We start from the raw sequence: 111,083 nt of genomic DNA on the forward strand, positions 1-111,083 counted from the left end.
TGCTGAGCGAGTTTGATCCGACCACCAAGAAGCATATCGGCGCCGAGGGCGTGATCAAGCAGCAGATCGCCACCGTGCAAGCCGACAAGAACATGTCGGCCGAGGACAAGAAGGCGACCCTCGCGGATCTCAATGAAGCGCTGAAGTCGCCGGCGCCGCCGATTCAGAACAAGGGCAACATCGAGCTGGTCGCAAAATATTACGACAAGCTGAACGCCGCGATGTCGGAAGAGGCCGAGTAGCCTCGTCTCGCATGCTCGCCTCGATGGCTATGGTGACGCGCGCCGCCCTTCGGGGCGGCGTTTTGGGTTGTTGGTGTCGCCGCGGGTGTGCCGGTCGTAATCGATACCGGCAGCCACGGGCTCTGAGCCATTCGACCGCTGCTATGGCGCGGCCGAATCCGCCATGACCTTGACCCGGCTGTCGCGCAATTCGCGTTTCAGCACCTTGCCGATCGCGCTGCGCGGCAACATTTCGGTGACGACCACATCGGCGAGCCGCTGGGTCTTGCCGACCCGGCTGTTGGTCCAGGCTTTGAGCGCGGCGGCATCGATCGCAGCGTCCGGCTTGCCGACCACGAAGGCCACCGGGGTCTCGCCCCAATCCTCCGACGGCATCCCGACCACGGCGACCTCGAGCACGTCGGCGTGTTCGCTGACGATCGCCTCGATGTCGCTGGGATAGATGTTGAAGCCGCCCGAAATGATCATATCCTTCTTGCGGTCCATCAGCGTGAGAAACCCGTCGGCATCGAAGCGGCCGATGTCGCCGGTGCGCACGAAACGGGTGCCGTTCTCGTCATGCCAGAACGTCTCGGCGGTCTTTTGCGGCTGGTTCAGATAGCCCTGCATCATCACCGGCGAGCGGCCGACGATTTCGCCGATCTCGCCGACCGCCACCGGCTTGCCGTCCTCGTCGATCAGTCGGACCTCGTGGTCGGGCATCGGCTGGCCAACGGTGTGGAGCTTGTCGGGATGCTCATGCGCCAGCAGCGCGCAGGAGCCGCCGCCCTCGGTCATGCCGTAGAGCTCCGTCAGCCCGCCGGGCCAACGCTTTAAAATGTCGGCCTTGAGCTCGGCGGCGAACGGCGCCGAGGTGCAGAATTTCATCCGATAGGACGACAGGTCGAATTCGCCGAACTCGGGCAGGTTCATGATCCGGCGATATTGCACCGGCACCAGCATCGCATGGGTGGCGCGGTGCTGCTGGCTGAGTTCCAAGAAACCCTTGGCATCGAATTTCTTCATCAGCACGATGGTCCCGCCGCCGGCGACGGTCGGGTTGAAGCAGACCAGGGTGGTGTTGGAATAAAGCGGCGTCGACAGCACGGTGACGGCGTCCGGGCCGTAGCCGAGCGGGTCGAGCTGGCCATATTGCCGCCAGCGCAAATAATGGGTGTGGACGATGCCTTTCGGTGTGCCGGTGGTTCCGCTGGAATAGATGATGTTGAAGATCCAGTCCGGATCGATCGTGACCGGTTGAGGCAAGGTGCCCGGCGCCGTGCACCAGGCGGAAAATGGCCGGCCCCAGCCGCCATCGTCGAGCGAGACTTTGAGCGGGCCCGTAGCGGCCTCGCCCATCGCGGCGGTCGTGGTGGCGTCCATGAACAGGATTTTCGCGCCGGAATCCTTGACCATCGCGGCGAAATCCTGCGGCGTCGACGACGGCGCCAGCGGCGCCACCGCGACGCCGGCCCGCAACGCGCCGAGGAAGGTCGCGACATATTCAATCGACGATAGCGCGCAGATCGAGATCACGTCGCGCGGCTTCAGACCGTCGGCTTGCAGCGAGGCCGCCACGCGGTTGATCAGATCGTTCAACCCGGCGTAATCGAGCTGTCGCTCGCCGTCGATCACCGCGATTCGCTGCGGGGCCTTCGCGGCGGTGTTGGCGACCAGCGCGTCGAGGCTGATAAAGTCAGGCATGGGTTTCTCCCGGATATTCTTATTGTTGCTGCTGGCGTAGCTAGCAGTTTCCGGCGCGGCGATGCAACCGGGTCCAGGAGAGCGGCCCGAACGGCCGTTCGGCCGCTATGGATGGTCCGCGCCGCGCGGCTGGCCTCGCCGCCGACGGCGCGCCTGGCCGGGACGCGGCGATGTCAGCCCAGCGCCCGGAACAGAATAACCGGCGCCAAGCCCAGGATCGTCGCCCACACGCCGAAGGCGAAGATGATCATGACATCCTGTTTTCGCTCGGCCCAGACGGTCACTCGAAGCCCGGTGGCGTTCCGCTTGCGCATGGTCATTCTCCGTTTGCGAATGGGGGAATGATGGACCCGGCGCCCTAAAATGTCGGTTGTGCTGCCGCTCAAATGCCTGCACGGCGGGTCACTGCCCTTTAACCCTCGATCCGCGCGGCCGCCCTGCCGGTTCGTCGGGGTGCCGCTGGTTGCATCCTGGCGGCGTCGTCGCTCCCGGCGGCCGCATGGGTGATGGCGATGGTGGTGCCGTGCTCATTTCTGACGGTCTTCACCTGCGCGCCAAGCCGCTCGGCCAATGCGCGGATGATGCCGGTCCCGAGGCCCGCGGTGGTCGGGGCGTCGGATTCCGGTTGGCCGACGCCATTGTCGGCGACCACCAGGCACCAGTCGTCGGCGTGTGCGGTGTAGCAGACCCGGATCCGGCCGTGCATATTGCCTTTGGTGAAGGCGTATTTGACGGCATTGATCACCAGTTCGGCGACGATCAGGCCGAGACTCTCGGCCGTGGTGCAAGAGACCCTGGCTCTGCTGCCGACGACCTCGATTGCAATCGCCTGACGATTGCTGATCACGGATTGCGACATCGCCTCGCACAGCTCGTTGAGATAGCGGATCAGCTCGATCTGGCCGCCGGGTGCGGCGGCATGCAGGCAGTGTTGCACGGCGGCGATTGAAATCACCCGGTCATGCGCGTCGGTCAACGCCCGGCGCGTCTCGTCGGAGGTGACGCTCAGCGCCTTCACCAGCATGATATTGGCAATGATCTGCAGACTATTGCCGATCCGGTGCTGGATCTCGCCGAGCAGGACATCCTTTTCCTGCAGCATCTCGTCCTGCGTGCGTTGCCGGATTCGTTCTCGTGTGAGGTCTTCGATCCCGAGCAGGATGTTGGTTCGCGCGCCTCTGGCATAGACCAGATGCCGCGCATTCAACCGCATGGTCCGCAATCCGATGGCGCGGAAATTGTGTTCGACCTCGCAATTCTCGACGGCGCCACGCTCCGGCAGGATTTTTCCGATCAATAGCCGCAGCTCGGGAATGTCCCAATCGCCCCCGCCAATGTCGTAGAGTAGTTTGCCTCTTGTGTCGCGCGGGTTGACCGTAAAGGTCTGGCAGAACGACCGGCTTGCAGCGACCACGCGCAACTCGCGATTCAGGACCAGCATCGGCTCGCGGACCGTTTCCACAATGGCGTCAACCAATGTCGCCTGACGTCTGCCGGTCAATGGGCGTGCGGTTGGCATCGTTCCCCGCTTCTGCTCCCCGAGCTTTTGTTTGCATCATCCTCTTGGCGGCTCGCGGCTTAAATCCAGGTCGAGATTCAGATCGTGGCCGCCGTTGGGCCGGTAAAATTATGAAACGTCTTTTTCGAAATCTATGCGTGTGCCGCGCCTTTGTCCGTATCGAATTGATCAAGAATGGACGAACGGCCGTGGCACGCGGACGGCCGGCTCAAACGAAGATTGCGACCCGGTCCCAGCTCGAGACTTGATCACTTAATTGCGTGATTCATCCGGCCGATCGTATAGCACCGCGTTCAGCAGCGCGCGATGGACGTGGATCTTTCCATTGTAATCGATCAGTCCCAGCTTGCGGAACTTGTTCATGAAGAAGCTGACCCGCGAGCGCGTGGTACCGATCATCTCGGCCAGCGTTTCCTGACTGATATGCGCTGCGATCGGCTGCGGGTTGCCGTCCTTGCCGAAATTGGCCAGCAGCAGCAGCAGCCGCGCCAATCGCTTTTCGCTGGAATTGAACAGCTGATCGATCAGGTCTTCCTCGATCCGGCTGTTGCGGGTCAGTAGATATTTCATGAACAGGTCGGCGAAGGCCGGCTCGGCATGGAGCATCGCAAGCATCGCTGGCTTGGTGATCGCGGTAATCACGCAATCCTCCATCGCGATCGTGGTCGAGATTCTGACCTGATGTCCGTTCAGACATCCCTCGCCGAAAAATTGTCCCTGCGCGAGAATGCCGACGACCGCTTCCTTGCCTTGTTCGGACAACACGACGACTTTGACGCGACCCTCCTGAATGTAGAAAACCGATTCGGCCACGTCTCCCTGCGCAAAGATGACTTGATCCCTGCTGTATTTGGAAATGGTCTTGCCGGCCCCCATCCTTCCGAGAAAAAGCAGGGGATCGAATCCCGTTTCCGGCTTCATCGAATCTCTCCTTCCGGGACCTCATCCATCAATCGTCTTAGAATAAGATACGTCGGCAACGCAAAAAGTTGCAAAAAAACTTCAAATCGCGTCAAGCGAGAAAGAGTTACCATAGCATCGGTGATAATGGTAATAGGATATTGGCCTCGATCCCAGGTTCATCAGAGCTGAATCTTGGATTGACGTCGTCGAGTTCTGGCCCGTTCGGAACTACCACGCGTCGATCTTGTCGCAGGAGAATGCCGCAGAATGAAAGCGGTCTGGTACGAAACGACGGGCCCCGCCACTGATGTCCTTGTATTCGGCGAGGTCGCCACGCCGATTGCGGCCCCGGGCGAAATCCGCGTTAGGCTCGAAGCGTCAGGGGTCAATCCCGCGGATGTGGCCCGGCGCGGCGGCGGTTACCGGGCGATGGAATATCCACAGATAATTCCCAATAGCGACGGCGCCGGCATCGTCGATCAGGTGGGCGAGGGCGTCAGCAACTTCGAACTCGGCCAACGGGTCTGGCTCTACAACGGCCAACGCAATGGCCGCGCTTTCGGCACCGCGGCGGAATATATCGCGCTCGCCGCGCATCTGGTCACCGCCTTGCCCGACCAGCTGTCATTCGCCCATGGCGCGACGCTGGGGATTCCCGCGATGACCGCGTGGTGCAGCCTGTTTGCCGACGGATCGATCCTGGGACGGACGGTGCTGGTGAGCGGCGGGGCCGGCGCGGTCGGTCATTACGCGGTGCAACTGGCGAAGTGGGGCGGCGCCCAGGTGATCGCGACGGTCAGTTCCGCCGCCAAAGCCGAGCAGGCCCGCCATGCCGGCGCCGATCTGGTGATCAACTACACGTCCGAGGATGTGGTCGCCCTGGCGATGGCCTTCACCGGCGGCCGCGGTGTCGATCGCGTCGTCGAGGTGGATTTCGGCGGCAATATCGGCACCACGCTGCAACTGATGGCGATCAATTCGACCATCGCGCTCTATGCCAGCAACGGCAATCGCAACCCGGTCGTTCCGGTCCGCGAGCTGATGGAGAAATGCATCACCGTCCGCTCGCTAGTGTTGTTCGCGCTGCCGCCGCCTTTGTTGCTCGCGGCGCAGCGTGACATTTCGAAATGGCTCGCCGCCGGTCCGCGCCTTCATAATGTTGCGGCGCAATTTCCCCTCGCCGAGACGGCGCAGGCGCATCTCGCGGTCGAGCGCGGCGACAAGCTCGGCACCGTGATTGTCGACTGCGCGCGCTGATTACTTGACCGGGGTGGTGCGCTCGTCGGCCCAGCTCAATCCAAATGCATCAAGCCCCTCGGCCAGATAGTCGCTGAGCAGCGGCTCGCCGAGCAGATAGCGCGCGGTGCGATCGTTGCGGCCCTCCGCGGCCTCGCGCCGCAGATCGTCCCATTCTTCGATCGTGCCGTCGCCGCGGCCAAGCCGCATCAGCGCGACCAGATCGATCTGCTCTTCCTCGGTCATCGCGCCGATGAAGCTGGTGATCTCCTGGGCCACCGGATCGCTGCCGTCGTCCTCCAGCACGTCGATCATGTCGTCGTCGGCGCCGTTCGACCCGGAATCGAAGTCGGTGGCCCCTTCCTTGACGTCGTATTCGCGCGCCTTCTCGATCAGAAAACCGACTTGATCGGTCGAAATGGCGAGTTCGGGCATTCGGCTCTCCTCGATTAAATGTCGGTCTGCGGATCTGCTGTTCCGTTCGACGGTCCAACGCACCACGGCGTGAGATGATCCATTGCGCCTGCCGCGCGAAACCCGCATGTTCTGGCAAAAGTAAAACTTCAGGGAGAAACGTGGGATGGTCTGGACGATCGGCAAGGTCAAAATCAGCAAAATCGTCGAGATGGAAACCATCGGCAGCACGCGTTTCATCCTGCCCCAGGCCACCAACGAAAAAATCCAGCAACTGCCCTGGCTGATCCCGGATTTCGCCACCGAGGAAGGCCGGCTGCGGATGTCGATCCATGCCTTGGTGGTCGAAACGCCGACCCGCCGCATCGTGGTCGACACCTGCCTCGGCAATGACAAGCAGGGCCGCAGCATTCCGACCTGGAACGGCCTCGACCGGCCGTTTCTCGCCGACATGACCGCCGCGGGCTATCATCCCGACAGCATCGACATGGTGATCTGCACCCATCTGCATGTCGACCATGTCGGCTGGAATACGAAACTGGTCGGGTCCGAATGGGTGCCGACCTTCGGTAATGCCCGCTATGTGTTCGGCAAGACCGAATATGACCATTGGCAGACGCATAGCACCACAGGCGAGCACGCCGCGGTGTTCGCAGATTCGATCAAGCCGGTCGTCGATGCCGGCAAGGTCGATCTGGTCGCCAGCGACGCCGCCCTGACCGAGGAGATCACCCTGATTTCGACGCCCGGCCACAGCCCGGGCCATGTCTGCCTGCACATCAAGTCGGACGGCGAAGAGGCGTTGCTGTCGGGGGATGTCGCGCACCACCCCTGCCAGATGGCGCATCTGCAATGGTCGGCGACGGTCGATTCCGATCCCAGACAATCCGCCGAAACACGGCGCGAGCTGTTCTCGCGCTTTGCCGATACGCCGACATTAATGATCGCCGGCCATTTCGGCCCCGGACGGATCCAGCGCGATGGCGACGCGTTCCGGCTGGTGGCGGCGCGATAGCATGGGCCGCATGCGCGCGAGATACCCGGTTGAATTTGTCGCCCGGGTCATCCATGAATTTGACAAGCAACAACAACCGGGGAAAACGCGATCATGAAGCTCGTTCGATATGGTGCGGTCGGCCAGGAAAAGCCCGGCCTGATTGACCGCTCAGGCCAGCTGCGCGACCTGTCCGCGCATTGCCAGGACCTTGCCGGCGAGGCGTTTTCGCCTGCCCAGCTGGCCAAGTTAGCCAGCCTGGATTCCGACAGCCTTCCCGCTGTCGCGGGCCAGCCGCGGCTTGGCGCGGTGGTCGGCGGGGCGCCGAAATTCATCGCCATCGGGTTGAATTTTGCCGACCACGCCGCCGAGTCCGGGATGCCGATCCCGGCCGAGCCGATCGTGTTCATGAAAGCCGCCAGCTCGCTGTGCGGCCCCAATGACGACGTCGAGAAGCCGCGCGGCTCCACCAAGCTGGACTGGGAAGTCGAGCTGGCGGTCGTGATCGGCAGCCGGGCGAAATATGTCGGCGAGGCCGATGCGCTGACATACGTCGCCGGCTATTGCGTCTGCAACGACGTCTCCGAGCGCGCCTTCCAGATCGAGCGGCTCGGACAATGGACCAAGGGCAAGTCGCACGACACCTTCGGCCCGCTCGGCCCCTGGCTCGTCACCAAGGACGAGATCGCCGATGTCCACAAGCTCGGCATGTGGCTCGACGTCAACGGCAAGCGCTGCCAAACCGGATCGACCGCGACGATGATCTTCAACGTGCCGAAGATCATCTCCTATCTGTCGGAGCTGATGACGCTGCTGCCCGGTGACGTCATCACCACCGGCACGCCGCCTGGCGTCGGCATGGGCATGAAGCCGTCGCCGCAATTCCTCAATGTCGGCGACGTCGTCACCCTCGGCATCGACGGCCTCGGCGAGCAAAAACAGACCATCGTGGCGGCGTAGGCCTTGGCCTGCGATTGTCATTGCGAGCGAAGCGAAGCAATCCAGGGCTCCGAGTCAGAGCTGGATTGCTTGGTCGCTACGCTCCTCGCAATGACGACCAATGACCGATCGTGTTGATCCCGAATGAGTTATGACGGGCTGCATGCGGATCCTCTACGGCAAGCCCTCAATCCACAGGACCCACTCATGAAACTCTCCTTCTCGCCGGCCTCGCCCTTCGCCCGCAAGGTGCGGATTGCCGCGATCGAACTCGGGCTGATCGACCAGATCGAATTCATCTCTGCCGCGGTGGTGCCGGGCCAGCCGAACGACGACTATGTGAAGATCAACCCGTTGAAGAAACTGCCGGCGCTGATCCTCGATAATGGCGAGGTGATCGTCGATTCCTATGTGATCGCCGAATATCTCGACGATCTGGCCGGCGGCGGCAGGTTGATCCCGGCATCGGGTCCGGCACGCTGGCGGGTCAAGAGCGATCATTCGATGCTGCAGGGCATGCTGGATTCGATGTTGCTGTGCCGCTACGAGAAGTTAGTGCGGCCGAAGGAGCTGTTCTGGCAGGGCTGGTACGACGATCACTGGGCGCGGGCGTGGTCCGGCATGGCGCGGTTCGAACGCAGCGAGGCGCTGTCCGGGCCGCTCGACATCGCGCAGATCGCGCTGGTCTGCGTGCTCGGCTATGCCGATTTCCGCTTTCCCGATTGCGGCTGGCGCAAGGCCTTTCCGAAGCTCGACGCCTTCCACGAGAAGATGCTGGAACGGCCCTCGGTGAAGATCTCGCTGCCGCCGCCGGCGTAACCCCACGCCTCCAGCTTTCGATGTTGTCGAGGCATTGCGGCACCGAAAACGCGCTCCCTCTCCCGTGGGGAGAGGGTTGGGGTGAGGGGGGACGGACTTCTCGATAGACCGCAACCCCTCACCCGGCGCGGAGCCTGTGCCCGGACGGCGCGACGCGCCGATCCGGGTGCGCCGACCTCTCCCTATGGGAGAGGTGAAGCCTGCGCGGGCCGGCTTCGCCATCAGCGCGGCTTGGTCAATCGAACAGGCTCGGCGTGTGGTTCACCGCCGCGCCCTCGATCGCCAGCAGTTTCAGCTTGGTGGTGACGCCGCCATTGGCGGAAAAGCCGCCGGGCTTGCCGCCGGCGGCGAGCACGCGGTGGCACGGCACGATGATCGGGCACGGGTTGCGGCCGAGTGCCTGGCCGACCTCGCGCGACAATTCGACGCCGCCGAGCCGCTTGGCGATGTCGCCATAGCTCAGCGTATGGCCCGGCGGAATGCTGCGGGCGATGTCGTAGACCCCGCGGTGAAAGGGCGGTACCCGATCGAGATCGAGCGCGATCGTGGACAGATCGACCCGCGCGCCCTGCAGCAACGCGACAATGCCGTCGATCGCGCCTTGCACCGCGGGCGGCGCCGCCGCCTCGTCGATCTCGCCGAGCTGTTGATGGATCCGCGCCCGGGTCTGCTGCTCGCTCGGCTGCGGCAATTGTACCGCGACCACACCGCGCTCGCCCCAGGCGATGCCGCAACGGCCGATCGCAGTGTCGAACAGAGTGAAGCTGTGGTTTGTCATCGGCAATCCGAGGCTGGTTCGCCGGCCAAGTCTGTCACTGGCACAACGTGATCACAAGCGCGCAACGTGCGGCCCAGCGCCGTGAGTCGGCGTCAGTAATGCGGCGGCGGCTCGTTGCTCGGGCTGGAGGCGTTGGCCTCGGCTTCCTGCAGCCGTTCGCTGAGCGCAGCGAACTGGCGGGTCAGCGCGTCGATCTGTTTCCACTGCGCGGTGATAGTGGCGTTCAGTGTCTCGATCGCGTCATCCTGATACGTCAATCGTGCCTCGAGCGCGTCGATCCGCTCGGCGAGGTGCTTGTCAGTCATGGCAGGATCAGTCATGGCAGGCCGCCGTCCGCTGCGCGGCGAAGTCTTCGGAGTTGATGGCGAGATCCGGCTTGGTGGCGCTGCGTTCGACCAGGCCGTGGCCGAGCGCGATGCGCTCGTCGAACACGAAGCAGTCGCCGCGCCAGCGGCTGTCGGCTTCCGGCACGTTTTGGAGATAATTCAGGATGCCGCCCTTGAGGTGATAGACCTCGCCAAATCCCAGGGACAACAGATAGGCGCTGGCCTTTTCGCAGCGGATTCCGCCGGTGCAGAACATCGCGATCTTGCCGTGCTTGGCCGGATCGAGGCTGCGCGCCACGAAATCCTTGAACTGGCCAAAGCTGTGGATGTCCGGATCGAGCGCGCCCCCGAAACTGCCCATCGCCACTTCGAAGGCGTTGCGGGTGTCGAGCAGCAGCGTGTCGCCGTCGTCGATCAGTGCGTTCCAGTCGGCCGGATCGACATAGATGGACCTGGCGGGTCGGATCGGCCTGCGGCGCCCCGAGGGTGACGATTTCCTTCTTCAGCCGGATCTTGAGATGCAGGAACGGCATCGCCGAGGCGCCGGAGAATTTCAGCTCGAGCCGGTCGAGCCGGCCTGCGAACAGCGTCCCCTGCGCCAGTTCGGCGACCAGCGCGTCGATCGCCGCGGCTTCGCCGGCCACGGTGCCGTTAATACCCTCCGCGGCCAGCAAGATACTGCCCTTGAGATTGAGGCTGGCGCAGAATGCACGCAGGGGTTCGCGCAGCTCGGCAAAATCCGGCAATGCGGCAAATTGGTAGAAGGCGGCGACTTTCAGCATGACGCGGGTCTACCAGCCGGGCCAGGTTGGGGAAAGAGCGCTGCGAAACAGCCTTGCGAAAGGGGCCTTGCAAAATGACCTTGGGTAAGACCGGCGTCGCACAGCCCCCATTCCGCGCTAAGCATTGCCCTTGAGGGGCTTGGCATGCCAGATACTTGACGTAGTCCCCGCCGCAATCCCGGCGTCGATCGCCGCGAAACCAGCTGAAATGAGAATCTTGGCATGAGGAATTTCCATCTCGCCGGCCGCTCCACGGTCCATTCCCTCAACGGCATGGCGGCGAGTTCGCACCCGCAAGCGACGCTGGCGGCCATCGAGATGCTGAAAGCCGGCGGCACCGCAGCCGACGCGGCGGTGGCGGCCTGCGCGCTGCAGGGCGTGATCGAGCCGCAATCGACCGGCATCGGCGGCGATTGCTTCGCGCTGATCCAGCCCAAGGGCGAGGGCAAGGTTCATTCCTATAATGGCTCCGGCCGTGCGCCGAAGGCGGCCAGCGCGGAATGGTACCTCGAGCACAAGATGCAGGCGATCCCGAGCACCGGCCCGCATTCGGTGACGATTCCCGGTTCGATCGACGCCTGGGCGACGATCCTTGCCGATCACGGCAAGCTCGGCCTCGACGTGGTGCTGCAGCCGGCGATCAAGGCGGCGGAGCAGGGCTATGTGGTGGCGCCGCGGATCGCCTTCGACTGGAAAAACAATGTCGAGAAGGTTCGCGCCGGCATCAACGCGCCGCGCTATCTGCTCAGGAACGGCGAGGCCCCGGTGGTCGGCGACGTGATGAAGCAGCCCGAACTCGGCCAGACCCTGCGCACCATCGCCAAGCTCGGCCCCGACGGCTTCTACAAGGGCAGCGTCGCCGAGGACATGGTGGAGACGCTGCGCGCCGCCGGCGGCCTGCACACCATGGAAGACTTCGCCGATCACGTCACCGAGCGCACCACGCCGCTCAGCACCAACTACAAGGGCCTCGACGTCTGGCAGTGCCCGCCCAACGGGCCTGGCATCACCATGCTGGTGATGCTCAACATCCTCAGCCATTTCGACCTGACCAAATATCCGTCGCTGAGCGTCGAGCGCTTCCACCTCGAAGCCGAGGCCGCGCGCATCGCCTATCTGATGCGCGAGCAGGACATCGGCGATCCGGCCTATGTGGGCATCGACATCGAGCGCATCCTGTCGAAGCAGTTCGCCGCCGATTGGGCCGCCAAGATCCGGATGGATTCGCTGGTCGAACTGCCCGACGTACGCCCGCCGATCAATCCCGAGACGGTCTACATCACGGTGATCGACAAGGACCGCAACGTCTGCTCCTTCATCAATTCGGTGGCGCATTCGTTCGGCTCGGCGGTGGTGTCGGCCAACACCGGCGTGCTGCTGCAGAATCGCGGCGCCGGATTCCGGGTGCAGCCCGGCCACCCCAATTGCATCGCCGGCGGCAAGCGCCCGCTGCACACCATCATTCCCAGCATGACCACCGAAAACGGCCGCGCCAAGATGTCGTTCGCCGTGATGGGCGGCCAGTATCAGCCGGTCGGCCAGTGCCGCGTTCTGACCAATATGGTCGACTACGGCATGGATGTGCAGGAGGCGATCGATCAGCCGCGCGGGCTGCATTTCGAGGGCGTCTACACGCTGGAAGACGGCGTGCCGGCTTCGATCGTCGAGGGGCTGAAGAAGATCGGCCACAAGACGGCACCCTGCGTCGGCCCGTTCGGCGGCGCCCAGGCAATCTGGATCGACTGGGACAAGGGCACGCTGACCGGCGGCTCCGAACCCCGCAAGGACGGCTGCGCGCTGGGATATTGAGGCCGAGACCTTAGTGTTCGTCATTGCGAGGAGCTTTGCGACGAAGCAATCCAGGCTGCATCTGTAACCCTGGATTGCTTCGCCATCGGCCGTCGCTTCGCGCCGCCCAATGGCTCGCAATGACGAATTCTCTCGCATCGGAGCTTCGACATGAAGGTTTCCATCCTCGACGATTACTTCGACACGTTGCGGACGCTGCCGTGCTTTTCCAAGCTGCGCGAGCACGACGTCACCATCTTCAATGACCACGTCCAGGACACCGAGGAGCTGGCGCAGCGGCTGCGCGACACCGAGGCGCTGGTGCTGATCCGGGAGCGCACGCAGATCGGCGCCGAGCTTCTGGAGAAGCTTCCGAAGCTGAAGCTGATCAGCCAGCGCAGCGTCTATCCGCATATCGACATCGCCGCGGCGACGCGGCTCGGCATCATCGTGTCGTCGAACATGCATTCCGACACGCCGTCCTATGCGGCGGCCGAATTGACCTGGGGGCTGGTGCTGTCGGCGATGCGGCAGATTCCGCAGCAGATGGCGGCGCTGCAGGCAGGCCAATGGCAGATCGGCGTCGGCCAAACGCTGCGCGACAAGACCCTCGGCATCTATGGCTATGGCCGGATCGGCGGCGTCGTCGCCGGTTACGGCCGCGCCTTTGGCATGAAGGTGATGGTGTGGGCGCGCGAGCCGAATCTGGCGCAGGCGCGCGCCGACGGCTACCGCATCGCCGGCAGCAAGGACGAATTATTCGCGCAGTGCGACGTCATCTCGCTGCACATGCGGCTGGTCGAGGCGACACGCAGCATCGTCACCCGCGGTGATCTGGCCCGGATGAAGCAGACCGCGCTGTTGGTCAACACCAGTCGTGCCGGACTGATCGAGCCAGGCGCCTTGGTGGACGCGTTGCGCGCCGGCCGCCCCGGCATGGCGGCGGTCGATGTTTTCGAAACCGAGCCGCTGCGCAATGTGGATGATCCGCTGCTGACGATGGCCAATGTGATCGCCACGCCACATATCGGCTACGTCTCGCGCGACGAATACGAATTGCAGTTCAGCGACATCTTCGACCAGATCGTGCGCTATGCCCATGGCGAGCCGAGCCATGTGGTCAATCCGGACGTGCTGAGCAATCCGCGCCGCTGACATGCGAAAGCCGGCCCCGAAGGGGCCGGCTCGCATCATCTGGTCAGTTAGATCAGAGCTTCTTGTTGGCGTAGTCGGACACCTTCTCGGCGCCCTCCTTGACGGCTTCCTTGCCTTCGCCAAGCGCCTTCTGGCCCTTGCCCTTGGCTTCCTGCAACGCGCCTTCGCCCTGCATCTTCTCGGAGCCGGTGGCTTCGCCGATGCTCTGCTTGGCCTTGCCGACGGCTTCGTTGGCGGTGCCCTTGATCTTGTCTGTCGTGCTACCCATGAGATTTCTCCTTTGCTTTGTTAAATTCGCCGGGACAACCGCGGGGAGCTGACTAAGTTCCGGCCCGGTCCAATTTGTGATTGCGTTCCGCGCGCCGCGTTGTCAGAAGTTTTGACGGTATAATTTGATGAAAGGCACGCCATGAGCGGATCCCATGATCACCCGCACGATCACGATCATTCCGGCGATGACGACCACCGTTGGAAACATGACGGCGTTCGTGTGGTTCCTGGGAATCAGCTCGATTCCAATGTTCCGTCGACCGCGGGGATGGACCGCAAGGCCGCGATCAATTTCGCGCGCGTCGGTGCGCAGAAGCTGTGGGCCGGAACGGTGACGATCAGGCCGGACGCCAAAACCGGCGCGCATCACCACGGCCACCTCGAGAGCGTGATCTATGTGGTGCGCGGCAAGGCGCGGATGCGCTGGGGCGAGCAGCTGCAATTCACCGCCGAGGCGGGCCCCGGCGATTTCATCTTCATTCCGCCTTACGTGCCGCATCAGGAAATCAACGCCAGCCCTGACGAGGCGCTGGAATGCGTGCTGGTGCGCAGCGACGGCGAGGCGATCGCGATCAATCTCGATATCGAGCCGGTAGAAAAGCCCGAAACGGTGCTGTGGGTCGATCCGATCCACCGCGACCCGGCCGACCATGCCTAGCTAATTGTTAACTTTGTTGACGAAAGCGCGATTTGGCGACAAGTTTTCGGCAATTGTTAACCGCGGCCACGGTGCCGGGCGCGCGCGCGACAAAATTAACGCGTCGGAAGCCTGGCTGTCAGCATGGTGATGTCGACAGCCCGCTTCGGCTCCTGACCGCAAGGTCTGTTCAGGGGACGGGTAGCAAATTCATGCGTTGCGGCCCGACCAGTGACGGAGCTGCCGAGTCGAACTAATCTGGCCCCGACTGGCTCCACCTTGGCCGCGCTTGGCTCTGGCGACGGCGCCGACGGTCCGACATTGCGGTCGAGCGAGCAATCCGATCATGGGCGGCCTTTCACGATTCCTGACATCGCGCCGGTCACGAGACGATTGGATCTCGATACTTGGCCGCTGGCTCGGTGCCGAACGCACCGAAATGCCAGGCGGGACCGGCGACATAACCGAGCGCGAGATGCGCCGGATTCGCGCCGCGCAGATCGGCAGCGTCGGTCGGCTGGTGCCGATGACGATGACGATCAATCTGATCAATGCCGGCATCGTGATGGTGACGTTCTGGCACGAGGGGCCGCGCAGTTTCCTGATCGCATGGGCGATCGCGATCGGCATCATCGCCACCATGTCGGTGCGGGCCTGGTTTCGGGCGCGGCAAAAACGTCCCCGCGAGGCGTCGGCGAATGCGATCCGGCGGATGATCGTTCAGGCGCTGATTCTGGGCCTGATCTGGGGTTCGCTGCCGGTGGTGCTGTTCGCCAAGGCCGAGCCGCGCGACCAGCTGATCCTGGCCTGCCTGATCACCGGCATGATCTCCGGCGGCGCCTTTGCCTTGTCGACGGTGCAGCGCGCCGGGCTGGCCTATATGTGGGCTATGGTGCTGTGTTCGGCGGTGGCGCTGTCGCTGAGCGAGGGCAGCGCCTACATGATCACCGGACTGTTCCTGCTGCTCTACGCGGTGTTCATGTCCCGCAATCTGATGGCGCATGGACAGCTGTTCTACGACAATCTGCGCGCGCAGCTCGAACTCGAACGCAACACCGAAATCATCTCGCTGCTGCTCAAGGATTTTCAGGCCAATGCCAGCGACTGGCTGTGGCAGACCGATCCAGATGGCCGGCTGGTGCATGTCCCGGAACGCTTCGTCGAGGTGGCGCAGCTGCCGGTGACCGTGTTGCACGGCGCTCAGCTGGCCGACGTGCTGGCGATGCTATGCCCCGACGACAGCGCCGGCGCCGCGAGCGTGGTGGCGCTGTTGGCGGCCAGGGAGCCGTTGAACGAGGTCGCGGTTCACGTCGTGGCCGGCGGCAGTCCGCGGCTGTGGTCGTTGTCGGCGAAGCCGACGCTCGACCACCAGGGCAGGTTCGCCGGCTATCGCGGCGTCGGCCGCGACGTCACCGAGCGCTGGCGCGCCGAGCAGGCCGAGGCGGAGAACCGGGCGAAGTCGGGATTTCTGGCGATGATGAGCCACGAGATCCGAACCCCGATGAACGGCGTGCTGGGCCTTGCCAACATGCTGCTGGAAACCTCGCTTGACGGCGAACAACGCCACGCGGTCGAGACGATCAGGGATTCCGGCGACAATCTGCAGCGCATCCTCGACGATATTCTCGATCTGTCGAAGCTTGAGGCCGGCCATTTCGAATTCGAGACCATCAATTTCTCGGTGGCTGCGCTGGTCGAGGCCGTGGTGTCGATTGTCGGACCCTCCGCCAAGGTCAAGGGCCTGGCGCTGACCACGCAGATCGATCCGACGTTGCCGTCGACGCTGAGCGGAGACCCGGCGCGGATCCGGCAGGTGTTGCTCAACCTCGCCTCCAACGCGGTGAAATTCACCGAGCGCGGCAGCGTCACGATCGTGGCGGCCTGCGTCGCACGGGATGCCGAGCGCGCCACCGTCGAATGGCGGATCATCGATACCGGGATCGGCATTGCGCGCGATCGTGTCGGCAGCCTGTTCACGGATTTTGCTCAGGCCGATGTCTCGATCAACCGCCGTTTCGGTGGCACCGGGCTGGGGCTTGCGATCAGCCGCCGGATTGTCGAGCAGATGGGCGGGCAGATCGCGGTGGAATCGGCCTCGGGTGAGGGCGCCACATTCCGCTTCAGCCTGGATCTGCCGTTCAGCGACGCGGTGGTGTCCGACCATCGCCGCGATCGGCTTGGTTCCGACGATCTGAGGACCCGGATTGCGATGCTCGGGCGCCCGCTGCGGGTGCTGATCGCCGAGGACGACGCCACCAATCGGATGGTGGTACTCAAGATGCTGGAAGAATTCGCCGCCGAGACCACATTGGCCACGGACGGGCTGCAGGCCGTGCAAGCGCTCGACGATGGCGTCTATGATCTGGTGCTGATGGATGTCCGGATGCCGAATATGGACGGGCTGGCGGCGACCCGCGCGATCCGTGCGCGCGACGACGGCATGACGCTGCCGATCATCGCGCTGACCGCCAATGCCTTCGCCGAGGATATCAAATTGTGCCGCGAGGCCGGGATGAGCGATTTCCTCGCCAAGCCGCTGCGCAAGCCGGCGCTGGTCGCCGCGGTGTTGCGGTCGCTGCGGGGCGGCAGAGCCGTCGTGGCGCCGCCCGAGCCGCCGCCGGCTGCCGCCCGGACCTTCGATCCCACTTTGCTGGCCCAGCTCGGCGAGGAAATGGGCCACGCGCAGCTGGCGGAGATGATCGCGTTGTTCATCCGCGAAACCGAGCGGCGCATCGATCTGTTCCGGGGGTTTGCCGAGGGCGACGACCGCCAGGAGATCGAGACCGAATCGCACTCGCTGAAGGGCGGCGCCCGGACGCTGGGATTTGACCAGGTTGCGGCGATCGCCGGCGATATCGAGCGCGCCTCGCCCAGCCTGTCGGCCGCGGCACTGCATGATCTGGCGGACCGCCTGGCACAGGCTCTGGGAGAGGTCATCTCGGCGACTTTGAGCGCGGCGCAGGCCGACAGCCTGCCTGCGCCGCGCCGCGACGAAATCGCGCATCCCTGGTTAAGAATATCGACTGACGAATATTGACATTCGTCAGTCGATATTCGAAAGTTCCTGGAAATCTCGTTCCAGGAACTTCAGATGCGTGCACTTCCCCTTCTCGATGGGCTTCTCAGATTGCTGGCCGGGCTCGTGCTCGCCGCGATGGCGATGGGGCTGACCGGTTGCAATGAGAAGGCTGCCGAGGTGCCAGCTCCCGTGCGGCCGGTGCTGGTGGCAAGTGTCCATTACCAGCCGGAAGCCCCGGAGCGCAGTTTTGTCGGCACGATCCGGCCGCGGATCGAAACCGATATCGGCTTCCGGGTGGCGGGCAAGATTGCCAAGCGGCTGGTCGAGGTCGGCCAGACCGTCGACATCGGTCAGCCCTTGGCGAGTCTCGACCAGGTCGATCTGAAACTGCAGGCCGAGCAGGCGGAGGCGGAATTGCGGGCCGCGACAGGAGTGCTGGCCCAGGCCACCGCCGCCGAGAACCGCGCCAAGGAGTTGCGCGGCAAAGGCTGGTCGACCGAAGCGCAGATGGATCAGGCCCGCGCCGCCGCCGACGAGGCCCGCGCCCGTTTCAGCCGCGCCCAGCGCTCGGTCGATCTGACCAAGAACAGCCTGTCCTATGCCACGCTGCAAGCCGATAGCCGCGGCGTGGTGACCGCAACGCTGGTCGATCCCGGCCAGGTGGTGGCCGCCGGCCAACCCGCGATCCGGGTGGCGCGCTTTGCCGAACGCGAAGCCGTGGTGGCGGTTCCTGAGACCCTGATCGGCCGCGCCCGCGATGGCAGTGCCAGCGTGTCGCTGTGGTCGGAGCCGGGTAAGACCTACACGGCGAAATTGCGCGAGATCGCCCCGATGGCGGATCCCGCGACCCGGACTTATCTCGCCAAATTCTCGCTGCCCGATGCCGACGATCGCGTCTCGCTCGGCATGACCGCCACCCTGACGCTGTCCGATCCCACCACAGCGCAAGTGGCGCGGCTGCCGCTGTCGGCGCTGTTCAGCCAGGGCGGCGCGCCGTCGCTCTATGTCGTCGATGACGCGGGCGGTTTGGCGTTGAAGCCGGTCGCGGTGAAATCCTACGAGAGCAACGACGTGCTGATCACCGGCGGCGTCGATGAAGGCGCCAAGGTGGTGGTGCTCGGCGTGCAGAAACTCGATCCGGACGTGAAGGTTCGCATCGTCTCGTCGCTGTCATTCTGATCGAGGACGTACCCGTGGGCCGATTCAATCTCTCCGCCTGGGCGGTCAGCCATCCCGCGCTGATCCTGTTCATGATCGTGGCGCTCGGCCTCGGCGGCTTCATCTCCTATGAGCGGCTCGGCCGCGCCGAGGATCCGTCCTTCACCATCAAGGTGGTGATCGTATCGGCGATCTGGCCGGGGGCGACGGCTGCGGAAATGCAGGCGCAGGTCGCCGATCCGATCGAGAAGAAGCTGCAGGAGCTGCCATATTTCGACAAGGTCCAGACCTTCTCGAAGCCGGGCTTCACCGCGATGAACGTGTCGTTCCGCGACAACACCCCGCCCAAGGACGTGCCCCAACTGTTCTATCAGGTGCGCAAGAAGATCGACGATATTCGCGGCGAGCTGCCATCGAGCCTGATCGGCCCGAGCGTCAACGACGAATATGGCGACGTCGATTCGGTGCTCTACATGATGACCGGCGACGGGGCCGACTACGCGCAGCTGAAGAAGATCGCCGAAGGCATGCGCCAGCATCTGCTGAAAGTGCCCGGCGTCACCAAGGTCAATCTGTACGGCACCCAGGACGAGCGGATCTATGTGGAGTTCTCGCACGCCAAGCTGGCGACGCTCGGGGTCACGCCGCAGGCGCTGTTCGATTCGCTGGCCAAGCAGAATGCCATCACGCCGGCCGGCACCGTCGAGACATCGGCGCAGCGCGTGCCGCTGCGCGTCACCGGCGCGCTCGACGGCGCCAAGGCGGTGGCCGAGACCCCGGTCGAAAGCAACGGCCGGGTGTTCCGGCTCGGCGATATCGCCACCGTGACGCGGGGCTTCGTCGATCCGTCGGACTACAAGGTGCGGCAAAGGGGCAAGCCGGCGCTGGGGATCGGCGTGGTGATGGCCAAGGGCGCCAACATCATCGAGCTCGGTAAGGACGTGGCGAAAGCCACCGCCGAATTCATGGGCCAGGTGCCGCAAGGCATCAATATCGAGCAGATCGCCGATCAGCCCGCGGTGGTCGATCACGCCGTCAGCGAATTCGTGCACTCCTTCATCGAAGCGCTGGCGATCGTGTTGTTCGTCAGCTTCCTAGCATTGGGCTGGCGCACCGGAATCGTGGTGGCGCTGTCGGTGCCGTTGGTGCTGGCGATCGTTTTCATCGTGATGAACGCGATGTCGCTCGATCTGCACCGCGTCACGCTCGGCGCGCTGATCATCGCGCTCGGCCTGTTGGTCGACGACGCCATCATAGCGGTCGAGATGATGGTGGTGAAGATGGAGCAGGGCTGGGACCGCGCCAAGGCGGCGTCCTTCGCCTGGGACTCCACCGCCTTTCCGATGCTGACCGGCACGCTGGTCACCGCCGCGGGCTTTCTGCCGATCGGCTTTGCCAATTCCTCGGTCGGCGAATATGCCGGCGGCATTTTCTGGGTGGTGGCGATCGCGCTGGTGGCGTCCTGGTTCGTCGCGGTGATCTTCACGCCCTATATCGGCATCAAGCTGTTGCCGGATTTCTCCAAGCGCCCGCATCACGATCCCGAAGCGGTCTACGAAACACGCTTCTACCGGCTGTTTCGCCGCGTCGTGCAAGCGTGCATCCGCTGGCGCGCGAGCGTGGTGATGGCGACGGTCGGCGCCTTCGCGCTGGCGATCTTGGGCTTCGGCCTGGTCCAGCAGCAATTCTTTCCGACCTCGGAGCGGCCGGAATTGTTCCTGCAGCTGCGGCTGCCGCAAGGCACCGCCTTCGACGTCACCATGCAAAGCGTCAAGCGCGCCGAGCAGCTGCTCGCGAACGATCCCGACATCGCCACCTATACGGCCTATGTGGGCAAGGGGCCGCCGCGATTCTGGATGGGGCTCAGCCCGGAATTGCCCAATGAATCCTATGCCGAGCTGGTGATCGTCACCAACAGTGTCGAAGCCCGCGGGCGGGTCAAGGCGCGGCTGCAGGCCGCCGCCGCGGCCGGCCAATTGTCGGAAGCGCGGGTGCGGGTCGATCAGTTCAATTTCGGCCCGCCGGTCGGCTTTCCGGTGCAGTTCCGGGTGATCGGCCCGGATACCAAGAAGGTGCGCGAGATCGCCTACCAGGTCCGCGACGTGGTCCGCGGCAATCCCGACGTGATCGATCCGCAGCTCGATTGGAATGAGCAGTCGCCCTATCTCAAGCTGGTGGTCGATCAGGATCGCGCCCGCGCGCTCGGCCTGACGCCGCAGGACGTCTCGCAGGCGCTGGCAATGCTGATCTCCGGCGCCAATGTCACCACGGTGCGTGACGGCACCGAGAAGGTCGGCGTGGTCGCGCGCGCGGTCGCCTCGGAGCGGCTCGATCTGGGTCACGTCGCCGATCTCACGGTGACCTCGCGAGGTGGCGTTGCGGTGCCGCTGTCGCAGATCGCCAGGATCGAATATTCCCATGAGGAGCCGATCCTGTGGCGGCGCAATCGCGACATGGCGATCACGGTGCGCGGCGACGTCGTTCCCGGCAAGCAGGCGCCCGACGTCACCAATGCGATCTGGCCGAAATTGCAGGGCATCCGCGATAGTCTGCAACCGGCCTACCGGATCGAAATGGGCGGCGCGATCGAGGAATCCGCCAAGGGCAATTCCTCGATCTTCATCCTGTTTCCGCTGATGGTGATCATTATGCTGGCACTGCTGATGATCCAGCTGCAGAATTTTTCGCGGCTGGTGCTGGTGTTTCTCACCGCGCCGCTCGGCGTCATCGGCGCGGTGCTGGGCCTGTTGGTCGCCAACCAGCCGTTCGGCTTCGTGGCGCTGCTCGGATTGATCGCGCTGGCCGGCATGATCATGCGCAACGCCGTGATTCTGGTCGATCAGATCGAGAGCGACGTCAGCCATGGCCTGACCCGGCGCGCCGCGATCGTCGAGGCCACGATCCGGCGCGCGCGCCCGGTGGTGCTGACCGCGCTGGCCGCGATCCTGGCGATGATTCCGCTGACCCGCTCGGCGTTCTGGGGACCGATGGCGGTCACCATCATGGGCGGGTTGTTCGTGGCCACTTTCCTGACCCTGTTCTATCTGCCGGGCCTCTACGCGCTCTGGTTCCGCAACGCGCTCGATGAGCGCGGCGAGGGCGACGATCTGACGACGCAGCATCCGGGCGAGGGTAAGCAGGTCTTTCCGCTTGCCCACGCCGCAGAATAATTGAACATTGGCGGGAGAATGACGCTGACTTCCGAACACATCGAAGCCGACATGCGCGACCGGATACTGGTCGTGGCCGAACGCCTGTTCCGTGACATCGGCTATCAGAAGACCACGGTTGGCGATATCGCCAAATTGCTGCGGATGAGCCCCGCCAATGTCTATCGCTTCTTCGATTCGAAGAAGGCGATTCACCAGGGCGTGGCGCGGCGGCTGATGGGCGAGGTCGAGGAGGCGGCGCAACGCATCGCGGCCGGCGGCGGCCCGGCGACCCAGCGGCTGCGCGATTTGCTGGCCACAGTGCATCGCATGAACGCCGAGCGCTATGTCGGAGACGCCAAGCTGCACGAGATGGTCGCGCTGGCGATGGAGGAAAGCTGGGACGTCTGCCAAGCCCACATCCAATTCATCATCGGCACCATCGCGGCGGTGATCGCCGAGGGTGCGGCCAGCGGCGAGTTTCACGCGGATGACGTGCCACTGGCGGCTTTGTGCACCTGTAGCGCGATGAACGCGTTCTTCCATCCGCAAATGATCGCCCAGGACATTGACAAGCCCGGACCGACGCTCGATCAGATGATCGATTTCGTGCTGGCCAGCCTGTCGCCCGGCAGGCCCGCAACCCCTCGCAGCTAACTCAAGGAACCTCGCGTGACAGATTTGCACTCCTACGAACCGATGAACGGCCATGGCCTCAAGCACGACCCGTTCAACGCGATCGTCGGGCCGCGGCCGATCGGCTGGATCTCGTCATGTGACGCCAAGGGTCACGTCAATCTGGCGCCCTACAGCTTCTTCAATGCGCTGTGCTACAAGCCGCCGCTGATCGGCTTCTCCAGCACAACCTGGAAGGACACCGTGGCGAACATCAAGGAGACCGGCGAATTCGTCTGGAATCTGGTCACGATGGATCTCGCCCAGCAGATGAACAAGACCTCGGCCAGCGTGCCCCACGAGGTCGACGAATTCACGATTTCCGGCCTGACCAAGCTGCCGAGCCAGAAGGTGAAGCCGCCGCGGGTGATGGAAAGCCCGGTCTCGTTCGAATGCCGGCTGACGCAGATCGTCCAGTTGCAGGGCGCCGACGGCACACCGGCCGACGCCTGGTTCACCATGGGCGAGGTCGTCGCCGTGCATATCGACAAGCGGCTGATCAAGGACGGCGTGTACCAGACCGCTCAGGCGCACCCGATCCTGCGCGCCGGCCGCATGGGCGACTATGTCGAGGTCCGGCCCGACGCCATGTTCGAGATGGTGCGCCCGGCCTGAGGCGCCCCGATGCAGTGCGCCTCCCCGCGCCGTAGCGGCGAGGCGGGTTGCGGCGATGCGCGATCGTTCGCGATCGTCACGACCGCGTTGACGGGCTCGCCGAATATCAACACCATGGCGATCCATTCGCCAAGGTGAGATCGTGACCGCGCTGACCCATCGCCAGTCGGAAATTCTGAATATTGCCCGTGAATTCGGTCGGGTGATGGTCGACGAGCTGGCGCGGCGGTTCGACGTCTCGGCGCAGACCATCCGCAAGGATCTCAACGACCTGTGCGACCAGCGCTCGCTGACGCGGATTCATGGCGGCGCGATCATCGCCTCGGGGGTCGAGAATCTGGCCTATGAGGCGCGCCGCTTCGTTGCCGCCGAGGAAAAGAAGGCGATCGGGATCGCCGCCGCGGCGCAGATTCCGAATGGCTGTTCGCTGTTCATCAATATCGGCACCACCACCGAGGAAGTCGCCAGCGCGCTGACCTCGCACCAGGATCTGCTGGTGATCACCAACAATCTCAATGTCGCGATGCTGCTGTACCGGCACCCGCGAATCGAGGTGATCGTCGCCGGCGGAACGGTGCGCCGCGCCGACGGCGCGGTGATCGGCTCCACGGCGATCGGGCTGATCGGCCAGTTCAAGGTCGATTACGCCATCATCGGCGCGTCGGCGATCGACGAGGAAGGGGCGCTGCTGGATTTCGACTATCGCGAAGTCCAGGTCTCGCAGGCGATCATCGCCAATGCCCGCAGCGTGATGCTGGTCGCCGACCAGACCAAGCTGCGGCGCAATGCGCCGGTGCGCATCGCCCATCTCAGCCAGATCCAGACCTTCGTCACGGACCAGCCGTTGCCGCGCCCGCTGCAGGCGATCTGCGACGCGCACGGGATTCGGGTGTTTGAAGCCGGCCCCCAGCTCGGATCCGATCTCGACGAAAGCGCCGCATAGCGCGCCAGGCAGTCCCGCCGTCGCAATGCATCGGTCCCGCCTACGCCGCGGGAATCGGGCTCACGCCCCGTTTGATGCCCATTTGCTTTCGCTTTCAATTGTGCTTTATTCGGTTCACGAAGAAAAGCGACAGAAGCGAAAGTTGCGGTGCAGCAAAGCGCTGCTGCGGTGCCGCTGAGGAGCGTCCGTGGAGCAGGTTTTCGACCTCGCCATCATCGGCGGCGGCATCAATGGCTGCGGCATTGCGCGTGACGCGGCCGGGCGCGGCAATTCGGTATTCCTGTGCGAGATGAACGATCTGGCCAGCGGCACCTCGTCGTGGTCGACCAAGCTGATTCATGGCGGGCTGCGCTATCTCGAATATTTCGAATTCCGGCTGGTGCGCGAGGCGCTGATCGAGCGCGAGCGGCTATGGGCGATCGCGCCGCACATCATCCGGCCGCTGCGCTTTGTGTTGCCGCATCATGCCGGGTTGCGGCCGGCCTGGCGGTTGCGGCTCGGCCTGTTGCTCTACGACCATATCGGCGGCCGCAAACTGTTGCCGCCGACCCGCGCGGTCGATCTGGCGCATGAGGATGTCGGCAAGCCGCTGAGCCCCGGCCGCTTCAGCCGCGGCTTCGAATATTCCGACTGCTTCGTGGACGACGCCCGCCTCGTCGTGCTGACGGCGCGCGATGCCGCCGCGCGCGGCGCCGAGATCCGCACCCGAACCCGCGCGGTCGAGATCAGACAGGTCGACGGCATCTGGCACGTCACCTTGGCCGATACGGCAAGCGGCGAGCGCCGCACCATCCAGGCCCGCGCGCTGGTCAACGCCGCCGGCCCCTGGGTCGAGACCGTGCTGTCGCGAGGCGCCGGGGTCGATGCCAAGGCAAAGGTGCGGCTGGTGCAGGGCTCGCATATCGTGGTGCCGCGGCTATACGATCACGACCGCGCCTATATGTTCCAGAACGCCGATGGCCGCATCGTCTTCGTGATTCCCTATCAGGATGATTTCACGCTGATCGGCACCACCGATCGCGATTATGAGGGCGATCCGTCGCAGGTGACGGCGTCCGCCGAGGAGATCAGCTACCTTTGCGAATCGGTCAGCGCCTATCTGGCCAGGCCGGTCACCCCCGCCGACGTGGTCTGGACCTTTTCGGGCGTCCGCCCGCTCTATGATGACGGCGCCAGCGAGGCCAAAGCCGCCACCCGCGAATATGTGTTCGAACTCGACACCCCCGGCGGCGCGCCATTGTTGTCGATCTTTGGCGGCAAGATTACCACCTATCGACGGCTCGCCGAGGAAGCGCTGGAAAAGCTGTCGCCCTATCTGCACGGCACCAAGGCCGGCGAAGGCTGGACCGCGCAGGCGCCGCTGCCCGGCGGGGATTTTCCGGTCTCGGGCGTCCCGGCGCTGATCACCGATTTGCTGCGTCGCTACCCGTTCCTCACGCCGGCCCATGCCGGCAGGTTGGCGCATGCCTATGGCACGCTGGCGCAAACCATGCTCGGCGACGCGACCCAGATGGCCGATCTCGGCCGCGACTTCGGCGCCACATTGACGGAAAGCGAAGTGCGCTATCTGATGGCGCAGGAATGGGCGTGCAGCGCGGACGATATCGTCTGGCGCCGTTCCAAGCTCGGGTTGCGGTTAACGGCCGACGAGATTGCCGCGATCGACGACTGGATCGCAGCAAACCGCGACCCGCCTGAACAGTCCCTGCTGCACGCGGGAGGACGGGCATGACGATCACGCTCGACCACGTCAGTCGCGATATCGACGGCGTTGCGGCGATCCGCGACGTGTCGCTGTCGCTCGAGCGCGGTTCGCTGAGCGTGCTGCTGGGGCCGACACTGTCCGGCAAGACCTCGATCATGCGGCTGCTGGCCGGGCTCGACCGGCCGAGCCGTGGCCGCGTCCTGGTCGATGGTCAGGACGTCACCGGCCTCGATGTGCGCAAGCGCTCGGTGGCGATGGTGTATCAGCAATTCATCAATTACCCCTCGCTCACCGTCTATGAGAACATCGCCTCGCCGCTGCGGGTGCAGCGCAAGTCGCGCGACGAGATCGAGCGGCGGGTGCAGGAGGCGGCGACATTGTTGCGCCTCGAGCCCTATCTGCAGCGCACGCCGCTGCAGCTGTCCGGCGGCCAGCAGCAGCGCACCGCGATCGCCCGCGCGCTGGTGAAGGACGCCGACCTGGTGCTGCTCGACGAGCCGCTGGCCAATCTCGACTACAAGCTGCGCGAGGAATTGCGCACCGAGCTGCCGCGGATCTTCGAGGCCTCCGGCGCGGTCTTCGTCTACGCCACCACCGAGCCCTCGGAGGCGTTGTTGCTCGGCGGCCGCACCATCTGCATGTGGGAAGGCCAGGTGCTGCAAAGCGGCGCCACCTCCAGCGTCTATCGCCAGCCCGAATCCTTACGGGTGGCGCAAGTGTTCTCCGATCCGCCGCTCAACCTGATCGGCGTCGAGAAGAAGCATGGTTCGGTGCAATATGCCGGCGGCATTCTGGCGCCGGCGACCGGGCTGTTTGCCGGGCTCGGCGACGGCGCCTACCGGGTCGGATTTCGCGCCCATCAGATCGAAGTCGCCAACGGCATCGCCGATCGCCACGCCTTTTCGGCGACCGTGGCGGTCACGGAAATAACGGGATCGGAAAGCTTCGTGCATCTGAAGCGCGACGACGCCTATTGGGTGGCGGTGCTGCAGGGCGTGCACGACTATCAGCCGGGAGAAACCCTGGACGCGGTGCTCGATCCCAACAACCTGTTCGTGTTCGACGCGGCCGACCGGTTGGTCGCCGCGCCGACGGCGACGTGAGGGAGATGCGGGATGGCGCGCATTGACCTCGTCGATCTCGCCCATTCCTATCTGGTCGGCAATGATCTGCCGCCGGAAGCCTACGCGCTGAAGCCGGTGTCGATGACCTGGCGGCAGGGCGGCGCCTACGCGCTGCTCGGCCCCTCCGGCTGCGGCAAGACCACGCTGCTGAACCTGATCTCCGGCATCGTCACGCCGTCGCGCGGCAAGATCCTGTTCGACGGCCAGGACATCACGCATTTGTCGACGCGCGAGCGCAATATCGCCCAGGTGTTCCAGTTTCCGGTGATCTACGACACCATGACGGTCGGAGAAAACCTGGCGTTTCCGCTGAAGAATCGCGGCGTGCCGCGGTCTGAGATCGACGCCCGGGTCGCCGAGATCGCCGAGCTGCTCGACCTCACTGCGGATCTGAAGCGCAAGGCGACCCGGCTGACGGCGGACGCCAAGCAGAAGATCTCGCTCGGCCGCGGGTTGGTGCGCGCCGACGTCGCCGCGATCCTGTTCGACGAACCGCTGACGGTGATCGACCCGCATCTGAAATGGGAGCTGCGCTCCAAACTCAAGGCGCTGCACCGCGCCCTCGACCTCACCATGATCTACGTCACCCACGACCAGACCGAGGCCCTGACCTTCGCCGACACGGTGGTGGTGATGCATGACGGCCGCGTGGTGCAGAGCGGCACGCCGGAGGAATTGTTCGACAGGCCGGCGCACACTTTTGTCGGCTATTTCATCGGCTCGCCCGGCATGAACATCGTGCCGGCGCAAGTGCGCGGCCGCGAGGCAATGATCGCCGGCCACGCGATTCCGCTGGCGCGCGGCTATGACAATCTGCCGCGCGCCGCCACCATCGAAATCGGCATCCGGCCGGAATTCGTGCATATCGCCCCGATGGCGCCCGGACTGCTCGCCGCCACGATCGATCGGATCGACGACCTCGGTCGCGTCCGCTTCGCGCAGTTGCGGATCGGGGACGTGAAATTCGCCGCCCGCGTGCCCGAGGGGTTTGCGATCCCCGAAAAGGACGTCGGGCTGGTGTTCGAGACCGCGCGGATTCACGTCTATGCCGACAGCCGGCTGGTCGAGGGGCAATCGCTGGAGCAAGTCGCCTGATGGACAAGACCGTCAATCAGAAAGCCTGGTTCCTGGTGCTGCCGGTGTTCGCCATCGTGGCGTTCTCGGCGATCCTGCCGCTGATGACGGTGGTGAACTATTCGGTGCAGGACACTTTCGGCAACAACCAGTTCTTCTGGAACGGGGTCGGCTGGTTCAGGGAACTGCTCGATCCCTCGACCGATCTCGGCGGCCGCTTCTTCGCCTCGCTGTGGCGCAATCTGGCGTTCTCGGCCATCATCCTGGCGATCGAGGTGCCGCTCGGCATCCTGGTGGCGCTGGCGATGCCGCGCCACGGCTGGCAGGTCGCGGCCTGCCTCGTCACCATGGCGCTGCCGCTGCTGATCCCATGGAACGTGGTCGGCACCATCTGGCAGATCTTCGGCCGGCCCGATATCGGGCTGATGGGCTATGCGCTGAACGGCCTCGGCTTCGACTACAATTACGTCTCCAACGAATTCGACGCCTGGGCCACCATCGTGGTGATGGACGTCTGGCACTGGACCAGCCTGGTGGCGCTATTGTGCTATGCCGGGCTGAAATCGATTCCGGAGGCCTATTATCAGGCCGCCCAGATCGACGGCGCCTCGCGCTGGGCGGTGTTCACCGCGATCCAATTGCCGAAGCTCAAGCGGGTGCTGCTGATCGCCGTGCTGCTGCGTTTCATGGACAGCTTCATGATCTACACCGAACCCTTCGTCGTCACCGGCGGCGGGCCGGGCAATTCCACCACCTTCGTGTCGATCGAGCTGGTCAAGATCGCGCTCGGCCAGTTCGATCTCGGCAAGGCGGCGGCGCTGTCGATCGTCTACAATCTGATCATCATCATCGTCTGCTGGGTGTTCTACACCGCGATGACCAATGCGGGCGCCGACCGCGCCAACAATCCGGGGGGCGCGTGATGCATTCGATCCCGGGCCGCCGCGTGATTCTCTCGCTGTATCTGGTCTTCCTGATGCTGCCGATCTACTGGCTGGTCAATATGAGCTTCAAGACCAATGGCGAGATCGTCTCGACGATGACGCTGTGGCCGCACCAGCCGACGCTGGAGAATTACCGGACCATCTTCACCGACCAGAGCTGGTATTCGGGCTACATCAATTCGCTGGAATATGTCGTGATCAACACCGTGCTGTCGATCTCCTTCGCGCTGCCGGCGGCCTATGCGTTTTCGCGTTACCGCTTCCTTGGCGACAAGCATCTGTTCTTTTGGCTGCTGTCGAACCGGATGGCGCCGGCGGCGGTCTACGCGCTGCCGTTCTTCAACCTGTATTCGGCGCTGAACCTGTTCGATACGCCGTGGGCGGTGGCGCTGGCGCATTGCCTGTTCAACGTGCCGCTGGCGGTGTGGATTCTCGAAGGCTTCGTCTCCGGCGTGCCGCGCGAGATCGACGAGACCGCGTTTCTCGACGGCTATTCGTTTCCGAAATTCTTCGTCAAGATCCTGATGCCGTTGATCGCCTCGGGCATCGGCGTGGCGGCGTTCTTCTGCTTCATGTTTTCCTGGGTCGAATTGTTGCTGGCGCGGACGCTGACCTCGGTCAATGCCAAGCCGATCGCCGCGGTGATGACCCGCACGGTGTCGGCGGCCGGGATGGATTGGGGCCTGCTGGCCGCGGCCGGCGTGCTCACCATCATTCCGGGCGCGCTGGTGATCTGGTTCGTTCGCAACTACATCGCCCGCGGCTTCGCGCTGGGGCGGGTGTGAGGTGGATCATGGGCGAGATTGAACCCCGGCAGTGTGGCCGTCATTGCGAGGAGCGAAGCGACGAAGCAATCCAGGGCTCCGTGCGCGGCGCCCGGGATTGCTTCGCACGCCGCCCGGCGCTGCGCGCCAGCCGGCGGCTCGCAATGACGAAGGCGGGAGGCATCACGTCATGATGGACATCGCCTGGATGGCTTGGACGGTGCCGACCATCATCTTCTTCTGCCTGCTGGGCGCCACGCTGGCGGTGATGACCGCGCTGGCGATCCGTTATCCGGAAGCCGAGCGCGTCGGCATTCTGCGGATCCCCACCACCCGGGGCGACCGGCTGTTTCTGTCGCTGATCTGCGCCGCGGTGATTCATCTGGCGTGGATCGGCCTGGTCGGCACCGACACCATCCTGACGCTGCCGATCGGCGAGGAGGGACGCGAGATTTCGAGCCTGTGGCTCGCCAGCGCGATTTCGCTGGTTTCGGCCGTTGCGATCTTTCGCACCGTCTGAGCCGGCGAGAACATGGATCCGGGATCAACTCGGACCAAATTTGTCGCTTCAACGGAGGAACACACATGCGACACGTGACGAGACCCGACCGGCAGCCACCCCGCCGCTTTGCGCCGATGGTCAGCGCAGCCGCGCTGATTGCAGCGTCGCTGATAGTGTCGGCCCCCGCCTACGCGGACGAGGCCGCCGCCAAGAAATGGATCGATAGCGAATTCCAGCCGTCGACCCTGTCCAAGGACGATCAGATGAAGGAGATGCAGTGGTTCATCAAGGCCGCGGCTCCCTACAAGGGCATGGAGATCAACGTCGTCTCCGAGACCCTGACCACGCACGAATATGAATCGAAGACCCTCGCCAAGGCCTTCGAGGAGATCACCGGCATCAAGCTCAAGCACGACCTCATCCAGGAAGGCGATGTCGTCGAAAAGATCCAGACCCAGATGCAGTCCGGCAAGAACGTTTATGACGGCTGGATCAACGATTCGGATTTCATCGGCACCCATTTCCGCTATGGCCAGGCGGTCGATCTCACCGACTGGATGGCCAAGGAAGCCAAGGACGTCACCGATCCGATGCTCGACGTCAACGACTTCATCGGCAAGTCGTTCACCACGGCCCCGGACGGCCATCTCTATCAATTGCCGGACCAGCAATTTGCCAATCTGTACTGGTTCCGCTACGACTGGTTCTCCAATCCGGACTACAAGGCCAAGTTCAAGGCCAAATACGGCTACGATCTCGGCGTCCCGGTGAACTGGTCGGCCTATGAGGACATCGCCGATTTCTTCACCAACGACATCAAGGAAATCGACGGCGTCAAGGTCTATGGCCATATGGACTATGGCAAGAAGGACCCGTCGCTGGGCTGGCGCTTCACCGATGCCTGGCTGTCGATGGCCGGCAATGGCGACAAGGGCCTGCCGAACGGGTTGCCGGTCGACGAATGGGGCATCCGGATGGAAGGCTGCCGTCCGGTCGGCTCCTCGATCGAACGCGGCGGCGACGTCAACGGTCCGGCGGCGGTGTATTCGATCGTCAAATATCTCGACTGGATGAAGAAATATGCCCCGCCCCAGGCCCAGGGCATGACCTTCTCGGAATCCGGCCCGGTGCCGGCGCAGGGCAACATCGCCCAGCAGATTTTCTGGTACACCGCCTTCACCGCCGACATGGTCAAGCCCGGCCTGCCGGTGATGAATGACGACGGCACGCCGAAATGGCGGATGGCGCCGTCGCCGCATGGCGCCTACTGGAAAGAGGGCATGAAGCTCGGCTACCAGGACGTCGGCTCGGCGACCCTGCTGAAATCCACCCCGGTCGATCGACGCAAGGCAGCGTGGCTCTATCTGCAATTCATCGTCTCCAAGACGGTGAGCCTGAAGAAGAGCCATGTCGGCCTCACCTTCATCCGTGAGTCCGATATCTGGGACAAGTCGTTCACCGAGCGCGCGCCCAAGCTCGGCGGCCTGATCGAGTTCTATCGTTCGCCGGCGCGGGTGCAGTGGACCCCGACCGGCAACAACGTGCCGGACTATCCGAAGCTGGCGCAGCTGTGGTGGCAGAACATCGGCGACGCGGCGTCGGGGGCCAAGACTCCCCAACAGGCGATGGATTCCCTCGCCGCGGCGCAGGACTCGGTGATGGAGCGGTTGGAGCGCTCCAAAGTGCAGGGCGCATGCGGGCCGAAGATGAACCCGAAGAAGTCGGCCGAGTACTGGTTCGCCAAATCCGAAAAGGACGCCAACATCGCGCCGCAGCGCAAGCTCGCCAATGAGAAGCCCAAGGGCGAGACGGTGGACTACGACACGCTGATCAAGTCGTGGCCGGCCTCGCCGCCGAAGCGCGCGTCGCTGAACTGAACGACGTCGCCGTCACCACATGCAAAGGCCGGGAGCGATCCCGGCCTTTGTCGTTGCTGCGCTCGGCGTTCTCGCGAGGCGCAAAGCGCTGAAGCCATCCGGGTCCCGTCGCTAGAGCAGTTCTGGTTTTGATGGAATCGGGACTGCGCTTCGATGCGCTCACAACAGGCACGGCCTCATGGTGAGGAGGCGCGAAGCGCCGTCTCGAACCATGCGCCGCAGACATCCGGCTCCTCATCCTTCGAGACGCCCGGCTTTGCCGGGCTCCTCAGGATGAGGACTCAGTCCCCTTGGGAACGACCAAATCCGCTTCTATCAATCGATGAAGCGCTCTAATCCGTCTCGACATCGAAGGCGACGCGTTCGGCGGCGAAGCGGGCGTGGATCGCCAATAGCGGCGTGCCGTCAGCGTCGACATCGGTGGCGTCGACGATCAGCACCGGCCGGCCCAATGCCAGATCGAGCCTTGCCGCGTCGCCGGCGTCGGCGATCGCCGCGGTGATCCGCGTCGCGGCGCGGCGATAGTCGCGGATGCCGTAATGCGCCAATACCTTGGTGATCGAGCCGCTGCGTTGATAGATCTTGCCGGCGTCGGGAAAGCGCTCCGCCGACAGCCAGGTGGTGCCGACGCAGATCGGCGTCCGGTCGGCGAGCCGCAGCCCGTCGATCCGCGCCAGCGGCGCGCCGGGCTTCAAGTCAAGCTGCCGCGCCAATTCGCGCGTCGCCGGCTCGACGCTGGCCTGGAGCAATTGCCCGCGCGGCTCGCGGCCGCCGGCGCCGACGATTTCGGAAAACCGCGTGCGCGAGCGCAGCGGATAGGCCAGCCGCGAGGCCTCGACATAAGTGCCGCTGCCGCGCTCGGCGCGCACCAGCCCGCGTTCGGCCAGCGCCGCCAGCGCGCGGCGCACGGTGTGGCGGTTGACCCGATGCGCTTCGGCGATCTCGTTCTCGCCGGGCAGCCGCTCGCCGGCCGGATAAGAGCCGTCGGAAATGCCGCGCTCGATCGAATCCGCGACCCGGCGCCATAGCGCCACCCCGGAATCCTGGTTCGGTGTCGTCATCGGCTCCATCGCGCGGGCGGAGAAAATTTGTCGCGTCGTCACGAAAAGGTCATAGCGCGCGCGTATCAAGTTGTCTAGTGTTACAGACAACTTGAACCGGGCAGTGACGATCATGACCGCGACCGAAATCCAGCAACGCAGGCGACGCGCCGCGATGGCGGTGCTGGCGCGCTGCGACGCCGCGGCAATCGCCGAGCGGCTGGCGCCGCTCGCGACGCCGCCTTGCGCCGATCTGCGGCAGCCGGAAAACGGCCTGGTGATGCTGCGCGGCCGGATCGGCGGCGACGGCGCCGCGTTCAATCTCGGCGAGGCCACGGTGTCGCGCGCCGCGGTGCGGCTCGATAGCGGCGAGGTCGGCTTCGGCTATGCGCTCGGCCGCGACCGCGACAAGGCGCGGGCGATCGCGCTGTGTGACGCGATGCTGCAAAGCGCCGACCACGCCGATCTGGTCGAGGCCGAAGTGCTGGCGCCGCTGCGTCAGCGCCTTGAGGCGCAAGACAATGTTGTGGCCGAACAGACCGCGGCCACCAGGGTCGATTTCTATACGCTGCTGCGCGGGGAGGGCTGACGATGACCACACTTGCCGAATTGTCAGTCGGATTCGCCGACAAGGTGCTGTCGGCGCAATCGACCTTCCGCGCGGTGATGGAGGCGATGGCGCGGCCCGGCGAAATTCACCAGATCAAGGCCGCGGTGGACGGCGCGCCGCCGCCGCTGATGCCGGCCAGTGCGGCGATCGCGCTGACGCTGTTCGACCACGACACCCCGATCTGGCTCGACGCCGCGATGGCCGATCGTCGCGACCTCGCCAAATGGCTGAAATTCCATTGCAGCGCCCCGGTGGTCGCGGACCCCTCGATCGCCAGCTTCGCGCTGATCGCCGATCCGGCCGCGATGCCGTCGCTCGACGGCTTCGCGCTCGGCTCCGCCGAATATCCCGATCGTTCGACCACGCTGATCGTGCAGATCCATAGCCTGCGCGACGGGCCGGCGATCGAACTTAGCGGCCCCGGCATTCGTGGCTGCACCTCGCTGAAAGCCACCATCGCGCCGGAATTGCTGGCGCAGCTGGCCGGCAACCGCGCGCTGTTTCCGCGCGGCGTCGATCTGGTGCTGGTTGCCGGCGATTGCGTCTTGGCGCTGCCGCGCACCACGCGGCTTGCCGCAACGGGAGGTTAGCGCATGTATGTCGCGGTCAAGGGTGGCGAGCGCGCCATCGATAATGCCCACCGCCTGCTGGCGCATGAACGCCGCGGCGATCGCGATGTGCCGGAGATTTCGCTGGCGCAGATTTCCGAGCAGCTCAGCCTCGGCGTCGACCGGGTGATGGTCGAAGGCTCGCTCTACGATCGCGAATTGGCGGCGCTGGCGATCAAGCAGGCGCGCGGCGATCTGATCGAGGCGATCTTTCTGCTGCGCGCCTTCCGCGCCACGCTGCCGCGGTTCGGCAATAGCGAGCCGATGGACACCCGCACGATGCAGATCCGGCGCCGCATCTCGGCGACCTTCAAGGATATTCCGGGCGGTCAGATTCTGGGCCCGACCTTCGACTACACCCATCGCCTGCTCGATCCAGAGCTGGCGGGCACGTCGAATCCCGAAGCCCCGGCCGCTGCGGACGCGCCGTCAGGGCCGATGCCGCGCGTCACCGACATTCTCGGCCGCGACGGGCTGATCGAGGCCTCGCCATCGGCCGATGCCGAGGCGCCGGTCGGCGATCTCACCCGCGAGCCGCTGAGCTTTCCGGCCGATCGCGATCTGCGGCTGCAGAATCTGGCGCGCGGCGATGAAGGCTTTCTGCTGTCGCTGGCCTATTCGTCGCAGCGCGGCTATGGCCGCAACCATCCCTTCGCCGGCGAGATCAGGCTGGGCGAGGTCGAGGTCGAGTTCTTTGCCGAGGATGCTGGCTTCGTGGTGCCGCTCGGCATCGTGACGCTGACCGAATGCCAGATGGTCAATCAGTTCAAGGGCTCCGCCACCGAGGCGCCGTGCTTCACCCGCGGCTATGGGCTGGCTTTCGGCCATAGCGAGCGCAAGGCGATGGCGATGGCGATGGTCGACCGCGCGCTGCGCGCCCGCGAACTCGGCGAGGAGGTGGCGGCGCCGGCGCAGGACGAGGAATTCGTGATGTCGCATTCCGACAATGTGCAGGCCACCGGCTTTGTCGAACATCTCAAGCTGCCGCACTACGTCGATTTCCAGTCCGAACTCGGGCTGCTGCGCAAGCTGCGCCGGGAGTTTGGCGCTACGGATAAGCCCGGGTTGCAAGAGGCCGCCGAATGACCAAGCCCAGCTATAATTTCGCCTATCTGGACGAGCAGACCAAGCGGATGATCCGCCGCGCGATCCTCAAGGCGATCGCGATCCCGGGCTATCAGGTGCCGTTCGCCAGCCGCGAAATGCCGATGCCCTATGGCTGGGGCACCGGCGGCGTGCAAGTCACCGCCGCGATCCTCGGCCGCGACGACGTGCTCAAGGTGATCGATCAGGGCTCCGACGACACCACCAACGCAATCTCGATCCGCAAATTCTTCGCCAAGACCGCGGGCGTCACCACCACCACGGTGACGCAGGACGCCAGTGTGATCCAGACCCGGCACCGCGTGCCGGAAACCAGGCTGCATGCCGGCCAGGTGCTGGTCTATCAGGTGCCGATCCCGGAGCCGCTGCGCTTTCTCGAGCCACGCGAGACCGAAACCCGCCGCATGCATGCGCTCGGCGAATACGGCCTGATGCATGTGAAGCTCTATGAGGACATCGCCCGCTTCGGCACCATCGCCACCGCCTATGCCTATCCGGTCAAGGTCAATGACCGCTATGTGATGGACCCGTCGCCGACGCCGAAATTCGACAATCCGAAGATGGATGATTGCGAGGCGCTGCAATTGTTCGGCGCCGGCCGCGAGAAGCGGATCTACGCGATCCCGCCCTATACCTCGGTGGTGTCGCTGGATTTCGAGGACCATCCGTTCACGCGCTATCGTCAGGACGCGCCCTGCGCGCTGTGCGGCGCCGAGGATTCCTACCTCGATGAAATCGTCACCGACGATCAGGGCGGCCGGATGTATGTCTGCTCCGACACCGATTATTGCGAGACCCGCCGCGCGGAGGGTCACACCGGCAGCGAGAGCGCGCCGCCGCATGCGGAGCATCTCCATGGCTGAGTCGAAGATGGTCGATACTAAGGCCGCGCAGGACAACGACCGGGCGCTGCTGGTGGCCGAGGGCCTGAGCAAATCCTACGGCCGGGTCGTCGCCTGCCGCGACGTGTCCTTCGTGCTGTATCCCGGCGAAGTGCTGGCGATCGTCGGCGAATCCGGCTCCGGCAAATCGACGCTGCTGCAATTGCTGTCGGCGCAGCTGTCGCCCAGCGCCGGCAACGTCTCGTACCGGATGCGCGACGGCGTGTTGCGCGATCTCGCTGCGCTGGGCGAGGCCGAGCGGCGGTTTCTGTTTCGCACCGATTGGGGCTTCGTGCATCAGGACCCGGCGATGGGGCTGCGGATGGCGGTGTCGGCCGGCGCCAATGTCGGCGAGCGGCTGATGGCGGTCGGCTGGAATCACTATGGCAGGATTCGCCAGACGGCGTCGTCATGGCTGGAGCGGGTCGAGATCGGCCTCGACCGCATCGACGACGCGCCGACGACCTATTCGGGCGGGATGCGGCAGCGGCTGCAGATCGCGCGCAATCTGGTCACCGAACCGCGCCTGGTCTTCATGGATGAGCCGACCGGCGGGCTCGACGTCTCGGTGCAGGCGCGGCTGCTCGATCTGATGCGCGGGCTGGTCGGTGAATTGGGCCTCGCCGCCGTGGTCGTCACCCATGATCTGGCGGTGGCGCGGCTGCTGTCGCATCGCGTGATGGTGATGAAGGGCGGTCAGGTGATTGAGACCGGGCTGACCGATCAGGTGCTCGACGATCCGCGCGAGCCCTATACGCAACTTCTCGTCTCCTCGATCCTGCCAGCATGAGCAAGCCGATGTCCGCCATGATCGAAATCGCCAATGCCGAGAAAACTTTCACCATGCACCTGCAGGGCGGCATCCGCCTGCCGGTGGTGCGCGGCGTGTCATTCGCGGTCGAGCCCGGCGAATGCGTGGTGCTGGCGGGGCCGTCGGGCGCCGGCAAATCCTCGATCCTGAAGATGATCTTCGGCAATTATCGCTGCGATAGCGGCCGCATCGATATCCGGCATCGCGGCGCGCGGATTGATCTCGCCATTGCCGAGCCGCGCCAAATTCTCGAGGTGCGCCGCGCCACCATCGGCTATGTCAGCCAGTTTTTGCGCGCGGTGCCTCGGGTGTCGACGCTCGACGTGGTGGCGGAGCCGTTATTGGTGACCGGCGTGCCCCGCGCCGAGGCCCGCGCCCGCGCCGGCGCGCTGCTTGGCCGGCTCAATATCGCCGAACGGCTATGGACGCTGCCGCCGGCGACGTTTTCCGGCGGCGAGCAGCAGCGCGTCAATATCGCGCGCGGCTTCATCTCGGACCTGCCGATCCTGCTGCTCGACGAGCCGACGGCGTCGCTCGACGCCGCCAATCGCGAGGTGGTGGTCGGTCTGGTGGCCGACAAGAAGCGCGCCGGCGTGGCGATGGTGGCCATCGTCCATGACGACGAGATTCGCGCCCGGATCGCCGATCGCCTGGTTGACGTCGCGGCCTTCGCCGCCGCGGCATGAAGAAAGACAGTGCCATGACCGCGACGCCATCTGACATCCTGCTCGGCAATGCCCGCATCGTGCTGGCCGACCGCGTCATCGACCGTGGCTGGGTCGGCATGGCCGACGGCGAGATCGCCGAATTCGGCGAGGGCGACGCGCCCGGAGCCAGTGAAAATCTCGGCGGCGACCTGTTGATGCCGGGGCTGATCGAATTGCACACCGATCATCTCGAGGCGCATTACGTGCCGCGGCCGAAAGTGCAATGGGACGCGGTGGCGGCGGTGGTGTCCTATGACGGGCAATTGGCGGTCAGCGGCATCACCACGGTTCTGGATTCGCTGCGGGTCTGGCGCGAGGAGGGCTCCGACGACGTCGACGGCCAGGCCGGAATCCTCGCCGACGCCATCGCGGCGGCGCGCGACGCCAATCTGCTGCGCGCCGATCATTTCCTGCATCTGCGCTGCGAAATCCCGATGCCCAATGTGGTCGACGAGGCGATGGAGCTGGTCGACCGGCCCGAGGTGCGGCTGATGTCGCTGATGGATCACGCGCCCGGCCAGCGCCAGTTCCGCGACGAAGGCAAGCTGCGCGATTATTATCGCGGCAAGGGCGGCGGCAAGACCGACGCCGAGCTCGACGTGATGTTCGCCCGGCGGCTGTTCTGCAAACAGACCTATGCGGACGCCAATCTGCGGGCGATCGTGGCGTTGGCGCAGAGCCATGCGATCCCGCTGGCGAGCCATGACGACACCACCGATGAGAATGTCAGCGACGCGATCCGCGACCGGGTCGCGGTGGCCGAATTCCCCACCACGATCGAGGCGGCGCGTGCCCTGCACGAGGCCGGCATCGGCATTCTGATGGGCGCGCCGAATGTGGTGCGCGGCGGCTCGCATTCCGGCAACATCGCCGCGATCGATCTCGCCCGCGAGGGCCTGCTGGATATCCTGTCGTCCGACTACATTCCCTCGAGTCTGTTGATGGGCGCGCTGCAATTGCCCGGCCGGGTCGCCGCGATCGATCTCGCCGCGGCGGTGCGCACGGTGACCAAGGCGCCGGCCGAAGCCGTCGGCCTGCATGATCGCGGCGAGATCGCGCTCGGCAAGCGCGCCGATCTGATCCGCGTCCATGTCGCCCATGACGTGCCGGCGGTGCGCAGCGTCTGGCGCCAGGGGCATCGGGTCGCGTGACCGGCAACGGCGCCATATCACGGCGAAGTCCGGGCGCGGTCGGCGGGTTAGGGCCGGGACGGCTGATCCTGATCGTCGGTCCCTCCGGCGCCGGCAAGGACACCCTGATCGCGCTGGCGCAACAGGCATGCGCCGGCGATCCGCGCATACAATTCGTCCGCCGGGTGGTGACGCGCGAGGCCTCCGCCTTCGAGAACAACGAGACGGTGACGCCGCAGGCATTCCGCCAGGCGGTGGCGCAGGGCGCCTTCGCTCTGCATTGGGAAGCCCATGGCCATTGTTATGGCCTGTCGAAAGCCATCGACGGCGCGATCCGGGCCGGCCAGGTGGTGGTCGCCAATGTGTCGCGCATGGTGATCGCCGCGGCGCGCGCAGCCTATGCGGATGTGGTGGTGGTGTCGGTGACCGCGCCGCCGGAGATTCTGGCGCAGCGGCTGGCCGCGCGGGCCCGCGCCAGCGACGGCCGCCTCGACGCGCGGCTCAACCGCGACGTCAACGGCGCCGCGCCCGATGTCACCATTGTCAATGTCGGCCCGGCCGAAGCCAACGCGGAGACGTTGCTGCGCGTGATCCGCGGTGCGTAAGAGCGGCGCATGAGAGCGGTGCGGTAGAGCCGCGCTTGATAGCGGCGCTCGAGCCGGTGCATAGCCTCGTCATTCCGGGGCGCGAGGCCGCAGGCCGAGCGAACCCGGAATCTCGCGGCAAGGCAGTGCGCGTCAGCGAGATTCCGGGTTCGCTCGCAGCAAGCTGCTCGCGCCCCGGAATGACCGCCTTCTTGGTTTCGGGCGGATCATCGCGCCTGAAACAGGCCGGCGTGCCGGCCTCGGCTCGCAATGCCAAGCCCGCCCGACTCAGTCCGCCACGAAAGCCAGCAGCGCGCCGTTGCCTGCGGCCGGTGGCACCGCGATGCCGCCCTCGATCTTGACGCCGGCAGCGCCGACCGCCTGCGCGGCCGCGGCCGGATCGGCCACCGTGAGCACCAGTCCGACGCCGCCGCGCTCCGGCAATCCCTCGAGCGGCACGCCGGGATATTGCTTGCCAAGCAGCTCGCGGGTGACGAAGGCGAATTCGGCGCGATCCGATCCCGACGGAACGACGACGGTGCCATCGGGATCGGTGTGAAGCTCGCCGTCCATCAGCCGCACCAGATGGCGGGCATCGCTTTCCGGCTTCGGCGACAGCACGATGACGCGCTTCAATCCGGTCACACTGTTGGCGTGCTGCTTCAATTCGGGAATCCAGACCGCGTCACGGGTGCGATGCTGGCAGGCGAAGATCCGCAATCCCGCCGGCGCTTCCTTGATCGGCCATTGGAAGATGCTGAATTTCGCCTCGCTCTTGCCGCCGCCGGGCAAGTCCACCGGACGCCCGAAATCGATTGGTCCGATCGCGTCGAAGCCGAGTTCGCGGATCTCCGCGGCGCCCAATGCGGCGTCCTTGGTGGTGAAGGCGACCCGTTCGATGCCTTCGCCACGGTCGGCGAGAAAGGCGCGCGTCGGCGCATTGTGCTCGGTCTCCGTGAGGATGCCGAGCAGTTCGATGTAGTCGTCACCGAACATGATGGTGTAGTTGCCGGATCCCAGCTTTTCGCTGTGGGTTCCGCGCGGCGACACTGTGAAGCCAAGCTGTTTCCAGTTCGCCGCAGCCTGGTCCAGATCCTTGACCACGATGACGGCGTGATCGATACCGATGATGTTTTCCAGCGCCACGCTTCCACGATCCTTCAAGTTTCGACATAGTGACCTAAGCAGAACGACCTTGTGCTCGCAAGTCGGCTGCGAGGCTACAGTTTTTCACGGACGGGGATTTCCGGCATGAGCATCGCAAACATTGGCTGGCCGGATTCGCTGTGGGCAGCGGTGACGCCGCCCGGGCCGGAACTGGCGCCGCTGCGGGGCGCCGCGGAGGCCGATGTGGTGGTGATCGGCGCGGGTTTCACCGGCCTGTCCACGGCGCTGCATTTGCGCGAGGCCGGTGTCGACGTCGCCATTGTGGAAGCCGCCGAGCCGGGCTGGGGCGCATCGGGGCGCAACAACGGTCAGGTGATACCGACGCTGTCGCGGCCCGATCCGGAAGACATCGTCGCCAGATATGGCGAGGCGGGCGAGCGCTTCGTCGCGCTGCTGCGCGACAGCGCCTCGATCCTGTTCGATCTGGCGCGCCGCCACAATATCGAGGCCGAGGCCGAGCAGACCGGCTGGGTGCAGCCGGTGCATTCGCCCGGACGAATCAAGATTGCCGAACGCCGGGTCCGGCAATGGTCGAAATTCGGCGCGCCGGTCGAGCTGCTGTCGCGCGACGAAACCAGCGCCATGATGGGGTCGGACGCCTGGTATGGCGGCTTCTGGAACCGGACCGGCGGCCACATCAACCCGCTGGCGCTGGCGCGCGGATTGGCGCGCGTGGTGCTGGAGCGCGGCGGCCGGATCTACGCGCATTCGCCGGTGACCGGCTTTACCCGCGCCGACGGCCGCTGGATCGTCAAGACCCCCGACGGCGAGATCAGCGCGCGGTCGCTGATCCTGGCCACCAATGCCTATACGGGGGAGTTTTCCAAGACGCTGGCGCCCGACATGGCGGCCGAGATGATGCCGGTGCGGTCGTGGCAGATGGCGACGCAGCCTTTGTCCGACAATGTCCGGCGCAGCATCATTCCGGGTCGGCAGGCGATGTCCGACACCCATGGCGAATTGTATTTCGGCCGCTTCGACGCCCGCAACCGCTTCGTCACCGGCGGCGCCATCATCCGTCCGGTCGGGCAGGTGGCAGCGCTGAAAAGCCGGGTGTCGGCCCGGCTGCAGCGGCTGTGGCCGCAGATCGGCGAGGTCCGGTTCGATTATGTCTGGAACGGCTATGTCGGCATGACCACCGATTTCATGCCGCGGATCCACAAGCTTGGCCCCGATGCCTTCGGCTGGACCGGCTGCAACGGCCGCGCGGTGGCGCTGTCGGTTGCGATCGGCGACGAATTGTCCAAGGCGGTGCGCGGTCAGCCGGCCAGCGAGCTGGCATTGCCGTTCAGCGAGCCGACGCCGATTCCCGGCCATGACTGGCTGCGCCCGTTCACGCCCCTGATGCTGACGCTGTATCGCTGGCGCGATTCCCGCGAGATCGGCTGAGCGCCGACGCGGCGGGTCACGCCACCGGCTGCGGCACGTTGTGCTCGCGGGCGAAATCGCCGCCGGGGATCGAGGCCAATAGCGCCTTGGTGTAATCATGCTGCGGATTGCCGAACACTTCGCCAGCGAGGCCATGCTCGACCACCTCGCCATTGCGCATCACCGCGACCAGGTCGCAGATCTGCGCCGCGACGCGCAAATCGTGGGTGATGAAGATGATCGACAGGCCGAGCCGCTCGCGCAAATCGGCGAGCAGCCGCAACACCTGCGCCTGCACCGAGACGTCGAGCGCCGAGACCGCCTCGTCGGCGACCAGCACGTCGGGATGCAGCGCCAGCGCCCGCGCCAGGCCGATACGCTGGCGTTGGCCGCCGGAGAATTCATGCGGAAAGCGGTCGCCGGCCGCCGGGTCGAGCCCGACCAGCGCGAATAATTCGCGGGCCTCGGCCAGCGCCTGCTCGCGCGGCGTGCCGTGGATGATCGGGCCCTGCGCCACCAGCTCCTCGGCCTTGCGGCGCGGATTGAGCGAGCCGAACGGGTCCTGAAACACCATCTGCATGTGCCGGGTCTGGCGGCGCACGGCTTCCTTCGGCATTTTGGCCCAGTCGTCGCCGTCGAGCAGGATCGATCCGCAGTCGGGATCTATCAGCCGGATGATGCAGCGCGCCAGCGTCGATTTGCCGGAGCCGGATTCGCCGACAATGCCCAGCGTGGCGCCCCTCGGCAGATTCAGCGACACCGACTTGACCGCCTCGGTGATCCGGGCGCCGCGGCCGAGAAAGCCGCCGGTGCGGTAGGTCTTCGACACATTGTCGATGGTCAGGATCATCTCGCCGGAGAGCGCGCGCGGCGGCGGCGCGGTCAGCGGCGGCACCGCGGCGATCAGCTCGCGCGTATAGGGATGCTGCGGATTGTGCAGCACCTCCTGGGTGGTGCCGAGCTCGACGATGACGCCGTGCTGCATCACCGCGACGCGGTCGGCGATTTCCGCGACCACGCCGAAATCATGGGTGATGAACAGCACCGCGGTCTTCTTGCGGGTCTGCAATTCGCGGATCAGGGTCAGGATCTGCGCCTGGGTGGTGACGTCGAGCGCGGTGGTCGGCTCGTCGGCGATCAGCAATCGCGGATCGAGCGCCAGCGCCATCGCGATCATCGCGCGCTGGCGCTGACCGCCGGACAATTCGTGCGGATAGGCTTGCGCCGCCGCCTTCGGATCGGGAATCCGGACATCCTCGAGCAGCGCCAGCACGCGGGCGCGGATCTCCTTCTTCGACAGATCGGTGTGGATCGAGAACATCTCGCCGATCTGGTCGCCGATGCTGCGCAGCGGATTGAGCGCGGTCATCGGCTCCTGGAACACCATGGCGATGCCGGCGCCGCGCACCTTGCGCATCTGCGCGGTGCTGGCCGATGCCAGATCGCGGCCCTCGAACATCACCCGTCCGCCGTCGATGGTGACGCCGCCGGGCAACAGCCGCATTACCGCATTGGCCATGATCGACTTGCCGGAGCCGGATTCGCCGACCACGCAGAGGATTTCATTGGCGGCGACGCTCAGCGAGGCGCCCGACACCGCATGGCTGCGGTCGGCGCCGGCGGGCAGCCGCACGCTGAGCTGATCGATGGTGAGGATCGGGGCGTCGGTGGGCGTGGCGTTTGTCATCGCGCTTTCAATCTTGGGTTCAGCGCGTCGTTGAGGCCCTGTCCGACCAGCGACACCGCCAGCACGGTGAACAGGATCGCCAGCCCCGGAATCGCCGAGACGTACCACTCCACCCGCAGCACGTCGCGGCCGAGCCCGATCAGATTGCCCCAGGAGGCGACGTTGGGATCGGACAGATGCAAGAACGCCAGCGCGCTTTCCAGCAGGATCGCCACCGCCATCACCACGCTGGCATAGACGATCACCGGCGGCAGCGCGTTGGGCAGGATCTCGCCGAGGATCAGTTGCAGATCCTTCATGCCCAGCGTGCGCCCGGCCTGGACGAATTCACGATTGCGCAAAGTGAGGAATTCGGCGCGGGTCAGCCGCGCCGGCGCCGGCCACGACACTACGCCGACCGCGACGGTGACGGTGGTCAGGGTCGAGCCGAACACCGCGACCAGCACCAGCAGCAGCACGAAGTTCGGCAGGGTCTGGAACGCCTCGGTGATGCGCATCAGCACATTGTCGATCCAGCCGCCATAATAGCCGGCGAAGGCGCCGATCATGATGCCGATCACGATCGCGATCGCGGTGGCGGCACCGCCGATCAGCAGCGAGATCCGCGCGCCATGGAAGATTTGCGCGGCGATGTCGCGGCCGGAATTGTCGGTGCCGAGCAGAAAGCGCGGATTGGAGAACGGCCAGATCAGCGGCCGGCCGGCCAGCGCCAGCGGATCGCGCGGATAGAAATAGCCGGCGCTGATCGCCATGCCGATCACGACGAGCAGCAGCAACAGGCCGATCACGGCGGCGGGGCTGCGGAAATAACGGCGAATGGCGCTCATCGGCTCAGCCTTCCGCGCTGATGCGCGGATCGAGCCGGGCATAGAGCATGTCGACGAAGAAATTCACCGCGATCACCAAAAGCGCCGAGACGAACACGATGCCCAGCAATGTGTTGAGGTCGCGCTGCACCACCGATTCATAGGCCAGCCGTCCCAGCCCCGGCAGCGAGAACACGCTTTCCACCACCACCGAGCCGCCCAGCATGGTGCCGGCCTGCAGCCCGATCAGCGTCACCATCGGCAGCAGCGCGTTGCGCAGCACGTGGCGCACCACCACGCGGGTCTCGTCGAGACCCTTGGCGCGCGCGGTGCGGACGAAATCCAGATTCAGCACCTCGAGCATCGAGGCGCGCATGATCCGCAGATAGATCGCCAGAAAGATCAGCCCCAGCGTCAGGGTCGGCAGCACCAGGTGCTGGGCGATGTCGAGCGTGCGCCACAATCCGGTCTGCACCGCGCCGATATCTTCGAAGCCGCCGGCCGGCAGCCATTGCAGATAGATCGAAAACACCATGATGGCCATCAGGCCGAACCAGAACGACGGGGTGGCGTAAAAAATCAGCCCGACGGTGGAGATCACCGTGTCGGGCCATTTGTTGACGCCGCGCGCGGCGATCACGCCGAGCACGAGGCCAGCGAAGAACGCGAACGACAGCGAGGCGGTCATCAGCAGGATGGTCGGCGGCAGCCGCTCCAGGATTACGGTGGTCACCGGCTTGCCGTAGATCGCCGAATAGCCGAGATCGAGCCGGACCAGCCGCCACAGATATTGGCCGAGCTGCGCCGGCACCGACAGGTCGAGGCCGTAGAATTGCCGCAGCGATTTGGCGGTGGCGGCGTCGCCGCCGCCCATCTGCGCCATCATCGCGTCGACGGTGTCGCCGGGCGCGAACTGCAACAGCAGAAACACGCCGATCAGGATCAGCAACAGCGTCGGGATCGAAGCGGCGAGCCGCCGCCCCGCAAGGCTCAGGATGCGCATCGGACTATCTTGCTGGAGTTTACACTATTCGGCCAGCCAAAGATCGTGCCAGGTCGAGGAGCCCCAGCGCGGCGTATTCGAATGGTTGCGCGCCTTGGTGCTGATCACGGTGACGAAAATCTGCTCGATCGGCATCCACACCGGCAATTCGGTATTCGCCCGCGTGACGAAATCGGCATACAGCGCCTTGCGCTTGACCGGATCGAGCTCGGTGGCGGCGGAATCGATGATCTTGTCGATGGTCGGGTCGGTCCAGCCCCATTGGTTGGTCCAGGGCGCGCCGGCGGGCTGGCCGGAGCGATACCAGACCGTGGTCGAAACCGCCGGATCGTTGCGATATTGATGCCAGCCGGTGGCGAGGTCAAAAGCGTGGTCGCTATAGACCTGCTTCAGGAAGCCGCCGCCATCATTGCGAACGACCTCGACCGGAATCCCGACTTCCGACAGCGACTGCTGCACGAAGGTCGCCCATAGCGAGATGTCCTCGCCCCAGGGCGCCGGCAACAGCCGCAACGAGAAGCGCTTGCCGTCGGCGCCCTTCTTGAAGCCGGCCTCGTCGAGCAGGGCGTTGGCCTTGGCCTTGTCGTAGGGATATTGCGGGGCGTCGGCGCCGGGGTAGAAATCCGTCGAGGTCGACGGAATCGGCCCGGTGCCGAGCTTGGCGAAATCGCCGAGAAAATTGTCGATGAAGAACGGCACGTTGATGGCGTGGGCGATGGCGCGCCGGACCTTGATGTCGGCCAGTTCCTTGGTGCGGAAGTTGAACTCCAGCGTATTGGTGCGGGCGTTGCCCTCATTGCCCTTGGTGGAGACGATGAAGCGCTTGTCCTTGCCGAGCCGCGCCATGTCGGAGATCGTCAGGCCCGAAAACGGGCTGTAATGCAGGTCGCCGGCCTCGAGCTGCGCCGCCGCCGCGGAGCGATCGGTGATCACCCGCCAGACGATGCGGTCGAGATAGGGCATGTTCGGCCGCCAGTAATTCTCGTTGCGGTCGGCGATGATGTATTGGCCGCGCTCATATTTGACGAATTTGAACGGCCCGGTGCCGACCGGCGCCAGATTGACCGGGTTCTGCCTGATGTCGCCATTTTCATAAAGATGCTTGGCGGAGACATAGCCGAGGTCGGGCAGCGCGCGCAGCAGCAGGTCGAGCGGCATCGGCCGCTCGTAGTTGAACACTGCCGTATGGGCGTCGGGGGTGTCGACCGAGGTCAGGAACAGCTGCAGCGTGGTGCCGTAATTGAGGATCTTCTTCCACATGTTCATGGCGGTGAAGGCGACGTCGGCCGAGGTGAACGGCTTGCCGTCGTGCCAGGTGACGCCCTTGCGCAGCTTGAAGGTGATGGTCTTGCCGTCGGGCGAACTCTCCCAGCTCTCGGCCAGCACGCCGACCGGCTTGCCGGCGGCGTCGAGATCGATCAGCGCCTCCTGGATCTTGCCGCCGATGATGTAGACGCCGGTGGAGGCCTGGATGCTGGGGTTGAGCTGGCGCTGTTCGGCGCCGTAATGCACCTTGAAGACGCCGCCCTTGCGAGGCGTTTCAGCCGCAAAGGCGCGCAACGGATTGATGACATTGGCGGCAATGGCGGCCGATGTCAGCAAGGCGGTGCGGCGATTGATCTCAAGACGCGAAAAATCCATGACTACTCCTGATAGGAACCCAGCTTTCGGCTCGTCGAAAGTCGACGTTACGACAAAGCCGGCAGGCTAGCCATTTTCAATTTGAGGCGGAACGTGGCGTTTTGTTGCGCAGCCGATGTGCTTGCCGCGTCGGCTGGCCTGCGCCGCGTCGGGATGCGCGCATCGCACAAGTCCTGCGTGCAGCGTCGCGGCCGGGCGGCGGCAGCGGCGCCATCAAGCGTGACGGCGCCGCCGCTGCACTCATGGGTTGCCGCCGGATGCCGGCGGCACGAAGTTGTCTTTCGTGCTGGCGATCTGCCCCGTTGCCAGATCCTTGGCCTGGATCGTGATGCTGGTCGGCGCCGTCGGCACCATGTTGCCCGGCACCTGCAGCGAAATCCGAACCTCGCGGGTCTGATCCTGTCCGACCTCGATCGTCAGCCGGTCCGATGCGCGCGGCGGGATGCCGATGGCATGCAGGCGCGCGCCGGGAAGACCAACCACTCCGATCTCGAAGGCGCGGTCGGCGCCCTTGTTGAGGATGCGCAAGGTGTAGTCGTTGCGAACGCCGCCGTCGGACAGGGCGACGAACAGCGGATTGCGCTCGTGCAGCACGTTGATGTCCAGCGAGCTGCGCGTTGCCAGCGCGTAGATCATGATGGCGCCGACCAGCGCGATCAGCCCGCCATAGAGCAGCGTGCGCGCCCGGATCGGGCGATACAGCGGCGGCTTGCCCGCCAGCCGGCGCCCGGCATTGATATCGGTATCGTAGGCGATCAGCCCGGTCGGGCGGTCGACCTGGCGCATCACGGCGTCGCAGGCGTCGATGCACAGCCCGCACTGGATGCAGCCGAGCTGGATGCCCTCGCGGATATCGACGCCGGTGGGGCAGACATTGATGCACTGGTGACAATCGATGCAATCGCCCGCGGCCTGGTCGTGCTGGCGCAGCTGCTCGGCCTTCTTGACCGACATCCGCGGCTCGCCGCGGTCGACCCGATAGGTGACGTTGAGCGCCCATTCGTCGGTCAGTGCCGCCTGGATCCGCGGCCACGGACACATATAGATGCAGATCTGCTCGCGGGCATGGCCGGCGAAAGTGTAGGTGGTGGCAGTCAGGATGCCGATCCAGATATAGGCGACCATCGGCGCCTGGAAGGTGAGCAGGTCCTTGACCAGGGTCGGCGCGTCGGAGAAATACAGCACCCAGGCGCCGCCGGTCCACCAGGCGATCAGCAGCCACAGCGTGTGCTTGGTGACGAGCTGGCGCAGGCGGGTGAAGCTGAGGCCCTGCTTGTCGCTGCGGATGCGCTCGCGGCGGTCGCCCTCGACCCAGCGTTCGATCGCGTAGAACAGATCTGTCCACACCGTCTGCGGACACAGATAGCCGCACCAGATCCGCCCGGCCAGCGCGTTCATCAGGAACAGCACCAGCGCCGCCAGGATCAACAGGCCGGTGAAGTAATAGACTTCCTGCGGCCACAGCTCGATGAAGAAGAAGTAGAACCGGCGATGCGGCAGATCGACCAGCACCGCCTGGTTCGGCAATCCCGGCCCGCGATCCCAGCGCACGAACGGCAGCAGGTAGTAGATCGACAGCGTGATCGCCAGCAGCGTCCATTTGATCCGCCGGAACCGGCCATGGACGGCCTGCGGATAGACTTTCATGCGAGGGGCGTAGAGCGGCCCCTCGATATGTGTTTCTGTCATGGGGTGACGACGCTATTGGTGTTGTTGCTATGGAAACTAGCCGGCCGCGGGGCCGGAAACTAGCCGGCCGAGGGGCGGGCGATCTTTCTGGCGACCAGAAACGACAGCGGCATCGCGACCAGGAAGCCGGCGAGCACGGCGAAGGGAATCATCCGCATTGCTTCCGCGGCGAGGCTCGGGATGGTCAGCACGGCGATCATCGCCACGCCCGCAAGCGAGGCGCCCAGAACGATCCATATGACAACGGCGATCTTGATCATGGTGTCTTCCTCTTTGCTCGTTCCCGCGCGGACGATCTCGTTTATCCGTCGGGCGCTTCAATCTCTGGCCGGCTGCAACCGCGACATTCGTGTCGAATCCTTGCGCCACACCTGACCTGCTCCATCGCGCGGTCGACTGGCAGGCTGCCAACAGGGCAGGCCGACGCTCTTGCTTAAGATCAATGTCAGGCCGCTGCCGGTCCACATTTTGGCGGGCACTGACGCCTTACCGAACAGGCCGTGACCGCTGGGAGAGCCGTGGGATGGCATATCTTACCGCAAACATTTGAATATGTAGGTGATAGCCCGGGAGCGGGAACTGCGCTTGATCTGAATCAAACGGCACCGACGAGCCGGCGCCGATGCGAGGAATTTCTTGCTCAAATCTCCCGCAGCGCAGCAAATCCGCCTTCGCGGCGCACGACCGACAGCTGCTTTGTCGTTTATTTTCCGGCCTCATTTACCCATCATCCAGGTACCCTTAAATCCCGGTCAGAGCCGCTGACGCTGTCAGCGCAAGGGCTGAGGATTTGCACCATGGCGTTGCCCGAAACTTCGGTTCTGCTTGGATTTGCGATCGGCCTTGCGTTTGGCGTGGTCGGTCTGCTCAGCGGGTTCTGCCTGACCAGCGGTTTGCGTGACTGGTGGACCCAGGATGACGGCCGCAAGATCCGCAGCTTCGCGGTCGCGCTGGCGGTGGCGATCGCGGGCGCCCAGGCGCTGGCCGGGTTCGGCCTGGTCGATATCGGCAAGTCGCTGTATCTGCTGCCGTCGTTTTCGGCGCCGCTGATTTTCGCCGGCGGGCTGCTGTTCGGCATCGGCATGGTGCTGGCCAATGGCTGCGCCTCGCGGGCGCTGGTGCTGCTCGGCAAGGGCAATCTGCGCTCGCTGGTGGTGCTGGTGATGATCGGGATCGCCGCGCAGATGACGCTGAAGGGACTGCTGGCGCCGGCGCGGCTGGCGGTGATGCAATGGACCCAGATGTCGCCGTCCGCGGTGTCGCTGCCGGCCTTGTTGAGCGCGCTCGGGATCGGCGAAGGCGCTGCCCGCATCGCCGTGACGCTGATCATCAGCGGCGCGTTGCTTGTGTTCGCGCTGTCCGATCGCGGCTTTCGCCGTAGCCCTGGCCAGCTCGCGGCTGGTATAGCCATCGGCCTATTGGTCACCGCCGGCTGGCTCGCCACCGGCTGGCTCGGCGTCGACGAATTCAATCCGATCCCGGTGACCTCGCTGACCTTCGTCTCGCCGATCGCCGACAGCTTGCAATACGTCATGCTGTCGACCGGGCTGTCGCTGAATTTCGGCATCGCGGTGGTGGCCGGCGTGTTGACCGGCAGCGTCGCCACCGCGCTGCTGACCGGACGCTTCGCGCTCGAGGGTTACCATTCCGCCAGCCACACCGCGCGCTCGGTGCTCGGCGCTACGCTGATGGGCAGCGGCGGCGCGATGGCCTATGGCTGCTCGATCGGCCAGGGCCTCACCGGCCTGTCGACGCTGGCGATCCCGTCCTTCATCGCGGTGGCGGGAATCCTGAGCGGCGCCGCGCTGGGGATTCGCGGCCGCGTCATGATGCCGGCGCTGGCCACCAGCTAGCGCGCGCCGAAATCATCATTCTCGCAATTGTGCGGAAACGTCGATCGACGCGGATGACTCGCGCGGCGGCGGCGGCTAGTTTGCATGCAACAACATCAGGGAGGACGACAATGAAGATTTGGATGAGCGCGATTGCGGGTGCGTTGCTGCTGGCGGTGACCAGCGTGCCGGGTGTGGCGGCCGACGCCAAGCTGCATCGGGTCGCGATCCAGGTCGACCAGAACGATCCGGCGGTGATGAATCTGGCGCTGAACAACGCCAGCAACATCATGGAGCAGTACAAATCCTCCGGCGAAGAGGTTCAGGTCGAGATCGTGACCTATGGGCCCGGCCTGCACATGCTGCGCGCCGACACCTCGCCGGTGAAGGACCGCATCAAGCAGATCGCCGAAGGCAGCTTTCCGTCCAGCATCAAGTTCTCGGCCTGCGGCAACACCAAAGCGGGCATGGAGAAGCACGAAGGCAAGCCGGTCAGCATCATCCCCGAAGCCAATGTGGTGCCGTCCGGCGCGGTCCGCTTGATGGAGCTGCAGGAACAGGGCTGGAGCTATCTGCGGCCGTAAGCGATCCTCGCGCAAGCTGACGCTCGGTTGTCAGCATCAGCGCTTTTGTTCGTCATTGCGAGGAGCGCAGCGACGAAGCAATCCAGAAACGCTACTCTGACGGAGACAAAGCACTTGATCGGGTCAGCTTCACTCCGACGGATGTTGCCAGCCGCGCAGGCTGATCCAGCCGCGATGCAGCAGGTCGGCGGGCGAGCCCTCGACCAGCACGGCGATTCCCAGGCGGGCGCCGAGCATCATGCCGCCGACCGCCAGCGGCCATGACAGCGCCAGCACCGACCCCGCGGTGACGCCCTGACCGATGGTGCAGCCGCCGGTCAGGATGCCGCCGATGCCCATCAGCACCGCGCCGCCGAGATGGCGCCGCATCTCGTGGTCGTCGTCGAACGCCTCCCAGCGCAATTCGTCGGCGCGCCGCGCCGCGAGCCACGATCCGGCGACGACGCCGAACACGGTGCCGACGCCGAAATCGGCGAAATTCACCGCGTCGAGCACGCCGGCATAGAGCGCCTTGCCGATGGTCGAGACGAAGGTCAGGCTTTGCGGATGGAGCGGCCCGGCGAATTCGTCGGCGAGCCAGGTAGTGACGAACCAGCCCGCCACGGTCAGCACGCCGAGCGCGATGCCGGCCATCAGCAGCCGCGGCGCGCGCCGCAGGCGTCGATCGCCCAAAGCCGCCGCGCACAGCCCGACGCCGGCGATGGCGGCGATGGCGTTGCGCAGATCATAGCCGAAGGCGCGTTGCAGCAGCGAGGCGAGGTCGGCGCGGATGCCGTCCGGCATCGGCAGCGCGACGCTTTCCAGCGCGGTGATGCGAAAGCCGGCGAACACGCCGCGCAGCGTCGCATAGGCGGCGCCGCCCAGCACCAGGATCACCACCAGGCTGCGCAGATCGCCAGAGCCGAGCCGCACCAGGGAGCCGAACCCGCAGGTGCCGACCATCGCCATGCCGACCCCGAACATCACGCTGCCGATCGCGATCGACAGCAGCGGAATCGCCGACGGGGTGTAGCCGATCAGTTGCGGGTCGAGCAGGCCGGCGACGACCAGGAGCTGGGTGCCGATGATCGCGACGCCAAGCGCCAGCCCGAAGATCCGCAGCCGACGGGTGTCGCCGCCCATCAACGCGTCTTCGATGGCGCCGAACGAGCACAGCCGCGCGTGGCGGACGAAAAACCCGGCTGCCGTCCCGATGCCGAAGCCGGCCAGGGCGAGCATCCAGGCAGAGGCGTTCTGCATGGCATTTCCTCTTACTCGCCGCGGGGTCTTGACGCTTGCTCGCGCTGCCCCGTCGTCGCCTGCCTGATCGGCAGTGCTACTTGTTTGCGTCGCCGTTGCGCGCGGTGGCGCAGAAAATATCGTAGACCACCGAGATCACCCGGCGCACGTCCTCATTGGCCAGACTGTAATAGATCGTCTTGCCGTCGCGCCTGGTGTCGACCATGCCGTCGTAACGTAGCCGCGCCAATTGCTGCGACACCGCGGACTGCCGCATCGACAGAATGTTTTCCAGCTCGGTGACCGAGCGCTCGCGCTCCGCCAGCAGGCACAGCAACAGCAGCCGGTTCTCGTGCGACAGCGCCTTGAGGAAATTGCTGGCCTTGCGGGCCTTGCGCATCAACAGGTCGAGCTCGGGCGAATATTCCGCGCCGTCGCGGAATTCGGTCTCAATGTCGGGATCGAGGATCGATGTCATGGGGGCGATTACCGTTCGCTGATGAGTTGAAAATCGCTCAACTAGGGCTAGGGACGGGCCGGGGTTCGATCTTTTTCAGCAGCACGCCGAGCAGGCCCCAGAACGCGTCGTCATTGATATAGCCGGTGATGCGGCCGACCTCGCGGCCATGGTCCGAGACCACGAAGGTCGGGGTGAAGTGCACCGGCGCGGTGAGCTCGACGCCGGCGCCGGCCGGCTGGTCGATATTGATGCGCCGCAGCGGCAGCATTTTGGCTTCGTCGGTCTTGCCATAGATCGGGCCGACGTCGCGGTCCCACCGCGCGCACCAGACGCAGCCGGCGCGCTCATACATCAATAGCTCGGCCGACTGCGATACCGCCGGGGCAAGCACCGCGGCGATCAACACGAACAGGCCGAAGAGTGACGATTTCAGGAGTGTTCTGGCCATGATGTGATACATATAGACGAATTCGCATGTATCTACTAGGGCCGGAAACGCTGTGATCTCGAATATCTCGCTGGCTGGGGCGCTGGGCGCCGGGGTGCTGTCGTTCCTGTCGCCCTGCGTGCTGCCGCTGGTGCCGCCTTATCTGTGCTTTCTCGCCGGCGTCAGCCTCGACGAGCTGACGGCGGCGCGCGATCGGCCGGCCGGCGCGGTCAGCGGCCGCGTCGTCGCCTCGTCTCTTGCCTTCGTGCTGGGCTTTTCCACCGTATTCGTGGCGCTCGGCGCCTCGGCCTCGGCGCTCGGCAAGACCATCACGGCGCATTTCGACACGTTGGGGATCATCGCCGGAGTGGTGATCCTGATCCTTGGTTTGCATTTCCTCGGCGTGTTCCGGATCGGGCTGCTGTTTCGCGAAGCCCGATTCCAGACCGCGCGCCGCGGCGCCGGCTATCTCGGCGCCTATGTGGTGGGGCTGGCCTTCGCATTCGGCTGGACGCCCTGCGTCGGGCCGGTGCTGGCGACGATCCTGCTGGTCGCCGGGGTCGAGGGCTCGGCGGCCCATGGGGCGATGCTGCTCGGCGCCTATTCGCTGGGGATCGGATTGCCGTTCCTGCTGGCCTCGCTGTTTTCCGGCCAGTTCATCAAATTGATGGCGCGGATGCGCGCCCATATGGGTCTGGTCGAGAAGCTGATGGGCGGCGCCTTGGTGCTGACCGGCGTGCTGTTTTTGACCGGCGCGATGCCGAAGATCGCCGGCTGGTTGCTCGAGACCTTCCCGATCTTCAGTACGATCGGGTGAGCCGCCAAGCTGAATCGTCATACAAAGGAGGCCTTTGATGATTGCGCAACGATTGACCCGGCGGCATGTCGTCGCCGGCCTTGCGGCCACGGGGCTGGGCCTGCGCGCCGCGCCTAGCTTGGCCGCGCCGGTGCTCGGCGATGACGGGCTGTATCAGCTCGACTGGTATTTGCAGAGCTTCCTCGATCTGCCCGAGGACCTCGCCGGCGCCACCGCCAAACGCAAGCGCTTCGCAATTCTGTGGGGCCTGAAAGGCTGCCCGTTCTGCCGCAGGATGCACGAGGTCCACATGATGGACCCGGCGATCGAAGGCTATATCCGCGACAATTTCGAGGTGCTGCACCTCAACCATATCGGCGCCCGCGAGGTCACCGATTTCGACGGCCGCAAGCTCAGCGAGAAGGCCTTCGCGCAGGCCTATGGCATCCGCTTCACCCCGACCGTCCAGTTCTTCCCGGAATCGGCCGACGGCCTCGCCGCGCGGCAACCGCAGGCGCGCGAGGTGGCAAGAATGCCGGGCCTGCTGGAGCCGCCGGAATTTCTGGCGATGTTCAAATATGTCAAGGCCAAGGGCTACGAGACGATGTCGTTCCCGGAGTGGTTGAAGAAGCCGGCGTAACCTTGGCCCGTCGGTTGGCGCGTTGCCGCGCCAACCGCTTTGCTATTTGGTCTTCGCCTGCTTGATCTTCGCTTATAGCAAAGGCGCATGGTTTCGCCCCATCCACGCGTCGTGGCCGGGCTTGTCCCGGCCATCCACGCCTTTGATCCAAGCTCGGCTTTCAAGGCGTGGATGCCCGGCACAAGGCCGGGCATGACGAAGGAGAAGCAGTGCCCTTGGGTATTACTTGCTCTTCCAGTTGACCGAATACAGATCGAAGCGGCGATCCTTCAGATTCAGCACGGTGCCGTTCTGCCGGGCCGCGCGCAGGGTGTCGATATGCAGATCGGCGATCGCCACCATTTCGACATTCGGGGTGGTGTCGGCCGCGATGCCGTCGCGGGCAAAGGGCAGGTCGCATGGCGTCAGCACGCAGCTCTGGGCGTATTGAATGTCCATGTTCTCGACATTGGGCAGATTGCCGACATTGCCGGCCAGCACCACATAGCACTGGTTTTCCACCGCGCGGGCCTGGCCGCAATAACGCACGCGCAGATAGCTCTGGCGCTCGTCGGTGCAGAACGGCACGAACAGGATCATCGCGCCCTGGTCGACCAGATGCCGCGGCAATTCGGGGAATTCGGCGTCGTAGCAGATCAAGACGCCGATCGGGCCGCAATCTGTGGCGATGGTGTCGAGGGTGTTGCCGCCCTTGATGTTCCACCACGAGCGTTCGCTCGGCGTCGGATGCAGTTTCGCCTGCTGGTGGATGCTGCCGTCGCGCAGGAACACATAGGCGATGTTGTAGACCTCGCCGTCGTCCTCGCGGGTCGGATGCGAGCCGCCGATGATGTTGATGTTGTAGGCCACCGCCATCCGGGTCAGCGCGGCCTTGAAGCGTTCGGTATATTGCGACAGCGCGGCGATCGACGCCGCCGGATCGCCGATGCGGCCTTCGATCGACAGCAATTGCAGGGTGAACAATTCCGGGAACACGACGAAGTCGGCCTTGTAGTTCGCCAGCGCGTCGACGAAATATTCGACCTGCTCCTCGAATTCCTCGAAGCTTTTCACCGCGCGTTGCTGGTATTGCACCGCGCCGACGCGGACCGTGCGCTGGTTCTGGTTGAACGAGGATTTCGACTCGTCGTCCTGCGACACTTGCGGATTGTTCCACACCATCAGCACCGCATAGCCCAGCGATTCGGTGTCGCTCGGCAGATAATCCTGCAGCACGCGAAGCGGCTCGAACCCGTTGCGCATCTGGAAGCCGAGCACCGCGTCGCGCTGCCGGCCTTGCTTGACCTGCTCGAGATATTGATCCGCCGAACCGACCGCCTTCATCCGGCGCGACAGCCCCGGCATCCGCCCGGCGATGATGGTGCCCTTGAGCCGCAGATGCTGGCACAGCTTGCGGCGCTGATTGTAGAGCCGCTGCCCGATCCGCAGCCCGCGCAGTTCCGGATCGACGCAGACATCCATGCCGTAGATGTAATCGCCCTCCGGATCGTGGCGCGACGCAAAGCCCGAGCCGGTGATGGTGCGCCAGTCATGCGGCGCCAGCGCCAGATCGCCGCCGATCCGGAAGGTGGCGCAGAAGCCGACGACGCGGTCCTCGTAGATCGCGACGAACTGCCCTTCGGGAAACTGGGTCTGCTGGCCGCGCAGCTGCGCGCTCGAATAGGTCGCATGATTGCCGAAAGCGCGGTTGTAGACCTTCTGCAGCAGGTTCTGAATGGCCGGGATGTCGTCCAGGGTGGCATGGCGGATCACCAGCCGCGCCGCCGTCCCCGTGGATTTCGACGGCGTCGTTGGCTTGGTGTCCTGCAGCTCAGTCCGATCGTCCACCGGGAATCTCCTTTGCGCGGCCGGGAACCGGTTCCCTGTCACGCGGGCGCGAGGTGTGAAGATCGGCCTTTGGCACGCGTGGGATTCTGACGCAATGGCTGATTCGGGCTGTGTCGAAACGGATACTACGGGGTGCTGGGCGGCGGACCGGCGCTAAGGTCAGAAATCCAGCCGATCCTGGATCGCCGCGATGCCGGCCTTGGCGCAGGCCTCGTCGGCGTCGCCGCCCGGCGCGCCGGAGACGCCGATGCCGGCGACCAGCGAGCCGCCGGCCTCGATCGTCACGCCGCCGCCGAGAATGACGGCGCCCGGCAATTGCCGCAGCCCCGCTTGCGGCATGCCGGGCTGGGTCATGCCCTGCAGATCGGTGGTCGAGGTCTTGAACGACACCGCGGTCCAGGCCTTGCCGGTCGCGGTCGGGACCGTGTGCGGGCCGGCGAAGCGGTCGCGCAGCAGGATTTGCGTGAGCCCGGCACGATCGACCACCGCGACGGCGACCTGGAAGCCGCGCTTGCGGCATTCGGCCAGCGCCGCCTTGGCGCAATCCAGCGCCACCTCCGGGCTCAGCGATTTGGTCACCACCAGCGCGTCCTGGGCGCGGGCCGGCGCGGCGAGGGCGGCGAATAGGCAGATCGCCACGACTCCCATCATCTTTCGATTGATCATGACATCACTCCGGTTTCGATGTGCTGAAAAGCCTCATGGTGAGGAGCGCGCTGGCCAGCGCGCGTCTCGAACCATGAGGCGGGATCGCTCCTCATCCTTCGAGACGCCCGGCTTCGCCCTTCGGGCTGCGCCGGGCTCCTCAGGATGAGGAGCGATCCCGGTCGGATACGTCTGTGGGACCTATTTGTTCACCGGCGAGTCCGGATCGAACAGATAGGCCAGCACGTCCTTGATCTGCTGTTCGCTCAGGAATTTATTGGTACCGAAGCGCGGCATGTTGGAGCACGGCACCACCGCCTGCGAATTGTAGATCTTGGTATAGGCCTGCTTGATCTCGGCGGGAGCGTAATTGCGGTCCTTGCCGTAATTGGTCAGGCTGGTGCCGAGCGTGCCGTAGCTGACCTCTTCCTTGGCGATCTGGTGGCAGGCGTAGCAATTGCCGCCGTGCTCGGTGGTCGGCTTGTCGGTGAACTGGCCGCCATGGCCGTTATTGGCGATCTTGGCGCCGGCCTTCCAGTCGCCGAGCAGCTTGCCGTCGGCCGGATACACCACCCGCTTGATCTCGCGGGCCATGATCTGTTCGGCCTGTTCCTGCGACGGCTGGTTGCGGGTGGCGTTGCAGATCTGCATGGTTTCGTCGGGCTCGATCGCGGCCTGCCATTCCGCCGGGGCCTTGCCGAAGGTCGATTTCAGATAGGCATCGACCACCGCTTTGGAGACTTTGGGTTCATCGCTCTTGGTCGTGTCAGCCTTGGCCATGTCAGTCTTGGCCATGTCAGTCTTGGCCATGTCAGCAGTCTTGGCGCTGTCAGCCTTGGTCGCCGCTGCCTTGGTCGCGGGGATGACGGCCTGATCGGCGGCCTGCGCGGCGATCGCCCAGTTGAATCCGATGGCGGCGAGTGCCGATAGTTTCAGAATCTGTTTCATGCTCGGCTCCTCAGCGCTTGATCGACGGCACGGTGATCTCGCCACCTTGCGCCATTTTGTTGAGATAGACGGTCAGCGCCGTGATGCCGTCGGAGCCGTATTCCGGCATCGGCCAGCGTTGCTGGCGATAGCAGTCCCACAGCCGGTGCTGCATCGTGCGCAGCGCGCTCTGCGACACCCGATAGGTCGGCCAGGTCCCCATCGTGTCCTGCGCCTCCTTGCCGGGCATTGCGAGGTCAGGCAACGCCTGCAGCCGGATCCGCTTGCCCTCGGCGCCGTGGCAGGTCGAGCAGGCGAAATCCATCACCCCGCCGCGGCGGTGGAACAGCTCCTCGCCGACCGCGGCCATTTCCTGTTCCTTCGGATGGCTGAGCGGCACGGCGATTTTCATGCCGCTGGATTTGTTGGCGATATAGGCCACCAGATCCTGCAGGTCGGATTCGACGCCGGGCTTGGAGAAGCGGCGGGCGACGATGTCCTTGGTGTCGAGGCCCTGGACCTTCTGCATGCACCACAACAGCCGCTGCTCCAGGTCCATCACCTTGTCGGCGTCCTTGAAGTAACGCGGCAATTGCGCATAGGCGCCTTCCAGCTTGCCGGCGCCGAGCCCGAGGTCGCAGCTTTCCAGCGAGACGTTTTTGCTGCCGCGCTTCTCGCCCCACAGGATTTCGCCGCGGTCGACCGCGAGGAAGCCGGGATTCGACATCGGATCGGAGATCATCTCGCGATAGCGTTCGATCTCCTTCTCGCTGGCGTCCTGTGCGTGACTTGTTCTTGGCATTGTGCAAAGCACAGCAGCTAATAGTGCCCAGCCGATCGCGGCGATCCTCATCTCGTCTCCTCCGTTTCAGTGACCGTCTTGTGCGGTCCCGTGTCATAAATCGAATCGGATATCTTTACATTCAAAAAAAACAATATAATGATGTTTGCGGATCATGATAGATGAAGCTTGGAATCGTCAAGCGATACTATTGCCAAGGGAAGCGAAAGACTCCCGCTAGGAGGATACATGGTTTGGACCACAGTTGAGACCACCCGTCGCGAAACGCTGGCCCTTGCGGGGCTCGCGGGGCTGGTGGCATTGCTGGCGCCGCGAATGTCGTTCGCCGACGAGCAGACGGTCGCCGCCGAAATCAAGAAGCTCTACGGCGACAAGAAGCTCGACAGCGGCAAGATCAATCTCGACATTCCGGAGATCGCCGAAAACGGCCTCGTCGTGCCGGTCAATGTCGATGTCGAAAGCCCGATGACCGACGCCGACTACGTCAAGGCCGTCCACATCTTCGCCGACGGCAATCCGCTGCCGGGCATCGTCAGCTACAAATTCACCCCGGCCAGCGGCAAGGCCGCGGCCTCGACCCGGATGCGGCTGGCCAAGACCCAGAACATCATCTGCATCGCGGAAATGTCGAACGGCAACCTCTACACGGCCAAGGCCAATGTGAAGGTCACGATCGGCGGCTGCGGCGGCTAGTCGCGTTTGGTTCGGCAACAGCAAATATTCAGGCGAGGAATTTTCATATGGCCAATGCTCCCACCCCGCGCGTCCGCGTCCCGGCCCAGGCGAAGCCCGGCGAAGTGATCGAGATCAAGACGCTGATCTCGCACGAAATGGAATCCGGTCAGCGCAAGGACGCCTCCGGCAAGGTCGTGCCGCGCAAGATCATCAACACCTTCACGGCCGAGTTCAACGGCAAGCAGTTCTTCGAAGCCGACTGGAATCCGGCGATCTCGGCCAATCCGTATCAGTCGTTCTACTACAAGGCCGCCGAGACCGGCGAATTCACCTTCACCTGGAAGGATGACGATGGATCGAATTATGTGGCGAAGAAGAAGATGACGGTGGCCTGATCGCCATCGGCCATCTGCGACCGCGCGACGAGGCGCAACGCCGCGCGCGCGGGCGCCGCTGCCCAATGCAAGCGGCGCGGACCACAATGAAACCAAGGGTGAAACGATGATCTCGAGGCGGGAATTCCTGCAGGCGACCGCGGCTGCGTCGGCGCTGACGCTCGGCAGCGGCCTCGGCCAGCTCGGACAGGTCGCGGCGCAGCAGCGGCTGACCCAGGCCGATATCACGCGGTTCGATCCGCTCGGCACCGTCACCATCCTACATGTGACCGATATCCATGCCCAGCTGGTGCCGCTGCATTTCCGCGAACCCTCGGTCAATCTCGGCGTCGGCGACGCCAAGGGCCAGCCGCCACATCTAACCGACGCGGCGTTTCGCGAATATTTCAAGATCGCCACCGGCTCGCCCGACGCCTTCGCGCTGACCGCCGATGATTTCGTCCAGCTGGCGCGCAATTACGGCCGGATGGGCGGCATGGACCGCATCGCCACGCTGATCGGCGCGGTGCGCGCCGAACGCGGCGACGGCAATGTGCTGCTGCTCGACGGCGGCGATTCCTGGCAGGGCAGCTGGAGTTCGCTGCAGACCAAGGGCCAGGACATGATCGACGTGATGTCGGCCCTGAAGCTCGACGCCATGACCGGCCATTGGGAATTCACCTACGGCGCCGACCGCGTCAAGCAAGTCGCCGACACCGCGCCGTTCGCGTTCCTGGCGCAGAATGTCCGCGACGCTGAATGGCAGGAACCCGTCTTTGAGGCGAAGAAGATTTTCGAGCGCGGCGGCGCCAAGATCGCGGTGATCGGCCAGGCTCTGCCGCGCACCGCCGTCGCCAATCCGCGCTGGATGTTTCCGAATTGGGAATTCGGCATTCGCGAGGACGACATCCAGAAGCAGGTCGACGAGGCGCGCGCCGACGGTGCTGCGATCGTGGTGCTGCTGTCGCATAACGGCTTCGACGTCGACCGCAAGCTGGCGGGGCGGGTCAAAGGCATCGACGTTATTCTCACGGGCCACACCCATGACGCGATGCCGGGCCTGATCCGGGTCGGCGACACCATGCTGGTGGCGTCGGGCTCGCACGGCAAATTCGTCTCGCGGCTCGATCTCGCCGTCAAGGACAACAAGGTCGCCGACATCCGCTTCAAGCTGATGCCGGTGTTCGCCGACGCGATCAAGCCGGATCCCGAAATGGCGAAGCTGGTGGAGAAGGTGCGGGCGCCGTTCGCCAAGGATCTGGCGCGCGTCGTCGGCAAGACCGATTCGCTGTTGTATCGCCGCGGCAATTTCAACGGCACCTTCGACGATCTGATCTGCAACGCGATGCTGCAACAGCGCGACACCGAGATCGCGCTGTCGCCGGGCTTCCGCTGGGGCGGCACGCTGCTGCCGGAGGACGACATCACCTGGGAGGCGATCACCAACGCCACCGCGATCACCTATCCGAATTGCTACCGCACCGAAATGACCGGCGCGCAGCTGAAGAATGTGCTCGAGGACATCGCCGACAACATCTTCCATCCCGACCCGTATTTCCAGGGCGGCGGCGACATGGTCCGCACCGGCGGCATGGGCTACGCGATCGATATCAGCAAGACCATGGGCTCGCGCATTTCCGATCTCACCCATCTGAAAACCGGCAAGCCGATCGACGCCGCCAGGACCTATACGGTGTCGGGCTGGGCCAGCATCAACCAGAACACCGAGGGCCCGCCGATCTGGGACGTGTTGTCCCAGCATGTCGCGCAGGCCGGCCCGGTGAAGATCGAGCCCAACAGCGCCGTCAAGGTCACGGGCGTCTGAGATGACACACCACCGATCCGGCGCATTCCTGTACCCAACACATTCACGTATCGCAATAATCGCGATCAAGCCGACAACGAAGAGGCGGCCGCATGAGTGACAGACCCACAGCCGAATTTCTCAACCGCCGCCGCTTTCTCGGCGCCGCGGGCCTGGCCGGCGCCGGCGCGATGCTGCCGCAGCTGGCGCAGGCCGGCGACGCGTCCGATCCGAAGATCACCGAGGTCCAGGACTGGAATCGCTATCTCGGCGATGGCGTCGACAAGCGGCCTTATGGCCTGCCGTCGAAATTCGAAAAGGACGTGATCCGCCGCGACGTGTCGTGGCTGACGGCGGGGCCGGAATCCTCCGTGAACTTCACCCCGCTGCACGCGCTCGACGGCATCATCACGCCGTCCGGCCTGTGCTTCGAGCGCCATCACGGCGGGCTCGCCGAAATCGATCCGGCCGATCACCGGCTGATGATCAACGGCTTGGTCGACAAGCCGCTGGTGTTCACCATGGACGACATCCGGCGGATGCCGCGGGTCAACAAAGTGTATTTCCTGGAATGCGCGGCGAATTCCGGCATGGAGTGGCGCGGCGCCCAGCTCAATGGCTGCCAGTTCACCCACGGCATGATCCACAATGTGATGTATACCGGCGTGCCCTTGAAGGTGCTGCTCGACGAGGCCGGGCTGAAGCCGAACGCCAAATGGCTGATGCTGGAAGGCGCCGACGCCGCCGGCATGAACCGCTCGCTGCCGCTGTCGAAGGCGCTCGACGACGTGCTGATCGCCTTTGCGATGAACGGCGAGGCGCTGCGGCCGGAGCAGGGCTATCCGCTGCGCGCGGTGATCCCGGGCTGGCAGGGCAATCTGTGGGTGAAATGGCTGCGCCGGATCGAGGCCGGCGATCAGCCCTGGCAGACCCGCGAGGAAACCTCGAAATACACCGACCTGATGCCGGACGGTCGCGCCCGCAAACATACATTCGTGATGGACGCCAAATCGGTGATCACCAATCCGTCGCCGCAGGCGCCGCTCAAGCACCAGGGCCGCAATGTGCTGACCGGCATCGCCTGGTCGGGCCGCGGCACCGTCAAGCGCGTCGACGTCACGCTCGATGGCGGCCGCAACTGGCAGGAGGCGCGCATCGACGGCCCGGTGCTCGACAAGTCGCTGGTGCGCTTCTACGTCGATTTCGACTGGAACGGCCAGGAGCTGATGGTGCAGTCGCGCGCCATCGACGACACCGGCTATGTGCAGCCGACCAAGACCGAACTACGCAAGATCCGCGGCGTCAATTCGATCTATCACAATAACGGCATTCAGACCTGGCTGGTGCGCGCGGGCGGGGAGACCGAAAATGTCGAGATCGGCTAAGTTCGTCCTCGCGATAATGCTGGGCACTACGCTGCTGGCGCTGCCGGCCGTCACCGCCGCCAAGCAGAAGCTCGCCAAGGCCAATGTGGAGCACCCCGCGCCGCCGTCGCCGACCAAGCTCGGCCTCGGTCGCGCCGCGCTGCCGCAGGAAATTGAGGCCTGGGATACGGATGTGCGGGCGGACGGCGTCGGCTTGCCCAAGGGCAAGGGCACCGCCCAGCAGGGCGACGCGATCTTCCAGGAAAAATGCGCGGCCTGTCACGGCGAATTCGGCCAGGGCGTCGGCCGCTATCCGGTGCTGGCCGGCGGCCTCGGCACGCTGAAGGCCGACCGGCCCGACAAGACCGTCGGCTCCTATTGGCCCGATGCCACCACGGCGTTCGATTACATCCAGCGCGCGATGCCGTTCGGCAACGCCCGCTCGCTCTCCCCCGACGAGGTCTATGCGCTGGTCGCCTATATCCTCAGCATGAGCGACGTCATCAAGGATCCGGATTTCGAGCTCAACGAGAAAAATCTCGCGACCATCAAGATGCCGAACGCCAACGGCTTCTATGAGGACGATCGCGAGGTCGCCGAAAAGCAGTTTTGGAAATCGAACCCGTGCATGAAGGATTGTCGCCCCGCGCCGAAAGTCACCGGCCGGGCGATGTCGGTCGACGTCACTCCGGATAGCAAGACCGGTCCGAGCGTCGACTGACGCGCAGCGGATCGGCCATGACGACCGCCAGCGACGCTCCGTTCGGAGCGCGCTGGCGGCTGCGTAGTTTTACGTAACGGCGGCCGAGGAACTAATCACGAAACTAATCAAACCGTGCGATTTGTTAGTTGCGCGTTGCGCCAGATCAATGTCGAATCCGGCGCGGTCCGTCACGCTTCGCGACCATGCCGCGGCGATGCGTGGCGCGGCGACCGCGCGGCGGAGGAGTGGCCTTGGACCTCGATCAGCTCATCGAACGCTTCGGCGAAACCAACACGCTGACCGCCTGCGGTCTGCTGGTCGGCTTTGCGTTCGGTGTCTGCGCGCAGCGCAGCCGGTTCTGTCTGCGCGCGGCAGTGATCGAATTCTCCCAAGGCTTGTTCGGCCCCAAGGTTGCAATCTGGCTGCTGACCTTTTCGGCGGCGCTGGCCGCGACCCAGCTGGCGATTTCCGCCGGCCTGCTCGATGTCGGCGAGGCGCGGCAGCTGGCGGCGCGCGGCAGTCTGTCCGGCAGCATCATCGGCGGGCTGATGTTCGGCGCCGGCATGATCATGGCGCGCGGCTGCGCCAGCCGGCTGTTGGTGCTGTCGGCGACCGGCAATCTGCGCGCGCTGGTGTCCGGCCTGGTGCTGACCATCGTGGCGCAGGCGTCATTGCGCGGCGCGCTGTCGCCGGCGCGCGAGGCGCTGTCGGAATTGTGGACCGTGCAGGGCGGCGCGTCGCGCAATCTCTTGAGCGTGGTCCATGCCGGGCCCTGGCTCGGCGCGACGCTGGGTCTGGCCGGCATCGGCTGGGCCACCTGGCTGGCGCATCGCGCGCGGACCGGGGTCAGTGCCGGCTGCAACGCGGTCGGCGTCGGGCTCGCCGTCGCCGCCGGCTGGCTGTTGACCTACACGCTGGCGCAGCACGCCTTCACGCCGATCACCATCAAGAGCGTCAGCTTCACCGGCCCCTCGGCCGATACGCTGATGGGGCTGATCAATTCGCCCTCTGTGCCGCTCGGCTTCGATATCGGCCTGGTGCCGGGCGTCTTTGTCGGCGCGTTGCTCGCGGCCTTGTTCGCCGGCGAGTGGCGGCTGCAGGGCTTTCATGACGGCCCCAGCATGGGGCGCTACGCCGCCGGAGCGTTCCTGATGGGCTCGGGCGGCATGCTGGCCGGCGGCTGCGCGGTCGGCGCCGGCGTCACCGGCGGCGCGATTTTCGCGGTGACGGCGTGGCTGGCGCTGGGCTCGATGTGGGTCGGCGCGCTGGTGACCCATCAATTGATGGACGCAAAACTTGCCGATGTCACCGCGCCGGCCTTGGTGCCAGAACAGACCGGCAATTAAGCCGGCGTTTTTGGGAAGCGAAACGAACGGGAGGAATCATCATGACCGCGTGCGGTCGCGATCGCCGGCCCATGCCCGGGCGACGCCGATGAGATCGGGACGCGCCTGGACGCGCCTGCTGATCGTGGCGGTGACCCTATCGGGTGCCGCGGGCGCTTCGGCGGGCGATCGCGAGCTCGGCGAATATCTGTCGAGCGAATGCGTCACCTGCCATCAGCTCAGCGGCAAGTTCTCCGGCATTCCGGTGATCGTCGGCCTGCCCGAGCACACCTTGATCCAAGCCCTCAGCGAATATCGCGCCCGGATCCGCGACAATTCGGTGATGCGCGCTATCGCGGTCAAATTCACCGACGAGGAGATCGCCGCGCTCGCCAGCTACTTCAACAGCATCACGCCCGAAACCCAGTGACCACCCAGTGACCACCGCAACGCCGAGCAGATGCTGCCCGGCGCCAAACCAGGAGGGGAGACCACTATGACGACCATCAGCCGACGCCATTTTTCGACCGGCATGCTTGCCGCCGGTCTCATCGCGATGCCCGGGGTGCTGCGCGCCCAGGCCAAACCGAAGCTCGTCGTGATCGGCGGCGGGCCGGGCGGCGCCACCGTGGCCAAATATGTTGCCCGCGACTCCAAGGGCGCGATCGACGTCACTTTGGTCGAGCCGCTCGACAAATTCGTCACCTGCTTTCATTCCAATCTCTATCTCGGCGACTTCAAGAGCTTCGACGACATCACCCATCCCTACAAATTGTCGGCCTATGGCGTGACCCATCTGCGCCAGCTCGCCGCCGCGATCGATCGCGACCGCAAGCAGGTGCGGCTCGCCGACGGCACCGTGCTGCCCTATGACCGGCTGGTGGTGGCGCCCGGCATCGACATCAAATTCGATTCGGTGCCCGGCTATTCGCAGCAAGCCGCCGAGATCATGCCGCATGGCTGGAAGCCGGGCGCCCAGACCCGATTGGTCAAGCAGCAGCTCGATGCGCTGGAGGACGGCGCGAAGATCGTCATGCTGGCGCCGCCCAATCCCTATCGCTGCCCGCCCGGCCCCTATGAGCGGGTGTCCTGCATGGCCCATGTTCTCAAGACCAAGGGTCATACCAGGTCGAAGATCCTGATCATCGATCCCAAGCCGAAATTCTCCAAGATGGCGCTGTTCCAGGAGGGCTGGGCGAAATACTATCCCGGCATGATCGAATGGATGGATCCGACGATGCATGGCGGCGTCAAATCGATCGATCCGAAGGCGATGACGGTCACCACCGATTTCGAGACCATCAAGGCCGCGATGGTCAACGTCATTCCGGCGCAGATGGCCGGCAAGATCGCCCAGGACGCGGACCTCGCCAATGAGACCGGCTATTGCCCGATTGACGGCGCCGACATGAAATCGACGATCGATCCGGCCATCTATGTGCTCGGCGACGCCGCGATCGCCGGCGCGATGCCGAAATCGGCATTCTCCGCCAACAGCCAGGCCAAGGTGGTGGCGATGGCGGTGCGCGGCGAACTCACCAAGGCTCGGACTTTTCCGGCGCGCTATGCCAATACCTGCTGGTCGGTGCTCGCCAAGGATGACACGGTGAAGGTCGGCGGCCGCTACCAGCCGAAGGATGGCGCCATCGTCGAGGTCGAAGGCTTCATCTCCAAGACCGGCGAGGATGCCGGGCTGCGGGCACAAACCGCGGAGGAGAACCTTGGCTGGTATGACGGCATCACCGCCGACATTTTCGCCTGATTGCCGCGCGGACCGTGGCATCAGGCGTTGCGGTCCGCGCTATTTGTCCATGGAGTTTTGACGTGAAACACCCGCTCACCATCGACCGTCGCGGCGTCATTCGCGGCCTTGCGGGCAGCGCCGCGCTGCTCGCCGCCCCGGCCCTGGCGCAGGCCAAGCCGCGTGTCGTGGTGATCGGCGGCGGCCCCGGCGGCGCCACCGTGGCGAAATATCTCAAGCACGGCGGCGACCAGCTCGACGTCAGCCTGGTCGAGATCAACCGGACCTATGTGACGCCATTCACCTCGAACCTCTATCTCGGCGGTCTCAAGGATTTTCAGTCGCTGACATTCGGCTATGACGCGCTGGCGGCGCGCGGCGTCCGCATGGTGTTCGACGCCGTCACCGCCATCGATCGCGACGCCAAAATGGTGCGAACCGCCGGCGGCGCGGCTCTGCCCTATGACCGGCTGGTGATCTCGCCCGGCATCGATTTTCGCTGGGACGCGGTGCCGGGCTATTCGCCGGAGGTGGCGTTGCGGATGCCGCATGGCTATCGCGGCGGCGCGCAGTTCAAACTGTTGAAACAACAGCTCGACGCCGTCGGCGATGGCGGGCTGATCGTCATCATCGCGCCGCCCAATCCGTATCGCTGTCCGCCGGCGCCCTATGAGCGCGCCTCGATGATGGCCTATGCGCTCAAAACCCGCGGCGTCAAGAATGCGCGGATCGTGATCCTCGACGCCAAGGATCACTTCGCCATGCAGACATTGTTTATCGACGGCTGGCAGCGGCACTATAACGGGATGATCGAGTGGCAGGACCCGACCATCCATGGCGGCATCAAGGCGATCGACCCCAAGGCGATGACCGTCACCACCGATTTCGAAACCCACAAGGCCACCATGGTCAATGTGATCCCGCCGCAGATCGCCGGCGTGCTCGCCCGCGACTCCGGGCTCGCCGACGATAGCGGCTTCTGTCCGGTCGATGCCGGCAATATGCGCTCGCGCATCGATTCCCAGATCCACGTCATCGGCGATTCCGCCGGCGGCGAATTTCCCAAATCCGGCTTTGCCGCCAATAACGAAGCCAAGATCACCGCGATGATGATCCGCGCCGACCTCGCCGGCGATCGAAGGATGCCGGTGCGCTTCACCAATCATTGCTGGAGCACCATCGCGCCGCATGATGCGTTCAAGAACGGCGCCCGCTACGAGCCGCGCGACGGCAGAATCGTGATGCTCGATCCCTACACCTCGCAGCTCGAAGAGAGCCCGGAACAGCGCGCCAAGCAGGCGCAGGAAGCGGCCGGCTGGTACGTTGGTATGACTACCGACATTTTCGGCTAAGGCGTTTCGAGCGAAGTGGTGCCGGTTGGCGTGAGGAGACCGCGTGCGACAATAAGCGAGAGCTCCGGTTCTGATCCATCAGAACCGGCCTTGCTTGAGGATGCGGCGCGCCAGCCGGTATCAGGGCCCCGTCTGGCCCACGGAATCCGCGCGCAACGTCAATTTTGCGCGGCGCCAACATCAGGATGTCACATCCAGCAGCGAAGCTCAGCGATTATCGCGACTCAATTCGCTGCAGAAGGAAGCTGGCCACATGAGAATATTCGACGTCGAATGTGAATGTGGTGCCGAATACCGCTGTGCCGAGTCGGCATCGCTTCCCGGACAGCCCGGCAGCTTCACCTGTTCGAGCTGCGGCCGGGTGGTTGAGACCTGGGACACCGCGAGCAAGCGGGTCTATCGCTGCGTGCTCACGCCCGATCGGGCCTATGTCCCGGTTCCTGCGCCGCCCGCGCCCTGAGACTCCCAGCTGACGGTCATCAACGGACGGTCATCGGCGCGAGCCCTTGCGAGCAAACCTGGACTCCGCGCGCGCAAGCGTCGGCGTTTACAACAAAAGCGTTTGGTTTCGACTCATCCACGCGTCATGCCCGGCACAAGGCCGGGCATGACGAAAGAGAGGCCGTGTTGATACCAAGCCGTGATATGCGCGGTGGCTGATCGCCGCCACCGCCCAAGGTCGCGTCGGTCGGTTCGGCCGATCAGGCGCCCGTCTTTTTCTGCGCATGGGCGCATTGAAAATCCAGCACGCTGCGGATCTTGTCGCCGCCGAGCAGGTCCGGCGCCTTGCGATAGCCTTTCTGGACCAGCTCTTTCTGAATGTCCTTCCAGCTCTCATATTTGCCGGAGCCAGCCAGCTTCACGGCCTGCTCGAAGATCTCCAGATTTTTCTTGCGCATCGAAAATCCCTAAGATTTTTTCAATCATAGCCTGAATTACAACAACAGTGCGACAGCCGGTGCATCAGGCATCTGACTGGGTTAAGCAGAACGATCAGATGCCGGCAAGATGCGCCGGCCGCAGTGGGACCTCACAAAAAGGACAATGTCATGAACATCGCCGTGATGGGGGCGGGCGCAGTTGGTTGCTATTATGGTGCGATGCTGGCGCGCGCCGGACATGCGGTCACGCTGATCGGCCGGCAGCAGCATGTCGACGCGATCCGGCAGCGCGGTCTGCTGCTGGACACAGCCAGCTTTTCCGAGCCGGTCGCCGTCGCGGCGACCACGGAGATCGCCGGCATAGCCGCGGCCGAGCTGGTGCTGTTCTGCGTCAAATCGGCCGACACCGAACCGACCGGCGTCGCGATGGCGCCGCATCTGCGGCCCGATGCCGTCATCCTCAGCCTGCAGAACGGCGTCGACAATGCCGAGCGCCTGCAAGCCACGATCGGCAGGCCGGTCGTGCCCGTGGTGGTTTATGTCGCCTCCGCGATGGCCGGGCCCGGCCATGTCAAACACAATGGGCGCAGCGAACTGGTGCTCGGCCGCGCGCCGGCGAGCGAGGCGATCGCCGCTTGCTTCAACGCGGCCGCGATTCCCACCACGGTCTCCGATCAGGTTCGCGAGGTGCTGTGGAGCAAGCTGATCCTCAATTGCGCCTACAATGCGCTGTCGGCCATCACCCAGCTGCCCTATGGACGGTTGATCCAAGTCGATGGCGTCGCGCAGGTGATGACCGACGTCGTCGCCGAATGCAGGGCTGTGGCGCAGGCCTCGGGTGTCGCGGTGGCCGACGACGCCGAGGCCAAGGTCATCGCGCTCGCCGCCACCATGCCGGCGCAATATTCGTCGACGGCGCAGGACGTGGCGCGCGGCAAGGTCAGCGAGATCGACTATCTCAACGGCCACATCGTCCGCCAGGGCGTCGCGCTCGGGATTCCGACGCCCGCCAATCGCGTGCTGCACACGCTGATGAAGCTGCTGGAGGACAAGGCGCAGCGGCCGCTGTAAAGTCGTTCGGTCGAATAGCATCGCCCGATCCGCATTTCTCCGGTCATTCCGGGGCGCGAGCAGCTTTGCTGCGAGCGAACCCGGAATCTCGCGCCGGCGCATGGCCAATCCGCCAGATTCCGGGTTCGCTCGGCCTGCGGCCTCACGCCCCGGAATGACCACGCGGAATAACCCGAGATGGTGCACCGGCCCGATCGGCAGCGCGCTCCCTCTCCCATCGGGAGAGGGTTGGGGTGAGGGGGGACACCCTCTCGTGAGGTCAAAACTCCTCACCCGGATTGCTCCGCAATCCGACCTCTCCCGATGGGAGAGGTGAAGCAGGACTCGCGGCGAACTGATTCAATCTCTTGGATATGCGTCTACGCCGCCTGCGAGGCGCGGCTGCCGAATTTTAGCAGCAGCGCCTTGATCTCCGCCGCCGGTCGCGCGGCGCTGAACAAAAAGCCCTGCACCTCGTCGCAGCCCTCGGCGCGCAGCCAGTCGAGCTGATCGACGGTTTCGACGCCCTCCGCGGTGGTGGTGATCTTCAGGCTGCGGCCCAGCCCCGAGATCGCCCGCACGATCGCCAGGCAGTCCGGCCGTTGCGCCAGGTCCTGAACGAAGGAGCGGTCGATCTTGATCTTGTCGAACGGAAAGCTGCGCAAATAGCTCAATGATGAATAGCCGGTGCCAAAATCGTCCATCGAGATCCGGACCCCGAGCTGGCGCAATTGATGCAACGTCGCCAGATTGGCCTCGGTTTCAGCCAGGAACAGCGATTCGGTAATCTCCAGCTCGAGCCGGCGCGGCGCCAGGCCGGACTGCGCCAGAGCGGCGATCACCACCTGCACCAGATTGCGGCTGCGGAACTGCACCGGCGACAGATTGACCGCGATCTTGATGTCGGCCGGCCATGTCATCGCCTCGGCGCAGGCCTTTCGGAGCACCCATTCGCCGAGCCCGACGATCAGCCCGATATCCTCGGCGACCGGGATGAAATCCGCCGGCGAGATCATGCCGCGTTCGGGGTGATGCCAGCGCAGCAGGCATTCGAAGCCGGTGATGCGGTCCTCGGCGAGGTCGACCAGCGGCTGATAATGCAGTTCGAACTCGCCCCTGGCAAAGGCGCGGCGCAGGTCGAGCTCCATGTCGCGGCGCAATTGCGCCTGCCGGTCCATCTCCTTTTCGAAGAAATGGTGCACGCCGCCGCCGGCCGCCTTGGCCCGGTACAGCGCCATGTCGGCATTGCGCAGCAATTCCTCGTCCTCCACACCGTCCCCCGGCGACATCGCGATGCCGATGCTGGCGCCGATCACCACTTCCAGCCCGTCCATGTCATAGGGCGCGCTGAGCCGCTCGATCAGCTTCATCGCGAAGTCGCTGGCGTCGTTCGGCGACGCCACCGGGCTCAGCACGATGGCGAACTCGTCGCCGCCGAACCGCGCCACCATGTCATTGCCGCCGACCTCCTGCTTCAGCCGCTCCGCCACCATCTGCAACAGCCGGTCGCCGGTCGGATGGCCGAAGGAATCGTTGACGTTCTTGAACAGGTCGAGATCGATGCACAGCACGCCCACATTGGTGCCGGCGCGGGTGGCCTGCTCCAGCGCCCGCTGCAGCGTCTCCTGGTACAAAGCGCGGTTCGGCAGATTGGTCAGCCCGTCATGATGCGCCATATAGGCGATCCGGGCCTCGGCCTTGCGCCGCTCGGTGACGTCGACGACGGCGACCAGGAAGCCGTCGCGGCCGTTGAACACCACGCGGCGCCCGAAGGTCAGCACCTGGATCTCGCTGCCGTCGGCCTTGAGGTGGCGCCAGTGGTGGTCGGACTGATAGCTCTCTCCAAAGCTGACCAGCGCCTGGCTATGCGTCTCCCATTCGTCGCGCGGCCAGATGTCGCGCAGCGCCATGCCCAGAAAGCGTCGGCGCTCATAGCCGTAATGCTGGACCGCGGCGTCGTTGACGCTGAGAAACGCGGTGGTTTCGATGTCGAACACCCACATCGGCATCGGATTATTGTCGAACAGCAGGCGGAATGATTCCTCGCGCTTGCGCAGGAAGCTGACGTCCGAGATCGTCACCGACACGATATCGCCGAAGGCGGTGGCGCTCAGGCTGAAATTGCGGTCGTGGCTGTCGATGTCGAACACGGCGCCGTCGCCGGTCCCGACCACCTTCAACAATCGCTCGACCACGGTCGGGCAGCACAACAGATGCGTGCCGTCGCCGAGCTGGCTCCATTGCAGCGCCTCCACCGTCCGTTGCAGCAGCCGTGCCGCGCCGTCGTTGAGATGCACGATCTGAAAATCGACCGGCCGCATGCTGGAATCGCGCACCGCCGTCAGCGACAGAATGCCGTCATCGGTCGACGAGAAGATCGCATCGAGCAGATTGTAGCGGCTGCCGGCTTCGTTGACATAGACGCCGACCAGGGTGCCGCCCCAGCGCGACAGCGTCGGCAGCGCCAGCAGCTCGTATTTCTGGACGATGCCGTCGCGCACGCAATGGGCGTTGGCGAGGAACGGGCGGCAATTATGCAACGCACCGGAAACGGCCTGCGACAACGCGGTGGCGCAATCGGGCGGCAGCACGCTGAGCGGGATGTCCCAACGATCGTCGCCGATCCATTCCTGGACGTAACGTCCGGTGCGCGACACTTCCAGCGTGTCGGCATCGATCTTCAGCAGCATGATGTGATCCGCCAGCCGCCCCAGGCTGCCCAGCATCACTTCTTCATAGCGCGGCAGCTTCTGCCCCGGATGGATCGCGGCGTCCCATTTGCGCTGCAGCACGGTGAGATCGCCGAGCAGCTGGCCGTTGGGGTTTTTGAGGGAGTCGATGAGAGCCGTCACGCACATCCTCACAATGTGAAAATTTCGTTGCTGCACTCCTGAGCCGGCCAACTTAACGCGATGTAAACGCTGCGGCGCTGCGGCAAGCGATCGGCGATTATGAAGGATTTAAGTCATCCGATGGTTAGTCGGCGTTAGCGACTATGACAGTCCGAAATCGGCGATCGCATATGGCGCAAACGGCGCGATCCGGCTCGAAACGCGGCGGCATACAACTTATATAATTCGAATATTGCGGCGATTCTCGACAGAAAGAGAGGAAACGGATTGCGGGCGACGGTTCTGGCGGCAGGCGGCATTGTGTTGCGGCGGGGATCGGCGCTGTTCGCGGTGGTGCGGCTGCGCAAGCGCAATGCCTGGGTGCTGCCGAAGGGCAAGCTTGACGACGGCGAGACGGCGTTCGCCGCGGCCAGGCGCGAAGTGCTGGAGGAGACCGGCCACGAGGTCGTGGTGCACGAATTCATCGGCACGCTCGCCTATCAGACCGGCGGCCGATCCAAGGTGGTGCATTTCTGGCGGATGGAGGCCGCGCCACAGCAGACCCACCCGCTGATGGACGATATCCGCGAGGTGGCGTGGCTGCCGCTGGACGAGGCGGTCGAGCGTCTGTCGCGCGGCCATGAGCGGATGTTTCTCTGCCATGTCGGCCCGCCGCTGCTGGACGCCGCCCGCGACGCCGCGCCGGCCATCGCCAGCGACGAAGCGCCTGCGTCCGTCGAACGTTTCCCCGAGCACATCGCGCCGCCGCCACCAGCGCCGCCATCGCTGTGGCAACGGCTGTGGCGCTGGGGGCGGGGCTGAGCCGGCGCTGCGGCACCGCGGCCGGGCTGGCGGCATCGGCGCGGCGATTGTGAAATCTACAACAACAACTGGGGATAAGCGCTGCTCTGTCATCCAGCCTTCAAATCCCGACGCCAAAGTTTGCCGCCGACGCTCCCCAATGGCGGGCGGGCGGCTGGCTTGACTGATCGGATGCCCGCGGCCGGTCCGATCCGTCGCACCAGGGGCCTGACGCGTCAGCGCAACGACGGGAGCGATGTTCGATGCACAATGGTATCTCGACCGCGCCGATCCGCGCCGCCGCGCCAGCCCCGGCGTCGATGCCGATCCCCGGACTGGTGTGGGCGTTCCGGATCGATCCCGACGGCAGCGCCGCGGTGTTGCCGATCGACAAGCCTCTCGACTTGGCCCGCGACGGCCTGCTGTGGCTGCATTTCAATCTGGCCGACGGCCGGGCGCTGCAATGGCTGGCAGCCGCCGAGCTCGACGCGCCGCCACCGGCGCGGGCGCTGCTGCTATCGAAGGATACCTATCAGCAGCTCCACGCCACCGACGACGCGGTCTATGGCGTGATCTGCGACCTGATGCGCAGCATCGACGAGACCACCGAGGACACCGGTTATCTGCGCTTCGTCATGACCGAGCGACTATTGGTCAGCGGCCGCCATCAGCCGCTGAGCGCCGTCGATACCGTGCGCCGCGCGCTCGAGGACGGCCACCGCATCGACAACGCCGCCGCGCTGCTGGAAGCCATTGTGGAGAATGTCGCCGCCACCATGGAGCGGATGGCGGACCGCGTGGCGCAGTCGCTCGATATGGTCGAGGAGCAGGTGCTGTCGGGCGAGACCGCCGACCTGCACCAGAAGCTCGGACCGCTGCGGCGCACCTGCGTCCGGCTGCACCGGCAATTGTCCGGCCTGCGGGTGATCTTCCACCGCCTCGACCATCGCAACGCAAAGCCCTTGAACCCGGCGCTGCAATTGCGCGCCGGCATGCTGGCACAGCGGCTCGACAGTCTCGACCACAATGTGGTCGAGATGCGCGAGCGCAGCCGGTTGCTGCAGGAAGAACTGCAGCTGCAGATCGAGGAGCAGGGCAATGACAGTCTGCGGGTGCTGTCGGTGCTCACCGCCCTGCTGTTGCCGCCGACGCTGATAACCGGCGTGTTCGGCATGAATACCCGCAGCCTGCCATTCAGCGACAGCGACTCGTCATTCCTGTGGGCGGTCGGCCTGATGGTGCTGTCGTCGCTGATCGCCTATCTGATTATGCGGCGGATTGGTATCATAAGGTAGTTTGCCGCCGCTCGCGGTTGATTCAGGTCAAACCCGCGCGGCGTGAGTATTCCTATCCTGCCTGCAATGGCTGCCGCAAAGGCGGCAAGACAGGGATCGCAGGCAGGGAGGAATCGGGCGATGGCTCAGATGGCGGCAGCGGGCGCGCGCAGCGCTCAGGCTGAGATTTTTGGGACGCCGATCTTCGGCCCCGACGCGGCCCAAAAGGGCTACGCGCTCAACAAGATGTGTTTCTCCTTCAACGACGCCGCCAACCGCGCCGAATTCGTCCGCGACGAGCAGGCCTATTGCGCGCGCTACGGGCTGACCTCGGCGCAGAGCGAGGCGATCGCCAAACGCGATCTGCTGACGCTGCTCGACCTCGGCGGCAATGCTTACTACCTGGCGAAATTTGCCGGCATTCTCGGCCTCAACATGCAGGACATCGGCGCGTTGCAGACCGGCCTGAGTGTCGAGCAATTCAAGGCGAAACTTCTGGCCGCGAGGGAGCAGTAAGATGGCGCGCATCGTCGGTGGATTGGCCGCGTCCCATGTGCCCGCGATCGGCGGAGCAATGGCCAAGGGCTTGCAAAAGGATCCGTACTGGGCGCCGTTCTTCGACGGCTTCGACGCCACCCATCACTGGCTCGACGAGGTCGCGCCCGACGCCGCCGTGGTGATCTACAACGACCACGGCCTCAATTTCTTCCTCGACAAGATGCCGACCTTCGCGGTCGGCGCCGCGCCCGACTATCGCAACGCCGACGAGGGCTGGGGCCTGCCGGTGCTGGCGCCGTTCACCGGCGACACCGCATTGTCGTGGCACATCATCGAGACGCTGATCGATGCCGAATTCGATCCCGTCACCTGCCAGGAGATGCTGGTCGATCACGCCTTCAGCCTGCCGATGGAATTGTTCTTCCGCGACCGCGCCCATGCGATCCCCGCCGTGCCGGTGGTGGTCAACACCGTGCAGCACCCGCTGCCGACGCTCAGGCGCTGCTTCAATCTCGGCCAGGCGATCGGCTGCGCCATCGAGAGCTATCCGCAGGATCTCAAGGTGGTGGTGATCGGCACCGGCGGGCTGTCGCACCAGCTCGAAGGCGAGCGCGCCGGCTTTATCAACAAGGAGTTCGACAAGCGCTGCATGGACGCGATGACCGGCGACATCGAGTCGATTCTGCGCATCAACCAGCGCGACCTGGTCGAACTGGCCGGCAGCCAGGGCGTCGAGGTGATGAATTGGGTAGCGATGCGCGGCGCGCTGTTGGGCGATGTCCACGAGCTGCACCGCAACTATCATCTGCCGATCTCCAACACCGCCTCGGGCATCATGCTGCTGGAAAACCGCCCGAAGCTGGCGCAGGCCGCGTGAGGCCGATCTGCTGGCGAGGCGGCCTAGCGCCGCCCCGCCCCAACCCTCATGGTGAGGAGGCCGGCGGAGCTCGAAGAGCGAAGCCTGCCGTCTCGAACCATGAGGCCACGTCGCCCACGGCCATCCTTCGAGACGCTCGGCTGCGCCGGGCACCTCAAAGTCTGCCTGAAAAGAAGCCAATAGAATCAAACTTGTTTTCGTCATTGTGAGCCGAGGGCGGCGCATCGCGCCGTCCGAACGCGAAGCAATCCAGGGGCGCCAAGCACAGACTGGATTGCTTCGTCGCAACAGCTCCTCGCAATGACGGCCTCGAAGGCCTCATTCTATGATCAAGTCAGACACTCAGGATGAAGGCTGTGCCGGGCGCATTGGCGTGGTGCCGCGCGTCGCCCGCCAAAATCCTCACGCCTGCGCGGCGGCCATTCGCCGGTAGTCGCGCGGATTGTGGCCGGTGCGGCGCTTGAAGAAGCGGCAGAAATAGGCCGGGTCCTCGAAGCCGAGTTCGAAGGCGAGTCGAGAGATCGGCGCGGCAATATAGGTGAGGCGGCGGCAGGCCTCGCGAGTCAGGCGGGCGTGGACGATATCGAGCGCGCTCTGGCCGGTTTCGGCCTTGGCCAGCCGGTTCAGCCGCTCCGGCGTCATGCCGAGCGCCGCGGCATAGCGCGCGATTCCCCAATGCTCGCGGTGATGGGTCTCGACCAGCAACAGAAATCGCGTGAACTGATCGCGGCGGCCGCCCGACCCGGCGCCGCGGGTCTGCCGCTCGCTCTGCTGCGCCAGCCGCCACACCAGCGCACGGCCGAGCCACAGCGGCACCGGCGAGCCGCTGGCGTCGGGCGAGGCGAATTCCTCGGCGAGGTCGGCGAACAGGCTGGCGATCCGGCGCATCGCGGCGCTGCCCGGCTGGAACTGCAGGACGCGCGGCGCCGCGAACAGATCGCGCAGTGCCTGGCCGGTTGCCGGCACGTCGCCCTCGATCATGGCGTGCGGATTGAACGTGAACACCTGGCCTTCGGTGTCGCACGAGAACCGGAAACCGTGCACCACGCCTGGCGGCACGATCACCGCGACCGGCCCGTCGCATTGCGCGCGCTGCTCGTCGAGCGCGATCGCGGCCGGCCCGGATTCGATCCACAGCATCTGGTGCAGGCTGCGATGGGTGTGAACGTCGATCTCCCAGCGATACAGCCGGCTACGCGACTGGATCGGCTCGACATGCAGCAGGTCGGCCGGCGCCGACGGCGTCTCGCCATACAGCGCGAAGGTTGGGATCGAAGCCTTGAGGCGGGGGCGGGCCATCGCCGAGCCTAGATCCGAATGTCGGAAAAGTGCAAGTTTTTGTCGCCCGCGCGCCTCACCGCGCAAGCCCGCCGCAACTACACTGCTGTTACTGCTGCGATAAGGCCGGATAATGCCAAGAGACAAGAGCAGGCGGCCGCGATCAGGAGGAAACACCGATGTTCAACTTCGATCCCTATTCGCCCGCGGTCGACGCCGACCCGTTCCCGGCCTACCGCACGCTGCGCGACCAGCATCCAGCATTCTGGAGCGAGCAGGCGCAGCTCTGGATCCTGTCGCGCTACGCCGACGTGGCTTCCGCCGGCACCAATTGGCAGACCTTCTCCTCCGCCAAGGGCAATCTGATGACCGAACTGCCGGGCCGCGCCGGCGCCACGCTCGGCACCACCGATCCGCCGCGCCACGACCGGCTGCGCGGGTTGGTGCAGCACGCCTTCATGAAGCGCAACCTCGAAGCGCTGGCCGAGCCGATGCGCGACATCGCCCGAGACGCTGCGCAGGCCCTGCGCGGGCGCGACCGCTTCGACTTCATCGCCGATTTTTCGTCCAAGTTCACCGTGCGGGTGCTGTTCGCGGCTCTGGGCCTGCCGCTCGGCGACGAGCAGACCGTGCGCGACAAGGCGGTGCTGATGGTGCAGAGCGATCCGGTGACCCGCGCCAAGGGGCCGGAGCATCTGGCCGCCTACAACTGGATGCAGGACTACGCCGCGAAGGTGATCGCGCAGCGCCGCGCCGCGCCGCAAAACGACCTGATCTCGCATTTCAGCATGGCGGAGATCGACGGCGACAAATTGGATGAGCGCGAGGTGCTGCTCACCACCACGACGCTGATCATGGCGGGGATCGAATCGCTCGGCGGCTTCATGAGCATGCTGGCGCTCAACCTCGCCGATTTCGCCGATGCCCGCCGCGCCGTCGTCGCCGACCCAGCGCTGATCCCCGACGCGGTCGAGGAATCGCTGCGCTACAACACCTCGGCGCAGCGCTTCAAACGCTGCCTGCAGACCGATCTGACGCTGCACGGCGTCACCATGAAAGCCGGCGACTTCGTTTGTCTCGCCTACGGTTCGGCCAATCGCGACGAGCGGCAATTCCCAAATCCGGATGTCTACGACCTCAAACGCAGACCGAAAGGCCATCTCGGCTTCGGCGGCGGCGTCCATGGCTGTCTCGGCTCGGCGATCGCCCGGATGGCGATCCGGATCGCCTTCGATGAATTCCACAAGGTGGTGCCGGACTACACGCGGGTCGAGCAGCAGCTCGATTGGATGCCGTCCTCGACCTTCCGCAGTCCGCTGCGGCTGCATTTCGCGGCAACAAGCGCGGCGGCCCGGCCGGCCGCCTAGCCTCGTTCTATTTGTCCTCTTCTATTTGTCCTCTTCTATTTGTCCTCTTCTATTTGTCCTCTTCTATTTGTCCTCGCCGATCCCCAGCGCCAGCCCGGTGAGGGTCGTGACGATGGCGAAGGCGAGCGCGCAGGTGAGGGCGAAATCGGCCAGATGGAAGCCCCGGGCCTGCATCGTGTCGAGCACCGGCGTCACCCCGAACAGTGGCGATCTGGTCGCCAGAAACGCAAAGAGGAGCCCGAAGGCGGCGCCCATCGCGGTCTGGCTGGCAATCCGTGCCAGTCCAGTTAGAGCGGTGGCCTTCGCCGGCGGCTTCCTGGTCTTCGCCGGGGCGATCTTGGTGAGCGGTTTCTTCACGCGCATCGCGGCTACCTCCCGATCAGGCGCCAACGCGGTTGACTGCGCCCGGTTCCTGCGGCGCGGCCGGGCTTGCCGATTTCGTGAAGTGATCGCGCCGGCTCAGCTCACCATCGTCCGCTTCGGCTCGACGATCTCGAACATCCGCGGGAATTCGTCCATCAGCCCCATCAGCTCGGCGAGCTTCATCGCATTGCCGGCGATCTTGATCTTGCCGGCCGCGACCGCCTCGGGAAACGAGGTCTGCTTGGCGATCACCTCGTCGAGCAAGCCGCGCGCCAGCGTGAAGCCGGCATCGGCGGCCTCGGCCTGGGCGCCCGCCAGATAGGTCAGGGCGCAATTCTCCAGCGTCAGCACGAAGCGCTCGTCGGTGTCGGTGAAATGCCAGTTCAGCACGATGGTCTTGCCCTCGGCCTTGGGGCCGTTGAGCCGCACCCCGAGCATGTCCCAGATCTGTTCGGTGCGTAGCGCCGCCAGCGTCTCGCGCGGCATCCCCGGGCGCGGCGGCAGCTGTGGCATGCCGTGGCGCAGCTCCTGGGCGCCGAACAGATAGGCGTTGCGCCAGGTCGCGCTCTCGGCCAGATAGCCGAGCTGCTCGAATGTGTCGGCGAGCAGCGCGCGGGCGGCCTGATTGTCCGGCTCGGCGAACACCAGATGGCTCAGCGCCTGGGCGATGAAGCGGAATTCGCCCTTGGCGAAATCGGCGCGGGCGCGGGCCAGCAGCGCCTCGGCGCCGCCCATATACTCGACATACTTCTTGCCGGCATCGACCGGCGGCAGGCAATCGAGATTGGCCGGATTGGCGTCGTACCAGCCGAGATATTTCTGATAGATCGCCTTCACATTGTGGCGGATATGGCCGTAATAGCCGCGCGCATGCCAGGCGCCGTCGAGGCTCTTCGGCAGCCGGATGGTCTCGGCGATCTCGCTGGCGGTGAGGCCGTGATTCATCAGCCGCAGCGTCTGGTCGTGGGCGAATTTGTAAAGGTCGCGCTGCTGCCGGATCATGGTGTCGATCCGCTCCGTCCCCCATACCGGCCAGTGATGCTGGCCGCACATCGCCTCGGCCTTGCCGCCCCACAATTGCAGCGCCTCGCCGAGATATTTCGACCAGGCCAGCGCGTCGCGCACATCGGCGCCGCGGAACGGCAGCAGATTGTGAAAGTTGTGCGTGCAGTTTTCGGCGAGGTTGAGCAGTTTGTAGCGGGCGATGTAGAAATGCATCTCCGCTGGCGCCTCCGAATTCGGCGCCATCTGAAATTCGAAATCGACGCCGTCGATCGTTCTGGTATCGCCGGTGGCCTTGATCAGGTCGCTCGGGCGCAGCAGCGCCACCGAGCCCGTCGCCATCGATTTGCCGAGCCCGCAATCGACCTGACCGCGCGGCCCCTTGGCCAGCAATGGGCCGAATTGATATTGCGCCCGCCGCAGCATCGCCGGACCGGCGATGATGTTTTCCGATACCGCATGTTCCATGAACAGGTCCGGCGCGATGATCGGCACCTCGCCATTCGCCAAGGCGGCGTCGTCGAGCACGCCGCGGGCGCCGCCCCAATGGTCGGTGTGGGTATGGGTGAAGATGACGGCCGCCACCGGCCGCGGTCCGCGATGCTGGCGATACAGCTCCATCGCGGCGCGTGCGCCTTCGATCGAGGTCAGGGTATCGACCACGATCACGCCGCTGTCGCCCTCGATCAGCGTCATATTGGCGATGTCGAGCCCGCGCACCTGATAGACGCCCGGCACCACCTCGAACAGCCCGTGATTCATGTTGAGCCGCGACTGTCGCCACAGGCTTGGATCGACCGTCGGTGGCGCCGTCTCCTCGGCCAGAAAGCCGTAAGGCTCCAGGCTCCACACCGCGCGCCCTTGCGCGGTGGCGATGGCGGCGTGGTCGATGCTGCCGAGAAAGCCGCGCGCCGCCTCGTCGAAATCCCGCGTGTCGGAAAACGGCAATGCCTCGAGGGTCGCAGCGTGTTGCGCGATCACGGCGGCCGAGGCGTGTTTCGGTGTTGACGGAGCAATATCGTCGGGCATTTCGCCCTTGTCTGGCTGGACCATGTTTTTCCTCCCGCTTGTGCGCAGCGATTGTTGATAGCGAAACGCGCGGCTTCATCGGACGCGCATCGACATCGCCGCTGCGATTGCCGGCATCTAGCAATAGAACCGCAACCATTGCTAGGGTGGCTCGGCCACAACGCCGGCAGCGGTTTCGGATCGCGGGTCGAAGGTATGACGCGGCCCCGGCTCGAAACATTTGCCGTTTCGGCCGCCGCATCGCTACCTGTGGTGTGTCTGGGGAAACACGGAGGCCGCCATGACCGGCAACGACAATGCGCGTCCCAACACCATGCCGTGGCCGCCGCTGGTGCTGATCGCGACGGCGTTGCTGGCGATTGCGCTTGGCCGGGTGCTTCCGCTGCCCGCATTGGAAGGAGCCTTGCCGGTCTCGATCGGCCTGGCCACGCTGCTCACCGGTATCGCGCTCGATCTATGGGCGATCCTGACCATGCGCCGCGCCCGGACCAACATCATGCCGCACCGCGCCCCCGATCGGCTGGTCACCTCGGGCCCGTTCCGCCACAGCCGCAACCCGATCTATCTGGCCAATACACTGCTGCTGATCGGGATCGGCCTGGCCTTCGGCAATGCCTGGTTCGTGCTCGGCGCCTTCGTCTCGGCCGCGATCGTCGACCGGCTGGCGATCCGCCGCGAGGAGCGCCATCTCGCCGCGAAATTCGGCGCGGATTGGACCGCCTATGCGGCGACCACGCCGCGCTGGCTGCTGGTCGCGTAGCAGCGGCTCTCGGTCACGTAGAACTACGTGTCGAGATCGGTCTTGTCGTACCACGCTCGCGCCATGCTCCCGGAATCGTGTGGGGACCTATTCGGTTTTGATCAGTCGGGGAACGAAGTTGTTTGTTAGCCCTTGAACAGATTCATCATGAGGTGTCGCAATGCCTGGTGACGAGCTCAATCTGTTCCAGATCGCGGTGCGCTGGCTGTTTGCGCTGGCGGTGGCGTCCTACGCATTAATGTGGGCATTCCGCCTGGCCCGCTATCTCGGCGGCATCGTCCCGGTGCGCCCCCGCGTCGTCAGCAAACACAAGAAGCGACCGCCGCTGCGCTGAACGACAGAACTGACGACGCGCCGCGATGCACTCGCCCGCCGCCCCGCGCTATTGCATCATGAACTTATAGGCCGCGATCGCCGCCACCATGGCGGCGAAGATCAGCAGCGCCGGGACCGGGCGGCGGCCGCCGCTGTCGGGCGGGCGGGCGCCGCGCAATGCCGCCGGTCGGGGCATCGGCTTGGGCTTGGGTTTCTCCGGCGGCTTTTGAAACCGCACCACATTGTCCGGCGAACTCGGCTTGCGCGGCTCCGGCTCCGGCGCGTCGCCGGCGCCGCCCATCTCGCTGTAATAGGTCTGATAGATCTCCCGCACCGCGATCGCCTTGGAGTCGGTCTCGCTCATCTGGTCGAGCCGGCCGCGATAGGCGCTCAGCACGGTCTGGGCATTTTCCGGCAGGTCGTCGAAACTGCCGAGCTTGGCCATCATCAGCCAGGTGGCGAAATCGGCCTCGGCCCGAGTGCGGGCCTTGCGGGCAATGCTGGTGCTGGAATTCGAGGCCATGGCGATCCGATTGATGTCGTCCAGATCGCCGCTGCTGGGCGATCGTCGATATGCCGCCTTGATAGCCGAAAACCCGCCGTCCGGTTAGGGATTCGTGCGCCGGCGACATATGCCCCCGCGCGGCACGGTTACCGCTGGCGCGGCGGCATCATCGTAGCTACATTGGCTCTGCGAAGCTGTGTCGCGCGTCAGGAGCCATACATCCCCGGGGCCTTATCGATCCTCACGGGAACTGTCCCTGGCCAGGTCCGTGGACTTGGCTACATGGTGCCCACCTACTTTCGTAGGGAACTCCGGGATCGAGCGCTCCAACGGCCATTGCGGCTTCGCACTTTTCTCTTGCCGGCCGCTTGCCGGCCTTGCCGCCGGTTCCCCCGCCGCCGGCGGCTTTCGCGGCGGAGATCGGCGGACTATAAGCGCTGATGTCCGAACTTGCCGAAACTCCAACGAAAACCGAGCTGCGCGCCGCCGCTTTGGTGCGGCGCGATGCGCTTGACCCCGCCCGGCGCGCCGACGCCGCCACCGCGCTGGCCGCGCGTGCGCTGCCTTGTCCGGTCGCCGGCATGGTGGTGTCCGGTTATGTGGCGATTCGCGGCGAACTCGACCCGCTGCCGCTATTGACGTCGCTGGCCGCCCGCGGCGCCCGTCTGGCGCTGCCGGCGGTGGCGGGGCGCGACCTGCCGCTGCAATTCCGCGCCTGGCGCCCGGGCGATCCGCTGGTCGCGGGCCAGCTCGGCACCAGTGAACCTGTGCCCGAGGCGCCCGAGATCAGCCCCGATATCCTGCTGGTGCCGCTTGCCGCCTTCGACCGGCTCGGCCACCGGATCGGCTATGGCGCCGGCCATTATGACCGCTCGATCGCCCAATTGCGCCAATCAAGGCCGGTGATCGCGATCGGCATCGCCTTTGCGATGCAGCAAATCCCGGCGGTGCCGGCCACCGCGCACGACGTCCGGCTGGATTATGTGCTAACGGAAGCCGATACCTTCGATTTCCGGAGTTCCTGATTTTGCGAATTTTGTTCATCGGCGACGTGGTCGGCAAGACCGGCCGCAACGCCATCGCCGCGCATCTGCCCGGTGCGATCCGTGACTGGAAGCTCGATTGCGTGATCGTCAATGGCGAGAACGCCGCCGGCGGCTTCGGCATCACCGAGGCGATCTACAATGATTTCATCGATGCCGGGGTCGACGCGGTGACGCTCGGCAATCATGCCTGGAATCAAAAAGAGGCGATGGTGTTCATCGAACGCGCGCCGCGCCTGATCCGGCCGCTGAATTTCCCGCGCCATACGCCGGGCCGCGGCGCCGCGCTGCTCGACACCAAAAGCGGCGCCAAGGTGCTGGTGATCAACGCGATGGGCCGGGTGTTCATGGAGCCGTTGAACGATCCGTTCAACGAGGTCGGCCGCGAGCTCGACGCCTGTCCGCTGATGGAAGCCGCCGACGCAATCGTGCTCGATTTCCACGGCGAGGCCTCGAGCGAAAAGCAGGGCATGGGCTTTTTCTGTGACGGTCGCGCCAGCCTGGTGGTCGGCACCCATACCCATGTGCCCACCGCCGACCATCAGATCCTGCCCGGCGGCACCGGCTACATGACCGATGCCGGCATGACCGGCGATTATGATTCGGTGATCGGCATGCATAAGGACGAGCCGCTGCGCCGCTTCACCACCGGAATTCCCTCGGGCCGGTTCGAGCCGGCCACCGGCATCGCCACCATGAGCGGCGTCGCGGTCGAGACCGACGACAAGACCGGCCTCGCTCTGCGCATCGCCCCGGTCCGCATCGGCGGCCGCCTGGAGCCCGCGCTGCCGGCGTTCTGGCTGAGCTAACGCATCTGTCAGGTGAGTAACCGGTCCGATCAAGTTAGCGGTCATTCCGGGGCGCGAGCCCGCAGGGCGAGCGAACCCGGAATCTTGCGGCAGCGCTCTGCCTTGCCGCGAGATTCCGGGTTCGAAATGCCCGCTAACTAATCGGCCGGGTCAACTCAGCTGCAAGATGCTCGATCGTTTTTGATGAGATTGCGCAGCAATCCGGGTGAGGGGGGTGGCGTCACGAGAGGCCGTAACCCCTCACCCCGACCCTCTCCCCATGGGAAAGGGAGCGCGCTTCCAATGCCGCTCGGCCTTCATTCCATCGAACGGTTCTGAAGCGAACCAGCGTCGCGTCGCCTAAGCCGCGCTGCGCACCGCCTGCCGCGCGCGGTACAGCAGCATCGCCGCGAAGGCGTCGAACAATTTGTTCATCTGCCGCGACCGGTAGGGAAGCTGCTCGTCGCTGTCCATGTCGTGCACCACGGCGGTATTGCCAATTTCGAACACCACCAGATCGCCATTGGCATCCTGCGCGCAGTCGATGGTGAAGTAATCGAGCCCGATGCGGGTGATCAATTCGGTCAGCGGGGTGCGGTGACGCAGCGCGAAGCCGAAATCGAAAGTGTAGAAGAACGTTGCCTCTTCGAGCTGCTTGCTCGGGCTCTGCGCCATGCCGGCGGTGACGTACCACGCGTTCCATTGCTCGGAGATCGCCATGTGGCAGGCATAAGGCTGGCCGTCGATGACGACGAGCCGGTATTTGCGGAACAGGCCGTCCTCGCTGGCGGTGTCGACGAAGCGCTGCACCACGAAATCGTCCTCGGCGCGCGCGGCGAGATAATCCGCCAAGGCCGCGCGATTGGCGATCCTGCAAAGCCCCTGGCCGGCGCGGGCGCCGCGCGGCCGGGCGGTGATCGGAAAATCCAGCCCGTCGGCGATCTCGGCGAGGGGATGTGTGCCCTGCGCCACCGCGGCGAGCTCGGCGCGGGTAAGCGCGATCCGTGCCGGAACCTCGAGGCCGTCGATCCCGGCGAGCAGGACAGGGGTGGTGTCGCGGTCGAGCATGCGGATCTTCGTCGGCCCATTCAACAGCGGCGCGGGCCAGATCGGTGCCAGCCGCGCGATCTCGGCCAAAGCGCCGCGGCTGTCCTCGACATTGGCGGCGATCACGATGGTGACGTCGTGGGCCGGCAGCGGATCGGGCAGGGCGATCCCCGGCACCACATAGAGCGTGGTCAATTCGACGCCGGGCTGGTCGAGCAGGAATTCGATCGGGGTATTGTCGCCCATTGCGGTATCGGCGGCGAGCGCCAGCACCCGCAGCGCGCCGGCAGCGGCGCCGGTCCGGGACAGCGACCGGAACAGCTGATGCACCGCCAGCACTTCGGTTTGGATCGCGTGGCCGGCCTGGCCTTCGCCGAGCAATTGAGTGACCAGCGCCAGATCGAGCCCGTCGCCCGGGGTGGCGACGCCGCCATCGACCTTGGCCATCAGCTGCTGCCACAGCGGCATCAGGCTGACGCCGTCATACGCCATCCGGGTGATCGCCGAAAAGCCGATGCGGTCGACCGGCTGCGGGGTGGGCTCGTTGCGCTGACGCGTCTGTGTTGGCAAGGACTTGCTCCAAACTCGGCCGAATTAAATCCGTGACGGACATCGCGGCGGGCCGGGTGTGCGGGGCGATAAGCCATCGCCCGCAGCGCGGTGCCGATCGTCGCGGCGATCCGTTGGTTGCCAAAACCTAAACAGATTTGGTTAACGAATTCATTCCGGCCGGGCCCAGCCGGCAGCGGTGGCGGCAAAGCCATCCGCCGGAAGCGAGGGAAATCGCCGCCTTGGCCGTAATCCTGTCGTCACTCGACGCGTGGGCTGCCTGTCGGCTCGCCGTCCCAGCCGAAGGAGAACGATGATGATGCGCATGTTTCTGACCGCTGCATTGCTCGCCGCCACGCCGGCGGCCGAGGGCGCCCCGCTGCTGGCGCCGCAGGCAATGCGGCCCGCCATCGCCGCCACCGTGCCGGTCGAGACCGTGGCCTGCGTCCGCGGCGGCTGGCGCGGGCCCGGACACTATCCCGGCTGCGGCCCGGCGCGGCGCTACTACGGGCCGCGGCGCTATTACGGGGCGCCGTATTATTATGTCGGACCGCGCGTGATCGTGGCGGGGCCGGCCTACCGGCCGCCACGGCAGTGCTGGATCGCGGGCGCGTGGCGGCCGTGCTAATCGGATCATGATCGGGGCGATCGCCAGCCGCGCCGGCCCGACGGCGCGGCGCGGGGAGGCGAAGGTGGCGCTGGAGGACGAGACCGACGAAGCGCTGATGGAAGCGGTCGCCGCGCGCCATCAGCAGGCGTTTCGGGTGTTGATGGTTCGCCATATGCCGCGCGCGATCCGGGTCGCGCAGCGGGTGGTGCGCAACCCGGCCGAGGCCGATGACATCGGCCAGGAGACGTTTCTGCGGATCTGGAGCAAGGCCGCCTCGTTCGATCCGCGGCTCGGGCGATTCACCACCTGGCTGTACCGCATCGTGCTCAATCTGGCCTTCGACCGCGGCCGCCGGCCGGCGCTGGCGCCGCTCGAGGACGCCGCCGAGATCCACGCCGCCGATCCGGCGCCGGACGATCAACTGATCGCCGATCAGCAACGCCGGGCGTTGGAACTGGCGATGACGCAATTGTCGGAGCGGCAGCGCGGCGCCATCGCGCTGTTTCATATGGAAGGGTTGAGCGGTGAGGAATCGGCCAAAGCCATGAATCTCAGCGCCAAGGCGTTCGAATCGCTGCTGGTGCGGGCGCGGACGACGCTGAAACAAAACGTCCAGAAAAATCAGGATAGCAGGAGGTCGCGATGACGCTCGATCAGTTCAGCCAGCTGGCGCAAATTTGGGGCGGCGACATCGAGCGCTGGCCGCGGTCGGTGCAGGACGCGGCGCGCCGGATCGCGGCGGACGCCGCGGGTGCGGCGATTCTCGCCGAGCAGGCCGGGCACGACCGGCTGTTCGCCACGCCGCCTGCGATCGCCGCGGAGCGCAGCGCGGCCGCCAGCTTCGCGGTGCTGCAGCGGATCGCCGCGAGCGATCGCCGCTTGCCCTGGTGGCGCCGGCTGGCGCCGCCGAGCTCGCTGGTTCAGGCCGGCAGCCTGGCCTGTTCGGCGCTGCTCGGCGTCTGGATGGCGGGCCTGCTTCCCTATCACCAATCGCAGGATGCCCTCGCCGTGGTCAGCATGGTGTTCGACAGTTCGGCCATGTCGTTGGGGGGGCTGCAATGACGATCTGGCCCAATGCGCAGAACCGGGTGCGGCTGGCGCTGCTGGCGTCGCTCTGCCTCAATGTGGCACTCGCCGCCTATGTCTCGGCCCAGTGGTTTCAGTCCCCGATTGAGCCCGGCTGGACCCCAGGTGGCGCGGGCATGCCGTCACGGCTGATCGAGCGGGTCGCCGCGCGGCTTCCGAAAGGCGATGCCGACATTGTCTGGCGGGTGTATCGGGCCAAGCAGGAGGAGATTCGGCCGCTGCAGGCGGACTATGTGCAGGCCCTGCGCGAGACCCTGCGGCTGATCGGGCAGCCCGAACTGGATAAGCCGGCGCTGCGCGCGGCGATCCGCAATGCCCGCGACAAGCGGATCAAGATCGGCGACGCCGTGATCGACAGCTTCGTCGACACGCTGGAGCAGATCTCGACGCCAGGGCGACGCCAGCTCGTCGGCCGATTTCTTCGCTGATACGCAAAGGCGCGCGAGGGAATGTCGGTCCCGGCGCGTATCCCCGACACGCCATGAATCAATCCGAAACCGAAGCCAATGGAGGCAAGATGCTGCAGCCGAACACCCCCCAACAGAAGCGCCCGCGCGGCAAGCTGGGCTTCAGCCCGACCGATGTCCTGATGCGGGCGATCGTGGCGGCCACCTGTCTGATCGCCGTGCTGATGTTGTCCCTGTCGCTGGCGATGGCGCAGGATGGCGCCGCACGAAAGGCCTGCGAGCCGGATTACCGGCGGCTGTGCAGCGGCGTGATGCCTGGCGGCGGCCGGGTGCTGAAATGCCTGAATGAGCATCGCGACGCGCTGTCGGAACCGTGCCGGCAGGCGCTCGACGCCCGCGGGGCGAAGTAGCGCCGTCGCCGTCGGCGGAACCTTGTCGCGGGTTGGCCGGTTATCGCCACTCACGAGGAGGTGCGACATGCCGAAGGACCAGCCGCTGGACCCCGCCGATTTTCCGCTCGACGTCCGCCGGGACGAAATCGTGAAATCGAACGGCGAGCCGATCGCCAAGGCCCGCGACCCCAAGGTCGCCGAAGAGGTCGCCGATCGTCTCAACGAAAACGAGTATCGCCGCGAAGAGGATCGCTGGTCGGCCTGATCGGCCGGCCATTAAATTCAAGACGGGCGGCGCGCCGGCTGGCGCGTCGCCCGTCGTTCCCAGTCTTGGTTCAGGCGGCGCGCACGGTCGCCAGGAACTTGCCCACTTCGAGCTTCAGCCGGCTGCTGTCGCCGGACAGCGACTGCGCCGCTGACAGCACTTGCGCCGACGCCGAGCCGGTTTCGCTGGAGCCGCGCTGCACATCGGTGATGTTCGCCGTGACCTGATGGGTTCCTTGCGCCGCCTGTTGCACATTCCGGGAGATCTCCTGGGTGGCGGCGCCCTGCTGTTCGACCGCCGAGGCGATGGTGGCGGAGATTTCCGCCATCCGGCCGATGGTGGTGCCGATCTCCTTGATCGCCCCCACCGATTGTTGCGTCGCCGACTGGATGCCGTTGATCTGCTGGCTGATCTCGCCGGTGGCCTTGGCGGTCTGTTCGGCCAGCGCCTTGACCTCGGACGCCACCACGGCGAAGCCGCGGCCGGCGTCGCCGGCGCGGGCAGCCTCGATCGTCGCGTTCAGCGCCAGCAAATTGGTCTGCCCGGCGATGGTGTTGATCAGTTCGACGACGTCGCCGATCCGCGCGGCCGCGCTGGCCAATTCGCCGACGCGATCATTGGTGGCCTTGGCCTGATCGACCGCATCATTGGCGATCCGCGCCGATTCCTGGACCTGGCGGCTGATCTCGTTGACCGAGGAGCTCATTTCCTCGGTGGCCGACGCCACCGACTGGACGTTGGTGGAGGCTTCCTCGGAGGCCGAGGCGACCGCCGTGGTCAATTCCTGCGCCCGCGCCGCCGTTGCGGTCAGCGTTCCGGCGGAGGCTTCCAGCTCGGTCGAGGCCGACGCCACCGCTTCGACGATTTCGCCGATCAGCGACTCGAAGTCGCGGGTGATATTGTCGACGCGATGACCCCGCGCGATCTTTTCCTCGGCGTCCAGCATCGCCGCCGCGTCGGCGTTCTTCTTGTCGATCAGGGCCTGCTTGAACACTTGCAGCGTATCGGCCATCTGGCCGATCTCTGTCTTCTCGCCCTGATGCGGCACCTCGGCGCTGAGGTCGCCATCGCCGAGCGCCTGCATCGGCTTGACGATCGAAGCAATGCCGCGCGAGACGTCGCGCACCAGATAGATCGCCAGCGCCGCGCCGACCGTGATGGCCAGGCCCAGCGTGATCGCGAGCAGCATCAGGGCCGACTGATAGGCGGCATGCGCGGTGGCGCCGGCGGCGTCGGCGCCGTCATTGTTGAAGGCGATGTCCTTGTCGAGGATCTTGTCGGCCTTCTTCGAGATCGGATAGGCCTTGGTCTCGTTGAACAGCGTGGCGTCGTGCGGAATGGTGCCGATGCTGGCGCGCGAGCGGGAGACCACCTCGGGAATCGCCGCGATGTAGATCTGCCACTGATCGCTCCAGCTCTTGTAGAGCGCGCGTTCCTCATCCGACGTGATCAGCCGTTCATAGTTGGCGCGAAACTTGTCGAGCGCCTTGGTCGAAACCTCCAGCCGCTTTTCCACCGCCGTCTTGGCTTCCGCGGTCTCCGACAGCAGATGCAGCCGAACGATGGCGCGGAAGGTCACGATCTCGGCGCGCAGCTCGCCCAAGGCGCGGATGCTCGGCAGCCAGTCGGCCTCGACTTCGGTGGCGGATTTGTTGATCGCCTGCAGCTTGGTCACCGCCAGCAGGCCCATGCCGGTCAAGGCGATCAGCAGGAAGCCGACGACGATGGTTATCTTGGCGCGGATCGAGAGCTTCGCGAGCATGGCGAGAATCCTTGAGGTGGGTCCGAGAGGGAAGAAAGCGATGGACTTCAACACGAAAGCGCAGCGCGGATGGAACGGACGATGGGGGATGCGAAACGGAGTGGTTCAGAACCTAGGCAGTCGCGGCGCACCCTTGGGCGCCGGCATGTGGATTGGGTGAATCGAACACTTGGCATTGGCCGTACCGGATGGTTTGGCAGGCTTTGCGGGTCAGCCATGCGCGACTGATAGGAACGTGCCGGCCGAGGCGGACGGCGCGCCGTCGCACTGGATCAAGCCGCTTCAGGGACAGATAAGTCATTGCTACTCACGCGAACGGAAACGATCCGCCAACCGAAGCGGTGGCGGAGTTCGAAGGTCAGATGAACGGGTTTCTTGCTGGGGAAGCGCTTCGACACCCGGCAGATGCGGTGCGTCGCTTTCCTTCTGCGGCGACCCTACGCCGAGAATCCTAATCCAATGGTAAATCCACGAGCCTAGTTCGAAAGACTAAGAAGCCGGCGGCGAGGTGCTTAGTCCCGCCCGATACGACGCGCAAAGGCCGTTGCGCGGCTGACGCAACGGCCTTTGTCGATCAGGAGCCGTTGATCAGGCGGCGCGCACCGTCTGCAGGAATTTGCTGACTTCGAGTTTCAGCCGATTGCTCTCGCCGGACAGCGACTGCGCCGCGGCAAGGACCTGCGCGGAGGCCGAGCCGGTCTCGCCGGCGCCGTGCTGCACGTCGGAGATGTTCGAGCTGACCTGCGTGGTGCCCTGGGCGGCCTGCTGTACGTTGCGGGAAATCTCCTGGGTGGCGGCGCCTTGTTCCTCCACCGCGGACGCAATGGTGGAGGAGATCTCCGACATCCGCCCGATGGTGACGCCGATCTCCTTGATGGCGTCGGCCGATTCGCTGGTGGCGAGCTGGATCCCCGAGACTTGCTGGCTGATCTCGCTGGTGGCCTTGGCGGTCTGCTGGGCCAGCGCCTTGACCTCGGCTGCGACCACCGCGAAGCCGCGGCCGGCGTCGCCGGCGCGGGCGGCTTCGATGGTGGCGTTGAGCGCCAAGAGATTGGTCTGCCCGGCGATGGTGTTGATCAGTTCGACCACCGCGCCGATCCGCGCCGCCGCGTCCGACAATTGTTCGACGCGGTCATTGGTCTTTCGCGCCTGATCCACCGCCTCATTGGCGATCCGCGCCGAATCCTGCACCTGGCGGCCGATCTCGTTGACCGAGGACGCCATTTCCTCGGTGGCGGAGGCCACCGATTGCACATTGGTCGAGGCCTCCTCGGACGCCGCCGCCACCATGACGGTGAGCTGCTGGGCGCGCTCCGCGGTCGCGGTCAGGCTGCCGGCCGCGGCTTCGAGTTCGCTCGAGGCCGCCGACACGGTGTCGATGATGTGGCCGACCGCGCCTTCGAAAGCATCCGCCAGCCGGCCCATGTCGGCCTTGCGCTTTTCGGCAACGCGATGCTCCTGATCGAGCTGCGCCGCGGCTTCCTGCGTCGCCTTCTCCTGCGCCTTGACCTTGAATTTCTCCACCGCGCCGGCGACCTCGCCGATCTCGTCGCCGCGGCCGAGCCCCGGCAGCACCACGGCGAAATTGCCGTCGGCGAGCTCGTGCATCGCACGGCTCATGGCGCTGATCGGGCGCGCGATCGTGACGATCGAGAACACGCAGGTTGCGATCAGCAGCAAGGTGGTGATCGCGCCGGCGATCAGCGAGGTCCGCTCCGCCGAAGCCGACTCGGCGGCCGCCGCGGCGATCGATCTGGCGCTTTGCTGCCTGCCATTGTCGACGAGCTTGCCGACCACCGTCATGATCTGCGTTGCCAGCGGCAGCGATACGTTGTGGCGATGCTGCGCGATGGCGTCGTTGAGCCCGTCGATGCGCGCCGCGGCGTCTGGATGCATCTGGTCGGCGGCGCCCTGCAACCCGATGATCTCGCTGCGCATGCCCGCGACCAGCGCGCGACTGCTGTTGAGATCCGCGATCAGCCCGGGCAGCCGCGCGATCTGCGCCTGCGCATCGCCCGGTGGAATCAGCCGCGCCATCTCGGCGCTGAATGCTGTCGCCTTGGTCTGATCGAGCGCAAAGGAATCAGCCGATTTCTGCAAGGCCGCCGGGGTTGCGGCCAACACCGTATCGCGAAAGGCGAGCTGCATGCCGCCGACCGATGCCCTGACCTCAGCGGCGAGTTGCGCCACGGTCTGGTGCCTGATCGCGCTGTCATAGCCGGCACGCACCGCGGCGTTGCCGGTGCTCTGCGCATAGATAATGAAGCCCACCAGCAGGATGCCGAGCGCTGAAGCGATCGCGAGCTTGGCGCCGATGCGAAGATTGTGAAAGAGCCTGGTCATGAAATTCCTCGAGGACAATGCCTGCTTATGCGGGCGAACGATCTCCTTGAGGACTCCACTGGGGAAGCTTCTTCACCTCGCGGGGAGGAGCGCGGCTTCCGTTGCGCAGTTAATGGAGAGTAAACCGATATGAATTGGTAAAGATACTAGGTGGCAATCATGGAAAATGGAGGCGAGGACGGCGTCGCCGCTTGCGCCCGATCGGCAAGCGCGGAATGCGTCGCATCAGCGCGATCGTTGCGGCGACATGCGGCCGCGTAGCTTCGGCTAATTGGGGCGGACGAGGATCGCAAATGTTGCTGTCATTTTAGTAATCCTCAGAGTCTGATTCAAAAACCCATCGGCAAAGACAGGTCTCAACGCCGTCATTGCGAGGAGCTGTTGCGACGAAGCCATCCAGTCCTTGCTTGGCGCCCTGGATTGCGTCGCCGTCGGACGGCGCTGCGCGCCGGCGGTCGCTGACGGCGGTGCGGCGCGCCAAGGCGCCGTGCAATGATGAGATGGTCGAGGCGGCGCGGATCGGCGCTGCTTACAGCTTATACGCGGTGCGGAATCCGCCCCAGTGCCGGCCGCGGACCTTCACCGGCACGTCGATCTCGCGCATCATCACGGTGTTGCCGCCGCCCATGTCGCGGGCATAGCTCTGGATCAGATAGCTGCGGGTGTTGCGGCCGGCGGCGAGGCCGGCGGGATCGTTGAAGATCCGGCGGTTGCGGCTGTTGGCGGTGTTCCAGGCGACGTCGCCCGGCCGCTGCGGCTTCGAATAGATGCTGTTGTGCACCGGCAGATAGCCGTTGCGGTCGATCATCACGCAGAACACCATCCGGTCGTCCTTGGCGAGAAACCCGTCCTGGAACGCCGGCAGCGCGCGGTCGGCCCAGCCCAGGATTCGGGTGCGGTGCTGCGGCGGATTGGTGCCTTCGATCGCGACGTAATTATCGTCGAACATGTCGTCGAGCGAGATCGCGCCTGTGGCAACGCCGTCCTCGAAGATCTTGTTGAGCGCGACGCCGGCCTCCAGCGCGCGGGTGACGAATTCGGTGTTCTCGTCGCGGATCGCCCACAGCGCGTCTTCGATGCGCTCCTGCAGGGCGGCGTCCGGCGCCACGAAACGCGCCAGCGCGCCGGCCGTGGTCTGCTGCTCGATGCGGATCTTGCAGGCGCCGACATCCTGCAGCGTCGCCGCCAGGGTCTGGTTGATGCCGAGCGAAGCGGCGCCGGGGCCGGAGATCAGCACGCCTTGCTGCGAGATTTCGTAGACCGGCGCGGCCAGCGCCCAGCCGTTGGCCTCGATCTCGATGTTGAGATGGCAGGGCAGCTTTTCGCGCTTGCGGCTGTCCTCGCGGTCGCCCTGCCGCAGCAGCACCGCGGTGCGCGCGCGCAGCTTGGTGGCGAATGTGGTGACGTTGTTCCCGGCCTTGGCGACCTCCTCGCCATGCTGCTCGGCCTCGCGCGCGGCGCTGTCGATTTCGGCGGCGCTGTCGCCGACCGAGACGATGAAATGCGACGCCGAGGCCGCGTTGCTGGCCATCTCGCTGGTGGTGCTGTTCTGCTCGGCGACCGCACTGTTGACGTTGTCGAACACCGGGCGGATCGCGGCGATCGCCTGCGAGATCCGGTGCACCGCGTCGACCGAATTGGCCGCGTCGCTTTGCAGCGCGTCGATCTTGCGCTTGATTTCCTCGGTGGCGTCGTGGGTCTGCACCGCCAGCGCCTTGACCTCGGTGGCGACCACCGCGAAGCCGCGGCCGGCGGCGCCGGCGCGCGCCGCCTCGATCGTCGAATTCAGCGCCAGCAGCGTGGTCTGCTTGGCGATCTTGGCGATCAGATTGACCACATTGCCGATCGCCGCCGAGGATTCCCGCAGGCGGTCGACATTGGCGCTGGCCTCAATGGCGGCGGCGCTGGCCTGGTCGGCGAGCTGGCTCGCCTCGCGCACCTGGTCGCCGATCCCTTTCGCCGAATCGGTAAATTTGTCGGCGGCCTGGGAGAATGTCGTCGCGGTCGAATGCGCGGCGCTGGTCCGCCCGGTCAATGCGTCGGTGCGCTGGCGAATCGTCTGCAAGGTGTCGGCGGTGGCTTGCGCGCCGCCGGCCACCGAATTGGCGGCGCGCTCGAGCTGGCGGATCAGCGATCCGAGCTCGAGTTCCAGCAGTTCAAGGATCTCGTGGGCGGAATCGGGCTCCTGCGGCGGCGGCACGGCGGACAGATCGGGAGCCAAGGCCGGCGCCACCACCTCCACCACTGGTTCGTGCACCCGCTTTCGAAACAGACCGAAGGCCATGAAATTTCTCGCATGAGGGGAACTACGGGGCCGATACTCGCATCGTTGGGTGAAACCGTGGTTAATTTCCCGATGCCCGAATTGACATCCAAAAGTCGAATGCTTGCCGGCTTTCCGTGCAAGTCTTTGATTTTGCCGGCGGCCGGCCTATAAACCCGCGCCGCCCCGAACCGTTCATCCTGACCAAAGCCAAGAGAGACCGCATGGCCGGACATTCCCAGTTCAAGAACATCATGCACCGCAAGGGCAAGCAGGATGCCCAGAAGTCCAAGCTGTTCAGCAAGCTGGCGCGGGAAATCACCGTCGCGGCCAAGATGGGCCAGCCCGATCCGGCGATGAATGCAAGGCTGCGCGCCGCAATGATCTCGGCGCGGCAGGAGAACATGTCGAAGGATTCGATCGAGCGCGCGGTCAAGAAGGCCACCGGCGGCGACGCCGAAAATTATGACGAGATCCGCTATGAGGGCTATGGCCCCGGCGGCGTCGCGGTGATCGTCGAGGCGCTGACCGACAACCGCAACCGCGCCGCCTCCGACATCCGCTCCTATTTCACCAAATCCGGCGGCAATCTCGGCGAAACCGGTTCGGTGTCGTTCATGTTCGACAATGTCGGCATCATCGAATACGACGCCGACAAGGCCTCCGCCGACGACATGCTGGACGCCGCGATCGAGGCCGGCGCCGACGACGTGCTGTCGTCCGACGAGGGCCACGAGATCTACGCCTCGAAAGAAACCTTCCGCGACGTCGCCAAGTCGCTGGAGGCGAAATTCGGCGAGGCCCGCAAGGCGCAGCTGACCTGGAAGCCGCAAAATACCGTCCCGGTCGACGACGAAACCGCCGAAAAGCTGCTCAAGCTGATCGATCTGCTCAACGAGCACGACGACGTCCAGAACGTCTACGCCAATTTCGAAGTCTCCGACGCGCTGATGGAAAAGATGGGCGGCTGAGGCCGTCGGCCGCCGTCGCGATTCGTCCAATTCCCGTGTCCCGGACGCGCCGCAGCGCGCAGCGCTGCTGCGCAGATCCGGGACCCCGCTTCGCGCGCCGCCCCAACCGGGGCCCCGGCTCAGCAGCGCACCACGCCGCTGCGCGGCGCGTTGCACTGCGTCCGGGGCACGAGGCGGCTTTAACAGTCAACTCCCGTTTGTTTCTGTTTCGTTCACTTTGCTGTGGCGTTATCGTCGCGCCATGACAGTTCCGCCGATTCGCATTCCCGTCCGTATTCTCGGCATCGATCCGGGCCTCCGCCGTACCGGCTGGGGCGTGATCGAGAGCGAGGGCAATCGGCTGGTGTTTATCGGCTGCGGCTCTGTGGAGCCGCCCAACAGCCTGCCGCTGGCCGAGCGGCTGCTGGCGATTCATCAGGGCCTGGCCCAAGTGCTGGCCGAGTTTCAGCCCGACGAGGCCGCGGTTGAGCAGACTTTCGTCAACAAGGACGGCGTCGCCACGCTGAAACTCGGGCAGGCGCGGGGCGTGGCGATGCTGGCGCCGGCGATGGTCGGGCTCAGCGTCGCCGAATATGCCCCCAACCAGGTCAAGAAAACCGTGGTCGGCGCCGGCCATGCCGACAAGGCGCAAATCCAGATGATGCTGAAAATCCTGCTGCCGAAGGCCGAGCCGAAATCCGCCGACGCCGCCGACGCGCTGGCCATCGCCATCACCCACGCCCATCATCGCGGCACCGCGCTGCTGCGGCTGAAGGTGGTGGGCGCATGAGCGGCGGCTGGCACGGCGCACTCCCTCCACCGCTTGCGGGGGAGGGCGGGGGTGGGGGAACGCCGCACCCGCATGACTCGCGGCTGCCCCCACCCCCGGCCCCTCCCCCGCAAGCGGGAGAGGGGAGATGATCGGCAAACTCAAAGGCGTGATCGATTCCTACGGCGAGGATTATGTGATCCTCGACGTCGGCGGCGTCGGCTATCAGGTGCATTGCTCGAGCCGCACGCTGCAGGCGCTGCCGCAGGCCGGCGGCGCCGCGGTGCTGTCGATCGAGACTTATGTGCGCGAGGATCAGATCAAGCTGTTCGGCTTTCGCAGCGATCACGAGCGCGAATGGTTTCGGCTGTTGCAGACGGTGCAGAGCGTCGGCGCCAAGGTGGCGCTGGCGGTGCTCTCGACCCTGCCGCCTTCCGACCTCGCCAATGCGATCGCGATGCGTGACAAGGCCGCGGTGGCGCGCACGCCGGGCGTCGGCGCCAAGGTCGCCGAGCGCATCGTCACCGAGCTGAAAGACAAGGTGCCGGCCTTCGCCGATGTCGATCCGGCGCTGGCGCAACTGAGCGGCGCGATCGATGACCAGCGCGCGCCGCGCCCGGTCACCGACGCGATCTCGGCGCTGGTCAATCTCGGCTATGGCGCGCCGCAGGCGTCCGCGGCCATCGCCGCGGCCGCGCGCAGCGCCGGCGAGGGGGCGGAGACCGCCCAGCTGATCAAGCTCGGGCTGAAGGAATTGTCGAAGTGACCGCGCGCAACGCGGTCATCCCGGAAGCCGCGCAGCTTCTATCCGGGATCCCGAGCCGCAGGCGATGCTTCGCGGCGGGCGCCTCCCTGCTCCCTCCCCCCCTTGCGGGGGAGGGTTGGGGTGGGGGAACGCCGCACCCGCGTGACTCGCGGCTCCCCCCACCCCCGACCCCTCCCCGCAAGGGGGAGGGGAGAACGCGCGCCCGGCGTGCTAGGCTCGCGCCATGACCCAGCCTTCCCGCATCGTCACCCCCGAGCGCCGCAGCGATGATGTCGGCGACACCGCGCTGCGCCCGCAGCTGCTCGCCGAATTCGTCGGCCAGCAGCAGGCCCGCGCCAATCTGCAGATCTTCATCGACGCCGCGCGCAAACGCGGCGAGGCGCTGGACCATGTGCTGTTCGTCGGCCCGCCCGGCCTCGGCAAGACCACGCTGGCGCAGATCGTGGCGCGCGAGCTCGGCGTCGGCTTTCGCGCCACCTCCGGACCCGTCATCGCCAAGGCCGGCGATCTCGCCGCATTACTGACCAATCTGGAAGATCGCGACGTGCTGTTCATCGACGAGATCCATCGCCTCAGTCCGGCAGTGGAAGAAGTGCTGTATCCGGCGATGGAGGATTTTCAGCTCGATCTGATCATCGGCGAAGGCCCCGCGGCGCGTTCGGTGAAGATCGAATTGTCGAAATTCACTTTGGTCGGCGCCACCACCCGCGCCGGCCTGTTGACCAATCCGCTGCGCGACCGCTTCGGCATTCCGGTGCGGTTGAATTTCTACACCATCGCGGAACTCGAAAGCATCGTCACCCGCGGCGCCCGGGTGCTGTCGATCGGCATCACCCCCGACGGCGCCAACGAGATCGCGCGCCGCGCCCGCGGCACGCCGCGCATTGCCGGCCGCCTGCTGCGCCGGGTGCGCGATTTCGCCTCCGCGGCCGACGCCAGCTCGATCGACCGCAACATTGCCGACCATGCGCTTAGTGCGCTGGAAGTCGACGCCGCTGGCCTCGACGCCATGGACCGCCGCTATCTGACGACGATCGCGATGAACTATGCCGGCGGCCCGGTCGGCGTTGAAACCATGGCGGCGGCACTGTCCGAGCCGCGCGACGCCATCGAGGACATCATCGAGCCGTTCCTGATCCAGTGCGGCTATCTGCAACGCACCCCGCGCGGCCGCCTGCTCACCAGCCACGCCTTCAAGCATCTCGGCCTCAACGAGCCCGCGCGCGACCCGGCGCAGATCGGGTTGTTCGGCGGCGAGGAGGAGTGATGGCGGCGGATTTGCTGGAGCAAATGCGAGGACAGCGATGAAGCTCGAATACGCAATTCGGATCGAACGGCTCGCCGATAGCGATGGCGGCGGCTATCTCGCCACCGCGCCGGAACTTCCCGGCTGCATGTCCGACGGCGCGACTCCTGAGGAGGCGCTGAAGAATGTCCAGGAGGCGATCATCTCCTGGATCGAGTCCGCCCGTGCCTGGCAGCAGGACATCCCCAAACCCGCCCCGCCGCTGGCGCGTGCGGTATAGGCCGCGCCGCGACCGGATCGCGCCACCCGTAGATCTGGCGCCGGCATGGATATCAGCATCGAATGATGCTATATTTGATGCGTGGAGCGGAGCCCGACAGCATGAGAACCACCATCGCGATCGACGACGAGCTGTTCGCCAAGGCGCAGGGATATGCCGGGGTTGAAGAGAAGTCGGCCGTCATCCGCACGGCGTTGCAGGCCTATGTGGAGCTGGAAGCGGGCCGACGGCTCGCTTTGATGGGCGGCTCGATGCCTGACGCGAAGGCACCGCCGCGCCGGCGTGCCCCCGATTTCACCAACGATTGATGCTTCTGGTCGATACATCGATTTGGATCGACCATTTCCGCAAGGGAAACCCGCGCCTCAGCGCAGGTCTGTTGCGGCGCCAGGTGCTGATTCATGCTTTCGTTCTCGGCGAGTTGGCGCTAGGCCGAGCCTTGCGTTTTGGCGAAATTATCACCGACCTGTCGGATTTGCCGAACGCCACAATTGCAGCGCCAGCCGAGGTGCTGCAGTTGATTTCGCGCGTGGAGCTTGCTGGCTCCGGTATCGGATATGTTGACGCCCACCTTGTTGCCTCGACACTTCTGACCCCTGATTGTCGGCTTTGGACGCGCGACAGGAAATTGCGAGCGGTGGCCGAGCGGTTATCGATCGCCGCACAAGTGGAGTGAAGTTTGACGAATTCTCTCGACGGCGCCATCCATGACGGTCGCCACCACATGCAGGTCCGGGTCTATTACGAGGACACCGATTTCTCCGGCATCGTCTACCATGCCAATTACCTGCGCTTCATGGAGCGCGGCCGCACCAATTATCTGCGGCTGCTCGGCGCGGCGCAAAGCGTGCTGTTCGGCGAGGCCGAAAGCGAGGCGCCGGGCTTCGCCTTCGTGGTCCGCGCCATGCAGCTCGACTTTCTCAAATCCGCCAAGATGGACGACGTGCTGGATATCATCACCCGCCCGGTCGAGGTGAAGGGCGCCTCGATCACCATGCATCAGGAGATCCGCCGCGACGACGTGCTGCTGATGCAGGCCAGCGTCAAGGTCGCCTTCGTCTCGGGCGGGCGGGCGCGGCCGATCCCGCTGCCTCTGCGCGTCGCCATGAAGGCGGATCAGTAGTGTTACGGGCGCTGGATCGGTACTTGCGTGCCGGAACCGCGCATAATCTTAACGGTCCCATCGGCTTTCGGTGCTACCTGTGGTCGGTCCCAGCGAGCATTGAAATCGAACCATGACAGACCAACAGCCCCACAGGATCGTCATCGTCGGCGGCGGCGCCGGCGGGTTGGAGCTTGCCACCGCGCTCGGCGACAAATTCGGCCGCGGCGACAAGGCGCGGATCACTTTGGTCGACCGCAGCCGCACCCATATCTGGAAGCCGCTGCTGCATTCGATCGCCGCCGGCTCGCTGCGGCGCTCGCAGCACGAGCTGAACTACATGGCGCAGGCGCATTGGCACCATTTCCATTATCGCCTCGGCGAGATGACCGGGCTCGACCGCGACGCCCGGACCATCAAGCTGGCGCCGGTGCAGGACGATGAGGGCCGCGAGGTCAGTCCCGAAGCCAGCATCGGCTTTGACACGCTGGTGATCGCGGTCGGCAGCGTCACCAATGATTTCGGCACCCCCGGCGCCAAGGAGTTCGCGGTGCCGCTGGAAACCCCGGAGCAGGCCAGCCGCTTCAACCGCCGCCTCGTCAATGCCTGTTTGCGCGCGCAGCACCAGTCCACCCCCGTCACGCCCGGCCAGCTCCATGTCGCCATCATCGGCGCCGGCGCCACCGGCACTGAGCTCGCCGCCGAGCTGCACCACACCGCCCGCGAAATCATCGCCTATGGGCTCGACAAGATCGATCCCGAGCACGATCTGAAGATCGTGCTGATCGAGGCCACGCCGCGAATCCTGCCGGCGCTGCCGGAGCGGATTTCGGCGGCGACGCTGGCGCTGCTGCAGGAGCTCGGCGTCGAGGTCCGCACCGGCGCGCGGGTTGCCGAGGTACTGGCCGATGGCGTTCGCCTGGCCGATGGCGAACTGATTCCGTCCGAACTGGTGGTGTGGTCGGCCGGCGTCAAGGCGCCGGATTTCCTGCATGAGATCGGCGGGCTGGAAACCAGCCGGATCAACCAGCTGGTGGTCAGGCAGACGCTGCAGACCAGCCGCGACGATGCCATCTTCGCGCTCGGCGATTGCGCCGCCTGCGCCCGGCCGGGCTTCGAGCAGAACATTCCGCCGCGCGCCCAGGCCGCGCATCAGCAGGCCGAATTCATGATCGCGCAGCTGTCGCGCCTGATCGAGGGCGAGCCGCTGCAGGACTTCGTCTACAAGGATTTCGGCTCGCTGGTGTCGCTCGGCAAATTCTCCACGGTCGGCAATCTGATGGGCTTCGTGGTCGGCCGCAGCTTCATGATCGAGGGCTATTTCGCCCGCTTCATGTATCGCTCGCTGTACAAGATGCACGAGGCCGCACTGCATGGCCGCGGCCGCACGCTGCTCGGCCTGTTCTCCTCCAGCGCCCGCCCGGCGCCGACGGTGAAACTGCATTGAACCACCTAGTCATTCCGGGGCGCGGACAGCGAAGCTGTGAGCGAACCCGGAATCTCGCGGTCGCGCGCCGCCACTCCGTTGCGCGATTCCGGGTTCGCTCGCCTGCCGACTCGCGCAGTTCTGTTTTTGATGGAATCGGGACTTGGCTTCGGAGCGCTCACAACAGGCACGGCCTCATGGTGAGGAGGCGCGAAGCGCCGTCTCGAACTATGCGCCGCAGACCATGCGGCTCCTCATCCTTCGAGACGCCCGGCTTTGCCGGGCTCCTCAGGATGAGGACTCAGTACCCTTGGGAACGACCAAATCCACTTCTATCAATCGATGAAGCGCTCTCGCGCCCTGGGATGACAACTGCAAACTTGACTCTCTGTACCGATCGGTACAATCTCCGCGTAGTTAAACGCCGGAGATCGCATCATGTCGCGCCCGCCATTGCCGCCATTCACCCGACAGACCGCCGCCCAAAAGGCGCGGATGGCCGAGGACGCCTGGAATTCCCGCGATCCGCAGCGGGTGTCGCTGGCCTATACGGAAGACAGTGTCTGGCGCAATCGCTCGGAGTTTCTCAAGGGCCGCCCGGCGATCGTCGAATTCCTCAGCCGCAAATGGGCCCGGGAGCACGACTACCGGCTGATCAAGGATCTGTGGGCGTTCGACGACAATCACATCGCGGTGCGCTTCCAATATGAATGGCACGACGGCGCCGGTAACTGGTTTCGCTCCTACGGTAACGAGCAATGGGAATTCGACGAGGCCGGGCTGATGCGCCGTCGCGAGGCCAGCATCAACGATGTCGCGATCACGGCCGCCGATCGCCGCTTCCATTGGCCCGCCGGGCCGCGCCCGGCCGATGTCGCGGGCCTCGCGGCCGAGCCGTTCTAGGCATTAGTGTGTGAGATGATGGCCTTGCCCCCGAGGACGCCGTCATTCCGGGGCGCGAGCCGTCAGGCGAGCGAATCCGGAATCTCGCTCAGCACTCCGCCTTGCCGCAAGATTGTGGATTCGCTCGCCCCATAGCGCGTCGAACACGCGCGCGCTGCGGGGCTCGCGCCCCGCAATGCCGGCCGCAGCCCGATGGGGCGTACCGCTGGCGCCACGAGCCAAGACACGAGCCAAGACTCGAGAGATGTCATGAGTGATCGCGCCAAATTGCTGCCGCTGCTCGGCGAGGTGTTTCGCGCCCACGGCTATGAGGGCGCCTCGCTGGCGCTGATTTCGCAGGCGACCGGGCTCGGCAAAGGCAGCCTGTATCACTGCTTTCCCGGCGGCAAGCAGCAGATGGCGGCCGAGGTGCTGGCCGAGATCGACGCCTGGTTCGAGGCCCGGATCTACGCGCCGCTGCGCGACGATGCCGATGCCGGGCGCGCGATCGCCGCTATGCTGAGCGGCGTCGACGGCTATTTCCGTTCCGGCCACCGGGTCTGCCTGGTCGGGGTGATCGCGCTCGGCCATGCCCGCGACATCTTCGCCGAGGCGGTGAATGGTTACTTTGCGCGATGGCATGACGCGCTGGTGGCGGCGCTGCGTCGCTGCGGCCACAGCGCCGCCATTGCGCGGCGGCGCAGCGAGGACGCGCTGCTGACGATCCAGGGCGCACTGGTGCTGGCGCGCGCCCGCGACGATGCGAAGATCTTCAGCCGCGCGCTGGCGGAGTTGAAGACGCGGCTGCTGGCGGCTTAGAGCGCTTCATCGATTGATAGAAGCGGATTTGGTCGTTCCCAAGGGGACTGAGTCCTCATCCTGAGGAGCCCGGCGTAGCGCGTAGCGCGAAGCCGGGCGTCTCGAAGGATGAGGAGCCGGATGGTCTGCGGCGCATGGTTCGAGACGGCGCTTCGCGCCTCCTCACCATGAGGCAGTGCCAGTTGTGAGCGCTCCCAAGCCCAGTCCTGATTCCATCAAAAACAGAACTGCTCGAGCCGCGCCGCGGCGATCGGATGAGCCCGCGCCGGCGGCCGGGTCGGCACGGATGATCCGCTCCTCGCGCTGACGATTTTTCCGCTATCCTGTCGGGATGACGCCGACCCGTTCGTCTTGCACACAGGGAGAACCGAACCTCATGCTCTATGCCATTCTTTGCTACCACGACGAGGACTTCGTCGGCTCCTGGAGCCGCGAGGAGGACGCCGCGGTGATGGAGAAGCTCGCAGTCGTGCATGGCAAGCTCGCCGCGGCCGGCCGGCTCGGGCCGGTGGCGCGGCTGCTGCCGACCACCGCGGCCACCACCTTGCGCAAGGACAGCGATCCGCCTTTGGTGCTCGACGGCCCGTTCGCCGAAACCAAGGAGCAACTGCTCGGCTTCTATGTGGTCGACTGCGCCGATCTCGACGCCGCGCTCGAGGTCGCGCGCGGCCTCGGCCGCGCCAATCCGGGCGGTGCTTACGAGATCCGCCCGATCGGCGTGTTCATGCCCGGCGGCGCCGTATCATGACCGATCTGGCCTGGATCGAAGCCGCGCTGACCGCGGCGCGGCCCCAGGCGATCGGCGCGCTGCTGCGGTACTTTCGCGACCTGGATACGGCCGAGGAGGCGTATCAGAATGCCTGCCTGCGGGCGCTGAAAGCCTGGCCGCAGCACGGCCCGCCGCGCGATCCGGCGGCATGGCTGATCCTGGTCGGCCGCAACGTCGCGATCGACGACATCCGCCGCCGCAACAAGCAGGCGCCGCTGCCGCCGGACGAGGCGATCTCCGATCTCGACGATGCCGAAGCCGAACTCGCCGAGCGGCTCGACGGCTCGCATTACCGCGACGACATCCTGCGGCTGTTGTTCGTCTGCTGCCATCCGGAGCTGCCGGCGACGCAGCAGATCGCGCTGGCGCTGCGGATCGTCTGCGGCCTCACGGTGCAACAGATCGCCCGCGCCTTTCTGGTGTCCGGCGCCGCGATGGAGCAGCGCATCACCCGCGCCAAGGCGCGGATCTCCGGCTCCGGCGCGCGGTTCGAGACTCCGTCCGCGCCGGAACGCGCCGAGCGGCTGGCCGCAGTGGCGGCGATGATCTATCTGATCTTCAACGAGGGCTATTCCGCCTCCGGCGACCGCGCCGAGGATCGCGCGCCGCTGTGCGAGGAGGCGATTCGCCTCGCCCGGCTGCTGTTGCGGCTGTTTCCCGCCGAGCCGGAGATCATGGGGCTGACCGCCCTGATGCTGCTGCAGCACGCCCGCGCGGCGGCGCGCTTCGACGCCAACGGCGCCATCGTGCTGCTCGACGATCAGGATCGCGCGCGGTGGAATCAGTCCTTGATCGCCGAGGGGCTGGCACTGATCGACAAGGCGATGCGGCACCGGCGTCCCGGCGCCTATCAGATCCAGGCGGCGATCGCCGCGCTTCACGCGCGCGCCGCAACGCCGGAGGCGACCGACTGGGCGCAGATCGAGCTGCTATACGGTTCGCTGGAAATCCTGCAGCCGTCGCCGGTGATCACGCTGAACCGCGCGGTGGCGGTGGCGAAACTGCGCGGCGCCGAAGCCGCGCTACAGATGATCGCGCCGCTGGAGCCGCGGCTTGCGAATTATTTCCACTTCTTCGGCGTGCGCGGCGCGCTGCTGATGCAGCTCGGCCGCCGCGACGACGCCCGCATCGCCTTCGACCGCGCCATCGCGCTGGCCCATAGCAGCGCCGAGGCTGCCCATATCCGGATGCATCTGGATCGCCTGATCGGCGACAGTGCGGCCGCGCCCGACCGTCAGACGTCGCCATGACGCGTCGGCGCCTGGCGCTTTCCCGCGGGCAGGCGGGGGCCACTAGCCCGTTGGCCGCCGCGACCGCAGCCGGCCTGCTGCCATCCATCTCGATCTGCCCCACGACTGCCCGAAGGTTCAACTGCGATGACCCTGGAGATGTGGAAGGATCACCTTCGCCATCGTCACGGAGCCGCAGCATGCTGAAAACCATTTCCTTCCTTGTCGCCTTGTTCGCGCTGGCGATTGCCATCGTGCTCGGGCTGGCGCTCAGCAAGCCGGACAAATTTCGCGTCGAGCGAAAAATCACCATCAACGCGCCGCCGGCCGAGATCCTGCCGCTGATCAACGATCTGCACCGCTGGCGCGGCTGGTCGCCCTATGAGACCAAGGATCTGGCGATGACCCGCACTTATTCCGGCGCCCCAAGCGGCAAGGGCGCGATCTATCAATGGTCCGGCAATAAATATGTCGGGTCCGGCCGGATGGAGATCATCGACAGCACGCCGACCAGGATCGTGCTCAAGCTGGATTTCATCGCCCCGTTCGAGAGCCACAACATCTGCGAATTCACGCTGCGCCCGCAAGGCGACGCCACCGAGGTGACCTGGTCGATGCACGGTCCGACGCCGCTGCTGTCGAAGGTGATGCAGGTGTTCCTCGATATGGACCGGATGATCGGCGATGATTTCGCCGGCGGGCTTGCGAGGCTGAAGGCGATCGCCGAAAGATAGCCGGTCGACAACCCACGGAGCCATCGATGCAGGTTAATCCCTATCTGTTCTTCAACGGCAATTGCCAGGCCGCGTTCAAATTCTACCAGATGGTGCTGGGCGCCCACATCGAGGATATGCTGACCTGGGCCGACGCGCCGGCCGACGTCACCGTGGCGGCGGACCAGAAGGCCAAGATCATGCATGCGCGGCTGACGATCGACGGCGAGGTGCTGATGGGCGGCGACGCCCCTCCCGGCCGTTATCATCCGCCGCAGGGCTTTGCGGTGTCGCTGCTGGTGCCGAACCCGGCCGACGCCGAGCGCCGCTTCAAGGCCCTGGCCGAAGGCGGCAGCGTCACCATGCCGCTCGGGCCGACCTTCTATTCCAAAGCCTTCGGCATGTGCGTCGACCGCTTCGGCATCCCCTGGATGGTCAACAGCCCGCTGGAGGATTGAGCGCCATCCCCGGCCACCGTGTCCCGGGCGCGGCGCAGCGCGCAGCGCTGCTCCGCAGAACCGGGACCCCGGTTGAACGGCGCCTCCACCGGGCCCCCGGATCAGCAGCGCACCACGCCGCCAGAGCGGCTCGCTGCGCAGCATCCGGGGCACGATCGACATATGGGTCGACCGCTTCGGCTTTCCCTGGATGGTCAACCCTTGCGGGGAGGGCAATCGCCTATGGATTTTCGCCGGCGATTACATCGCAGCTCTTCACCCTCCCCTGGAGGGGGAGGGTCGGCTTGGAGCGCGCGAAGCGCGGTGCAAGCCGGGGTGGGGTGAGCCGCACGCACGGCGGATGACATCTTCGCCACCCCACCCCGCTCGCTGCGCGAGCGACCCTCCCCCTCCAGGGGAGGGTGATCCGCAGCCCCCGAACTATCCGTTGCGGCGTTGCCCGCGCAGCGTCGGCAGGCCGATGCCGGCGGCGTCGAAGCCGCCATCGACGGCGAGGATCTGGCCGGTGATGTAGCTGGCCTGGTCGCTGCACAAAAAATACACCGCGTCGGCCAATTCGTCCTCGAGCCCATAGCGCGCCAGCGGAATGGCGTCGCGATAATCGGCGCGGATCTCGTCGGAATGCACCGCCTTGGCCATCGCGGTATCGACCGGGCCGGGGGCTATGCCATTGACGCGGATGCCGAGCGAAGCCAGTTCCACCGCGCATTGCTTGGTCAGATGCCCGAGCCCGGCCTTGCTGGAGCCATAGGCCACCCGCAGCGTCGAGGCCCGCAGCGACGAGATCGAGGTGATGTTGACGATGGCGCCGCCGCCGCTATCGCGCATCAGCGGCACCGCGGCCTGGATCAGCTTGAATGGGCCGGTCAGATTGACGTCCATCACCCGTTGCCATTCGGCATGGCTGGTTTCCATCAGCGGCTTGAACACCGCCACGCCGGCATTGTTGACCAGCGCGTCGAGCCGGCCAAAACGCTCGGCGATCGCCCCGATCTCGCTGGCGTCCGCGCCGACCTCGGCGACGTCGCAATGCAGTGCCATCGTGCGTTCCGGCTGCGCCAGATCGGCGATCGCCGTGCGCAGACCCACGTCATCATTGTCGAGCAGCGCCACCCGCCAGCCTTCGCCGAGAAAACGCCTGGCCACGGCGAAGCCGATGCCGCGCGCGGCTCCGGTCACCAATGCGACTTTGTCGGGGGAGGAGGTCATGCTGCGTCCTGTGGTGAATCACATTGATGTGGCTTGCCGGATGCGTTCGGTAACACAAACCGGCGCGCAACCGAACCGGCGTGGCGGTGCGGCCGACGCCGCGCGGAACGAGTCACTGACATCAGGATTACATGATCCCGCGATATGAATTGCGGGATCATGGGAGACATTCGATGGACGATGCAATGCAACAGCGGATCGCGCACCGTGCCCGCGAGATATGGGAAATGAGCGGCCGCCCGGAAGGCCGCGACGAGGAATTCTGGTTGAAGGCCGAACAGGAAGTCCGCGGCGAAGCCGAGACCTACGAAAAAATTTCCGCCGATCCGACGGTCGAAACCAACAGCTAGTCTGCCGAGTGCGCTGTTGCGGCGAAGCAATCCTTGCCTTTCGTCGCTGGATGGTTTCGCGATCGGTCGGCGCTGCGCGCCAGCCTGAGAGTTTTAGAGTTAAAGTCCGACCGAAAGAAGCCAGTCACATCGCGCTGGATTTCGTCATTGCGAGTCGAGGACGGCGCAGTGCGCCGTCCGAGCGCGAAGCAATCCAGGGGCGCCAAGCGAGGACTGGATTGCTTCGTCGCAACAGCTCCTCGCAATGACGGCCTCGAAGGCCTCGTTTGTGATCGCTTTGGGTCAGGCTCTCAGCTCGCAACGAGGAAGTCTAATTGATCGGCAAATGTTCGGTTGGATTTTAATTTTGTTGGATTTTGAAATTTTCTTGGATTTTGAAAGAAGTCATGATTGCGGCCCTTCGCGAAGCGGGTTGATCATCGCCGCTTCGCGGTCATCGCACATAGAAGACCAGCCCGGCGATCACCAGCATTGCCGCCAACGCCAACATATGCGCCATCGCCTGCGAGGCGAGCTGTTTGGTGGAGGCAACCTGTTTGGTGGCATCCTTCATTCGATTCTCCTCGAAATTCGCAATGGACCGGATCTGTCCGATTCCGGCGCGCCCTGGTCGCTGGTCTGATCGTTTCGTCCCCGATCAATCAGCTGATGATTGCGCCGGATCGCGCGCGACGCGGATCCGAACAGCGCAAGTCCCACCTCGCAATCTTGCATCATTCGGGCGAAAAATACAATGCGACGACGGATTGCGGCTTAGTTGCAAGTGGTTGGCGTGCGCGCGAATCGCGGCGCCCGGACGTACCGCAATGCAATGCGACGACGCGATGCAGCAACGGCGATATCGCGTCGTCGCAATGCCTCACGCGGACGCGCGAAATTCACCGCATGCCAACGACGCGTGGTCTGGCGTCGCATCGCAACGCTGCTGTCAGCGCCCCTGCAAGGCGCGGTGGCCGATGGTCGTTTGCGTTGCAGCCTTGGTCTGCCCAGAGGCGCGACGCGTAGCTCGTCGATGAACGCCGCCCAAGGCTTGCGGCGCATTCCGGACCGACGACGTTGTGCTTGCGGGAACGAAGCAATATCGACAATGATCGGGGCTCGCCGATAGGAGATCGTCGATGTCGTTGCAGCTCTATTATCACCCGCTGTCGTCGTTCTGTTGGAAGGTGCTGATCGCGTTGTACGAGACCGATACGCCGTTCACACCGATATTGGTCGATCTCGGCAATCCGACTGAACGCGCGGCGCTGCGCGCGTTGTGGCCGATCGGCAAATTCCCCGTGCTGCGCGACGACGCCCGCGATGTCGTGCTGCCGGAATCCAGTATTATCATCGAATATCTGGCAACGCATTATCCGGGTCGCGTACCGCTGATCCCCACCGAGACCGATCCGGCGCTGCGCACCAGGCTGCGCGACCGCAGCCTCGATCTCTACGTTCATCTGCCGATGCAGAAGATCACCGGCGATCGGCTGCGGCCGCCTGTGAGCCGGGACGCCCATGGTGTCGGTGAGGCGCGGACGCAGATGCGGACGGCGCTCGACATGTTCGAAGCCGAGACAAGCGATGGCGGTTGGGGCATCGGCGAGGCGTTCAGCCTGGCCGATTGCGCTGCGGCGCCGGCGCTGTTCTATGCCGACAAGGTGCTGCCGTTCCGCGCCACCCATCCGAAACTCGCAGCCTATCTCGATCGCCTGATGGCGCGGCCGTCCTTTGCGCGGGTGCTCGAAGAGGCGCAGCCGTATTTTCATCTGTTCCCGGAGGAGCCGGCCGCTTCCGAGGCGTCATAAATTTCCGTCGCGCATGTCGGATCGGCGCGGTGCCGCCCGTCATATCGACGGAGCCGGGCGATACCACGGGCTGCAACGGAGAGTGACCATGCGCTTCATGATGCTGATGATCCCGAAGGGTTATGAGACCGCGGCGCCCGGCACCATGCCGGAGTCCGACGCGGTCGCCGCGATGATGGAATACAACAAGGCGCTGCACGATGCCGGCGTGCTGATCACCTGCGATGGGCTGCACCCGCCATCGGCCGGCGCGCGGGTGAGCTTCGCCACCGGCAAGCCGCTGGTCACCGACGGCCCGTTCGCCGAGGCCAAGGAAGTCTTGGGCGGCTACTGGATGATCGACGTGGCCTCGCGCGACGAGGCGATCGCCTGGGCCAAGCGCTGCCCGGCCGGGGCGAACGAGATCATCGAGGTCCGCCAGGTCCAGGAGATGGACGACTTCCCCGCCGACATGCGCGAGGTGCTGGACGGCTTCGAGGCGATGCAGGCGGCGCGCCGCTGAAGCCCTCGGACCCGCGCTGCCCCGAATTCGCCGCAAGATTCGCGCGGCCGTTTTTCGCCGCGGGTTTGCCG

At 65.3% G+C, this 111,083-nt stretch carries 111 protein-coding genes, 1 other RNA gene and 1 pseudogene (1 of these 113 only partly in view); 78 read left to right on the forward strand and 35 right to left on the reverse strand.

Annotated elements, in window-relative coordinates; translation table 11 throughout:
* Positions 1-242, forward strand: partial view of a hypothetical protein gene (locus RBJ75_RS24700; protein WP_044417450.1) — the final stretch only. The gene continues 349 nt to the left of window position 1, outside the view; 242 of the gene's 591 nt are visible here — the last part of the coding sequence; its start codon lies off the left edge, out of view; the stop codon is at positions 240-242.
* Positions 243-383: 141 nt separating this feature from the next.
* Here the strand turns inward: RBJ75_RS24700 and RBJ75_RS24705 are convergent, their stop codons facing one another.
* The 4 genes from RBJ75_RS24705 to RBJ75_RS24720 form a co-directional block, all read right to left on the reverse strand.
* Positions 384-1,925: a class I adenylate-forming enzyme family protein gene (locus RBJ75_RS24705; protein WP_044417452.1), complete on the reverse strand. Its 1,542-nt coding sequence runs from the start codon at positions 1,923-1,925 to the stop codon at positions 384-386.
* A 173-nt stretch (positions 1,926-2,098) separates the two neighbouring features.
* The gene (locus tag RBJ75_RS24710; RefSeq protein WP_160297976.1) at positions 2,099-2,239 is read right to left on the reverse strand and encodes a hypothetical protein; all 141 of its coding nucleotides are present in this window, start codon (positions 2,237-2,239) and stop codon (positions 2,099-2,101) included.
* Between the two features lie 98 nt (positions 2,240-2,337).
* Positions 2,338-3,366 carry a sensor histidine kinase gene (locus RBJ75_RS24715; RefSeq protein WP_160297977.1) on the reverse strand — a complete coding sequence of 343 codons (1,029 nt, stop codon included), beginning with the start codon at positions 3,364-3,366 and terminating at the stop codon, positions 2,338-2,340.
* A 330-nt stretch (positions 3,367-3,696) separates the two neighbouring features.
* The gene (locus tag RBJ75_RS24720) at positions 3,697-4,365 is read right to left on the reverse strand and encodes a Crp/Fnr family transcriptional regulator (RefSeq protein WP_044417456.1); all 669 of its coding nucleotides are present in this window, start codon (positions 4,363-4,365) and stop codon (positions 3,697-3,699) included.
* Positions 4,366-4,614: 249 nt separating this feature from the next.
* On the opposite strand from RBJ75_RS24720, the gene RBJ75_RS24725 reads away from it, so the two are divergent.
* Complete coding sequence (locus RBJ75_RS24725) at positions 4,615-5,604, forward strand: NADPH:quinone reductase (RefSeq protein WP_044417458.1); 990 nt, start codon at positions 4,615-4,617, stop codon at positions 5,602-5,604.
* Here RBJ75_RS24725 and RBJ75_RS24730 read toward each other — a convergent pair whose 3' ends face one another.
* Positions 5,605-6,018, reverse strand: a complete 414-nt coding sequence (locus tag RBJ75_RS24730) for a DUF3775 domain-containing protein (protein ID WP_044417460.1) — start codon at positions 6,016-6,018, stop codon at positions 5,605-5,607.
* 145 nt (positions 6,019-6,163) lie between these two features.
* On the opposite strand from RBJ75_RS24730, the gene RBJ75_RS24735 reads away from it, so the two are divergent.
* The 3 genes from RBJ75_RS24735 (at position 6,164) to RBJ75_RS24745 (ending at position 8,749) form a co-directional block, all read left to right on the forward strand.
* A complete protein-coding gene (locus tag RBJ75_RS24735; RefSeq protein WP_044417462.1) occupies positions 6,164-7,012 on the forward strand; it encodes an MBL fold metallo-hydrolase in 849 nt (282 codons plus the stop codon).
* A 93-nt stretch (positions 7,013-7,105) separates the two neighbouring features.
* On the forward strand, positions 7,106-7,951 hold the full coding sequence (locus RBJ75_RS24740) for a fumarylacetoacetate hydrolase family protein (protein WP_044417464.1): 846 nt from the start codon (positions 7,106-7,108) through the stop codon (positions 7,949-7,951).
* 186 nt (positions 7,952-8,137) lie between these two features.
* A complete protein-coding gene (locus RBJ75_RS24745) occupies positions 8,138-8,749 on the forward strand; it encodes a glutathione S-transferase family protein (protein WP_044407037.1) in 612 nt (203 codons plus the stop codon).
* Positions 8,750-8,984: 235 nt separating this feature from the next.
* Here the strand turns inward: RBJ75_RS24745 and RBJ75_RS24750 are convergent, their stop codons facing one another.
* The 3 genes and pseudogenes from RBJ75_RS24750 to RBJ75_RS24760 form a co-directional block, all read right to left on the reverse strand.
* The gene (locus RBJ75_RS24750; protein ID WP_044407040.1) at positions 8,985-9,527 is read right to left on the reverse strand and encodes a methylated-DNA--[protein]-cysteine S-methyltransferase; all 543 of its coding nucleotides are present in this window, start codon (positions 9,525-9,527) and stop codon (positions 8,985-8,987) included.
* Positions 9,528-9,619: 92 nt separating this feature from the next.
* A complete protein-coding gene (locus RBJ75_RS24755; RefSeq protein ID WP_152647624.1) occupies positions 9,620-9,832 on the reverse strand; it encodes a SlyX family protein in 213 nt (70 codons plus the stop codon).
* A 7-nt stretch (positions 9,833-9,839) separates the two neighbouring features.
* Positions 9,840-10,635 (reverse strand): annotated as a pseudogene (locus tag RBJ75_RS24760) (rhodanese-related sulfurtransferase).
* Positions 10,636-10,857: 222 nt separating this feature from the next.
* On the opposite strand from RBJ75_RS24760, the gene ggt reads away from it, so the two are divergent.
* Both ggt and RBJ75_RS24770 read left to right on the forward strand, forming a co-directional pair.
* Positions 10,858-12,444, forward strand: a complete 1,587-nt coding sequence (ggt, locus tag RBJ75_RS24765) for a gamma-glutamyltransferase (RefSeq protein ID WP_044407046.1) — start codon at positions 10,858-10,860, stop codon at positions 12,442-12,444.
* A 150-nt stretch (positions 12,445-12,594) separates the two neighbouring features.
* On the forward strand, positions 12,595-13,578 hold the full coding sequence (locus RBJ75_RS24770) for a D-2-hydroxyacid dehydrogenase family protein (RefSeq protein WP_044407049.1): 984 nt from the start codon (positions 12,595-12,597) through the stop codon (positions 13,576-13,578).
* 52 nt (positions 13,579-13,630) lie between these two features.
* Here the strand turns inward: RBJ75_RS24770 and RBJ75_RS24775 are convergent, their stop codons facing one another.
* Positions 13,631-13,846: a CsbD family protein gene (locus RBJ75_RS24775; protein WP_044407052.1), complete on the reverse strand. Its 216-nt coding sequence runs from the start codon at positions 13,844-13,846 to the stop codon at positions 13,631-13,633.
* Between the two features lie 141 nt (positions 13,847-13,987).
* Between RBJ75_RS24775 and RBJ75_RS24780 the strand changes: the two genes are divergently transcribed.
* The 14 genes from RBJ75_RS24780 to RBJ75_RS24845 all read left to right on the forward strand — a co-directional run bounded on the left by RBJ75_RS24780 (position 13,988) and on the right by RBJ75_RS24845 (position 32,034).
* A complete protein-coding gene (locus RBJ75_RS24780) occupies positions 13,988-14,506 on the forward strand; it encodes a cupin domain-containing protein (RefSeq protein ID WP_044407055.1) in 519 nt (172 codons plus the stop codon).
* A gap of 325 nt (positions 14,507-14,831) precedes the next feature.
* Complete coding sequence (locus tag RBJ75_RS24785) at positions 14,832-17,522, forward strand: PAS domain-containing hybrid sensor histidine kinase/response regulator (protein ID WP_080900907.1); 2,691 nt, start codon at positions 14,832-14,834, stop codon at positions 17,520-17,522.
* A gap of 54 nt (positions 17,523-17,576) precedes the next feature.
* On the forward strand, positions 17,577-18,683 hold the full coding sequence (locus tag RBJ75_RS24790; protein ID WP_044407058.1) for an efflux RND transporter periplasmic adaptor subunit: 1,107 nt from the start codon (positions 17,577-17,579) through the stop codon (positions 18,681-18,683).
* Positions 18,684-18,697: 14 nt separating this feature from the next.
* Positions 18,698-21,832: an efflux RND transporter permease subunit gene (locus tag RBJ75_RS24795; protein ID WP_044407061.1), complete on the forward strand. Its 3,135-nt coding sequence runs from the start codon at positions 18,698-18,700 to the stop codon at positions 21,830-21,832.
* 18 nt (positions 21,833-21,850) lie between these two features.
* Positions 21,851-22,468, forward strand: coding sequence for a TetR/AcrR family transcriptional regulator (locus RBJ75_RS24800; protein WP_044407064.1), 618 nt, complete (start codon positions 21,851-21,853; stop codon positions 22,466-22,468).
* A 15-nt stretch (positions 22,469-22,483) separates the two neighbouring features.
* The gene (locus tag RBJ75_RS24805; RefSeq protein WP_044407067.1) at positions 22,484-23,101 is read left to right on the forward strand and encodes a flavin reductase family protein; all 618 of its coding nucleotides are present in this window, start codon (positions 22,484-22,486) and stop codon (positions 23,099-23,101) included.
* 142 nt (positions 23,102-23,243) lie between these two features.
* The gene (locus RBJ75_RS24810) at positions 23,244-24,044 is read left to right on the forward strand and encodes a DeoR/GlpR family DNA-binding transcription regulator (RefSeq protein WP_044407072.1); all 801 of its coding nucleotides are present in this window, start codon (positions 23,244-23,246) and stop codon (positions 24,042-24,044) included.
* A gap of 187 nt (positions 24,045-24,231) precedes the next feature.
* On the forward strand, positions 24,232-25,776 hold the full coding sequence (glpD, locus tag RBJ75_RS24815) for a glycerol-3-phosphate dehydrogenase (protein ID WP_044407075.1): 1,545 nt from the start codon (positions 24,232-24,234) through the stop codon (positions 25,774-25,776).
* Complete coding sequence (locus RBJ75_RS24820; protein WP_044407078.1) at positions 25,773-26,852, forward strand: ABC transporter ATP-binding protein; 1,080 nt, start codon at positions 25,773-25,775, stop codon at positions 26,850-26,852. Before glpD ends, RBJ75_RS24820 begins: the two co-directional genes overlap by 4 nt.
* A gap of 12 nt (positions 26,853-26,864) precedes the next feature.
* On the forward strand, positions 26,865-27,968 hold the full coding sequence (locus tag RBJ75_RS24825; RefSeq protein ID WP_044407081.1) for an ABC transporter ATP-binding protein: 1,104 nt from the start codon (positions 26,865-26,867) through the stop codon (positions 27,966-27,968).
* A complete protein-coding gene (locus RBJ75_RS24830; RefSeq protein WP_044407084.1) occupies positions 27,968-28,870 on the forward strand; it encodes a carbohydrate ABC transporter permease in 903 nt (300 codons plus the stop codon). The genes RBJ75_RS24825 and RBJ75_RS24830 overlap by 1 nt, the downstream gene beginning before the upstream one ends.
* Positions 28,870-29,676, forward strand: a complete 807-nt coding sequence (locus RBJ75_RS24835; RefSeq protein ID WP_044407087.1) for a carbohydrate ABC transporter permease — start codon at positions 28,870-28,872, stop codon at positions 29,674-29,676. Before RBJ75_RS24830 ends, RBJ75_RS24835 begins: the two co-directional genes overlap by 1 nt.
* Before the next feature lie 169 nt (positions 29,677-29,845).
* Entirely contained in the window at positions 29,846-30,175 is a 330-nt protein-coding gene (locus tag RBJ75_RS24840) for a DUF2160 domain-containing protein (protein WP_044407090.1), read from the forward strand.
* 65 nt (positions 30,176-30,240) lie between these two features.
* Positions 30,241-32,034, forward strand: a complete 1,794-nt coding sequence (locus tag RBJ75_RS24845; protein ID WP_044407093.1) for an ABC transporter substrate-binding protein — start codon at positions 30,241-30,243, stop codon at positions 32,032-32,034.
* Positions 32,035-32,366: 332 nt separating this feature from the next.
* Here the strand turns inward: RBJ75_RS24845 and phnF are convergent, their stop codons facing one another.
* Positions 32,367-33,095 (reverse strand): phosphonate metabolism transcriptional regulator PhnF, encoded by a 729-nt coding sequence (gene phnF, locus RBJ75_RS24850; protein WP_044409217.1) that lies wholly within the window; start codon positions 33,093-33,095, stop codon positions 32,367-32,369.
* Positions 33,096-33,207: 112 nt separating this feature from the next.
* Here phnF and phnG point away from each other — a divergent pair, with 112 nt between their 5' ends.
* The 8 genes from phnG to phnN are packed head-to-tail and all read left to right on the forward strand — an operon-like array spanning position 33,208 to position 39,530.
* Positions 33,208-33,663 (forward strand): phosphonate C-P lyase system protein PhnG, encoded by a 456-nt coding sequence (gene phnG / locus RBJ75_RS24855; protein ID WP_080900973.1) that lies wholly within the window; start codon positions 33,208-33,210, stop codon positions 33,661-33,663.
* Between the two features lie 2 nt (positions 33,664-33,665).
* The gene (gene phnH, locus RBJ75_RS24860) at positions 33,666-34,274 is read left to right on the forward strand and encodes a phosphonate C-P lyase system protein PhnH (protein WP_044409208.1); all 609 of its coding nucleotides are present in this window, start codon (positions 33,666-33,668) and stop codon (positions 34,272-34,274) included.
* Positions 34,275-34,277: 3 nt separating this feature from the next.
* Complete coding sequence (locus tag RBJ75_RS24865) at positions 34,278-35,378, forward strand: carbon-phosphorus lyase complex subunit PhnI (RefSeq protein WP_044409211.1); 1,101 nt, start codon at positions 34,278-34,280, stop codon at positions 35,376-35,378.
* Positions 35,375-36,259 carry an alpha-D-ribose 1-methylphosphonate 5-phosphate C-P-lyase PhnJ gene (locus tag RBJ75_RS24870; protein WP_044409214.1) on the forward strand — a complete coding sequence of 295 codons (885 nt, stop codon included), beginning with the start codon at positions 35,375-35,377 and terminating at the stop codon, positions 36,257-36,259. Before RBJ75_RS24865 ends, RBJ75_RS24870 begins: the two co-directional genes overlap by 4 nt.
* Positions 36,252-37,067: a phosphonate C-P lyase system protein PhnK gene (gene phnK, locus RBJ75_RS24875; protein ID WP_234707373.1), complete on the forward strand. Its 816-nt coding sequence runs from the start codon at positions 36,252-36,254 to the stop codon at positions 37,065-37,067. The genes RBJ75_RS24870 and phnK overlap by 8 nt, the downstream gene beginning before the upstream one ends.
* A gap of 8 nt (positions 37,068-37,075) precedes the next feature.
* A complete protein-coding gene (gene phnL / locus RBJ75_RS24880) occupies positions 37,076-37,774 on the forward strand; it encodes a phosphonate C-P lyase system protein PhnL (protein ID WP_044409223.1) in 699 nt (232 codons plus the stop codon).
* Positions 37,775-37,788: 14 nt separating this feature from the next.
* Positions 37,789-38,946: an alpha-D-ribose 1-methylphosphonate 5-triphosphate diphosphatase gene (locus RBJ75_RS24885; RefSeq protein WP_044409226.1), complete on the forward strand. Its 1,158-nt coding sequence runs from the start codon at positions 37,789-37,791 to the stop codon at positions 38,944-38,946.
* Positions 38,947-38,960: 14 nt separating this feature from the next.
* On the forward strand, positions 38,961-39,530 hold the full coding sequence (gene phnN / locus RBJ75_RS24890; protein ID WP_044409229.1) for a phosphonate metabolism protein/1,5-bisphosphokinase (PRPP-forming) PhnN: 570 nt from the start codon (positions 38,961-38,963) through the stop codon (positions 39,528-39,530).
* A 267-nt stretch (positions 39,531-39,797) separates the two neighbouring features.
* Here the strand turns inward: phnN and RBJ75_RS24895 are convergent, their stop codons facing one another.
* Complete coding sequence (locus RBJ75_RS24895) at positions 39,798-40,655, reverse strand: VOC family protein (protein ID WP_044417849.1); 858 nt, start codon at positions 40,653-40,655, stop codon at positions 39,798-39,800.
* 105 nt (positions 40,656-40,760) lie between these two features.
* On the opposite strand from RBJ75_RS24895, the gene RBJ75_RS24900 reads away from it, so the two are divergent.
* Positions 40,761-42,065 (forward strand): NAD(P)/FAD-dependent oxidoreductase, encoded by a 1,305-nt coding sequence (locus RBJ75_RS24900; RefSeq protein ID WP_044417851.1) that lies wholly within the window; start codon positions 40,761-40,763, stop codon positions 42,063-42,065.
* Between the two features lie 16 nt (positions 42,066-42,081).
* Here the strand turns inward: RBJ75_RS24900 and RBJ75_RS24905 are convergent, their stop codons facing one another.
* From RBJ75_RS24905 to RBJ75_RS24930, 6 genes are all read right to left on the reverse strand, one after another.
* Positions 42,082-43,731, reverse strand: a complete 1,650-nt coding sequence (locus RBJ75_RS24905; protein ID WP_044417852.1) for an ABC transporter ATP-binding protein — start codon at positions 43,729-43,731, stop codon at positions 42,082-42,084.
* Positions 43,728-44,558, reverse strand: coding sequence for an ABC transporter permease (locus RBJ75_RS24910; protein WP_044417860.1), 831 nt, complete (start codon positions 44,556-44,558; stop codon positions 43,728-43,730). The genes RBJ75_RS24905 and RBJ75_RS24910 overlap by 4 nt, the downstream gene beginning before the upstream one ends.
* A gap of 4 nt (positions 44,559-44,562) precedes the next feature.
* Complete coding sequence (locus RBJ75_RS24915) at positions 44,563-45,540, reverse strand: ABC transporter permease (protein ID WP_044417854.1); 978 nt, start codon at positions 45,538-45,540, stop codon at positions 44,563-44,565.
* Positions 45,541-45,564: 24 nt separating this feature from the next.
* A complete protein-coding gene (locus tag RBJ75_RS24920; RefSeq protein WP_044417856.1) occupies positions 45,565-47,181 on the reverse strand; it encodes an ABC transporter substrate-binding protein in 1,617 nt (538 codons plus the stop codon).
* A 240-nt stretch (positions 47,182-47,421) separates the two neighbouring features.
* The gene (ccoG, locus tag RBJ75_RS24925) at positions 47,422-48,870 is read right to left on the reverse strand and encodes a cytochrome c oxidase accessory protein CcoG (RefSeq protein WP_276156478.1); all 1,449 of its coding nucleotides are present in this window, start codon (positions 48,868-48,870) and stop codon (positions 47,422-47,424) included.
* 59 nt (positions 48,871-48,929) lie between these two features.
* A complete protein-coding gene (locus tag RBJ75_RS24930) occupies positions 48,930-49,130 on the reverse strand; it encodes a hypothetical protein (RefSeq protein ID WP_044409938.1) in 201 nt (66 codons plus the stop codon).
* Between the two features lie 537 nt (positions 49,131-49,667).
* Between RBJ75_RS24930 and RBJ75_RS24935 the strand changes: the two genes are divergently transcribed.
* The gene (locus RBJ75_RS24935) at positions 49,668-50,723 is read left to right on the forward strand and encodes a YeeE/YedE family protein (protein ID WP_044409941.1); all 1,056 of its coding nucleotides are present in this window, start codon (positions 49,668-49,670) and stop codon (positions 50,721-50,723) included.
* A gap of 122 nt (positions 50,724-50,845) precedes the next feature.
* Complete coding sequence (locus tag RBJ75_RS24940) at positions 50,846-51,286, forward strand: DsrE family protein (RefSeq protein WP_234707387.1); 441 nt, start codon at positions 50,846-50,848, stop codon at positions 51,284-51,286.
* 129 nt (positions 51,287-51,415) lie between these two features.
* On the opposite strand, the gene RBJ75_RS24945 is transcribed toward RBJ75_RS24940, so the two are convergent.
* From RBJ75_RS24945 to RBJ75_RS24955, 3 genes are all read right to left on the reverse strand, one after another.
* Positions 51,416-52,525, reverse strand: coding sequence for a YeeE/YedE family protein (locus tag RBJ75_RS24945; protein WP_044409947.1), 1,110 nt, complete (start codon positions 52,523-52,525; stop codon positions 51,416-51,418).
* A gap of 76 nt (positions 52,526-52,601) precedes the next feature.
* On the reverse strand, positions 52,602-52,982 hold the full coding sequence (locus tag RBJ75_RS24950) for an ArsR/SmtB family transcription factor (RefSeq protein WP_044409950.1): 381 nt from the start codon (positions 52,980-52,982) through the stop codon (positions 52,602-52,604).
* Positions 52,983-53,019: 37 nt separating this feature from the next.
* Positions 53,020-53,424 carry a thioredoxin family protein gene (locus RBJ75_RS24955; RefSeq protein WP_173427345.1) on the reverse strand — a complete coding sequence of 135 codons (405 nt, stop codon included), beginning with the start codon at positions 53,422-53,424 and terminating at the stop codon, positions 53,020-53,022.
* Positions 53,425-53,464: 40 nt separating this feature from the next.
* Between RBJ75_RS24955 and RBJ75_RS24960 the strand changes: the two genes are divergently transcribed.
* Positions 53,465-54,208, forward strand: coding sequence for a cytochrome c biogenesis CcdA family protein (locus RBJ75_RS24960; protein ID WP_044409956.1), 744 nt, complete (start codon positions 53,465-53,467; stop codon positions 54,206-54,208).
* A 37-nt stretch (positions 54,209-54,245) separates the two neighbouring features.
* Positions 54,246-54,827: a SoxW family protein gene (locus RBJ75_RS24965; RefSeq protein WP_044409959.1), complete on the forward strand. Its 582-nt coding sequence runs from the start codon at positions 54,246-54,248 to the stop codon at positions 54,825-54,827.
* Between the two features lie 222 nt (positions 54,828-55,049).
* Here the strand turns inward: RBJ75_RS24965 and RBJ75_RS24970 are convergent, their stop codons facing one another.
* From RBJ75_RS24970 to soxA, 4 genes are all read right to left on the reverse strand, one after another.
* Entirely contained in the window at positions 55,050-56,654 is a 1,605-nt protein-coding gene (locus tag RBJ75_RS24970; RefSeq protein WP_234707385.1) for a carbon-nitrogen hydrolase family protein, read from the reverse strand.
* A 159-nt stretch (positions 56,655-56,813) separates the two neighbouring features.
* The gene (locus RBJ75_RS24975; RefSeq protein ID WP_044409962.1) at positions 56,814-57,320 is read right to left on the reverse strand and encodes a GlcG/HbpS family heme-binding protein; all 507 of its coding nucleotides are present in this window, start codon (positions 57,318-57,320) and stop codon (positions 56,814-56,816) included.
* A 180-nt stretch (positions 57,321-57,500) separates the two neighbouring features.
* Positions 57,501-58,079 carry a sulfur oxidation c-type cytochrome SoxX gene (gene soxX, locus RBJ75_RS24980; RefSeq protein WP_234707388.1) on the reverse strand — a complete coding sequence of 193 codons (579 nt, stop codon included), beginning with the start codon at positions 58,077-58,079 and terminating at the stop codon, positions 57,501-57,503.
* Between the two features lie 178 nt (positions 58,080-58,257).
* Complete coding sequence (gene soxA / locus RBJ75_RS24985; protein WP_234707386.1) at positions 58,258-59,028, reverse strand: sulfur oxidation c-type cytochrome SoxA; 771 nt, start codon at positions 59,026-59,028, stop codon at positions 58,258-58,260.
* A gap of 228 nt (positions 59,029-59,256) precedes the next feature.
* Between soxA and soxY the strand changes: the two genes are divergently transcribed.
* The 9 genes from soxY (at position 59,257) to RBJ75_RS25030 (ending at position 68,366) form a co-directional block, all read left to right on the forward strand.
* Complete coding sequence (gene soxY / locus RBJ75_RS24990; RefSeq protein WP_044409972.1) at positions 59,257-59,721, forward strand: thiosulfate oxidation carrier protein SoxY; 465 nt, start codon at positions 59,257-59,259, stop codon at positions 59,719-59,721.
* Between the two features lie 47 nt (positions 59,722-59,768).
* Complete coding sequence (soxZ, locus tag RBJ75_RS24995) at positions 59,769-60,098, forward strand: thiosulfate oxidation carrier complex protein SoxZ (RefSeq protein WP_044409975.1); 330 nt, start codon at positions 59,769-59,771, stop codon at positions 60,096-60,098.
* 106 nt (positions 60,099-60,204) lie between these two features.
* Positions 60,205-61,902 carry a thiosulfohydrolase SoxB gene (gene soxB, locus RBJ75_RS25000; RefSeq protein ID WP_044409978.1) on the forward strand — a complete coding sequence of 566 codons (1,698 nt, stop codon included), beginning with the start codon at positions 60,205-60,207 and terminating at the stop codon, positions 61,900-61,902.
* 92 nt (positions 61,903-61,994) lie between these two features.
* Positions 61,995-63,266, forward strand: coding sequence for a sulfite dehydrogenase (gene soxC / locus RBJ75_RS25005; protein WP_044409981.1), 1,272 nt, complete (start codon positions 61,995-61,997; stop codon positions 63,264-63,266).
* The gene (locus RBJ75_RS25010) at positions 63,250-63,966 is read left to right on the forward strand and encodes a c-type cytochrome (protein ID WP_276156988.1); all 717 of its coding nucleotides are present in this window, start codon (positions 63,250-63,252) and stop codon (positions 63,964-63,966) included. Before soxC ends, RBJ75_RS25010 begins: the two co-directional genes overlap by 17 nt.
* Before the next feature lie 233 nt (positions 63,967-64,199).
* Entirely contained in the window at positions 64,200-65,294 is a 1,095-nt protein-coding gene (locus RBJ75_RS25015; protein ID WP_044406174.1) for a YeeE/YedE family protein, read from the forward strand.
* An 88-nt stretch (positions 65,295-65,382) separates the two neighbouring features.
* The gene (locus RBJ75_RS25020) at positions 65,383-65,703 is read left to right on the forward strand and encodes a c-type cytochrome (protein ID WP_044406171.1); all 321 of its coding nucleotides are present in this window, start codon (positions 65,383-65,385) and stop codon (positions 65,701-65,703) included.
* A 66-nt stretch (positions 65,704-65,769) separates the two neighbouring features.
* Entirely contained in the window at positions 65,770-67,035 is a 1,266-nt protein-coding gene (locus RBJ75_RS25025) for an NAD(P)/FAD-dependent oxidoreductase (RefSeq protein WP_276156989.1), read from the forward strand.
* 62 nt (positions 67,036-67,097) lie between these two features.
* Positions 67,098-68,366: an NAD(P)/FAD-dependent oxidoreductase gene (locus RBJ75_RS25030; protein WP_234707504.1), complete on the forward strand. Its 1,269-nt coding sequence runs from the start codon at positions 67,098-67,100 to the stop codon at positions 68,364-68,366.
* Positions 68,367-69,067: 701 nt separating this feature from the next.
* Here the strand turns inward: RBJ75_RS25030 and RBJ75_RS25035 are convergent.
* Positions 69,068-69,265, reverse strand: coding sequence for a hypothetical protein (locus RBJ75_RS25035; RefSeq protein ID WP_044415864.1), 198 nt, complete (start codon positions 69,263-69,265; stop codon positions 69,068-69,070).
* 150 nt (positions 69,266-69,415) lie between these two features.
* Between RBJ75_RS25035 and RBJ75_RS25040 the strand changes: the two genes are divergently transcribed.
* Positions 69,416-70,318, forward strand: a complete 903-nt coding sequence (locus tag RBJ75_RS25040) for a ketopantoate reductase family protein (RefSeq protein WP_044415866.1) — start codon at positions 69,416-69,418, stop codon at positions 70,316-70,318.
* 359 nt (positions 70,319-70,677) lie between these two features.
* On the opposite strand, the gene RBJ75_RS25045 is transcribed toward RBJ75_RS25040, so the two are convergent.
* Positions 70,678-73,155: a putative bifunctional diguanylate cyclase/phosphodiesterase gene (locus RBJ75_RS25045; RefSeq protein ID WP_044414921.1), complete on the reverse strand. Its 2,478-nt coding sequence runs from the start codon at positions 73,153-73,155 to the stop codon at positions 70,678-70,680.
* A gap of 261 nt (positions 73,156-73,416) precedes the next feature.
* On the opposite strand from RBJ75_RS25045, the gene RBJ75_RS25050 reads away from it, so the two are divergent.
* The 4 genes from RBJ75_RS25050 to RBJ75_RS25065 all read left to right on the forward strand — a co-directional run bounded on the left by RBJ75_RS25050 (position 73,417) and on the right by RBJ75_RS25065 (position 76,578).
* Positions 73,417-73,950 (forward strand): NUDIX hydrolase, encoded by a 534-nt coding sequence (locus RBJ75_RS25050; protein WP_080901250.1) that lies wholly within the window; start codon positions 73,417-73,419, stop codon positions 73,948-73,950.
* 242 nt (positions 73,951-74,192) lie between these two features.
* On the forward strand, positions 74,193-75,224 hold the full coding sequence (locus RBJ75_RS25055; protein WP_044417866.1) for a transporter: 1,032 nt from the start codon (positions 74,193-74,195) through the stop codon (positions 75,222-75,224).
* Positions 75,225-75,344: 120 nt separating this feature from the next.
* On the forward strand, positions 75,345-75,719 hold the full coding sequence (locus RBJ75_RS25060; protein WP_044417865.1) for a protocatechuate 4,5-dioxygenase subunit alpha: 375 nt from the start codon (positions 75,345-75,347) through the stop codon (positions 75,717-75,719).
* A 1-nt stretch (position 75,720) separates the two neighbouring features.
* A complete protein-coding gene (locus RBJ75_RS25065) occupies positions 75,721-76,578 on the forward strand; it encodes a class III extradiol dioxygenase family protein (RefSeq protein WP_044417863.1) in 858 nt (285 codons plus the stop codon).
* A gap of 402 nt (positions 76,579-76,980) precedes the next feature.
* Here the strand turns inward: RBJ75_RS25065 and RBJ75_RS25070 are convergent, their stop codons facing one another.
* Entirely contained in the window at positions 76,981-77,877 is an 897-nt protein-coding gene (locus RBJ75_RS25070) for a helix-turn-helix domain-containing protein (protein ID WP_044418431.1), read from the reverse strand.
* 158 nt (positions 77,878-78,035) lie between these two features.
* Here RBJ75_RS25070 and RBJ75_RS25075 point away from each other — a divergent pair, with 158 nt between their 5' ends.
* Positions 78,036-79,223, forward strand: coding sequence for a cytochrome P450 (locus RBJ75_RS25075; RefSeq protein ID WP_044418433.1), 1,188 nt, complete (start codon positions 78,036-78,038; stop codon positions 79,221-79,223).
* Positions 79,224-79,286: 63 nt separating this feature from the next.
* Here RBJ75_RS25075 and RBJ75_RS25080 read toward each other — a convergent pair whose 3' ends face one another.
* The gene (locus tag RBJ75_RS25080) at positions 79,287-79,586 is read right to left on the reverse strand and encodes a hypothetical protein (RefSeq protein ID WP_044415113.1); all 300 of its coding nucleotides are present in this window, start codon (positions 79,584-79,586) and stop codon (positions 79,287-79,289) included.
* Between the two features lie 96 nt (positions 79,587-79,682).
* Complete coding sequence (locus tag RBJ75_RS25085; protein ID WP_276156710.1) at positions 79,683-81,641, reverse strand: alkyl/aryl-sulfatase; 1,959 nt, start codon at positions 81,639-81,641, stop codon at positions 79,683-79,685.
* A gap of 256 nt (positions 81,642-81,897) precedes the next feature.
* Here RBJ75_RS25085 and RBJ75_RS25090 point away from each other — a divergent pair, with 256 nt between their 5' ends.
* The gene (locus RBJ75_RS25090) at positions 81,898-82,377 is read left to right on the forward strand and encodes a methyltransferase family protein (RefSeq protein WP_044411289.1); all 480 of its coding nucleotides are present in this window, start codon (positions 81,898-81,900) and stop codon (positions 82,375-82,377) included.
* A gap of 160 nt (positions 82,378-82,537) precedes the next feature.
* A complete protein-coding gene (locus tag RBJ75_RS25095; RefSeq protein WP_160297938.1) occupies positions 82,538-82,711 on the forward strand; it encodes a hypothetical protein in 174 nt (57 codons plus the stop codon).
* Positions 82,712-82,759: 48 nt separating this feature from the next.
* Here RBJ75_RS25095 and RBJ75_RS25100 read toward each other — a convergent pair whose 3' ends face one another.
* Positions 82,760-83,215: a hypothetical protein gene (locus tag RBJ75_RS25100; RefSeq protein WP_044411287.1), complete on the reverse strand. Its 456-nt coding sequence runs from the start codon at positions 83,213-83,215 to the stop codon at positions 82,760-82,762.
* Positions 83,216-83,385: 170 nt separating this feature from the next.
* Here RBJ75_RS25100 and ssrS point away from each other — a divergent pair.
* The 3 genes from ssrS to RBJ75_RS25115 all read left to right on the forward strand — a co-directional run bounded on the left by ssrS (position 83,386) and on the right by RBJ75_RS25115 (position 85,049).
* A non-coding RNA gene (ssrS, locus tag RBJ75_RS25105) (6S RNA) lies at positions 83,386-83,546 on the forward strand.
* A 91-nt stretch (positions 83,547-83,637) separates the two neighbouring features.
* On the forward strand, positions 83,638-84,222 hold the full coding sequence (locus RBJ75_RS25110) for a 5-formyltetrahydrofolate cyclo-ligase (protein WP_044411285.1): 585 nt from the start codon (positions 83,638-83,640) through the stop codon (positions 84,220-84,222).
* Between the two features lie 2 nt (positions 84,223-84,224).
* Entirely contained in the window at positions 84,225-85,049 is an 825-nt protein-coding gene (locus RBJ75_RS25115; RefSeq protein WP_044411283.1) for a TIGR00282 family metallophosphoesterase, read from the forward strand.
* A 339-nt stretch (positions 85,050-85,388) separates the two neighbouring features.
* Here the strand turns inward: RBJ75_RS25115 and RBJ75_RS25120 are convergent, their stop codons facing one another.
* Positions 85,389-86,645, reverse strand: a complete 1,257-nt coding sequence (locus RBJ75_RS25120) for a RimK family alpha-L-glutamate ligase (RefSeq protein ID WP_044411281.1) — start codon at positions 86,643-86,645, stop codon at positions 85,389-85,391.
* A gap of 295 nt (positions 86,646-86,940) precedes the next feature.
* Between RBJ75_RS25120 and RBJ75_RS25125 the strand changes: the two genes are divergently transcribed.
* The 6 genes from RBJ75_RS25125 to RBJ75_RS25150 all read left to right on the forward strand — a co-directional run bounded on the left by RBJ75_RS25125 (position 86,941) and on the right by RBJ75_RS25150 (position 89,384).
* The gene (locus RBJ75_RS25125; protein ID WP_044411279.1) at positions 86,941-87,252 is read left to right on the forward strand and encodes a hypothetical protein; all 312 of its coding nucleotides are present in this window, start codon (positions 86,941-86,943) and stop codon (positions 87,250-87,252) included.
* 7 nt (positions 87,253-87,259) lie between these two features.
* Positions 87,260-87,880: an RNA polymerase sigma factor gene (locus RBJ75_RS25130; RefSeq protein WP_080901026.1), complete on the forward strand. Its 621-nt coding sequence runs from the start codon at positions 87,260-87,262 to the stop codon at positions 87,878-87,880.
* Positions 87,877-88,296 (forward strand): hypothetical protein, encoded by a 420-nt coding sequence (locus RBJ75_RS25135; protein ID WP_044411276.1) that lies wholly within the window; start codon positions 87,877-87,879, stop codon positions 88,294-88,296. Before RBJ75_RS25130 ends, RBJ75_RS25135 begins: the two co-directional genes overlap by 4 nt.
* On the forward strand, positions 88,293-88,748 hold the full coding sequence (locus RBJ75_RS25140) for a periplasmic heavy metal sensor (RefSeq protein ID WP_044411273.1): 456 nt from the start codon (positions 88,293-88,295) through the stop codon (positions 88,746-88,748). Before RBJ75_RS25135 ends, RBJ75_RS25140 begins: the two co-directional genes overlap by 4 nt.
* Before the next feature lie 53 nt (positions 88,749-88,801).
* Positions 88,802-89,137, forward strand: a complete 336-nt coding sequence (locus RBJ75_RS25145; RefSeq protein WP_234707412.1) for a cysteine rich repeat-containing protein — start codon at positions 88,802-88,804, stop codon at positions 89,135-89,137.
* Positions 89,138-89,204: 67 nt separating this feature from the next.
* Positions 89,205-89,384, forward strand: coding sequence for a hypothetical protein (locus RBJ75_RS25150; protein WP_044411270.1), 180 nt, complete (start codon positions 89,205-89,207; stop codon positions 89,382-89,384).
* Positions 89,385-89,454: 70 nt separating this feature from the next.
* Here the strand turns inward: RBJ75_RS25150 and RBJ75_RS25155 are convergent, their stop codons facing one another.
* From RBJ75_RS25155 to RBJ75_RS25165, 3 genes are all read right to left on the reverse strand, one after another.
* A complete protein-coding gene (locus tag RBJ75_RS25155; RefSeq protein WP_276156858.1) occupies positions 89,455-91,146 on the reverse strand; it encodes a methyl-accepting chemotaxis protein in 1,692 nt (563 codons plus the stop codon).
* Between the two features lie 588 nt (positions 91,147-91,734).
* Positions 91,735-93,489, reverse strand: a complete 1,755-nt coding sequence (locus tag RBJ75_RS25160; RefSeq protein ID WP_276156859.1) for a methyl-accepting chemotaxis protein — start codon at positions 93,487-93,489, stop codon at positions 91,735-91,737.
* Between the two features lie 529 nt (positions 93,490-94,018).
* A complete protein-coding gene (locus RBJ75_RS25165; RefSeq protein WP_044407658.1) occupies positions 94,019-95,773 on the reverse strand; it encodes a methyl-accepting chemotaxis protein in 1,755 nt (584 codons plus the stop codon).
* A gap of 203 nt (positions 95,774-95,976) precedes the next feature.
* Here RBJ75_RS25165 and RBJ75_RS25170 point away from each other — a divergent pair, with 203 nt between their 5' ends.
* From RBJ75_RS25170 to RBJ75_RS25240, 15 genes are all read left to right on the forward strand, one after another.
* Positions 95,977-96,723, forward strand: coding sequence for a YebC/PmpR family DNA-binding transcriptional regulator (locus tag RBJ75_RS25170; RefSeq protein WP_044407656.1), 747 nt, complete (start codon positions 95,977-95,979; stop codon positions 96,721-96,723).
* A gap of 241 nt (positions 96,724-96,964) precedes the next feature.
* Positions 96,965-97,492 carry a crossover junction endodeoxyribonuclease RuvC gene (ruvC, locus tag RBJ75_RS25175; RefSeq protein ID WP_044419153.1) on the forward strand — a complete coding sequence of 176 codons (528 nt, stop codon included), beginning with the start codon at positions 96,965-96,967 and terminating at the stop codon, positions 97,490-97,492.
* Between the two features lie 127 nt (positions 97,493-97,619).
* Complete coding sequence (gene ruvA, locus RBJ75_RS25180; RefSeq protein WP_044418623.1) at positions 97,620-98,237, forward strand: Holliday junction branch migration protein RuvA; 618 nt, start codon at positions 97,620-97,622, stop codon at positions 98,235-98,237.
* A 223-nt stretch (positions 98,238-98,460) separates the two neighbouring features.
* On the forward strand, positions 98,461-99,504 hold the full coding sequence (gene ruvB / locus RBJ75_RS25185; RefSeq protein ID WP_044413986.1) for a Holliday junction branch migration DNA helicase RuvB: 1,044 nt from the start codon (positions 98,461-98,463) through the stop codon (positions 99,502-99,504).
* 37 nt (positions 99,505-99,541) lie between these two features.
* The gene (locus RBJ75_RS25190) at positions 99,542-99,763 is read left to right on the forward strand and encodes a type II toxin-antitoxin system HicB family antitoxin (RefSeq protein ID WP_044413984.1); all 222 of its coding nucleotides are present in this window, start codon (positions 99,542-99,544) and stop codon (positions 99,761-99,763) included.
* A gap of 101 nt (positions 99,764-99,864) precedes the next feature.
* Entirely contained in the window at positions 99,865-100,071 is a 207-nt protein-coding gene (locus RBJ75_RS25195) for a type II toxin-antitoxin system VapB family antitoxin (protein WP_044413988.1), read from the forward strand.
* Positions 100,071-100,439, forward strand: a complete 369-nt coding sequence (locus RBJ75_RS25200) for a type II toxin-antitoxin system VapC family toxin (RefSeq protein WP_044413981.1) — start codon at positions 100,071-100,073, stop codon at positions 100,437-100,439. Before RBJ75_RS25195 ends, RBJ75_RS25200 begins: the two co-directional genes overlap by 1 nt.
* Positions 100,440-100,487: 48 nt before the next feature.
* Entirely contained in the window at positions 100,488-100,886 is a 399-nt protein-coding gene (gene ybgC / locus RBJ75_RS25205) for a tol-pal system-associated acyl-CoA thioesterase (protein WP_080901103.1), read from the forward strand.
* A gap of 112 nt (positions 100,887-100,998) precedes the next feature.
* The gene (locus RBJ75_RS25210; RefSeq protein ID WP_044413975.1) at positions 100,999-102,312 is read left to right on the forward strand and encodes an NAD(P)/FAD-dependent oxidoreductase; all 1,314 of its coding nucleotides are present in this window, start codon (positions 100,999-101,001) and stop codon (positions 102,310-102,312) included.
* Between the two features lie 417 nt (positions 102,313-102,729).
* Entirely contained in the window at positions 102,730-103,194 is a 465-nt protein-coding gene (locus RBJ75_RS25215; RefSeq protein ID WP_044418944.1) for a DUF1348 family protein, read from the forward strand.
* 249 nt (positions 103,195-103,443) lie between these two features.
* A complete protein-coding gene (locus RBJ75_RS25220) occupies positions 103,444-103,992 on the forward strand; it encodes a TetR/AcrR family transcriptional regulator (protein ID WP_044418950.1) in 549 nt (182 codons plus the stop codon).
* Positions 103,993-104,368: 376 nt separating this feature from the next.
* Entirely contained in the window at positions 104,369-104,740 is a 372-nt protein-coding gene (locus RBJ75_RS25225; RefSeq protein ID WP_044418661.1) for a YciI family protein, read from the forward strand.
* On the forward strand, positions 104,737-106,011 hold the full coding sequence (locus tag RBJ75_RS25230) for an RNA polymerase sigma factor (RefSeq protein WP_044418659.1): 1,275 nt from the start codon (positions 104,737-104,739) through the stop codon (positions 106,009-106,011). The genes RBJ75_RS25225 and RBJ75_RS25230 overlap by 4 nt, the downstream gene beginning before the upstream one ends.
* A gap of 179 nt (positions 106,012-106,190) precedes the next feature.
* Positions 106,191-106,724 carry an SRPBCC family protein gene (locus RBJ75_RS25235; protein ID WP_044418657.1) on the forward strand — a complete coding sequence of 178 codons (534 nt, stop codon included), beginning with the start codon at positions 106,191-106,193 and terminating at the stop codon, positions 106,722-106,724.
* A 26-nt stretch (positions 106,725-106,750) separates the two neighbouring features.
* Positions 106,751-107,161 (forward strand): VOC family protein, encoded by a 411-nt coding sequence (locus RBJ75_RS25240; protein ID WP_044418655.1) that lies wholly within the window; start codon positions 106,751-106,753, stop codon positions 107,159-107,161.
* A gap of 420 nt (positions 107,162-107,581) precedes the next feature.
* On the opposite strand, the gene RBJ75_RS25245 is transcribed toward RBJ75_RS25240, so the two are convergent.
* Positions 107,582-108,370, reverse strand: a complete 789-nt coding sequence (locus tag RBJ75_RS25245; protein ID WP_044405488.1) for an SDR family NAD(P)-dependent oxidoreductase — start codon at positions 108,368-108,370, stop codon at positions 107,582-107,584.
* Between the two features lie 173 nt (positions 108,371-108,543).
* Here RBJ75_RS25245 and RBJ75_RS25250 point away from each other — a divergent pair, with 173 nt between their 5' ends.
* The 3 genes from RBJ75_RS25250 (at position 108,544) to RBJ75_RS25260 (ending at position 111,012) form a co-directional block, all read left to right on the forward strand.
* Positions 108,544-108,720 (forward strand): DUF2934 domain-containing protein, encoded by a 177-nt coding sequence (locus tag RBJ75_RS25250; protein ID WP_080900844.1) that lies wholly within the window; start codon positions 108,544-108,546, stop codon positions 108,718-108,720.
* Positions 108,721-109,838: 1,118 nt separating this feature from the next.
* Positions 109,839-110,510 (forward strand): glutathione S-transferase family protein, encoded by a 672-nt coding sequence (locus RBJ75_RS25255; protein WP_044409497.1) that lies wholly within the window; start codon positions 109,839-109,841, stop codon positions 110,508-110,510.
* An 88-nt stretch (positions 110,511-110,598) separates the two neighbouring features.
* Positions 110,599-111,012 (forward strand): YciI family protein, encoded by a 414-nt coding sequence (locus tag RBJ75_RS25260; protein ID WP_044409494.1) that lies wholly within the window; start codon positions 110,599-110,601, stop codon positions 111,010-111,012.
* Positions 111,013-111,083 lie beyond the last annotated feature (71 nt).

This window comes from Rhodopseudomonas sp. BAL398 (assembly GCF_033001325.1).
GTDB lineage: Bacteria > Pseudomonadota > Alphaproteobacteria > Rhizobiales > Xanthobacteraceae > JARJEH01.

Coding starts and splice junctions, on each gene's coding strand:
- soxZ (WP_044409975.1), top strand. CDS start 59,769: ATGGCCAATGCTCCCACCCCGCGCGTCCGCGTCCCGGCCCAGGCGAAG.
- RBJ75_RS24755 (WP_152647624.1), bottom strand. CDS start 9,832: ATGACTGACAAGCACCTCGCCGAGCGGATCGACGCGCTCGAGGCACGA.
- RBJ75_RS24710 (WP_160297976.1), bottom strand. CDS start 2,239: ATGCGCAAGCGGAACGCCACCGGGCTTCGAGTGACCGTCTGGGCCGAG.
- RBJ75_RS24740 (WP_044417464.1), top strand. CDS start 7,106: ATGAAGCTCGTTCGATATGGTGCGGTCGGCCAGGAAAAGCCCGGCCTG.
- RBJ75_RS24775 (WP_044407052.1), bottom strand. CDS start 13,846: ATGGGTAGCACGACAGACAAGATCAAGGGCACCGCCAACGAAGCCGTC.
- RBJ75_RS25195 (WP_044413988.1), top strand. CDS start 99,865: ATGAGAACCACCATCGCGATCGACGACGAGCTGTTCGCCAAGGCGCAG.
- RBJ75_RS24830 (WP_044407084.1), top strand. CDS start 27,968: ATGGACAAGACCGTCAATCAGAAAGCCTGGTTCCTGGTGCTGCCGGTG.
- RBJ75_RS24745 (WP_044407037.1), top strand. CDS start 8,138: ATGAAACTCTCCTTCTCGCCGGCCTCGCCCTTCGCCCGCAAGGTGCGG.
- RBJ75_RS25260 (WP_044409494.1), top strand. CDS start 110,599: ATGCGCTTCATGATGCTGATGATCCCGAAGGGTTATGAGACCGCGGCG.
- RBJ75_RS25230 (WP_044418659.1), top strand. CDS start 104,737: ATGACCGATCTGGCCTGGATCGAAGCCGCGCTGACCGCGGCGCGGCCC.
- RBJ75_RS24930 (WP_044409938.1), bottom strand. CDS start 49,130: ATGATCAAGATCGCCGTTGTCATATGGATCGTTCTGGGCGCCTCGCTT.
- RBJ75_RS24725 (WP_044417458.1), top strand. CDS start 4,615: ATGAAAGCGGTCTGGTACGAAACGACGGGCCCCGCCACTGATGTCCTT.
- RBJ75_RS24965 (WP_044409959.1), top strand. CDS start 54,246: ATGATTGCGCAACGATTGACCCGGCGGCATGTCGTCGCCGGCCTTGCG.
- RBJ75_RS24975 (WP_044409962.1), bottom strand. CDS start 57,320: ATGATCAATCGAAAGATGATGGGAGTCGTGGCGATCTGCCTATTCGCC.
- ruvC (WP_044419153.1), top strand. CDS start 96,965: ATGACAGTTCCGCCGATTCGCATTCCCGTCCGTATTCTCGGCATCGAT.
- RBJ75_RS25155 (WP_276156858.1), bottom strand. CDS start 91,146: ATGCTCGCGAAGCTCTCGATCCGCGCCAAGATAACCATCGTCGTCGGC.
- RBJ75_RS24885 (WP_044409226.1), top strand. CDS start 37,789: ATGACCGCGACGCCATCTGACATCCTGCTCGGCAATGCCCGCATCGTG.
- RBJ75_RS24780 (WP_044407055.1), top strand. CDS start 13,988: ATGAGCGGATCCCATGATCACCCGCACGATCACGATCATTCCGGCGAT.
- RBJ75_RS24940 (WP_234707387.1), top strand. CDS start 50,846: ATGAGCGCGATTGCGGGTGCGTTGCTGCTGGCGGTGACCAGCGTGCCG.
- soxC (WP_044409981.1), top strand. CDS start 61,995: ATGAGTGACAGACCCACAGCCGAATTTCTCAACCGCCGCCGCTTTCTC.
- RBJ75_RS25085 (WP_276156710.1), bottom strand. CDS start 81,641: ATGGTCCAGCCAGACAAGGGCGAAATGCCCGACGATATTGCTCCGTCA.
- RBJ75_RS24840 (WP_044407090.1), top strand. CDS start 29,846: ATGATGGACATCGCCTGGATGGCTTGGACGGTGCCGACCATCATCTTC.
- RBJ75_RS24825 (WP_044407081.1), top strand. CDS start 26,865: ATGGCGCGCATTGACCTCGTCGATCTCGCCCATTCCTATCTGGTCGGC.
- RBJ75_RS24750 (WP_044407040.1), bottom strand. CDS start 9,527: ATGACAAACCACAGCTTCACTCTGTTCGACACTGCGATCGGCCGTTGC.
- RBJ75_RS25145 (WP_234707412.1), top strand. CDS start 88,802: ATGAATCAATCCGAAACCGAAGCCAATGGAGGCAAGATGCTGCAGCCG.
- soxB (WP_044409978.1), top strand. CDS start 60,205: ATGATCTCGAGGCGGGAATTCCTGCAGGCGACCGCGGCTGCGTCGGCG.
- phnF (WP_044409217.1), bottom strand. CDS start 33,095: ATGACGACACCGAACCAGGATTCCGGGGTGGCGCTATGGCGCCGGGTC.
- RBJ75_RS25135 (WP_044411276.1), top strand. CDS start 87,877: ATGACGCTCGATCAGTTCAGCCAGCTGGCGCAAATTTGGGGCGGCGAC.
- RBJ75_RS24735 (WP_044417462.1), top strand. CDS start 6,164: ATGGTCTGGACGATCGGCAAGGTCAAAATCAGCAAAATCGTCGAGATG.
- RBJ75_RS24865 (WP_044409211.1), top strand. CDS start 34,278: ATGTATGTCGCGGTCAAGGGTGGCGAGCGCGCCATCGATAATGCCCAC.
- phnL (WP_044409223.1), top strand. CDS start 37,076: ATGTCCGCCATGATCGAAATCGCCAATGCCGAGAAAACTTTCACCATG.
- soxA (WP_234707386.1), bottom strand. CDS start 59,028: ATGCCAAGAACAAGTCACGCACAGGACGCCAGCGAGAAGGAGATCGAA.
- ybgC (WP_080901103.1), top strand. CDS start 100,488: ATGCAGGTCCGGGTCTATTACGAGGACACCGATTTCTCCGGCATCGTC.
- RBJ75_RS24935 (WP_044409941.1), top strand. CDS start 49,668: ATGGCGTTGCCCGAAACTTCGGTTCTGCTTGGATTTGCGATCGGCCTT.
- RBJ75_RS25110 (WP_044411285.1), top strand. CDS start 83,638: ATGTCCGAACTTGCCGAAACTCCAACGAAAACCGAGCTGCGCGCCGCC.
- RBJ75_RS25040 (WP_044415866.1), top strand. CDS start 69,416: ATGAACATCGCCGTGATGGGGGCGGGCGCAGTTGGTTGCTATTATGGT.
- RBJ75_RS25020 (WP_044406171.1), top strand. CDS start 65,383: ATGAGATCGGGACGCGCCTGGACGCGCCTGCTGATCGTGGCGGTGACC.
- RBJ75_RS25255 (WP_044409497.1), top strand. CDS start 109,839: ATGTCGTTGCAGCTCTATTATCACCCGCTGTCGTCGTTCTGTTGGAAG.
- phnG (WP_080900973.1), top strand. CDS start 33,208: ATGACCGCGACCGAAATCCAGCAACGCAGGCGACGCGCCGCGATGGCG.
- RBJ75_RS24905 (WP_044417852.1), bottom strand. CDS start 43,731: ATGACAAACGCCACGCCCACCGACGCCCCGATCCTCACCATCGATCAG.
- RBJ75_RS25210 (WP_044413975.1), top strand. CDS start 100,999: ATGACAGACCAACAGCCCCACAGGATCGTCATCGTCGGCGGCGGCGCC.
- RBJ75_RS24730 (WP_044417460.1), bottom strand. CDS start 6,018: ATGCCCGAACTCGCCATTTCGACCGATCAAGTCGGTTTTCTGATCGAG.
- RBJ75_RS25125 (WP_044411279.1), top strand. CDS start 86,941: ATGATGCGCATGTTTCTGACCGCTGCATTGCTCGCCGCCACGCCGGCG.
- RBJ75_RS24770 (WP_044407049.1), top strand. CDS start 12,595: ATGAAGGTTTCCATCCTCGACGATTACTTCGACACGTTGCGGACGCTG.
- soxY (WP_044409972.1), top strand. CDS start 59,257: ATGGTTTGGACCACAGTTGAGACCACCCGTCGCGAAACGCTGGCCCTT.
- RBJ75_RS25190 (WP_044413984.1), top strand. CDS start 99,542: ATGAAGCTCGAATACGCAATTCGGATCGAACGGCTCGCCGATAGCGAT.
- RBJ75_RS25150 (WP_044411270.1), top strand. CDS start 89,205: ATGCCGAAGGACCAGCCGCTGGACCCCGCCGATTTTCCGCTCGACGTC.
- RBJ75_RS25140 (WP_044411273.1), top strand. CDS start 88,293: ATGACGATCTGGCCCAATGCGCAGAACCGGGTGCGGCTGGCGCTGCTG.
- RBJ75_RS25160 (WP_276156859.1), bottom strand. CDS start 93,489: ATGACCAGGCTCTTTCACAATCTTCGCATCGGCGCCAAGCTCGCGATC.
- RBJ75_RS25090 (WP_044411289.1), top strand. CDS start 81,898: ATGACCGGCAACGACAATGCGCGTCCCAACACCATGCCGTGGCCGCCG.
- RBJ75_RS25060 (WP_044417865.1), top strand. CDS start 75,345: ATGGCTCAGATGGCGGCAGCGGGCGCGCGCAGCGCTCAGGCTGAGATT.
- RBJ75_RS25080 (WP_044415113.1), bottom strand. CDS start 79,586: ATGCGCGTGAAGAAACCGCTCACCAAGATCGCCCCGGCGAAGACCAGG.
- RBJ75_RS24945 (WP_044409947.1), bottom strand. CDS start 52,525: ATGCAGAACGCCTCTGCCTGGATGCTCGCCCTGGCCGGCTTCGGCATC.
- RBJ75_RS24720 (WP_044417456.1), bottom strand. CDS start 4,365: ATGAAGCCGGAAACGGGATTCGATCCCCTGCTTTTTCTCGGAAGGATG.
- soxX (WP_234707388.1), bottom strand. CDS start 58,079: ATGGCCAAGGCTGACACGACCAAGAGCGATGAACCCAAAGTCTCCAAA.
- RBJ75_RS24915 (WP_044417854.1), bottom strand. CDS start 45,540: ATGCGCATCCTGAGCCTTGCGGGGCGGCGGCTCGCCGCTTCGATCCCG.
- RBJ75_RS25235 (WP_044418657.1), top strand. CDS start 106,191: ATGCTGAAAACCATTTCCTTCCTTGTCGCCTTGTTCGCGCTGGCGATT.
- RBJ75_RS25025 (WP_276156989.1), top strand. CDS start 65,770: ATGACGACCATCAGCCGACGCCATTTTTCGACCGGCATGCTTGCCGCC.
- RBJ75_RS25045 (WP_044414921.1), bottom strand. CDS start 73,155: ATGTGCGTGACGGCTCTCATCGACTCCCTCAAAAACCCCAACGGCCAG.
- RBJ75_RS25070 (WP_044418431.1), bottom strand. CDS start 77,877: ATGGCCCGCCCCCGCCTCAAGGCTTCGATCCCAACCTTCGCGCTGTAT.
- RBJ75_RS24820 (WP_044407078.1), top strand. CDS start 25,773: ATGACGATCACGCTCGACCACGTCAGTCGCGATATCGACGGCGTTGCG.
- RBJ75_RS25215 (WP_044418944.1), top strand. CDS start 102,730: ATGTCGCGCCCGCCATTGCCGCCATTCACCCGACAGACCGCCGCCCAA.
- phnH (WP_044409208.1), top strand. CDS start 33,666: ATGACCACACTTGCCGAATTGTCAGTCGGATTCGCCGACAAGGTGCTG.
- RBJ75_RS25010 (WP_276156988.1), top strand. CDS start 63,250: ATGTCGAGATCGGCTAAGTTCGTCCTCGCGATAATGCTGGGCACTACG.
- RBJ75_RS24785 (WP_080900907.1), top strand. CDS start 14,832: ATGGGCGGCCTTTCACGATTCCTGACATCGCGCCGGTCACGAGACGAT.
- RBJ75_RS24790 (WP_044407058.1), top strand. CDS start 17,577: ATGCGTGCACTTCCCCTTCTCGATGGGCTTCTCAGATTGCTGGCCGGG.
- RBJ75_RS24705 (WP_044417452.1), bottom strand. CDS start 1,925: ATGCCTGACTTTATCAGCCTCGACGCGCTGGTCGCCAACACCGCCGCG.
- RBJ75_RS24870 (WP_044409214.1), top strand. CDS start 35,375: ATGACCAAGCCCAGCTATAATTTCGCCTATCTGGACGAGCAGACCAAG.
- phnK (WP_234707373.1), top strand. CDS start 36,252: ATGGCTGAGTCGAAGATGGTCGATACTAAGGCCGCGCAGGACAACGAC.
- ruvA (WP_044418623.1), top strand. CDS start 97,620: ATGATCGGCAAACTCAAAGGCGTGATCGATTCCTACGGCGAGGATTAT.
- RBJ75_RS24920 (WP_044417856.1), bottom strand. CDS start 47,181: ATGGATTTTTCGCGTCTTGAGATCAATCGCCGCACCGCCTTGCTGACA.
- RBJ75_RS25075 (WP_044418433.1), top strand. CDS start 78,036: ATGTTCAACTTCGATCCCTATTCGCCCGCGGTCGACGCCGACCCGTTC.
- RBJ75_RS24900 (WP_044417851.1), top strand. CDS start 40,761: ATGAGCATCGCAAACATTGGCTGGCCGGATTCGCTGTGGGCAGCGGTG.
- RBJ75_RS25065 (WP_044417863.1), top strand. CDS start 75,721: ATGGCGCGCATCGTCGGTGGATTGGCCGCGTCCCATGTGCCCGCGATC.
- RBJ75_RS25200 (WP_044413981.1), top strand. CDS start 100,071: ATGCTTCTGGTCGATACATCGATTTGGATCGACCATTTCCGCAAGGGA.
- RBJ75_RS24845 (WP_044407093.1), top strand. CDS start 30,241: ATGCGACACGTGACGAGACCCGACCGGCAGCCACCCCGCCGCTTTGCG.
- RBJ75_RS25245 (WP_044405488.1), bottom strand. CDS start 108,370: ATGACCTCCTCCCCCGACAAAGTCGCATTGGTGACCGGAGCCGCGCGC.
- RBJ75_RS24800 (WP_044407064.1), top strand. CDS start 21,851: ATGACGCTGACTTCCGAACACATCGAAGCCGACATGCGCGACCGGATA.
- RBJ75_RS25250 (WP_080900844.1), top strand. CDS start 108,544: ATGGACGATGCAATGCAACAGCGGATCGCGCACCGTGCCCGCGAGATA.
- RBJ75_RS24955 (WP_173427345.1), bottom strand. CDS start 53,424: ATGTATCACATCATGGCCAGAACACTCCTGAAATCGTCACTCTTCGGC.
- RBJ75_RS25240 (WP_044418655.1), top strand. CDS start 106,751: ATGCAGGTTAATCCCTATCTGTTCTTCAACGGCAATTGCCAGGCCGCG.
- RBJ75_RS24950 (WP_044409950.1), bottom strand. CDS start 52,982: ATGACATCGATCCTCGATCCCGACATTGAGACCGAATTCCGCGACGGC.
- RBJ75_RS24910 (WP_044417860.1), bottom strand. CDS start 44,558: ATGAGCGCCATTCGCCGTTATTTCCGCAGCCCCGCCGCCGTGATCGGC.
- RBJ75_RS24835 (WP_044407087.1), top strand. CDS start 28,870: ATGCATTCGATCCCGGGCCGCCGCGTGATTCTCTCGCTGTATCTGGTC.
- ruvB (WP_044413986.1), top strand. CDS start 98,461: ATGACCCAGCCTTCCCGCATCGTCACCCCCGAGCGCCGCAGCGATGAT.
- RBJ75_RS25100 (WP_044411287.1), bottom strand. CDS start 83,215: ATGGCCTCGAATTCCAGCACCAGCATTGCCCGCAAGGCCCGCACTCGG.
- RBJ75_RS25130 (WP_080901026.1), top strand. CDS start 87,260: ATGATCGGGGCGATCGCCAGCCGCGCCGGCCCGACGGCGCGGCGCGGG.
- RBJ75_RS25220 (WP_044418950.1), top strand. CDS start 103,444: ATGAGTGATCGCGCCAAATTGCTGCCGCTGCTCGGCGAGGTGTTTCGC.
- RBJ75_RS25055 (WP_044417866.1), top strand. CDS start 74,193: ATGCACAATGGTATCTCGACCGCGCCGATCCGCGCCGCCGCGCCAGCC.
- RBJ75_RS25170 (WP_044407656.1), top strand. CDS start 95,977: ATGGCCGGACATTCCCAGTTCAAGAACATCATGCACCGCAAGGGCAAG.
- ccoG (WP_276156478.1), bottom strand. CDS start 48,870: ATGACAGAAACACATATCGAGGGGCCGCTCTACGCCCCTCGCATGAAA.
- RBJ75_RS25095 (WP_160297938.1), top strand. CDS start 82,538: ATGCCTGGTGACGAGCTCAATCTGTTCCAGATCGCGGTGCGCTGGCTG.
- ggt (WP_044407046.1), top strand. CDS start 10,858: ATGAGGAATTTCCATCTCGCCGGCCGCTCCACGGTCCATTCCCTCAAC.
- RBJ75_RS25225 (WP_044418661.1), top strand. CDS start 104,369: ATGCTCTATGCCATTCTTTGCTACCACGACGAGGACTTCGTCGGCTCC.
- RBJ75_RS24715 (WP_160297977.1), bottom strand. CDS start 3,366: ATGCTGGTCCTGAATCGCGAGTTGCGCGTGGTCGCTGCAAGCCGGTCG.
- RBJ75_RS25165 (WP_044407658.1), bottom strand. CDS start 95,773: ATGGCCTTCGGTCTGTTTCGAAAGCGGGTGCACGAACCAGTGGTGGAG.
- RBJ75_RS25035 (WP_044415864.1), bottom strand. CDS start 69,265: ATGCGCAAGAAAAATCTGGAGATCTTCGAGCAGGCCGTGAAGCTGGCT.